91 protein-coding genes and 2 pseudogenes (1 of these 93 cut by a window edge) are annotated in these 115,343 nt (G+C 74.7%); 34 read left to right on the top strand and 59 right to left on the bottom strand.

Annotation, left to right across the window (positions count from 1 at the left end; all coding sequences use genetic code 11):
- From F1641_RS03570 to glyA, 8 genes and pseudogenes are all read right to left on the bottom strand, one after another.
- A protein-coding gene (locus F1641_RS03570) for an L-serine ammonia-lyase (protein ID WP_194903036.1) crosses the window boundary here: on the bottom strand, positions 1–522 show its beginning. It extends 867 nt beyond the left edge of the window; only the first 522 of its 1,389 coding nucleotides appear in the window; the start codon lies at positions 520–522; its stop codon lies off the left edge, out of view.
- A pseudogene (locus F1641_RS03565) lies at positions 519–3,000 on the bottom strand (FAD-dependent oxidoreductase). Before F1641_RS03565 ends, F1641_RS03570 begins: the two are co-directional and overlap by 4 nt.
- Before the next feature lie 64 nt (positions 3,001–3,064).
- Complete coding sequence (locus F1641_RS03560; protein ID WP_194903035.1) at positions 3,065–3,676, bottom strand: sarcosine oxidase subunit gamma; 612 nt, start codon at positions 3,674–3,676, stop codon at positions 3,065–3,067.
- Positions 3,669–6,115: pseudogene (locus tag F1641_RS19610) on the bottom strand (glycine cleavage T C-terminal barrel domain-containing protein); the annotation flags it as partial. The pseudogene F1641_RS19610 and the gene F1641_RS03560, both read right to left, overlap by 8 nt.
- Complete coding sequence (locus tag F1641_RS19605; RefSeq protein ID WP_206690423.1) at positions 6,112–6,522, bottom strand: (2Fe-2S)-binding protein; 411 nt, start codon at positions 6,520–6,522, stop codon at positions 6,112–6,114. The pseudogene F1641_RS19610 and the gene F1641_RS19605, both read right to left, overlap by 4 nt.
- Entirely contained in the window at positions 6,519–6,851 is a 333-nt protein-coding gene (locus tag F1641_RS03550; protein ID WP_194903034.1) for a sarcosine oxidase subunit delta, read from the bottom strand. Before F1641_RS03550 ends, F1641_RS19605 begins: the two co-directional genes overlap by 4 nt.
- 44 nt (positions 6,852–6,895) lie before the next feature.
- The gene (locus tag F1641_RS03545; protein WP_194903358.1) at positions 6,896–8,137 is read right to left on the bottom strand and encodes a sarcosine oxidase subunit beta family protein; all 1,242 of its coding nucleotides are present in this window, start codon (positions 8,135–8,137) and stop codon (positions 6,896–6,898) included.
- 74 nt (positions 8,138–8,211) lie between these two features.
- On the bottom strand, positions 8,212–9,594 hold the full coding sequence (gene glyA, locus F1641_RS03540; RefSeq protein WP_194903033.1) for a serine hydroxymethyltransferase: 1,383 nt from the start codon (positions 9,592–9,594) through the stop codon (positions 8,212–8,214).
- Positions 9,595–9,697: 103 nt separating this feature from the next.
- Between glyA and folE the strand changes: the two genes are divergently transcribed.
- The 4 genes from folE to F1641_RS03520 all read left to right on the top strand — a co-directional run bounded on the left by folE (position 9,698) and on the right by F1641_RS03520 (position 12,891).
- The gene (gene folE / locus F1641_RS03535; RefSeq protein WP_194903032.1) at positions 9,698–10,390 is read left to right on the top strand and encodes a GTP cyclohydrolase I FolE; all 693 of its coding nucleotides are present in this window, start codon (positions 9,698–9,700) and stop codon (positions 10,388–10,390) included.
- Positions 10,391–10,500: 110 nt separating this feature from the next.
- A complete protein-coding gene (locus F1641_RS03530; protein ID WP_194903031.1) occupies positions 10,501–11,166 on the top strand; it encodes a GntR family transcriptional regulator in 666 nt (221 codons plus the stop codon).
- Between the two features lie 121 nt (positions 11,167–11,287).
- Entirely contained in the window at positions 11,288–12,166 is an 879-nt protein-coding gene (locus F1641_RS03525) for an alpha/beta fold hydrolase (protein ID WP_206690422.1), read from the top strand.
- A gap of 59 nt (positions 12,167–12,225) precedes the next feature.
- Complete coding sequence (locus tag F1641_RS03520; RefSeq protein ID WP_309225357.1) at positions 12,226–12,891, top strand: hypothetical protein; 666 nt, start codon at positions 12,226–12,228, stop codon at positions 12,889–12,891.
- A 159-nt stretch (positions 12,892–13,050) separates the two neighbouring features.
- Here F1641_RS03520 and F1641_RS03515 read toward each other — a convergent pair whose 3' ends face one another.
- Positions 13,051–14,844 (bottom strand): ABC transporter ATP-binding protein, encoded by a 1,794-nt coding sequence (locus F1641_RS03515; protein ID WP_194903030.1) that lies wholly within the window; start codon positions 14,842–14,844, stop codon positions 13,051–13,053.
- Complete coding sequence (locus F1641_RS03510) at positions 14,841–16,610, bottom strand: ABC transporter ATP-binding protein (RefSeq protein WP_375541460.1); 1,770 nt, start codon at positions 16,608–16,610, stop codon at positions 14,841–14,843. Before F1641_RS03510 ends, F1641_RS03515 begins: the two co-directional genes overlap by 4 nt.
- Positions 16,611–16,953: 343 nt before the next feature.
- Between F1641_RS03510 and F1641_RS03505 the strand changes: the two genes are divergently transcribed.
- Positions 16,954–17,532, top strand: coding sequence for a DUF402 domain-containing protein (locus F1641_RS03505; RefSeq protein ID WP_194903029.1), 579 nt, complete (start codon positions 16,954–16,956; stop codon positions 17,530–17,532).
- A 130-nt stretch (positions 17,533–17,662) separates the two neighbouring features.
- Here the strand turns inward: F1641_RS03505 and F1641_RS03500 are convergent, their stop codons facing one another.
- The 20 genes from F1641_RS03500 to mraZ all read right to left on the bottom strand — a co-directional run bounded on the left by F1641_RS03500 (position 17,663) and on the right by mraZ (position 40,051).
- On the bottom strand, positions 17,663–18,598 hold the full coding sequence (locus tag F1641_RS03500; RefSeq protein WP_194903028.1) for an RluA family pseudouridine synthase: 936 nt from the start codon (positions 18,596–18,598) through the stop codon (positions 17,663–17,665).
- A gap of 61 nt (positions 18,599–18,659) precedes the next feature.
- The gene (gene lspA / locus F1641_RS03495) at positions 18,660–19,139 is read right to left on the bottom strand and encodes a signal peptidase II (RefSeq protein WP_309225355.1); all 480 of its coding nucleotides are present in this window, start codon (positions 19,137–19,139) and stop codon (positions 18,660–18,662) included.
- A 146-nt stretch (positions 19,140–19,285) separates the two neighbouring features.
- Entirely contained in the window at positions 19,286–19,948 is a 663-nt protein-coding gene (locus F1641_RS03490; protein ID WP_194903027.1) for a DivIVA domain-containing protein, read from the bottom strand.
- 135 nt (positions 19,949–20,083) lie between these two features.
- Complete coding sequence (locus F1641_RS03485) at positions 20,084–20,383, bottom strand: YggT family protein (protein ID WP_194903026.1); 300 nt, start codon at positions 20,381–20,383, stop codon at positions 20,084–20,086.
- 138 nt (positions 20,384–20,521) lie between these two features.
- On the bottom strand, positions 20,522–21,004 hold the full coding sequence (locus F1641_RS22860) for a cell division protein SepF (protein WP_194903025.1): 483 nt from the start codon (positions 21,002–21,004) through the stop codon (positions 20,522–20,524).
- A 106-nt stretch (positions 21,005–21,110) separates the two neighbouring features.
- Positions 21,111–21,851, bottom strand: a complete 741-nt coding sequence (locus F1641_RS03475; protein ID WP_194903024.1) for a YggS family pyridoxal phosphate enzyme — start codon at positions 21,849–21,851, stop codon at positions 21,111–21,113.
- A complete protein-coding gene (locus F1641_RS03470; RefSeq protein WP_194903023.1) occupies positions 21,848–22,561 on the bottom strand; it encodes a polyphenol oxidase family protein in 714 nt (237 codons plus the stop codon). The genes F1641_RS03475 and F1641_RS03470 overlap by 4 nt, the downstream gene beginning before the upstream one ends.
- Before the next feature lie 80 nt (positions 22,562–22,641).
- Positions 22,642–24,186 carry a cell division protein FtsZ gene (gene ftsZ / locus F1641_RS03465; protein WP_309225354.1) on the bottom strand — a complete coding sequence of 515 codons (1,545 nt, stop codon included), beginning with the start codon at positions 24,184–24,186 and terminating at the stop codon, positions 22,642–22,644.
- A 428-nt stretch (positions 24,187–24,614) separates the two neighbouring features.
- Positions 24,615–25,556, bottom strand: coding sequence for an FtsQ-type POTRA domain-containing protein (locus F1641_RS03460; protein WP_194903022.1), 942 nt, complete (start codon positions 25,554–25,556; stop codon positions 24,615–24,617).
- A complete protein-coding gene (murC, locus tag F1641_RS03455) occupies positions 25,553–27,010 on the bottom strand; it encodes a UDP-N-acetylmuramate--L-alanine ligase (RefSeq protein WP_309225353.1) in 1,458 nt (485 codons plus the stop codon). The genes F1641_RS03460 and murC overlap by 4 nt, the downstream gene beginning before the upstream one ends.
- Positions 27,007–28,245, bottom strand: coding sequence for a glycosyltransferase (locus F1641_RS03450; RefSeq protein WP_194903021.1), 1,239 nt, complete (start codon positions 28,243–28,245; stop codon positions 27,007–27,009). Before F1641_RS03450 ends, murC begins: the two co-directional genes overlap by 4 nt.
- Entirely contained in the window at positions 28,242–29,630 is a 1,389-nt protein-coding gene (ftsW, locus tag F1641_RS03445) for a putative lipid II flippase FtsW (protein ID WP_206690420.1), read from the bottom strand. The genes F1641_RS03450 and ftsW overlap by 4 nt, the downstream gene beginning before the upstream one ends.
- Before the next feature lies 1 nt (position 29,631).
- Positions 29,632–31,212: a UDP-N-acetylmuramoyl-L-alanine--D-glutamate ligase gene (murD, locus tag F1641_RS03440; RefSeq protein WP_194903351.1), complete on the bottom strand. Its 1,581-nt coding sequence runs from the start codon at positions 31,210–31,212 to the stop codon at positions 29,632–29,634.
- Between the two features lie 34 nt (positions 31,213–31,246).
- Positions 31,247–32,353 (bottom strand): phospho-N-acetylmuramoyl-pentapeptide-transferase, encoded by a 1,107-nt coding sequence (gene mraY, locus F1641_RS03435; protein ID WP_194903020.1) that lies wholly within the window; start codon positions 32,351–32,353, stop codon positions 31,247–31,249.
- The gene (murF, locus tag F1641_RS03430) at positions 32,350–33,834 is read right to left on the bottom strand and encodes a UDP-N-acetylmuramoyl-tripeptide--D-alanyl-D-alanine ligase (RefSeq protein ID WP_194903019.1); all 1,485 of its coding nucleotides are present in this window, start codon (positions 33,832–33,834) and stop codon (positions 32,350–32,352) included. Before murF ends, mraY begins: the two co-directional genes overlap by 4 nt.
- Positions 33,831–35,507: a UDP-N-acetylmuramoyl-L-alanyl-D-glutamate--2,6-diaminopimelate ligase gene (locus F1641_RS03425; RefSeq protein WP_309225351.1), complete on the bottom strand. Its 1,677-nt coding sequence runs from the start codon at positions 35,505–35,507 to the stop codon at positions 33,831–33,833. The genes murF and F1641_RS03425 overlap by 4 nt, the downstream gene beginning before the upstream one ends.
- 83 nt (positions 35,508–35,590) lie before the next feature.
- Entirely contained in the window at positions 35,591–37,555 is a 1,965-nt protein-coding gene (locus tag F1641_RS03420) for a penicillin-binding protein 2 (RefSeq protein ID WP_194903018.1), read from the bottom strand.
- Positions 37,552–38,256 carry a hypothetical protein gene (locus tag F1641_RS03415; RefSeq protein ID WP_194903017.1) on the bottom strand — a complete coding sequence of 235 codons (705 nt, stop codon included), beginning with the start codon at positions 38,254–38,256 and terminating at the stop codon, positions 37,552–37,554. The genes F1641_RS03420 and F1641_RS03415 overlap by 4 nt, the downstream gene beginning before the upstream one ends.
- Positions 38,253–39,263, bottom strand: coding sequence for a 16S rRNA (cytosine(1402)-N(4))-methyltransferase RsmH (rsmH, locus tag F1641_RS03410; protein WP_309225350.1), 1,011 nt, complete (start codon positions 39,261–39,263; stop codon positions 38,253–38,255). The genes F1641_RS03415 and rsmH overlap by 4 nt, the downstream gene beginning before the upstream one ends.
- A 359-nt stretch (positions 39,264–39,622) precedes the next feature.
- Entirely contained in the window at positions 39,623–40,051 is a 429-nt protein-coding gene (gene mraZ, locus F1641_RS22855; protein ID WP_194903016.1) for a division/cell wall cluster transcriptional repressor MraZ, read from the bottom strand.
- Between the two features lie 241 nt (positions 40,052–40,292).
- Between mraZ and F1641_RS03400 the strand changes: the two genes are divergently transcribed.
- Genes F1641_RS03400 through F1641_RS03390 form a run of 3 tightly spaced genes read left to right on the top strand, consistent with a single transcriptional unit; the run spans position 40,293 to position 45,029 of the window.
- A complete protein-coding gene (locus tag F1641_RS03400) occupies positions 40,293–41,285 on the top strand; it encodes a MoxR family ATPase (RefSeq protein ID WP_194903015.1) in 993 nt (330 codons plus the stop codon).
- Positions 41,286–41,292: 7 nt separating this feature from the next.
- The gene (locus tag F1641_RS22850; RefSeq protein ID WP_194903014.1) at positions 41,293–42,702 is read left to right on the top strand and encodes a DUF58 domain-containing protein; all 1,410 of its coding nucleotides are present in this window, start codon (positions 41,293–41,295) and stop codon (positions 42,700–42,702) included.
- On the top strand, positions 42,699–45,029 hold the full coding sequence (locus tag F1641_RS03390; protein ID WP_194903013.1) for a transglutaminase domain-containing protein: 2,331 nt from the start codon (positions 42,699–42,701) through the stop codon (positions 45,027–45,029). Before F1641_RS22850 ends, F1641_RS03390 begins: the two co-directional genes overlap by 4 nt.
- A 296-nt stretch (positions 45,030–45,325) precedes the next feature.
- Here the strand turns inward: F1641_RS03390 and F1641_RS03385 are convergent, their stop codons facing one another.
- The 5 genes from F1641_RS03385 to F1641_RS03365 all read right to left on the bottom strand — a co-directional run bounded on the left by F1641_RS03385 (position 45,326) and on the right by F1641_RS03365 (position 52,799).
- On the bottom strand, positions 45,326–45,793 hold the full coding sequence (locus tag F1641_RS03385) for a DUF3040 domain-containing protein (RefSeq protein ID WP_194903012.1): 468 nt from the start codon (positions 45,791–45,793) through the stop codon (positions 45,326–45,328).
- 167 nt (positions 45,794–45,960) lie between these two features.
- Positions 45,961–47,247 carry a DNA polymerase IV gene (gene dinB / locus F1641_RS03380; protein ID WP_194903415.1) on the bottom strand — a complete coding sequence of 429 codons (1,287 nt, stop codon included), beginning with the start codon at positions 47,245–47,247 and terminating at the stop codon, positions 45,961–45,963.
- Positions 47,248–47,392: 145 nt separating this feature from the next.
- Complete coding sequence (locus F1641_RS03375) at positions 47,393–51,652, bottom strand: DNA polymerase III subunit alpha (RefSeq protein ID WP_194903011.1); 4,260 nt, start codon at positions 51,650–51,652, stop codon at positions 47,393–47,395.
- 166 nt (positions 51,653–51,818) lie between these two features.
- The gene (locus tag F1641_RS03370) at positions 51,819–52,220 is read right to left on the bottom strand and encodes an SAV_6107 family HEPN domain-containing protein (RefSeq protein ID WP_194903010.1); all 402 of its coding nucleotides are present in this window, start codon (positions 52,218–52,220) and stop codon (positions 51,819–51,821) included.
- A gap of 57 nt (positions 52,221–52,277) precedes the next feature.
- Positions 52,278–52,799: a DUF6504 family protein gene (locus F1641_RS03365; RefSeq protein WP_194903009.1), complete on the bottom strand. Its 522-nt coding sequence runs from the start codon at positions 52,797–52,799 to the stop codon at positions 52,278–52,280.
- A gap of 157 nt (positions 52,800–52,956) precedes the next feature.
- Here F1641_RS03365 and F1641_RS22845 point away from each other — a divergent pair, with 157 nt between their 5' ends.
- The 6 genes from F1641_RS22845 (at position 52,957) to F1641_RS03335 (ending at position 57,772) form a co-directional block, all read left to right on the top strand.
- Entirely contained in the window at positions 52,957–53,709 is a 753-nt protein-coding gene (locus tag F1641_RS22845; protein ID WP_206690419.1) for a monooxygenase, read from the top strand.
- A complete protein-coding gene (locus F1641_RS22840) occupies positions 53,706–54,323 on the top strand; it encodes a carotenoid biosynthesis protein (protein ID WP_194903008.1) in 618 nt (205 codons plus the stop codon). Before F1641_RS22845 ends, F1641_RS22840 begins: the two co-directional genes overlap by 4 nt.
- The gene (locus F1641_RS03350) at positions 54,311–54,556 is read left to right on the top strand and encodes a hypothetical protein (RefSeq protein WP_194903007.1); all 246 of its coding nucleotides are present in this window, start codon (positions 54,311–54,313) and stop codon (positions 54,554–54,556) included. Before F1641_RS22840 ends, F1641_RS03350 begins: the two co-directional genes overlap by 13 nt.
- Positions 54,553–55,698, top strand: a complete 1,146-nt coding sequence (locus F1641_RS03345; RefSeq protein ID WP_309225349.1) for a glycosyltransferase family 2 protein — start codon at positions 54,553–54,555, stop codon at positions 55,696–55,698. The genes F1641_RS03350 and F1641_RS03345 overlap by 4 nt, the downstream gene beginning before the upstream one ends.
- A gap of 232 nt (positions 55,699–55,930) precedes the next feature.
- Entirely contained in the window at positions 55,931–57,445 is a 1,515-nt protein-coding gene (locus F1641_RS03340; protein ID WP_194903006.1) for an NAD(P)/FAD-dependent oxidoreductase, read from the top strand.
- A 123-nt stretch (positions 57,446–57,568) separates the two neighbouring features.
- Positions 57,569–57,772 carry a hypothetical protein gene (locus F1641_RS03335; protein WP_194903005.1) on the top strand — a complete coding sequence of 68 codons (204 nt, stop codon included), beginning with the start codon at positions 57,569–57,571 and terminating at the stop codon, positions 57,770–57,772.
- A gap of 71 nt (positions 57,773–57,843) precedes the next feature.
- Here F1641_RS03335 and F1641_RS03330 read toward each other — a convergent pair whose 3' ends face one another.
- Positions 57,844–58,668, bottom strand: coding sequence for a class I SAM-dependent methyltransferase (locus tag F1641_RS03330; RefSeq protein ID WP_194903004.1), 825 nt, complete (start codon positions 58,666–58,668; stop codon positions 57,844–57,846).
- 84 nt (positions 58,669–58,752) lie between these two features.
- On the opposite strand from F1641_RS03330, the gene F1641_RS03325 reads away from it, so the two are divergent.
- The 3 genes from F1641_RS03325 to F1641_RS03315 are packed head-to-tail and all read left to right on the top strand — an operon-like array spanning position 58,753 to position 64,243.
- On the top strand, positions 58,753–61,569 hold the full coding sequence (locus F1641_RS03325) for a bifunctional diguanylate cyclase/phosphodiesterase (RefSeq protein WP_194903003.1): 2,817 nt from the start codon (positions 58,753–58,755) through the stop codon (positions 61,567–61,569).
- Positions 61,566–61,907, top strand: coding sequence for a hypothetical protein (locus F1641_RS03320; RefSeq protein ID WP_194903002.1), 342 nt, complete (start codon positions 61,566–61,568; stop codon positions 61,905–61,907). The genes F1641_RS03325 and F1641_RS03320 overlap by 4 nt, the downstream gene beginning before the upstream one ends.
- A gap of 2 nt (positions 61,908–61,909) precedes the next feature.
- On the top strand, positions 61,910–64,243 hold the full coding sequence (locus F1641_RS03315) for a bifunctional diguanylate cyclase/phosphodiesterase (RefSeq protein WP_194903001.1): 2,334 nt from the start codon (positions 61,910–61,912) through the stop codon (positions 64,241–64,243).
- On the opposite strand, the gene F1641_RS03310 is transcribed toward F1641_RS03315, so the two are convergent.
- Complete coding sequence (locus F1641_RS03310) at positions 64,229–64,957, bottom strand: CDP-alcohol phosphatidyltransferase family protein (protein ID WP_194903000.1); 729 nt, start codon at positions 64,955–64,957, stop codon at positions 64,229–64,231. The genes F1641_RS03315 and F1641_RS03310 overlap by 15 nt on opposite strands.
- A gap of 141 nt (positions 64,958–65,098) precedes the next feature.
- Between F1641_RS03310 and F1641_RS03305 the strand changes: the two genes are divergently transcribed.
- The 4 genes from F1641_RS03305 (at position 65,099) to F1641_RS03290 (ending at position 70,407) form a co-directional block, all read left to right on the top strand.
- Positions 65,099–66,268: a polyprenyl synthetase family protein gene (locus F1641_RS03305; protein WP_194902999.1), complete on the top strand. Its 1,170-nt coding sequence runs from the start codon at positions 65,099–65,101 to the stop codon at positions 66,266–66,268.
- 211 nt (positions 66,269–66,479) lie between these two features.
- Positions 66,480–67,997, top strand: coding sequence for a phytoene desaturase family protein (crtI, locus tag F1641_RS03300; protein ID WP_194903346.1), 1,518 nt, complete (start codon positions 66,480–66,482; stop codon positions 67,995–67,997).
- Positions 67,988–68,953: a phytoene/squalene synthase family protein gene (locus F1641_RS03295; protein ID WP_309225347.1), complete on the top strand. Its 966-nt coding sequence runs from the start codon at positions 67,988–67,990 to the stop codon at positions 68,951–68,953. Before crtI ends, F1641_RS03295 begins: the two co-directional genes overlap by 10 nt.
- 113 nt (positions 68,954–69,066) lie before the next feature.
- Entirely contained in the window at positions 69,067–70,407 is a 1,341-nt protein-coding gene (locus F1641_RS03290; protein WP_194902998.1) for an MATE family efflux transporter, read from the top strand.
- Between the two features lie 27 nt (positions 70,408–70,434).
- Here F1641_RS03290 and F1641_RS03285 read toward each other — a convergent pair whose 3' ends face one another.
- Positions 70,435–70,824 carry an Rv2175c family DNA-binding protein gene (locus tag F1641_RS03285; protein WP_206690417.1) on the bottom strand — a complete coding sequence of 130 codons (390 nt, stop codon included), beginning with the start codon at positions 70,822–70,824 and terminating at the stop codon, positions 70,435–70,437.
- Positions 70,825–70,900: 76 nt separating this feature from the next.
- On the opposite strand from F1641_RS03285, the gene pknB reads away from it, so the two are divergent.
- Entirely contained in the window at positions 70,901–72,949 is a 2,049-nt protein-coding gene (gene pknB, locus F1641_RS03280; RefSeq protein WP_194902997.1) for a Stk1 family PASTA domain-containing Ser/Thr kinase, read from the top strand.
- A gap of 24 nt (positions 72,950–72,973) precedes the next feature.
- Here the strand turns inward: pknB and F1641_RS03275 are convergent, their stop codons facing one another.
- From F1641_RS03275 to F1641_RS03265, 3 genes are all read right to left on the bottom strand, one after another.
- Positions 72,974–74,107: a low specificity L-threonine aldolase gene (locus F1641_RS03275; RefSeq protein WP_194902996.1), complete on the bottom strand. Its 1,134-nt coding sequence runs from the start codon at positions 74,105–74,107 to the stop codon at positions 72,974–72,976.
- A complete protein-coding gene (locus F1641_RS03270; protein WP_309225345.1) occupies positions 74,107–75,504 on the bottom strand; it encodes a class II 3-deoxy-7-phosphoheptulonate synthase in 1,398 nt (465 codons plus the stop codon). Before F1641_RS03270 ends, F1641_RS03275 begins: the two co-directional genes overlap by 1 nt.
- Before the next feature lie 124 nt (positions 75,505–75,628).
- The gene (locus tag F1641_RS03265; protein ID WP_194902994.1) at positions 75,629–76,657 is read right to left on the bottom strand and encodes an ATP-dependent 6-phosphofructokinase; all 1,029 of its coding nucleotides are present in this window, start codon (positions 76,655–76,657) and stop codon (positions 75,629–75,631) included.
- 149 nt (positions 76,658–76,806) lie between these two features.
- On the opposite strand from F1641_RS03265, the gene F1641_RS03260 reads away from it, so the two are divergent.
- The gene (locus F1641_RS03260) at positions 76,807–77,019 is read left to right on the top strand and encodes a DUF5302 domain-containing protein (RefSeq protein ID WP_194902993.1); all 213 of its coding nucleotides are present in this window, start codon (positions 76,807–76,809) and stop codon (positions 77,017–77,019) included.
- 27 nt (positions 77,020–77,046) lie between these two features.
- Here the strand turns inward: F1641_RS03260 and F1641_RS22835 are convergent, their stop codons facing one another.
- Together F1641_RS22835 and F1641_RS03250 are read right to left on the bottom strand one after the other, a co-directional pair.
- Positions 77,047–78,177: a site-specific integrase gene (locus F1641_RS22835; protein WP_194902992.1), complete on the bottom strand. Its 1,131-nt coding sequence runs from the start codon at positions 78,175–78,177 to the stop codon at positions 77,047–77,049.
- Positions 78,178–79,033: 856 nt separating this feature from the next.
- Positions 79,034–80,542, bottom strand: coding sequence for a GAF domain-containing protein (locus F1641_RS03250; protein WP_309225344.1), 1,509 nt, complete (start codon positions 80,540–80,542; stop codon positions 79,034–79,036).
- Positions 80,543–81,182: 640 nt separating this feature from the next.
- Here F1641_RS03250 and F1641_RS03245 point away from each other — a divergent pair.
- The 3 genes from F1641_RS03245 to F1641_RS03235 all read left to right on the top strand — a co-directional run bounded on the left by F1641_RS03245 (position 81,183) and on the right by F1641_RS03235 (position 87,203).
- Positions 81,183–83,732: a bifunctional diguanylate cyclase/phosphodiesterase gene (locus tag F1641_RS03245; protein WP_194902991.1), complete on the top strand. Its 2,550-nt coding sequence runs from the start codon at positions 81,183–81,185 to the stop codon at positions 83,730–83,732.
- Positions 83,733–84,132: 400 nt separating this feature from the next.
- Positions 84,133–85,998, top strand: a complete 1,866-nt coding sequence (locus tag F1641_RS03240) for a bifunctional diguanylate cyclase/phosphodiesterase (RefSeq protein ID WP_194902990.1) — start codon at positions 84,133–84,135, stop codon at positions 85,996–85,998.
- A gap of 194 nt (positions 85,999–86,192) precedes the next feature.
- Positions 86,193–87,203 carry a GAF and ANTAR domain-containing protein gene (locus F1641_RS03235; protein ID WP_194902989.1) on the top strand — a complete coding sequence of 337 codons (1,011 nt, stop codon included), beginning with the start codon at positions 86,193–86,195 and terminating at the stop codon, positions 87,201–87,203.
- Between the two features lie 381 nt (positions 87,204–87,584).
- Here F1641_RS03235 and F1641_RS03230 read toward each other — a convergent pair whose 3' ends face one another.
- Complete coding sequence (locus F1641_RS03230; protein ID WP_194902988.1) at positions 87,585–88,556, bottom strand: GAF and ANTAR domain-containing protein; 972 nt, start codon at positions 88,554–88,556, stop codon at positions 87,585–87,587.
- A 911-nt stretch (positions 88,557–89,467) separates the two neighbouring features.
- Between F1641_RS03230 and F1641_RS03225 the strand changes: the two genes are divergently transcribed.
- The 4 genes from F1641_RS03225 to F1641_RS03210 all read left to right on the top strand — a co-directional run bounded on the left by F1641_RS03225 (position 89,468) and on the right by F1641_RS03210 (position 95,157).
- Positions 89,468–89,905 carry an STAS domain-containing protein gene (locus F1641_RS03225; RefSeq protein WP_194902987.1) on the top strand — a complete coding sequence of 146 codons (438 nt, stop codon included), beginning with the start codon at positions 89,468–89,470 and terminating at the stop codon, positions 89,903–89,905.
- 646 nt (positions 89,906–90,551) lie between these two features.
- The gene (locus F1641_RS03220) at positions 90,552–93,446 is read left to right on the top strand and encodes a SpoIIE family protein phosphatase (RefSeq protein ID WP_194902986.1); all 2,895 of its coding nucleotides are present in this window, start codon (positions 90,552–90,554) and stop codon (positions 93,444–93,446) included.
- A 278-nt stretch (positions 93,447–93,724) separates the two neighbouring features.
- On the top strand, positions 93,725–94,228 hold the full coding sequence (locus F1641_RS03215; RefSeq protein ID WP_206690416.1) for an STAS domain-containing protein: 504 nt from the start codon (positions 93,725–93,727) through the stop codon (positions 94,226–94,228).
- 173 nt (positions 94,229–94,401) lie between these two features.
- Entirely contained in the window at positions 94,402–95,157 is a 756-nt protein-coding gene (locus F1641_RS03210; protein ID WP_194902985.1) for a DUF4304 domain-containing protein, read from the top strand.
- Positions 95,158–95,314: 157 nt separating this feature from the next.
- Here the strand turns inward: F1641_RS03210 and F1641_RS03205 are convergent, their stop codons facing one another.
- The 3 genes from F1641_RS03205 to F1641_RS03195 form a co-directional block, all read right to left on the bottom strand.
- Complete coding sequence (locus tag F1641_RS03205) at positions 95,315–96,124, bottom strand: SDR family oxidoreductase (protein ID WP_375541459.1); 810 nt, start codon at positions 96,122–96,124, stop codon at positions 95,315–95,317.
- 260 nt (positions 96,125–96,384) lie between these two features.
- Positions 96,385–96,882, bottom strand: coding sequence for a VOC family protein (locus tag F1641_RS03200; RefSeq protein ID WP_194902983.1), 498 nt, complete (start codon positions 96,880–96,882; stop codon positions 96,385–96,387).
- 366 nt (positions 96,883–97,248) lie between these two features.
- Positions 97,249–97,665 (bottom strand): hypothetical protein, encoded by a 417-nt coding sequence (locus tag F1641_RS03195; protein ID WP_194902982.1) that lies wholly within the window; start codon positions 97,663–97,665, stop codon positions 97,249–97,251.
- 102 nt (positions 97,666–97,767) lie between these two features.
- On the opposite strand from F1641_RS03195, the gene F1641_RS03190 reads away from it, so the two are divergent.
- The 3 genes from F1641_RS03190 (at position 97,768) to F1641_RS03180 (ending at position 99,948) form a co-directional block, all read left to right on the top strand.
- Positions 97,768–98,835 carry an NAD(P)-dependent alcohol dehydrogenase gene (locus tag F1641_RS03190; RefSeq protein WP_194902981.1) on the top strand — a complete coding sequence of 356 codons (1,068 nt, stop codon included), beginning with the start codon at positions 97,768–97,770 and terminating at the stop codon, positions 98,833–98,835.
- Positions 98,836–98,912: 77 nt separating this feature from the next.
- A complete protein-coding gene (locus tag F1641_RS03185) occupies positions 98,913–99,515 on the top strand; it encodes an ester cyclase (RefSeq protein ID WP_194902980.1) in 603 nt (200 codons plus the stop codon).
- 139 nt (positions 99,516–99,654) lie between these two features.
- Positions 99,655–99,948, top strand: a complete 294-nt coding sequence (locus F1641_RS03180; protein ID WP_194902979.1) for a hypothetical protein — start codon at positions 99,655–99,657, stop codon at positions 99,946–99,948.
- A gap of 249 nt (positions 99,949–100,197) precedes the next feature.
- On the opposite strand, the gene F1641_RS03175 is transcribed toward F1641_RS03180, so the two are convergent.
- From F1641_RS03175 to F1641_RS03150, 6 genes are all read right to left on the bottom strand, one after another.
- On the bottom strand, positions 100,198–102,558 hold the full coding sequence (locus tag F1641_RS03175; protein ID WP_194902978.1) for a bifunctional diguanylate cyclase/phosphodiesterase: 2,361 nt from the start codon (positions 102,556–102,558) through the stop codon (positions 100,198–100,200).
- A 40-nt stretch (positions 102,559–102,598) separates the two neighbouring features.
- Complete coding sequence (locus F1641_RS03170) at positions 102,599–104,179, bottom strand: methyl-accepting chemotaxis protein (protein WP_309225343.1); 1,581 nt, start codon at positions 104,177–104,179, stop codon at positions 102,599–102,601.
- A gap of 348 nt (positions 104,180–104,527) precedes the next feature.
- The gene (locus tag F1641_RS22830; RefSeq protein ID WP_309225342.1) at positions 104,528–106,459 is read right to left on the bottom strand and encodes a SpoIIE family protein phosphatase; all 1,932 of its coding nucleotides are present in this window, start codon (positions 106,457–106,459) and stop codon (positions 104,528–104,530) included.
- A gap of 80 nt (positions 106,460–106,539) precedes the next feature.
- On the bottom strand, positions 106,540–107,415 hold the full coding sequence (istB, locus tag F1641_RS03160) for an IS21-like element helper ATPase IstB (RefSeq protein ID WP_194902976.1): 876 nt from the start codon (positions 107,413–107,415) through the stop codon (positions 106,540–106,542).
- Entirely contained in the window at positions 107,412–109,118 is a 1,707-nt protein-coding gene (gene istA, locus F1641_RS03155) for an IS21 family transposase (RefSeq protein ID WP_255513843.1), read from the bottom strand. The genes istB and istA overlap by 4 nt, the downstream gene beginning before the upstream one ends.
- A 367-nt stretch (positions 109,119–109,485) precedes the next feature.
- On the bottom strand, positions 109,486–109,722 hold the full coding sequence (locus F1641_RS03150) for a hypothetical protein (RefSeq protein WP_194902975.1): 237 nt from the start codon (positions 109,720–109,722) through the stop codon (positions 109,486–109,488).
- A gap of 165 nt (positions 109,723–109,887) precedes the next feature.
- Between F1641_RS03150 and F1641_RS03145 the strand changes: the two genes are divergently transcribed.
- A complete protein-coding gene (locus F1641_RS03145) occupies positions 109,888–110,433 on the top strand; it encodes a GNAT family N-acetyltransferase (protein ID WP_194902974.1) in 546 nt (181 codons plus the stop codon).
- 146 nt (positions 110,434–110,579) lie between these two features.
- On the opposite strand, the gene F1641_RS03140 is transcribed toward F1641_RS03145, so the two are convergent.
- From F1641_RS03140 to F1641_RS20830, 6 genes are all read right to left on the bottom strand, one after another.
- Positions 110,580–110,843, bottom strand: coding sequence for a hypothetical protein (locus F1641_RS03140; protein ID WP_194902973.1), 264 nt, complete (start codon positions 110,841–110,843; stop codon positions 110,580–110,582).
- Between the two features lie 44 nt (positions 110,844–110,887).
- Positions 110,888–111,286 carry a class I SAM-dependent methyltransferase gene (locus F1641_RS03135; protein ID WP_206690414.1) on the bottom strand — a complete coding sequence of 133 codons (399 nt, stop codon included), beginning with the start codon at positions 111,284–111,286 and terminating at the stop codon, positions 110,888–110,890.
- A complete protein-coding gene (locus F1641_RS03130; RefSeq protein WP_194902972.1) occupies positions 111,283–112,296 on the bottom strand; it encodes an acyl-CoA thioester hydrolase/BAAT C-terminal domain-containing protein in 1,014 nt (337 codons plus the stop codon). Before F1641_RS03130 ends, F1641_RS03135 begins: the two co-directional genes overlap by 4 nt.
- Before the next feature lie 152 nt (positions 112,297–112,448).
- A complete protein-coding gene (locus F1641_RS03125; protein WP_194902971.1) occupies positions 112,449–113,162 on the bottom strand; it encodes a hypothetical protein in 714 nt (237 codons plus the stop codon).
- A 316-nt stretch (positions 113,163–113,478) separates the two neighbouring features.
- Positions 113,479–114,246: a hypothetical protein gene (locus F1641_RS03120; RefSeq protein ID WP_194902970.1), complete on the bottom strand. Its 768-nt coding sequence runs from the start codon at positions 114,244–114,246 to the stop codon at positions 113,479–113,481.
- Positions 114,233–114,703, bottom strand: a complete 471-nt coding sequence (locus F1641_RS20830; protein WP_194902969.1) for a hypothetical protein — start codon at positions 114,701–114,703, stop codon at positions 114,233–114,235. Before F1641_RS20830 ends, F1641_RS03120 begins: the two co-directional genes overlap by 14 nt.
- Positions 114,704–115,343 lie beyond the last annotated feature (640 nt).

Here is a 115,343-nt window from a genome sequence, read left to right as displayed (position 1 = left end):
CGTGGTGTCCGCGACGATGACGGGCCGCCCGGCCTCGTCCTCGTCGAGCACGAAGCCGCCGCCGACGGAGTAGTAGTGCCGCTCCGACAGCACCTCCCCCTCGACGTCGAGCGCCTGGAAGAGCATCCCGTTGGAGTGGTAGCTCAGCCGGCGGCGCCGGTGCAGCACCACGTCGTCGTCGACGGAGAAGCCGATGACCTTCCCCCCGGCGGAGGGGCCGCCGCCGAGGCCCAGCAGGCGCTCGCCGCGCGCACGGGCCACCAGGGGCGCGGCGGCCACCGGGTCGACCAGGTGGGGCTGCTCCCCCGACAGGCCCAGCACCACCGCGCCCACGCTGCCGTGGCCGTGGCCGGTGGCCCCGAGCGAGCCGAACAGCTCGCAGCGCACCCGGACGGTGCGCTGGAGCAGGTCGGCCGCGCGCAGGGACTCCACGAAGGTCCAGGCGGCCTTCATCGGGCCGACCGTGTGCGAGCTCGAGGGCCCGATGCCGACCTTGAACAGGTCGAAGACCGACAGGTTCATCGGCGGATGCGCGCCATCTCGGGGTCGACGAGGGGCTCGGCGGCCACGGTCGCCGCGACGCGGCGCCCGAAGTACTCGATCTCGACGCTGCTGCCCACAGCCGCCGCCGAGGCGGGCAGCCAGGCGTAGGCGATCGGACGGCCCACCGTGTGGCCGAAGGCCGCGCTGGTGACGTACCCGACGGGCTCCCCGTCGACCAGCACCGGCTCGTGGCCGAGCACCACGGACTCGCCGTCGTCGACGGTCAGGCAGGCCAGGCGCCGCGCAGCCGTCTCCTCGCTGCGGCCCGCGATGGCCTCGCTGCCGGTGAAGGTGCCCGTCGCCGAGCGCACCGCGAAGCCGAGGCCGGCCTCGTACGGGTCGTGCTCGGTGGTCATGTCCGAGCCCCAGGAGCGGTAGCCCTTCTCCAGCCGGAGGCTGTTGAAGGCGGCGCGGCCCGCGGCGATGACGCCGAGGTCCTGGCCGGCGGCGAAGAGGGCGTCCCACAGGCGCTGGCCGTTGTCGGCCGTCGTGTAGATCTCCCAGCCGAGCTCGCCCACGTACGACAGGCGCATCGCGGTCACCGGCACGCCGGCGATGCGGGCCCTGGTGGCGCGGAAGTACTTCAGGCCCTCGTTGCTGAAGTCGTCGGTCGAGAGGCGCTCCACGAGCGTGCGGGCGTCCGGCCCCCACAGCCCGATGCAGCAGGTCTCGCCCGTGGTGTCGCGCACCTGCACCTGGTCGGCCAGGCCGAACCGGCGGGCCTCGGACAGCAGCAGGGCCACGTCCTGGTTGCCGTTCGCGCCGACCTGGAAGGTCTGCTCCCCCAGGCGCGCCACGGTGACGTCGCTGCGGATGCCGCCGGCCTCGTCGAGCCACAGCGCGTAGGTGACCGAGCCGACGGACTTGCCCATCTTGGCCGTGGTCATGCGCTCGAGGAGCTCCAGCGCGCCGGGCCCGGAGACCTCGATGCGCTTGAGCGCCGTCATGTCGTACATCGCGACGGCCGTGCGGGTCCTCCACGCCTCGGCGGCGGCGACCGGTGAGTGGAACTTCGCCGCCCACGCCTCGCGCGCCGGCGGCGTCCACTCGGCGGGCAGCTGGTCGACCAGCGCGGCGTTGGCCTCGTACCAGTGCGGCCGCTCCCAGCCGCCGGCCTCGAGGAAGACCGCGCCCAGCTCGACCTGGCGGGCGTGGAAGGGGCTGACGCGCAGGTCGCGCGGCGACTCCTTCGGCTGCAGCGGGTGCAGGACGTCGTAGATCTCCCGGAAGTTCTGCTGCGAGGTCTCGGAGACGTAGGCCCCGTCGAGCTGGACCTCCTCGAAGCGGTGCACGTCGAGGCCGTGCAGGTCGTACTCGCTGTGCCCGTCGACCAGCAGCTGCGCCACGGCCTTCGCCACGCCCGCCGAGTGCGTCACCCAGACCGCCTCGGCCACCCAGAAGCCGGCGACCTCCTTGCTCTCCCCCACCAGCGAGCCGCCGTCGGGGGTGAAGGAGAAGACGCCGTTGAAGCCCTCCTCGACCTTGGCGTCGGCCAGGGCCGGCAGGAGCTTCTGCGCGTCCTCGAACGCGGGGGCGAAGTCCTCCTCGGTGAAGGGGAGCATCGACGGCATCGACCGGGCCGAGACGTCCTCGGAGGAGTCCAGGGAGTCCAGGCGCACCGGCATCGGGCGGTGGGCGTAGGAGCCGATGCCGATCCGGTCGTGGTGCTCGCGGAAGTACAGGTCGGCGTCCTGGTGGCGCAGGATCGGCAGGCCCGCCTCGGAGCGCTCGGTGTTGCGGCCCACGAGCTCGCGCACCTGGCCGGTCTTGGCGTACTGGTGCGCGAGCGGCAGCAGCGGCACGGACATGCCGACCATCGCGCCGACCTCCGGGCCCCAGAACCCCGCGCAGGACACGACGACGTCGGCGGGCACCACGCCGTCCGCCGTCGTCACGCCGGTGACGCGGCCGCCGCGCTGCTCCACGCCGAGCACCCGGGTGCTGCCGCGGAACTGCGCGCCGCGCTCCGTGGCGCGGGCCATGAGGGCGATGACGGCGCGGTGGGCCTTGGCGAGGCCGTCGCTGGGCACGTGCAGGCCGCCGAGCACCTGCTCGGGTCGACCAGCGGGTGCAGCGCGGCGCACTCGGCGGGGCTGAGGACGCGCGCGTCGGGGATGCCCCAGGAGCGGGTCCAGCCGCGGCGGCGCTCCAGCTCGGCGAGGCGCTCGGGGTGGTGGCCACCTCCAGGCCGCCGACCTGGTTGAAGCACCAGGCGCCGTCGACGTCGATGCTCTTCAGCTTCTCCACCGTGTACGCCGCGAGCTGCGCCATGGTCTTGGAGGAGTTGGTCTGGAACACCAGGCCGGGGGCGTGCGACGTCGAGCCGCCGGCCAGCGGCAGCGGCCCCTGGTCCAGCACGGTGACGTCCGTCCACCCGCGCTCGGTGAGCTCGTCGGCGAGGTTCGCGCCGACGATGCCGGCGCCGATGATCACCACGGACGGTGACTGCGTCGTCATGTGCTGCTCCTGGGGTCTTCGCTGGTCTGCGGGGGGTCTGGTCGGTGGGGCGGCGCCGGCGCCCTCAGGCGCGGCGGGCCCGGTGCTCGGTGGCCGCGTCGACGAGCCAGTCGGCGAGGTAGCGGGCGAAGGACGAGCGCACCAGCAGCTCGTAGCGCTGGCCGTCGTCGCTCAGCGCCAGCAGCACCACGCCGGCCTGCGCGAGCAGGGTCTGCGCGGCGCGCCCGGCGGGGAAGACCGACGGGTGGGTGTCGACGGCGCAGCCGGCCGCGAGCAGGTCGCGCGCCAGCGGCCCCGACAGCTCCAGGACGACGCGCTGCGCGGAGACGTCGACGGCCGCGCCGCCCGCGGGGGCCAGGGCCTCGCGCAGCCGGGGCTCGAGGTCCCACGGGGTGGTGGTCGGGTCGAGCACCAGCCACTCGTCGGGCCCGAGCCAGACGACCCGACCACCGCCCGGCGTCGCCACCCAGGTGCCGGGGCGCGCGGGGAGCGCCACCCCGAGCACGCGGGCCGCGGCGTCGGCGGCCGGGCCGGGCAGCTCGGCGCGCACCTGGACCGCGGTGGTCAGCGGCCGGGCCACGACCGCACCGGCGGTCTGCTCGGTGAGGTCGGGGCGCACGTCGAGCGGGTGGGTGCGAGGCAGCGGGACGGTGCTGCTGGGGGCGGCGTCAGCCATCGCGGCGCGCTCCTTCGGGGTCGACCAGGACGGGGCCGGTCACCTCGACGGCGACCAGGCGCCCCTTGACGGGGACGTGCACGAGCTGGCCGGCGCGGGCCCGCCCGCCCTTGAGCAGCGCGAGCGCGAACGGGCGCTCGAGGTGGGCGCTGCGGTAGCTGGAGGTGACGTGGCCGAGCATCGGCACCGGCGGGGGCGGCAGCTCACCGCTCTCGCCCAGCTCGACCACCTGAGAGCCCTCGGGCAGCACGGTGGCGCGGTCGACCGGCAGCAGCCCCACGAGGTGCTTGCGGTCCTCGCGCTGGTTGTCGGCGCGGGCGAAGGAGCGCTTGCCCACGAAGTCGGGCTTCTTCTTGGACACCACCCAGGCCATGCCGAGGTCCTGCGGGGTGACGGTGCCGTCGGTGTCCTGCCCGATGATCGGGTAGCCCTTCTCGGCGCGCAGCACGTGCATGGTCTCGGTGCCGTAGGGCGTGATGCCGTAGGGGCGGCCGGCCTCGACCAGGCGCTCCCACACGGCGACGGCGTGCCAGGAGCTGACGTGGACCTCCCAGGCGAGCTCGCCGGAGAAGCTGATCCGGGCCAGGCGCACGGGGGCGCCGTCGAGGACGGTGTCCTGCCAGGTCATGAAGCCGAAGGCGTCGTTGCTCACGTCGACGTCGCCGAAGACCGCGCCGATGACGTCGCGCGAGCGCGGCCCGACGACGGGGAAGGCCGACCACTGCTCGGTGACCGAGACCAGGTGCACCCGCAGCTCGGGCCACTCGGTCTGGTGCCACTCCTCCATCCAGTCGAGGACCTTGGCGGCGCCGCCGGTGGTGGTCATGACCATGAAGCGGTCCTCGGCCACGCGCAGCACGGTGCCGTCGTCGATGACCATGCCGTCGGCGCCGCACATGACGCCGTAGCGCACCTTGCCGACGGCGAGGCTGCTCATGAGGTTCGTGTAGAGCCTGTCCAGCAGCTCGCCCGCGTCCGGGCCCTGCACGTCGATCTTGCCGAGGGTCGAGCCGTCGAGGATCCCCACGGAGGTCCGGGCCGCGGCGCACTCGCGCAGCACCGCGGTCTCCACGTCCTCCCCCGCCAGCGGGTAGTACCGCGGGCGCTTCCACTGGCCGACGTCCTCCCACACGGCACCGGCCTGGACGTGCCAGTCGTGCAGGGCGGTGGTGCGGACCGGGTCGAACAGCTGGCCGCGGTCGCGGCCAGCGAGGGTCGCGAACGCCACCGGCGTGTAGGGGGGCCGGAAGGTGGTGGTGCCGACGTCGTCGGGACCGCCGCCGAGCAGCTCGGCGATGATCCCCGAGGTCACCACGCCGGAGGTCTTGCCCTGGTCGTGCGCGGTGCCGATGGTCGTGTACCGCTTGACGTGCTCGGGCGAGCGCAGGCCGGCGCCGAGGGCGCGCTGCACGTCGGCCACGGTCGCGTCGCGCTGGAGGTCGACGAACTGCCGCGAGGTGTCGCCGTCGACGTCCGGCACGGTCCACACCAGGTCGGGCGCGGTGGCCGGGGGCGCCGGGGGCGTCGAGGGGACGGGCACCGGCACGACGTCCAGGCCCAGCTCGACCAGCGCGGTGGCCGCTGCGGCGCCGCCCTGGCGCAGGCAGGTGGCGAGGTCCTGGGCACCGGCGGCGGCCCCCGCGACGAGCAGGTCGTCGAGGCGGCCGGTGGGCAGGAACGCCCCCAGGGAGGTGTCGAAGGCGAGCCTGCCGCGGGCCTGGCTGTAGAGGTGGACGGCGGGGTTCCACCCCCCGCTGACCAGCAGGAGGTCGCAGGCGACGTCGTCGACGGCTCCCCCGTCGCGCGCGGCCACGCGGGCGTGGGTGACGCGCTCGGTGCCGCGGGTCCCGACGACGGCGCTGCCGGCGCGGACCTCGATGCCGCGGCCGGCGCACTCGGCGCCCAGTGGGCGGGCGCCTCGGGTCGGGTGTCGACCACGGCGGCGACCTCGACGCCGGCGTCGGCCAGCTCGACGGCCGCGCGGTAGGCGCTGTCGTTGGTGGTGAGGACGACGGCGCGGCTGCCGGCCAGCACGCCGTAGCGGTGCAGGAAGGTGCGGGCGCTGCCGGCGAGCATCGTGCCGGGCCGGTCGTTGTCGGTGAAGACGACGGGGCGCTCGTGGGCGCCGGTGGCCACCACCGTGCGGCGCGCGCGGACGCGCCAGACCCGCTGGCGCGAGACCTCGCGGGGGGCCGCGCCGCCGAGGTGGTCGGTGCGGCGCTCGACGGCGAGCGCGAACCCGTCGTCGTAGACGCCGAAGACGGTGGTGCGCTGCAGGTGCACCACCTCGGGGGCGGCGGCCAGCTCGGCGACGGCGTCGCCCACCCACTCGAGGGCGGGGCGGCCGTCGACGAGGTCGGTGGTGCCCAGCAGGGAGCCACCGGCCTCGGACTGCTCGTCGACCAGCGCCACCCGGGCGCCGGAGCGGGCCGCGGTCAGCGCCGCCTGCAGGCCGGTGGGTCCCGCGCCGACCACGAGCACGTCGACGTGGAGGTGGCGGGAGTCGTAGCGGGCGGAGTCGCGATGTCGGCCAGGCGGCCCTGGCCGGGGACGCCCTGGGCCACCAGGCCGTCGAAGACCTCGGTGGTGGTGGCCAGCTGCATCGGGTCCGGGAAGGGCTCCTCGACCTGGACCAGGCTGCTCGGGTCCTCGGCCCAGGCGGCGCCGATGCCGCGGGGGCGGCCCAGCTTGATGCTGGTGGTCACCTGGTGCACGCCGTGGGCGAGCAGCGCGGAGGCGAGGGTGTCGCCGCGCAGGCCCTCGAGCACCTCGCCGCCGAAGGTGAACGACACCGGCGCCGACCGGTCGACGCGGCCGCCGCTGGCGGTGCGGAAGGGGGCGCTCACGAGCTGGCTCCTGCCTTCTGGTGGTGGGTCTGGTGCTGGGTCTGGTCGCTGCCGTCGAGCACGGGGCGGGGGTCCCCGGGGCGGTACACCGCCAGGAACCGGTAGCTCACGGTGTCGCGCAGGGCGTTGAACCACTTGCGGCAGCCGGCGCTGTGCGACCAGCGCTCGGCGAAGACGCCGCGGGTGTTGTCGCGGAAGAACACGTAGTGCGCCCACTCCTCGTCGGACAGGGCGGCGGGCTCGGCGGGGTAGGGCACGTGGGCCTGGCCGCCGTAGTGGAACTCGACCTCCTCGCGGGGGCCGCACCACGGGCACCGGATCATCTGCACGTCGGGTCTCCTGGTCTGCGGGTCGGGGTGCGTCAGCGGGCCGGTCAGTGGGCGACGGCGGCGGCGCCGTGCTCGTCCACGAGGCGGCCGGTGACGAACCTGTCGAGGGAGAAGGGCGCCGCGTACGGGTGAGGGGTGTCGTTGGCGACGGTGTCGGCGAAGACCCAGCCCACGCCCGGCGTCGCCTTGAACCCGCCGGTGCCCCAGCCGCAGTTGAGGAAGACGTTGTCGTAGGGGGTGCGCCCGACGATCGGGGAGGCGTCGGGCGTGGTGTCGACGATGCCGCCCCAGGTGCGCAGCAGGTGCGCCCGCGCGAACACCGGGAACAGCTCGACGGCAGCGGCCATCTGGCGCTCGATGATGTGGAAGGCGCCGCGCTGGCCGTACCCGTTGTAGGAGTCGACGCCGGCGCCCATGACCAGCTCGCCCTTGTGCGCCTGGGAGACGTACACGTGCACCGCGTTCGACATGACGATCGTCGGGTGCACCGGCTCGAGCAGCTCGGAGACCAGCGCCTGCAGCGGGTGCGACTGGATCGGCACGCGCAGGCCGAGCATGTCGGTGAGCACCGAGGTGCTGCCGGCGGCGGCGAGGGCCACCTTGCCGCAGGCGATGTCGCCGCGGGTGGTGCGCACGCCCGTGACGCGGTTGCCGTCGCGGACGAAGCCCGTGACCTCGCAGTCCTGGATGATGTCGATGCCGGCCTCGTTGACGCGCCGCGCGAAGCCCCAGGCCACGTAGTCGTGCTTGGCGATGCCCGCGCGCGGCTGGTACGTCGCCCCGAGCACCGGGTAGCGGATGTCGGTGGAGGTGTTGACGATCGGGCAGACCTTGCGGACCTCGTCGGGCTCCAGCCACTCGGCGTCGACCCCGTTGAGCACGTTCGCCTCGACGCGGCGGACGCTGTCGCGCACGTCCTGCAGGGTGTGCGCGAGGTTCAGCACGCCGCGCTGGCTGAACAGGATCGGGTAGCCGAGGTCGTCCTCGAGGCCCTCCCACAGCTTGAGGGAGTGCTCGTAGATCGCGGCGCTCTCGTCCCAGAGGTAGTTCGAGCGGATCAGGGTGGTGTTGCGGGCGGTGTTGCCGCCCGCGAGCCAGCCCTTCTCCAGCACGGCGACGTTGGTGATGCCGTGGTTCTTGGCCAGGTAGTGGGCCGTGGCGAGGCCGTGGCCGCCGCCGCCGATGACCACCACGTCGTAGGACTTCTTCGGCTCGGGGTTGTCCCAGAGGAACTCCGGGTGCTCCGGCAGCTCCGCCCCCGGGGTGCGGGGCGGGGTGCCGTTCAGCCGGTCACCGGCAGCGGCGGCCGGGGTGTGCGGGACGGCGTCGGCGGGGTCGGTCGAGAAGGCGTCGACGGTGGTCACAGGCTCGGCTCCGGGGTCTCGTCGGCGGTGCGCTGCTCGGACTGCTGGCCGGGCTGCTGCCCGGACAGGGGGGCGAGGTGCGGGTACAGCGGGTGGCGCTGGGCCAGGTCGTGCACGCGCTGCCCGAGCGCGGCCAGCTCCGCGCCGTCGACCTCCGGGGCCAGCGCCCGGGCGATGACGTCGGCGACCCGAGCGAAGTCCGCGTCGTCGAAGCCGCGGGCCGCGAGCGCCGGGGTGCCGATGCGGACGCCGGAGCTGACCACCGGCGGGCGGGGGTCGAACGGCACGGCGTTGCGGTTCACGGTGATGCCGATGGAGTGGAGGCGGTCCTCGGCCTGCTGGCCGTCGAGCTCGGAGTGGCGCAGGTCGACCAGCACCAGGTGCACGTCGGTGCCACCGCTGACGACGCCGATGCCGGCCTCGCGGGCCTCGGGCGTGCTGAGCCGGTCGGCGAGGATGCGGGCGCCGCGCAGCGTGCGCTCCTGGCGGTCGCGGAACTCGGGCTCGGCGGCCAGCTTGAAGGCCACGGCCTTGGCGGCGATGACGTGCTCCAGCGGGCCGCCCTGCTGGCCGGGGAAGACGGCGCTGTTGAGCTTCTTGGCGATGGCCGGGTCGTTGCTGAGGATGATGCCGCCGCGGGGACCGCCGAGGGTCTTGTGCGTGGTGGAGGTGACCACGTGCGCGTGGGGCACCGGGGAGGGGTGCAGCCCCGCGGCGACCAGCCCGGCGAAGTGCGCCATGTCGACCATGAGCAGCGCGCCGACCTCGTCGGCGATGGCGCGGAACGCGGCGAAGTCGAGCTGGCGGGGGTAGGCCGACCAGCCGGCGATGATGAGCTTCGGCTGGCGCTCCCGCGCGAGGCGGGCGACCTCGTCCATGTCGACGCGGTGGTCGTCCTCGCGGACGTGGTAGGCCGCGACGTCGTACAGGCGCCCGGAGAAGTTGAGCTTCATGCCGTGCGACAGGTGGCCGCCGTGGGCCAGGTCGAGCCCGAGGATCGTGTCGCCGGGGCGGATCAGCGCGTGCATGACGGCGGCGTTGGCCTGGGCGCCGGAGTGCGGCTGGACGTTGGCGAACTCGGCGCCGAACAGGGCCTTGAGCCTGTCGATCGCGAGCTGCTCGACCACGTCGACGTTCTCGCAGCCGCCGTAGTACCGGCGGCCGGGGTAGCCCTCGGCGTACTTGTTGGTGAGCACCGAGCCCTGCGCCTGCATGACGGCCAGGGGCGCGAAGTTCTCGCTGGCGATCATCTCGAGGGTGCTCTGCTGGCGCTCGAGCTCGGCGTCGATGGCGGCGGCGACGTCGGGGTCGACGGCGGCCAGCGCGCTGTCGAGGGTCGAGGCGCCGCGGCGGACGTCGTCGTCGAGCTCTGCGGTCACGGGGGTCCTCCACGGTGGCCAGGTGACTGATGTATCAGTTGTCGGTAACGTAGGAGGGGTCGGCGCCGCGGTCAAGGGCCTGGGCCGAGATCAGGAGGACGAGATGAGCACGCAGCACCACCCGTCCACGACGCGCTCGTGGAGCGCCGACGACGCCCTCGCCGTCGACCTGCCCGTCGACCTGCCCGACGACCTGCTGGGGCACCGCGCCGACCGCACCTGGGAGCCCGCGGCGTCCGCCGCGGACCTCGGCGCCGCCGAGCGCGCCGTCGCCGACCTCCTGCGCGCGCTCGGGCTCGACACCTCCTCCCCCGGGCTCGCCGCGACGCCGGGGCGGGTGGCCCGCGCCTACGCCGAGGTCCTCTCCCCCCGCCCGTTCACGCTCACCACGTTCCCCAACGACGAGGGGTACGACGAGCTCGTCGTCGTCTGCGACATCCCCTTCAGGTCGCTGTGCGAGCACCACCTGCTCCCCTTCGCCGGCGTCGCGCACGTCGGGTACCTGCCGGGCGAGCGGGTGGTGGGCCTGTCCAAGCTCGCCCGCGCCGTGGAGGCGAGCGCCGCCAGGCCCCAGGTGCAGGAGCGGCTCACCGTGCAGGTGGCCGACCTGCTCGAGGACGCCCTCGCACCCCGCGGCGTCGGCGTCGTCCTCGACGCCGACCACACCTGCATGTCGCTGCGCGGCGCGCGCGCCACCGGCGCCCGGACCCGCACCTCCGCCCTGCGGGGGCTGCTGCGCAGCGACGCCCGCACCCGTGCGGAGTTCCTCGACCTCACCCGCAGGTCGCAGCCGTGAGCGCCGAGGCGGTCCCCGGGGCGCCGGTCCACCCGCGGCGCTCGGCCGGACGGCGGACCGGTGCCGTCCGGCGCCGGGGGACGACGACGGGACGCCCGTACGATCGCGGCGTGAAGTCCGTGCCCGGCATCCGCGAGGAGCGCTACACCTCCCTGGCGGAGAAGGCCTACGCCGAGATCCGCGACCGGCTGATCATGCTCGAGATCCGCCCCAACGAGCCCCTCGACGACGACGCGCTCGCCGACGAGCTGGAGATGGGCAAGACGCCGGTCCGGGAGGCCATCAAGCGCCTCGAGGGCGACCGGCTGATCGTCACCTACCCGCGGCGCGGCACCTTCGCCACCGGCGTCGACATCACCGACCTCGCGCACATCTCCGAGGTCCGCTCCCTGCTGGAGCCGCTGGCCGCCCGCCGCGCCGCCGAGCGCGCGACCCCCGCCGAGCAGAGGGACCTCCTCGAGCTCGCCGACCGGCTCCAGGCGCTCGACCTGGCCACCACCAGCAACCACGACCTGATGCAGTACGACGCGCAGGTCCACCGGGCCATCTACCGGGTGGCGGGCAACCCCCACCTCGAGGACACCCTGGTGCGCCACCACAACCTCGCGATCCGCATCTTCTGCCTCTTCCTCGACCGCCTGCCCGACGTCGACGACCACGTCGGCGAGCACGTCGCCCTGCTGCGCGCGATCGCCTCCGGCGACGGCGCGGACGCCGCCGAGCGCGCGGCGGAGCACGTGCGGGGCTTCGAGGTCGCGGTCCGCTCCGTCATCTGACCCGAGGCTCGTCCGACCCGCCGCGCGGCCGCCCCCGGAAACCGGGTGGCGGCCGCGCGGCCGTCTGCGGCACGGTCGTCGTCAGGACGGACAGCGGGTCGACGACGACGAGGAGGCCTCCGTGGCGACGACGCTCACCGCGACCACGCCCGACGGCTACGACCTGCGGGCCAGCGCCTCCGGGGCGCCCGACGGCTCGCCCGTGCTGCTGGTCATGGGCGCCGCCTCGTCCAGCGCGGTCTGGCCGCCGGCGCTGCTCGAGCGGCTCGGCGAGCGCCACCGCGTGCTGGTGTGGGACCACCGCGACACGGGCCGGTCCAGCACCTCGGCCGGTCGCGAGCCGTACGCGCTGACCGACCTGGCGGCGGACGCGCTCGTGGTCCTCGACGCCTCCGGCGTCCGGGCCGCGCACGTCGTCGGGATGTCGATGGGCGGGCTGCTGACCCAGCTGCTGCTCCTCGACCACCCCGACCGCCTGCTGTCGGCGACGCTCTTCTGCACCGGCCCGCTGCCCGGCGCCGAGGGCGGGGCCCCGGGGCCCTCAGCGGAGCTGCTCGCCCTGTGGGCGCAGCTGGGCGAGGAGCGCGACGAGGCCGCCGAGCTCGAGCTCCGGCTGCGCCACTGGGAGCTGCTCAACGGCGACGGCACCCCGTTCGGCCGGGCGGAGTTCCGCGCGCTGGAGGAGCGGGTGGTGGCCCACGGCGGGCGCCTCGACGCCGCCTCCGCCACGGCGCACGCCCGGGCGGGCACGGACGGCCTGGTGCGGGGCGGGGAGCTGCATCGCGGCTCGACCCCGGTGCTCGTGGTGGAGGCCCTGCACGACCCGGCCTACCCGCCACCCAGCGCCGCGCTGCTGCAGCGGGCTCTGGGTGCCCGCGCCCGCCGGGTGGCCGTCCCCGGGATGGGGCACGCCCTGCCGTCCGCCGTCGTCGGGCCCCTGCTCGACGCCGTCGAGCCCCACCTCGACGCCGTCGACGGAGCCCCCGGGTCCGGCGGCTGACCGCGACGCACCGGCCTCGTCGCAGCCGGCGGGCGGGTCAGCTGGGACATCATCGGGGGGTGGCCCCGCCCGTCCGCCCCGTCCTGCCCGACGACCGGACGCGGCGCCCCGCCCGGTGGGTGCCCTGGGCCGTGCTCGCGGTGGTGCTGGCCACCGTCGTGCAGCTCGCGCTGGGGGCGTTCAGCGACCTGCCGCAGTTCGCCGGCAAGGGGTTCGGGGCGCGGCTCGCCGCCTACCCGGTGCTCATGCTGCTGGTGCCCCTCGTGGCCGCGCTGCGGCGTTCGCGGCGCAGCACGCGGGGAGCGGAGCGGCGCCCGCTGCCCTGGTGGGCGACGCTGCTCGTGGCGCTGCCGTTCCTCGTCGACGTCACCGGCAACACCGCTGACCTCTACGACGCCGTGACCTGGTGGGACGACGCCAACCACCTCGTGAACTGGGCCCTGCTGTCGGGCGGCGCCGGCCTGCTGCTGCGCGACGGCGGGGTGGGTCCTCGCTGGGCGCTGGCGCTCTGCACGGCCGGGGTGGGCGCCCTGCTGGCGGTGGGGTGGGAGCTCGGCGAGTGGGCCACCTTCATCCGCTTCGGGGAGGTGGACGGCGGACTCGCTGCGGCCTACGGCGACACCCTCGGTGACCTCGCTCTCGGGTGCCTCGGTGCCGCCGTGGCCGGGGTCGTGCTCGCCCGGCGCGAGGCGCACCGGGCGCGGGCCACCGCCGCTGGGGGCTGACCGGCACCTGCGGCATGAGGTGTCGCAACCACGGCGCCACGTGTCGGGACTCGGGTCGGGTTCCGACACGTCGGGGCCAGGTTCCGACACGTCGCGCCACCCCTCCCCCGGCTGACAGGACGATGAGGTGGCGGACGCCCATGATCACGGCGGAGGGGGTCAGGCGGCGGCGCTGATGGAGGCCCGCCACTCCTCGTGCAGGCGGGCGAACCGCCCGCCGTCGGCCACCAGCTCCTCCGGCGACCCGTCCTCCACCACCCGGCCGCCCTCGACCACCAGCACGCGGTCGGCGGTCATCACCGTGGAGAGCCGGTGCGCGACGACGACGGCGGTCCGGTCGGCCAGCAGCCGCTCGAGGGCCTCCTGCACGTGCTGCTCCCCCGGCACGTCGAGGGAGCTGGTCGCCTCGTCGAGCACGAGCACGGCGGGATCGGCGAGGAACGCGCGGGCGAAGCTGACCAGCTGGCGCTGCCCCGCCGAGAGGCGGACGCCGCGGCTGTCGACCGGGGTGTCGTACCCGTCGGGGAAGGTCGTGACCAGGTCGTGGACGCCGACGGCCCGCCCGGCGGCCTCGACCTCCGCGCGCGTGGCGCCCGGGCGGCCGATGGCGATGTTGTCGGCCACGGAGCCGGAGAACAGGTACGCCTCCTGCGTGACCATGACGACGGCGCGGCGCAGGTCCTCCGGGTCGAGGTCGCGCACGTCGACGCCGTCCAGGCGCACGGCGCCGCGGCGCACGTCGTAGAAGCGGGCCACCAGCTTGGCCACCGTCGACTTGCCCGCGCCGGTGGAGCCGACCAGCGCCACGGTCTGGCCGGCGGGGACGCGCACGTCGACGTCGTGCAGCACCTCCGGCCCGTCGGCGTAGCCGAAGCCGACGCGGTCGAGCTGCAGCTCGCCGCGCGGGTCGGGCAGCGCCACGGGGTGGGCCGGGTCGGCCAGGCGCGGCTCCTTGACCAGCAGCGACGCGAGCTTCTCCAGCGCCGCCTGCGCCGACTGGAACGAGTTGTAGAACATGCCGACGTCGCGCAGCGGGGTGAAGAAGCGGCGGGCGTACAGCACCGCGGCCACCAGCACGCCGACCGCCAGCTGCCCGTCGAGAACCCGCAGCCCGCCGACCAGCAGCACCACGGCCACCGTGACGTTGCCGATCATCGTCAGCCACAGGTCGAACACGCCGTTGACCCGCAGCGCCTTGTCCTGCACGGCGCGGTAGTCCTCGGCGAGCTCGGCGTAGGAGGCCGCCACCGGCCGCTCCCGGCGGAACGCCTGCACGGCGCGCACGCCCGTCATCGTCTCGACGAACGCCACGATCACCCGCGCCGCGACCACGCGCGTGCGCCGGTACTGCACCTGCGAGCGCCGCTGGAACCACCGCACCAGCACGATCCCCGGCACGACCGCCACGAGCAGCACCGACCCCGAGCGCCAGTCGAGCACCGCGAGCGAGACCGCGGTGAGCAGCATCGACGTCGCGCTGATGGCGAGGGTGGTGACCCCGCCGTCGAGGAGCTCGCGCACGGCCTCCAGGTCGGAGGTCTGCCGGGAGATGATCCGGCCCGAGGTGTACCGCTCGTGGAACTCCAGGTCGAGGCGCTGGGTCTGCCGGAAGACCCGGCGGCGCAGGTCGAGCAGCACGGTCTGGCTGACCCGCGCCGACTGCCGGACGACGGCGGCGGCCAGCGTCCCCCCGAGCAGCGCCGCCACCAGGTACCCGGCGCCGACGAGGGCCAGCGGCACGGCATCGCCCTCGCGCAGGGCGGGCAGCCCGACGTCGATGCCGACCGCGACCAGCGCGGGGCCGGCGACCACCGCGGCCTGGCTGACCACGACCAGCGCCACCACCAGCCACACCCGGGCGCGGACCGGGCCCAGCACCGAGCGCAGCAGCGGCAGGGACTGGCCGCGCTCGTCGTCGAGGTCGGCCACCTGCTGGGGGCTCGCCGAGCTCACGCCACGGCCTCCTCGTCGTCGTCGTCCCGCTCGTCGACGTCGTCCCGCTCGTCCGCGTCGTCGTCGCGGGCGGCCAGGGCCGTGAGCACGTACCGGTAGTGCGGGTGCTCCCGCAGCAGCTCGTCGTGGGTGCCGACGCCCGTGATGCGGCCCTCCTCCAGGACGGCGACGCGGTCGGCGAGGGCCACCGTCGACGTCCGGTGCGCGACCACCAGCGTGGTGGTGCCCTCCAGCACCTCGCGGAGCCGGCCGGTGACCACCGCCTCGGTGGTGACGTCGAGCGCGGAGAGCGGGTCGTCGAGCACGAGCACGCGGGGGTGCGCGGCCACCGCGCGGGCCAGCGCGAGCCGCTGGCGCTGCCCGCCGGACAGGCTCAGCCCCTCCTCCCCCACGCGGGTGGCCACGCCGTCGGGCAGGTCGGCGACGAAGTCGGCGCTCGCCACCTCGAGGGCCTCGGCGAGGAGGCGGCGGCGCTCGTCGTCGTCCGGCCCGTGCGGCGCCTCGGGCAGGCCGAGGAGCACGTTCTCCGCCACGGACTCCGAGAACAGCACCGGGTCCTCGAAGGCGACGGCGACGGCGGCGCGCACGTCCTCGCGGCGCAGGTCGCGCACGTCGACGCCGTCGAGGAGCACCTGGCCCCGCGTGGGGTCGACCAGGCGCGGCACCAGCTGCGCGAGGGTGGTCTTGCCGCTGCCCGTCAGGCCCACCAGGGCAGTGGTGCGACCCGGCTCCAGCACCAGGTCGACGCCGTCGAGCACCGGCTCGCCGCCGTCGTGGGCGAAGCCGACCCCGCGCAGCTCCACCCGGGAGCCCCGCGGGCCGGGGGCGGCCGGCTCGACGGGCCGGGCCGGGTCCTGCACCGCCGAGACGGTCTCGAGCACGTCGAGGTAGCGGTCCGTGGCGGTGCGGGCGTCGAGGGTCATCGCGAGCAGCTGTCCGATCCGCTCGACGGGACCGTTGACCACGGCCGCGGTGGCGAAGAAGGCGACGAGCGCCCCCACCGAGACCAGCCCCTGCGACGCCAGCCACACCCCGAGCACCAGGCTGACGGCCGCTGCGGTCTCGGGGACGACGCTGAGGGCCAGCACCACGCGCGACAGGGTCCGCGCCTTGGCGATCTCGGTGGTCCGCAGGCCCTCGGCGTCGCGGGTGAAGTCGTCCAGGGCGTCGGTCCCGCGCCCGAACGCCTTGAGCACGCGGATCCCGTGCACCGACTCCTCGACGCGGCCCGCCAGGTCACCGGCCTGGTCGCGGGCGCGGCGCGCCACCACGCGGTAGTCCTCCCCGAAGCGGAAGCCCAGCACCATCACGGGCACCGCACCCACGAGGTAGACGAGCCCGAGCGGCCACGCGGTCCACAGCATCAGGCCGACACCGACCACCACCGTGGTCGCGGACACCACGAGCATGAGCAGGCCGAAGATGAGCCACCGCCGGACGGTGGACAGGTCGGACATGGCCCGCTGCAGCAGCTGCCCGGTGGACCAGCGGTCGTGGAAGCTCAGCGGCAGGTCGAGCAGGTGGCGGAACAGGTCGGTCCGCATCGTCGCCTCGACCGTGGTGCCGGGCGTGGCCACGAAGACGCGGCGGCTCCAGATGAGCACCGCCTCCACCACGCCGAGCGCGAGCACGAGCGCCGCGGCCTCGACGACGGCGGTGCGGGAGCCCGACGTGAGGAGCGGCCCGTTGACCAGCTCGCGCAGCACCTGCGGCACGGCCAGGGCGATGAGGCTCGCGAGCAGCGCCACGAGCGTGCCCATCGCCATCCGCGGCAGCGCGGGGCGGGCCCAGTCGACGAGGCGCAGGAGGCTGCGGGCGGTGGAGGCGGGCCTGACGGCCCTCACCGGGCCTGCGCCGTCCCCCGCCAGAAGCGGTTCTCCAGAGCAACTAGCACGGTCCCAGTGTCCCCCGGTCCCGCCCCGGCTGCCACCCCCGTCGATCACCCCCGCCGTGACCATGGGCGTCCGGAGCACCCTCCCCCCCCCCCCCCCCGTGATCATGGGCCTCCGGTGCAGCGCACCCCCGCTGCAGCGGGCGCCCGGCGGCTAGCCTCGCGCGGTAGTCTTCGCTCGCGGCCAGGTCGTGGTCCTCGGCTCGTCAGAGCAGCCGGTGCTCGCCCCCGGCGCGACGGCCACCTGGGTGCACGCCGGCGTCGTGCTCGAGGACTCCCCCGACCTGGTGGCCGTGTGCCACCTCCCCGGGTCGGGGGTCCTGGTGCCGTCAGGTCCGCGGCGAGGTCCGCGGGAGCGGCTCCTGCTGACCGGCGACGTGGACGGGCCTCCGACCACGACGACGTGGTGGGGCGATGCCGTGGTCAAGGTCCACCGGTGGGGCGAGCCCTGGTCGGTGTGGCGCTGGCTGGGGCCGGGCGGCTGGTCGCGCGACCGCTACGTCAACCTCGAGCAGCCCTGGGTGCGCACGCCCGCCGGGTTCCACACCGACGACTGGACCCTGGACCTCGTCGTCGTCCCGTCCGCCGGCGGCTGGTCGGTGCGCACGAAGGACGCCGACGAGCTGGCGTGGCTGCACGAGGTCGGCGCCCTCACCGCGGACGACGTGGCGGAGATCGAGGCCGCGGGTGAGCGCGCACGGACCGCCGCGCACGCCGGCGCGTGGCCCTTCGGGGCGGACTGGGACCGCTGGCTGCCGGACCCCGCGTGGCCGCCGCCGCAGCTGCCCCCCGCCTGACCCCGGAACCGCAACCAGGCGCTCGGCTGCGGTTCCAGGGGACCCCAGAACCGCAACCAGGCGCTCGACTGCGGTTCCATCAAGCCCCAGAACCGCAGCCAGGCGCTCGGCTGCGGGGAGGGCCGAGGGGTCAGACGGGCTCGGCCAGCTGGTCGAGGGCGTTCTGGAGGTCAGCCGGGTAGCTGCTGGTGAAGGAGACCCACTCGCCGGTGGCCGGGTGGTGGAACCCCAGCCCGACGGCGTGCAGCCACTGGCGGGTCAGCCCCAGGCGCTTGGCGAGCGCAGGGTCGGCGCCGTAGGTCAGGTCGCCCACGCAGGGGTGGCGCAGCGCGCTCATGTGCACCCGGATCTGGTGGGTCCGCCCGGTCTCGAGGTGGACCTCCAGCAGCGACGCCGCCCGGAACGCCTCGAGGGTCTCGTAGTGGGTGACGCTCGGCTTGCCCGCCGAGGTGACCGCCCACTTCCAGTCCGAGGAGGGGTGGCGGCCGATGGGGGCGTCGACGGTGCCGGCGCTCGGGTCGGGGTGGCCCTGGACCAGCGCGTGGTACGTCTTCTCGACCGTCCGCTCGCGGAACGCGTCCTTCAGCACCGAGTAGGCGTGCTCGCTCTTGGCGACCACCATCAGGCCCGAGGTGCCGACGTCGAGGCGGTGCACCACGCCCTGGCGCTCGGCGGCGCCCGACGTCGAGATGCGGTAGCCGGCGCCCGCCAGCCCGCCGATGACCGTGGGCCCGGTCCACCCCGGGGAGGGGTGCGCGGCGACGCCGACGGGCTTGTCGACGACGACGAGGTCGTCGTCGTCGTGCACGACCGCCAGGCCCTCGACGGGCTCGGCCACCACCTGGGGGGCCGCCGGGGGGTCGGGCAGGGTCACCTCGAGCCAGGCGCCGGCGCGCAGCCGGTCGGACTTGCCGACGGCGACGCCGTCGAGGGCTATCCCCCCGTCGGCGGCCACCTCGGCGACGCGGGAGCGCGAGAGCCCCAGCAGGCGGGACAGGCCCGCGTCGAGGCGCTCGCCGTCGAGCCCGTCGGGAACGGGGAGGGACCTGGTCTCAGCCACGGTCATCCATGGTCGTGCATGCGGCGGGGTGCTCCGGCCAGGTGGTGCCCGGAGCAGCCCGGGACCCTCACGCCCGGGGCGCTCCGCGGCGTCCGGTGGCCCGGCGCCCGTCGATCTCGGTGCCGCGCAGCGCGAGCAGCACGATGAGCGCCGCCGCGGTGCAGATCATCGAGTCGGCGACGTTGAAGACCGGCCAGTTCGGCAGCGCGAGGAAGTCGACGACGTGCCCGCGGGCGAACCCGGGGGCGCGCACCAGGCGGTCGACCAGGTTGCCGGTGGCCCCCGCCAGCAGCAGCCCGAGGGCGAGCGCCCAGGTGCGGCTGCCGAGCTTGCGGGAGACGCGGAGCACCGCGACGACCACCACCACGGCGATGAGCGTGAACACCCAGGTGGCGCCCGTGGCGAAGGAGAAGGCCGCACCGGGGTTGCGCAGCAGCACCAGCTGCAGCACGTCACCGACCACGGGCACCGGCTCCCCCGGCGTCAGCAGCGCGACGGCGAGGGCCTTGGTGACCTGGTCGGCGGCGAGGCCGATGAGGGCCACCACCGCGAGGAACCGGCGCAGGCGGCGGGCCTTGACCGTCCGGGCGCGGCCGAGCTCCTCGTCGTGAGCGGTCTGCTCGGACGAGGGCTCGGGGTGGCCCTCAGCGGCGCTGGCGCCGGAGCGCTCCGCCGGAGAGGCCGCGGGCTCGCTCAGCTAGCACCGCCGCCGAAGGCGTACCCGACGTCCTGCGCCGGGGAGGCGGGACGGCCGTTGGTCGCACCGGCGCCGCCGCTGCTGCGGGTCTCGAGGTCGCGCAGCTGCGACTCGAGGTACGACTTCATGCGGTTGCGGTAGTCGCGCTCGAAGATGCGCAGCTCGTCGATCTTGCGCTCGAGCAGCGAGCGCTCCTGCTCGAGGCTGCCCAGGGTCTGGCGGTGCTTGTCCTCGGCCTCGCGCACCAGGCGCGACGCGCGCTCCTTGGCCTCGCCGAGGATCTGGTCGCGCTGCTCCTCGCCGCTGCGGACGAAGTCGTCGTGGAGCTTCTGCGCCAGGGCGAGCATGCCGGTGGCGGACTCCAGCGGCTGGCCGCCGAGCGGGCCGGCGAGCGCGGCGGGGGCCTGCTGCTGCACGGGGACCGGGGCGGGCGCGGGCGCCGGGGCGGGGGCCTGGGCCGCACCGCTGCGGCTCAGCTCGGACACGCGGCGCTCGCAGGTCGACAGGCTCTGCTGCAGCTGCTCGTTCTCCGCCGTCAGGCGGCGCAGCTCGCCGACGACCTCGTCGAGGAAGTCGTCGACCTCGTCCTGGTCGTAGCCCTCGCGGAACTTGGTCGGCTGGAACCTCTTGTTGACAACGTCCTCGGGCGTCAGCGCCATGTGGTCACCTCTTCGAGAGTCACCGCGGTGGAGCGCACCGGGCACGCGAGCGATCGCGGGCCACGGTAGCCGACCTCCGCCGCGGATGCGGGCAGGAGTCTGAGGGCGGTGTGTCCCGCCCGGGGTGGGAGCCGGTCAGACGGAACGGGCCGCCGCGCTCGACAGCACGCCCATCAGCACCGAGCAGCCCAGGGCCAGGATGAGGAAGGCCAGGTCGAGCTGGATGCTGCCGATGCGGATCGGGCGGATGACGCGGCGCAGCCCGCGCAGCGGCGGGTCGGTCACGGTGTAGACGACTTCAGCGATGACGAGGGCCGCGCCGCGGGGGCGCCAGTCCCTCGCGAACACCTGCACCCACTCGAGCACCAGCCTGCCGATCAGCAGGATGAAGAAGAGCAGCACCACGAAGTACAGCAGGGAGAAGACCAGGCTCACCGCTCCATCATCCCTGAGACCGGTGACCGCGGGGGCCACCTGTGCACGAGACGCGCGGAGGGGGCACCGCGGCAGCGGTGCCCCCTCGTGACGGGCGGTTGGGGAGGCCGCACGCCACCCGAGCGGCGGGAGGCCGTCTCAGGACTGGTTGAAGACCGCCTTGACCGGGGCGACCGGCTCTCCCGTGACCTCGACGTGGGCCGGGGAGAGCAGGAAGACCTTGTTGGTCACGCGCTCGATGTTGCCGTGCAGCCCGAAGACCAGCCCGGCGGAGAAGTCGACGAGGCGCTTGGCGTCGGCGTCGGTCATGTCGGTGAGGTTCATGATCACCGGCACGCCGCCGCGGAAGCACTCGCCGATGGCCTTGGCCTCGTTGTACGTGCGGGGGTGGATCGTGGTGATGCGGCGCAGGTCCGCGGCCGGCGACGGCGCGGCGGCGAAGCGGGTGGCGGGCCGGTCGCGGGTGATGGGGGTCACCTCGGCGCGGTAGTCGGAGTCGTCGTCGGCGGTGTCGTCCACGTCGTTCTCCTCCCACGCCTCGAGCTCGCGGGACTCGGCGTAGCGGGGGTCGTCCTCCCGCAGTCCCATCCACACCATCGACTTGTGCAGCGCTCCAGCCATGACCGTCTCCTCCCGCTCTGCGAACCCCGGTGAACTCCTGCGACCCTTGAGACCCGTGCGACCCGCCTGGCTCAGAGGTTCACATTCGTCTCGCTAGTCACAGAAGTTACACGATGGGCGGCCTCGCGCCCAGCACGGCGCGGCCGACGCGCACGTGTGTCGCGCCCGCGGAGACGGCGGCCTCCAGGTCTCCGCTCATGCCGGCCGACACCGCCGTGGCCCCGGGGTGGTCCCGGCGCAGGCGCGCCGACAGCTCCGCGAGCCGCGCGAAGGGCTCGCGGGGGTCGACGCCGAGCGGCGCCACCGCCATGAGGCCGCCCAGGCGGAGACCCTCGGAGGCGGCGACGGCGTCCGCGAGCTCGGCCAGGTCGCGCGGGGCGGCCCCGCCGCGGCCCCCCGCCTCCCCGCCGGGCGGCTCGTCACCGAGGTCGACCTGGACCAGCACCTCGAGGACGTGCCCCTCGGGCCGGGCGCCCTCCTCGAGCGCGCGCCGGTGCCCGCGCTCGAGCGCTCCGACGAGGCGGAGCCTGTCGGCGGAGTGGACGACGTCGGCCCACGCCGCCACCGCCGCGGCCTTCCTGGTCTGCACCTGGCCCACCTGGTGCCAGCGCAGGTCGAGGTCGGCGCAGTCCGCCGCCTTGCGCCCGGCCTCGGGCTCGCGGCTCTCCCCCACGTCGACGGCGCCGCACGCGGCGAGCAGCCGCACGTCGGAGGCCGGGAAGGTCTTGGTCACCACCACCAGGACCACGCCACCGGCGGGCCGACCGGCCGCGCGCTCGGCGTCGGACACCCGCTGGCGCACCTCCGCCAGCGAGGTCGCCAGCTCGTGCGCCCGCCCCCCGCTCACGGGAGCTCCCGCCAGGCCAGGCCGCTCCAGCGCGGGGCGTCGGGGCCGGAGCGCCGCACCGAGCCGAGCGCCTCGTCCTCCACGGTGCACCCGGGCACCTGCTCCGCGGCGACGCCGAGCGCGGCCAGCTGCTCCAGCACCCCGGCGGCCACGTCGAGCCCCGGCGTCGCGCGCCAGGTGCGGGTGGCGGTGACGGGGTGGCGCGAGGCGACGTCGTCGCGCATCGCGGCGGGCACCTCGTAGCAGCGGCCGCACACCGACGGGCCGAGCACCGCCCGCGTGCGCGCGGGCTCCGCACCGACCTCGGCCATCAGGGCGACGGCGGCGGCGACCACGCCGGCGTCCATGCCGCGGCGGCCGGCGTGCGCGACCCCGACCACACCCGCGGCCGGGTCGGCCAGCAGCACGGGCACGCAGTCGGCCACCCGCACGGCCAGCAGGACGCCGGGCCGGTCGGTGACCAGGGCGTCCGCCTCGGGCGCGTCGCCCTCCCAGGGCCCGCGGACCAGGACCGCCCGCGCGCCGTGGACCTGCCGGGCGGCCACGGCGCTCCCGGCGCCCAGGCCCACCGCGGCCGCGGGGTCCGGCGCGGTGCTGAAGGCCCAGCGCACCCCGGAGGGCAGGTCGTGCCGCCACCGCGCGGTCGCGCTCGCCGTCGCGGGCGGGTCGCCGGAGGGGGTGGACGCGAGACGGTCGGGCGGGCTCGTCACGGGGACGAGCCTGCCCGACCGTCGTCGGAGCCGGCGAGGGCCCTCCGGCGACGTGCGCCGGAGGGCCCTCGCGAGCGGGGCTACTTCAGGAAGTCGGGGACGTCGAGGTCCTCGGGGTCGGTCGCGCGGCCGTAGCGGGCGCGCGCGGGCTCCCGCTCGGGGGCCCCGTGGCCGTCGTACTGGCCGGGCAGGTGGCCGCCGCCGTAGCCGTGACCGGGGGCGGTGCTGGCGGGCTCGGCCGCCGGCCCGTCGTCCAGGGCGCTGGGCGTGGCCTGCGGGCTGCGCCAGTCGTTGCCGTAGCCGTCCTCGCGGGCCGGGGCCTGCTCGTAGGCGGGCGCGGCGGCCCGGGGCTGCTGCTGCCAGCTGGGGCGCTCGGCCGGGGCCACGGCGGGCTGCTGGCCCGTGCGGTGGGCGCTGACGCGGTCGCCGCGCAGGTCGACGGCGCGGGCGGGCTGCGCGACGGCCGGCTGGGACCCGGTGCGGGGGCCGGAGGCGGCCGGCACCTGCGGGGAGCCGTGGTGCGGCACCGAGGGGCCGGCGCCGAAGCCGCTGTGCGCCGGGCGCCCGGGGGCCCCGCCGGTGGGCTGGTGGGCCGAGACGGCGGGCACGCGGCCCGTCGGGGCGACCGGCTGGGCCGGGGCCGCCTGGGCGCCGCGCTCGTCGCGACGGGCCTGGGGCACGCCTCCGTCGAAGCCGGCGGCGATGACGGTCACGCGGACCTCGTCACCCAAGGCGTCGTCGATGACGGCGCCGAAGATGATGTTGGCCTCGGGGTGCGCGGCCTCCTGGACCATGCGCGCGGCCTCGTTGATCTCGAACAGGCCGAGGTCGGAGCCGCCCTGGATCGACAGCAGCACGCCGTGCGCGCCGTCGATGCTGGCCTCGAGCAGCGGGGAGGAGATCGCCAGCTCGGCGGCCTCGACGGCGCGGTTGTCGCCGCGGGAGGAGCCGATGCCCATGAGCGCGGAGCCCGCGTTGCTCATGACGGACTTCACGTCGGCGAAGTCGAGGTTGATCAGGCCGGGGGTGGTGATCAGGTCGGTGATGCCCTGGACGCCGGACAGCAGGACCTGGTCGGCCGACTTGAAGGCGTCGAGCACGCTGACGCCGCGGTCGCTGATGGACAGCAGCCGGTCGTTCGGGATGACGATGAGCGTGTCGACCTGGTCGCGCAGCTCGGCGATGCCGGTCTCGGCGCTGGTGGCGCGCCGGCGCCCCTCGAAGGTGAAGGGGCGGGTGACGACGCCGATGGTCAGGGCGCCCAGGGCGCGGGCCATGCGGGCCACCACGGGCGCACCGCCCGTGCCGGTGCCACCGCCCTCCCCGGCGGTGACGAAGACCATGTCGGCCCCGCGCAGGACCTCCTCGATCTCCTCGGCGTGGTCCTCGGCGGCCTTGCGGCCGACCTCGGGGTCGGCGCCGGCGCCCAGCCCGCGGGTCAGCTCGCGCCCCACGTCGAGCTTCACGTCGGCGTCGCTCATCAGCAGCGCCTGCGCGTCGGTGTTCACCGCGATGAACTCGACGCCCTTGAGCCCGACCTCGATCATCCGGTTGACGGCGTTCACGCCGCCGCCGCCCACGCCCACCACCTTGATGACCGCCAAGTAGTTCTGCGGTGCCGCCACGGTCCCCTGCTCTCCCCGATCGCTTCGGGCCTGCCGACCCCGGATCTGTACTGCCGAGGTCCCCCAGGACCCCGGAAAAGTCTCACCCTCAACTTGAGGCTGAACGTTATGTCACAACGGTGTTGTTTGCAGGCTAGGGGCCCGGAGCCGATCCTCACAACTCCCCACGCCGCCCCTGCGAGCAGCGCCCTTGCACCATCAGCGCTGTGCTACAGGCGCTGACGGAGCGCTACCGGAACACCGGTCCGCGCCGCCCGGAGTGCTCCGTTCGACGGAACCAGAGCCTAGGGCCGCGCCCCGCCCGACCTCGACGGGGGGACGTCCCGGCGATCTTGGACAGGCTTGCCGAGAAGGTCCGAGCGCCGTCCCAGGCCCCTGCCAGGAACGGGTGGGAGGGTGCCGTCCTGACGTCCTTCGGGGGGAGGCGGTCAGGCGGTCGCGGGAGCGAGGGGAGCGCTCACGTCGACCCTCGTGACGCCCTCGCGCGGGAGCAGCAGCGCCACCACGCGCGCCTTCAGGTCGTCGTCGCCGGGGGCGCCCCAGCGGACCTCCTGGCCGCTGCGCAGCGCGAGGCGGACGTCGTCCGGACCGGTCGCGGTGACCGACGCGACCTGGGCTCGCAGGTCCTGCGGCAGGGCGAGCGCCACCGCCGAGGCCGCCCGCACGGCCGCCGCCCCGGACGCCGCCACGTCGACCTGCACCAGCGGCACCCCCTCGGGGGCCGCGTCGGCGGTGGTGATGGTCGCGCCGTCGTGGTCCAGCAGGACGACGCCGGGAGCTCCGCCGTCGGCGGGGACCGCGGCCACGGGCACCTTCTCGGTGACCAGCACCGCCAGCCCGTGGGGGAAGCGCCGCTCCACGCGAGCGGAGGCCACCCAGGGCAGCTGCTCGACGCGCTGGGTCACGGCGGTGTCGTCGACGCGCAGCAGCGGCAGGCCCAGCTGGTCGGCGGCGGCCTGCTCGACCGCTGCGGGGCCGGTCCGGTCGGCTCCGCTCACCTGGACGCCCGTGAGCGCCGTGAGGGAGCTGACGAGGAGCGCGTACGCGGCGCCCGCCAGGAGGAGCAGCACCGCCACCAGCACGCCGACGACGCGCCAGACCCGGCGGCGCCGCGCCGCGGGGTCTGCGGCCTCGGGGGCCGGGCCGGCGCCGCCGGTCACCGGCGGCGCAGCGGGCGGTGCCGCGCTCGACTGCGGTGCGGCCGGACCCGTCGGGGGCAGCGAGACGGTCCGCGCCGCCGCACCGGGGTCCCGCGGGAACCGCGCGGCCGGCTCGTCGGAGGTCGGGTGCGGAGCCCGGGGTGCGGCCGGGGGCGGCCGCACCCCGGGCCGGCGGACCGGTGCGGCAGGACGGCGCGCGGCCGGGCTCACGGCGCCACCCGCGCCGCGAGCAGCGCCAGGGCCTCGCCCGCGACCGCGGTGACGTCGCCGGCGCCGATGGTGAGCAGCAGGTCGCCGGCCGCGGCCCGCGACACCAGCTCGGCGGCGGCGCGGTCGCGGTCGGGCACGTAGGTCACGCGAGCGGGCGCGGTGACGGCGTCGGCGACGAGCGCCCCGGACACCCCGGGCAGGGGGTCCTCGCGGGCGCCGTAGACGTCGAGCACCACGACCTCGTCGGCCCCCGACAGGGCCGCGCCGAACGGCCCGGCGAAGTCGCGGGTGCGGGAGTACAGGTGCGGCTGGAAGGCGACGACGAGGCGCCCCTCCCCCGCCACCTGGCGGCCGGTGGCGACGGCGGCCGCGACCTTGGCGGGGTTGTGGGCGTAGTCGTCGTAGACGCGCACGCCGGCGGCCTCGCCGCGGGCCTCGAAGCGGCGCCGGGTCCCGGCGAAGGCCTCCAGCCCGTCGGCGGCGGTGGCCGGGTCGGCGCCGAGGGCGACGGCGGCGGCCCAGGCGGCGGCGGCGTCGAGGACGTTGTGCCACCCCGGCACCTGCAGCTGGACCCGGCGGGAGGGCCGCCCGCCGCCGGGAACTCCGCCGGAGGTCAGGTCGAAGGCGGTCCCGCGCTCGGTGAGCTCCGCGCCGCCGACGCGGACGTCGGCCTGCGCCGCGGCGCCGAAGGTCACCACGCGCCGCCCGGAGCCGTCGGCGGCGAAGGTCTCGCGGGCCCGCTCGGCGAGGGCGGCCGAGCCGGCGTCGTCGGCGCAGGCCACGAGGGTGCCGCCGGGGCGCACGCGACGGGCGAAGGCCTCGAAGGCCGCCTCGAGGGCGTCGACCGTGCCGTAGTGGTCGAGGTGGTCGGGCTGGACGTTGGTGACCACGGAGACCACCGGGTCGTAGACGAGGAACGACGCGTCGGACTCGTCGGCCTCGGCCACGAAGACGTCGCCGGTGCCGTCGTGGGCGTTGGTGCCCGCACCGACGACCTCGCCGCCCACCGCGAAGGAGGGGTCCGCGCCGGCGTGCCGCAGCACCGCCACGAGCATCGCCGTCGTCGTCGTCTTGCCGTTGGTGCCGGCCACGGCGGCGCCGCGCCGGCCGTGCATCACGGCGGCGAGGCCCTGGGAGCGGTGCAGCACGCGCAGCCCGGCGGCGCGGGCGGCGGCCAGCTGGGGGTTGTCCTCGCGGATGGCCGACCCGGCCACCACCGTCTGGGCGCCGGCGAGGCGCGCGGGGTCGAACCCGGCCTCGACGCGGCCGCCCAGGGCGCGCAGCGCGTCCATCACGGGCAGGTCCTTGGCGTCGCTGCCGGAGACGGCGACGCCGCGGGCGAGCATCACGCGGGCGACGCCGGAGACCCCCACCCCGCCCACGCCGACGAAGTGCACCGCGCCCAGCTCGGCCAGCGGCGGCACGGGGGCGGTGAGGTCGAAGCGGGGGCTCACGCGCCCTCCCCCGCGGAGGCCGTCCCGGTCGCGCCGGGGGCGCGGCGGCCGGCGGCCACCTCGACCAGGTCGGCGAGGCGCTCGTCGCCGTCGCGGGCACCCACGGCCAGGGTCGAGCGGGAGGCGGCGACGCTCATGGCGGTCAGCGCGCCGCCGGTGTCGAGCAGCAGGTCGCGCAGGGGGCCGGCGACCCACTCGGGGGTCACGTCGGCGTCGTCGACCAGCCGGGCGGCACCCGCGGCGACCGCGCCGGCGGCGTTGTGGCGCTGCTCGCCGTTGCCGACGGGCAGGGGGACGTACACGGCGGGCAGGCCGACCGCGGTGGTCTCGCAGACGGTGCCCGCGCCCGCGCGGCACAGGGCGAGGTCGGCGGCGGCGTAGGCGAGGTCCATCCGGTCGGTGAACTCCACCGACCGGTAGACCGCGCCCTCGGGCAGCCCCTCGGGGGTCACGGCCTTGCCGGCGCCGGTGATGTGGAGCACCTGGGGCGTGCGCCCGCCGGTGGCGGGCGGCGCGAGCAGGTGCGCGGCGCCGGCGGCGAGCGCGGTGTTGAGCCGCTGGGCACCGAGGGAGCCGCCGAAGACCAGCAGGGTGGGCGCGTCGGGGTCGAGCCCGAAGGCCGCGCGGCCGGCGGCGCGCTGGGTGGAGCGCTGCAGCCGGGTCACCTCGGTGCGCATCGGCAGGCCCGTGAGCTCGGCGGAGCCCCCGCGGCCCCTCAGGTCGGTGCCGGGGAAGGTGGTGGCCACGTACCGGGTGAGCTTCGCGCCCAGGCGGTTGGCCACCCCGGGGCGGAAGTTGGCCTCGTGGACCACCACGGGGACGCCCAGGCGCCGGGCCGCGAGGTAGGCCGGCACGGCCACGTAGCCGCCGACGCCGACCACGACGTCGGCGCGGTCGGCGCCCACCGCGGCGCCGACCTCGCGGATGGCGCGCTCGGCGGCCCGCACCGAGGCCAGCAGCCGGCCGGGCAGGCGCAGCAGCGCCGCCGACGGCTTGCGGGGCAGCGGGACGCGCGGCACGAGCGCGAGCCGGTGGCCGCGCTCGGGCACCAGGCGCGACTCCAGGCCCTCGGCGGTGCCGAGGACCAGGACGCCCGTCGCGGGGTCGCGGCGGCGCAGGCAGTCGGCCAGGGCCAGCAGCGGCGAGACGTGGCCGGCGGAGCCGCCGCCGGCCAGCAGCACGGCGAGCGGGCGGTCGGGCTGGCGGGCGGGGTGGGGTGCGGGAGCGGCGCTCACCGGCGACCTCCTCGGGAGACGACGGCCAGGGAGCGGCGCACCAGGCCGGGGCGGGCGCGGAGCGCGGCCTGCGCCCCGGGGCTGCTGCGCGCGCACGACAGCACCAGCCCGACGGCGAGCAGCGTGGCGAGCAGCGCGGAGCCGCCGGCGGAGATGAACGGCAGCGGCAGGCCGATCACCGGGAGCAGGCTGACGACGACGCCGATGTTCACGGCCGCCTGGCCGAGCACCCAGCCCATCGCCCCCGCGACGAGGACCACCACGAACAGGTCCTTGCTGCGCCGGACGACGCGGACGCAGCACCAGCCGAACAGCGCGAAGAGCGCGAGGACGACGAGCGTGCCGACCAGGCCCAGCTCCTCGCCGATGATCGCGAAGATGTAGTCGTTGTGGGCCTCGGGCAGCCAGCTCCACTTCTGCCGGCTGCCGCCGAGGCCGAGGCCGGTGAGGCCGCCGGAGGCCAGGGCGTACAGGCCGCTGTAGGCCTGGTAGCCCTCGTTCTGCTTGTCGCCGCCCCCGTCGAGGAAGGCCAGGATGCGGCCGGTGCGGTTGCTGGTGCTCGCCAGGACGACCACGGCGACGAGGCCGGCGGCGCCCACGACGGCCAGGTGGCGCAGCGGGATCCCTGCGGCGAAGAGCGCCACGAAGACGACGAGGCCCATGACCATCGCCGTGCCGAGGTCCTTGCCGACCAGCACGACGCCGATGATCGGCAGCGCGCCGAGGGCCAGCGGCACCCCCACGCGCAGGGGGCGGTCGAGCACCTTCTGCTTGCTGGCCAGCACGGCGGCGCACCAGAGCACGAGGGCGAGCTTGCCGAACTCCGAGGGCTGCCCCTGGAAGCCGCCGAGGCGCACCCAGTTGCGGTTGCCGCCGACGTCGACGCCCAGGGGCGACAGCACGAGCGCCTCGAGCACCAGGGCCCCGAGCAGCACGGGCAGGGCGACGGCGCGCCAGAAGCGGGGTGGCAGGCGCGCGGCGACGAACATGGCCACCACGCCGGCCACCGCGAAGACCGCCTGGGACTTCCCGGCGGTGAAGGGCGACCGGTCGGCGGCGATCTCCTCGACGCTGGAGCTCGAGAGCACCATCACGAGCCCGAGCACCACCAGGATGAGCACCACGCCCTGCAGCACGGCGTAGGTGAGCAGCGGGGTGTCCCAGCGGGCCAGGCGCCCGGGGAGCGGCCCGCCGAGGAGCGCGTCGCCCCAGGCGGCGGCCGCCTGGCGGCGGGTCAGCGCGGGGCGCCGCGGGGCCGGGCGGGGGGCGCGCCGGTCCGGGGCGCCGGCCGAGGGAGCGGCGCCGTCGCGCAGGTCGACCGTCCGGTCGGCCGTGCGGGTGGGGGTGCGGGTGGGGGTGCGGGTGGCGGGAGCGCGGGTGGCCACGTCAGCCCTCCCCGAGGTGGGCGCGGACGGCGGCGGCGAAGGCGTCGCCGCGCTCGGCGTAGGAGCGGAACTGGTCCATCGAGGCGCTGGCCGGGGCGAGGAGCACGACGTCGCCGGGGCGGGCGAGCCCGCTCGCCGCGCCGACCGCGCCGGGCATGACGCCGCCCGCCGCGGCGGCGCGCTCGTCGTCGACCTCCACGACGGGCACCCCGGGGGCCTGCCGCGCGAGCGCGCCGCGCAGGGGCTCGCGGTCGGTGCCGACGAGCACCGCGGCCCGCAGCCGCCCGGCGTGGGCCGCCACGAGCTCGTCGAAGGCGGCGCCCTTGGCGAGCCCGCCGGCGACCCACACGACCTTCGGGTCGGCCGGGTCGTCCGACGCGGCGGCGGCGCCGGCCAGCGACGCGGCGGCGGCGTGGGCGTTGGTGGCCTTGGAGTCGTCGACCCAGGTGACCCCGCCGGAGCGGGCCACCACCGCGATGCGGTGGGCCCCCGGCCTCGTGCCGAGCAGCCCGTCGCGCACCGCCTGCTGGCCGACGCCGTGGGCGCGGGCCAGGGCCGCGGCGGCCAGGGCGTTGGACACCACGTGCGGGGGCAGCGGCTGCCCGTCGAGCAGGCCGGCGGCGTCGCGCAGGTCGGCCAGGGTGCACAGCTCGGCCGCGGCGTTCATGCGGTCGGTGACGAAGGCGCGGTCGGCGAGCACGTCGTCGACCACCCCGAGCATCGACAGCCCCGGCACCCCGAGGGTGAAGCCCACGGCGCGGCAGCCCTCCTGCACATCGGCCTCGCGCACGAGGCGCTCGGTGGAGCGCACGTCGTCGACGTCGAGCCCGTCACCGGCGTCGTAGACGCAGGCGACCTCGGTGTCGGTGTAGATCCGGCCCTTGTCGGCGGCGTAGGCGGCCATCGAGCCGTGCCAGTCGAGGTGGTCGGCCGCCAGGTTCAGGACGGCGGAGGCGCGGGGGGCCAGCGTGTGCGCGCCGTGCAGCTGGAAGCTCGACAGCTCCACGGCCAGCACGTCGGCGCCGGCCGGGTCGAGCACGGCCTCCACCAGCGGGGTGCCGATGTTGCCCGCGGCGGTGGCCCGCAGCCCCTGGGCGCCGAGGATGCTCGCGAGCATCGTCGTCGTCGTGGTCTTGCCGTTGGTGCCGGTGACGCACAGCCAGGGCGCGCGGGCACCGGGGGCGTCCGGGGCGCCGGTCGGGCCGGGCGAGGTGCGCAGGCGCCAGGCCAGCTCGACCTCGCCCCAGACCGGGATGCCGGCGGCCGCCGCCTGCGCGAGCAGCGGGGCGCTCGGGCGCCAGCCCGGGGAGGCGACGACGAGGTCGGGCAGGGCGCCGTCGACCTGCGGGAGGCCGGCCACGGCCCGCTCCCCCAGCTCGGCGCGGCCGCCGAGGACGTCGAGCAGCTTGGCCCGCTCCTGCTCGCCCGACCCGTCGCGGCCGTCGACCGCGAGCACCCGGGCGCCGCGCTCGGCGAGGGCGTAGGCCGCGGCGGCGCCGGAGACCGCGAAGCCCGCGACGACGACGCGCAGCGCGCCCCAGTCGGGGGTGCCGCGCAGCGGGACGGGGCCCGCGCCGGCCAGCCAGCTGCGCCCAGAGGTCGTCTCAGAGGTCAGGTCAGAGGTCACTGCCGACCACCCACTCCCCGTAGAACAGGCCCAGGCCGAGGCCCACGAAGAGCCCGGCGATGATCCAGAAGCGGGTCACGATCGTGACCTCCGCCCAGCCGACCAGCTCGAAGTGGTGCTGCAGCGGCGCCATCCTGAAGACCCGCTTGCGGGTCATCTTGAAGAACCCGACCTGGATCACCACCGACAGCGCGATGATCACGAAGAGGCCGCCGAGCACCACCAGCAGCAGCTCGGTGCGGGTGGTGATGGCCAGGCCGGCGAGCGCGCCGCCGAGGGCCAGGGAGCCGGTGTCGCCCATGAAGATCTTGGCGGGCGAGGCGTTCCACCACAGGAAGCCGATGCACGCCGCCATGAGCGCGATGGCCACGACGGCGAGGTCGAGCGGGTCGCGGGTGTTGTAGCAGGGCGCGAGCGCCGGGGTGGGCGTCGGGATGCCCGTGACCTCGCAGTTCTGGTTGTACTGCCAGATGCCGATCAGCGTGAACGCGCCCGCCACGGCGGCGGTCGCGCCGCTGGCCAGGCCGTCGAGCCCGTCGGTGAGGTTCACGCCGTTGCTGGTCGCGGCCACCATGAGCAGCGCCCAGACGATGAAGAGCACGACGCCCGCGACGGCGCCCAGGTGGGCGAAGTCGATGGCGGTGTCGCGGGTGAAGGAGACCTTCAGCGACGCCGGGGTGCGCTGCCCCTCGTCGGGGAACTGCAGCGCCAGCACCGCGAACACCAGACCCACGAGGGTCTGGCCGATGAGCTTGGGCACGCTGCGGAGCCCGAGGCTGCGCTGCTTGGAGATCTTGATGAAGTCGTCGAGGAAGCCCACCACGCCCAGGCCCACCATGAGCCCCAGCACGAGCAGCGCCGAGGCCGTGGGCGGGGTCCAGGTGACCAGGTGCGCGCCGGCGTAGCCGAGCACGGTGGCGCCGATGATGACGGCGCCGCCCATGGTCGGGGTGCCGCGCTTGGTGTGGTGCGTGGTGGGGCCGTCGTCGCGGACGAACTGCCCGTAGCGGCGGTGCACCAGGAACCTGATGAACAGCGGGGTGCCGAACAGGGCGATGACGAGCGAGGTGAACCCCGCCAGGAGGATCCCCCTCACGGCGTCGTCACCCCCGCCGCGGTCGCGCCGCCGGCGGCACCGACGAGGGCGAGCCGCTCGCCGAGCACCCGCAGCCCCGCCCCGTTCGAGCTCTTGACGAGCACCACGTCACCCGGGGCCAGCTCGTCGGCGAGCAGCTGCTCGGCGGCCTCCAGGTCGGGCACCCACACGGACTCCTCGGCGTAGGAGCCCTCCAGCACCGCTCCGGTGTGCACCGGGCGCGCTCCCTTCCCCACGGCCACCAGCCGCGAGACGTCCAGGCGGACGGCGTAGCGGCCGACCGCGTCGTGCTCGTCGCGCGCGGCGGCGCCGAGCTCGAGCATCTCCCCGACGACGGCCCAGGTGCGCCCGCCCGGGCGCTGCATGGACTTCAGGGCGCGCAGGGCGGCCCTCATCGACTCGGGGTTGGCGTTGTAGGCGTCGTTGACCACGACGACGCCGTCCGGGCGCTCGGTCACCTGCATGCGTCCGGGGCTGGCGGCGCCGGCGCGCCCGAGGGCGGCGGCGACGTCGTCGAGGGGGACGCCGACGGCGAGCCCGCAGGCGGCGGCGGCGAGGGCGTTGGAGACGTGGTGCTCGCCGTGGACGAGCAGCTGCACGGGCACCTCGCGGGCGCTGCCGCCGGCGCTGCCGAGGGAGCTGGTGAGCACGAAGCGGGCGCGGCCCATCGCGTCGAGCTGCACGTCCTGCGCGCGCACGTCGGCGTCGGGGCCCCAGCCCGTGGTGACCACCCGGGCGCGGGTGCGCGTCGCCATGCCGGCCACGCGCCCGTCGTCGGCGTTGAGCACGGCGACGCCGCCGTCGAGCAGGCCGTCACCGGCCGCGGGCAGGGCCTCGACCAGCTCGCCCTTGGCGGCGGCGATCCCCTCGACCGAGCCGAACTCGCCCAGGTGGGCGCTGCCCACGTTGAGCACCGCCCCGACCCGCGGCTCGACGATGCCGCACAGGTGCGCGACGTGCCCCTTGCCGCGGGCGCCCATCTCGACCACCAGGGCGCGCGTGTCCTCCTCGACGCGCAGCGCGGTCAGCGGCACCCCGAGCTCGTTGTTGTACGAGCCGGGCGGGGCCACCACGGGGCCGGCCGGCGCCAGCACGGCGGCGAGCAGGTCCTTGGTGCTGGTCTTGCCCGAGCTGCCGGTGACGCCGACGACGTCGAAGGGGGCGGGCAGCGCGCGCCGCCGGGCCAGCACCTCGCGGGCCAGGGCCGGCAGCGCGTCGAGCACGCGGCCCGGGACGACGACGGCGGGCACGTCGTCGCCGAGGTCGCGCTCGGCGAGCACGGCCACGGCGCCGGAGCCGAGGGCGCCGACGGCGTGGTCGTGGCCGTCGACGCGCTCCCCCGGCACGGCGGCGAACAGGTCGCCGGAGGCGACGGCGCGGGAGTCGACGACGACGCCGCTGACCTCGGCGGCCGCGTCGGCCCCGCCGGTCAGGCGCCCGCCGGTGGCGGCGGCGACGTCTCCGAGGGCGATCCGGATCATCGGGCCACCTCCTGGGTGGTGCGGGTGCTGGTGGTCGGGGTGCCCGCGGCGGCGCCGGGGCCGTCGGCCAGGGCGTCGGCGAGGGCGGAGGCCAGGACGAGGCGGTCGTCGAAGGGGTGCACCTCGCCGGCCACCTCCTGGCCCTGCTCGTGGCCCTTGCCGGCGAGGAGGACGGTGCCCCCGGGCGCCTCGGAGGCCAGCGCGACGGCGGCGGCCACGGCGGCGCGCCGTCCTGCCACCTCCACCACGCGGGGCGAGCGGACGTCGGGGCCGGCCGCGGAGCGGGCGGCCGAGCGGGCGCCGTCGAGCACGGCGGCGCGGATCACGGCCGGGTCCTCGGAGCGGGGGTTGTCGTCGGTGACGACCACGGCGTCGGCGCCCCGGGCCGCCGCGGCGCCCATCGCACCGCGCTTGCCGGGGTCGCGGTCGCCGCCGGCGCCGAGCACCACGACCAGGGGGCCGGGCGTGGAGGGGCGCAGGGCCGCGAGCGCCACCGCGACGGCGTCGGGGGTGTGGGCGTAGTCGACGACGCCGCGGGGCCCCCCACCGGCAGCGCCCTGGGGCCCGGGCACGACCTGCATGCGGCCGGGCACGCCCGCGGCGCCGGCGAGGGCGGCTGCGGCGGCGGCCGGGTCGTGGCCGGCGGCGGCGAGCACGGCGACGGCGACGGCGGTGTTGGCGACGTTGAAGGTGCCCGGCAGCGGGCTGGCGGCGTCGAGCACGCGGCCGTCGGGGGCGTGCAGCGCGAAGGTGGAGCCGGGGCGGCCGTCGGTGCGGTCGCGCACGCTCGCCGGGTCGACCGTCCAGCTCGCCGCCGCGCCCGCCGTCGTGGTGACGGTGCTGACGGTGGTGGTCGGCACCCCGGCGGCGGTGCTGCGCTCGGCCAGGCGGACGCCCCACGCGTCGTCGGTGCAGACCACGGCGCGGCGGGCGCGCTCGGGGGTGAACAGCTCCGCCTTGGCCTCGAAGTACGCCTCCATCGTGGGGTGGAAGTCGAGGTGGTCCTGGGAGAGGTTGGTGAAGGCGGCGACCTCGAGCACGAGCCCGTCGACCCGGTGCAGCACGACGGCGTGGCTGGAGACCTCCAGCGCCGCGGCGCGCGCGCCCCGCTCGACGGCCAGCGCCAGCAGGGCGTGCAGGTCGGGGGCCTCCGGGGTGGTGCGGGCGCTGGGCAGCTCCTCGCCGGCGATGCGCGTGCACACCGTGCCGACGAGCGCGGTCGGCGTGCCCAGCTGCGCCAGGGCCGACTCCAGCAGCGTGGTCACCGTGGTCTTGCCGTTGGTGCCGGTCACGCCGAGCAGCTGGAGGCGGGTGGCCGGCTCGCCCCACACCAGGGCGCTGGTGGCGCCGAGCACAGCGCGCGGGTCGGGCACGACGACGGCGGGCAGCGCGGCCCCCGGACCGCCGGAGGCGGCGGCGAGCGCGGCGCCCTCGGGGTCGGTCAGCAGGGCGACGGCGCCACCGGCGGCGGCCTGGTCGGCGAAGCGGGCGCCGTGCGTGCGGGCCCCCGGGAGGGCCGCGTACAGGTCACCGGGCTGCGCGCGGCGGGAGTCGAGGACGACGCCGGTGACCCGGAGGTCCGCCGGCCCGTCGTGGCCGGCAGCGCCCGCGCGGGCCGCCACCTCGGCCAGCGGGCACCCGGGGGCGTGCTGCGGCCGTGGTGGGAGGAGCACGGCCTGCACGCTACCCGCCCCGGTCGGAGCAACCGGGGCGTTCGCCGAGCCCGCGCTCGGCGGGGGCACGACGGGGGTCGCGGTCACCAGCTCAGCGGGACCAGGTCGGGCGCCGCTCCGCTCGGCCTGAGGCCCTGCTGCGCGAGGGCGTACTGCATGACGTCGGCGAAGACGGGAGCCGCCGCGGTGCCGCCGTAGTGGTACGCGTAGTCCGGGTGCTGCACGGTCACCGAGACGATGAGCTGCGGGTCGTCCGCGGGGGCCATGCCCGTGAACGACGCGGTGTACTGGGGGCTGCCCGTGGCCTTCGTCGCAGGGAGGTCCTGGGACGTGCCGGTCTTGCCGGCCACGCGGAAGCCCGGGACGGCGGCGTTCTGGCCGGTGCCCTCGGAGGAGACGACGCCCTCGAGCATGCTCGTCACCTGCTTCGCCGTGGCCTCGCTCACCACGCGGGTGCCGGCGGGCCTCTCGGCGGGGGTGAAGGTGCCCGAGTCATCGGTGGTGCCGGCGACGACGTGCGGCTGGATGCGCACGCCGCCGTTGGCGATCGTCGCGTAGACCTGCGCGGCCTGGAGCGCGGTCACGGCGTACCCCTGGCCGAAGAGGACGTTGTACTGCTGGCGACCGTCCCAGTCGTCGACGGGGGCGAGGATGCCGCGGGTCTCCCCCGGCAGGCCGAGCTGCTTCTCCCCCAGGCCGAAGGCCCGCAGGTAGTCGTACCGCTGCTGCGGGGTGAGCTCCTGGCCGACCATGATCGTGCCGACGTTCGACGACTCGGCCAGCACGCCGGCCAGCGTCAGCTTCTCCGGCGCGTGGTTGTGGGAGTCGTGGATCGTGCCCGCGTTCCGGGGTAGCGCGATCGAGTCGGGGACGGTCAGCTGCATGTCCGGCGTCGCCAGGCCCTGCTCGATCGCCGCGGCGGCCGTGATGACCTTGCCGGTCGACCCGGGCTCGAAGACGTCCTCCAGCGAGCGGTTGTGGCGGTCGGCCTCCGGGGTGGCACCGGGGTCCGCCGGGTCGATCGACCCCGACTCCGCCATCGCCAGCACCTCGCCGGTCTTGGTCATGACGGTCACGGCGACCCAGTCGGCGCCCGTCTTCTCCGCCTGGGCCTTCGCGGCGTCCTGGGCGTAGTACTGCAGGTCGGCGTTGAGGGTGAGCCGCACGTCCTTGCCGTCGACCGGCGGGGTGGTCGAGGAGTCGCCCAGGGGGATGCGCTCGCCGTTGCGGCCGCTCTCGTACGACTCCTCGCCGTCCGTGCCGGTCAGGGTGGAGTCCTCGGCGAGCTCCAGGCCCGCCAGGGCGGTGCCGTCCTTGCTGACGTAGCCGACGAGGTTGCCCGCGGTGATCCCGGCCGGGTAGGTGCGCAGCTCGGTCTTGACCCCGCGCACCCCGGGGACGCCGACGGCGATCACGGCGCGCCACTGGGCGGGGGTGAAGCCCTTGGCGAGCATCACGTACATCGACGGGTTGCCCGACGCCGTCGTCTTCGGCGTCAGCAGCGGCACGAGCTCGGCCTCGCTCATTCCGAGCACAGGGGCCAGCTTCGCCGCGCCCTCCTCGGGGGTGAGCGCCTTCGGCCGCTCCTTCGTGGGTCCGGAGAACAGGCTCGGGTCAGCGGTGATGTCGCGCCGCTCGACGCTCTCGGCGAGCACCACGCCGGTGCTGTCGGTGATGCTGCCGCGCTCGGCGGCGATCGTGTCGGTCCGCAGGCGGGTGCCCAGGGCTGCCGCCGCGAGCGGGGCGCTGTCGACGGCCTGCAGCTGCACGAGCCGCCCGGCGAAGACGGTGGTCACCACCAGGAGGACCGCCAGCACGACGGCGGAGCGGCGCTCGGGCCTGCCCGGCCGCGCCCCGCGGGAGGGCCGGCGGGCCGGGGGCCGCGGCGGACCCTGCCGCGGCGGCTGCGGCTGGCGCGCCCGGGGCGCGCGCGGCGCCCGGGGGGCGGTGCTGCGGGCCGGGGTCCGAGGGGCGGTCCGGGGAGCGGCCGTCCGCGCCGCGGAGCCACCCGGGCGGGGAGCCGCGGGCTTCGTGGGCGTCGGGCTCACCCCGCACCTCCTGCGCTGCTGGTGGGTCGGCTGCTGGGCTGGCTGCTGGGCGTGCCGCTCGCGCTGGACGACGGCGAGGCCGAGCCCGAGGCGGACGGCGCGTCCGAGGCGCTGGGGCCGTCCGACGCCCGGCCGGCGGCCTCGTCGTCGGCCTCGTCCTCGGCGGAGCCGCTCGACGCGCTGCTGGGGGCGCCGCTGGGCGTCGCCGAGGGGGTGGGGGTGGTCGCGGCCTCCGGGTCACCGACCACGGCCTGCTCCTGCGGGGCCTCGAGCACGAGCCAGGCCGAGTCGGGGGCGCGCACCATGCCCATGGCCCTGGCCCGCGCGTCGAGCGCGGAGGCCGAGCTGACCTCGGCGAGGTGCTCGTCGAGGGCCTGCTGCTGCTCGGTGAGCTGGGTGCGCTCCGCCTCGAGGGCGTGCTGCTCGTAGCTGCCGCGCGAGAGGGCGATGTTGATCCACAGCGCGAGCAGCAGGGCGACGACGAGCACCGCGCCGCAGAGCACGACGGTGGCGGCGCGGCCGGTGGGCAGCACCCCGCCGGGACCGCGCCCGGGGCGGCCGCCGCCCCGGGTGGGGCGGCCCAGCCGGACCCCGCCGCGGGCGGACCGCGCGGGGGTGCTCGCAGCGCCCCCGCGGGGCGCGCGGCGGGCGGCTCCCGCGGCGCGCGCAGCGGGGGTGCGGGTGGAGGTCGAGGTGCTCATCGGCGACCCCGCGCCGGGCGGACGCGCTCGGCGGCGCGCAGGCGGACCGGCGCGGAGCGGGGGTTGCGCTCCAGCTCGGCGTCGTCGGGCCGCTCGGCGCCGCGGGTCAGCAGCTGCAGGCGGGGCGCGTGCTCGGGCAGCTCGACGGGCAGTCCCGGCGGGCTGGTGCTGGCGGCGCCCTCGGCGAGCACGCGCTTGACGATCCGGTCCTCCAGGGACTGGTAGCTCATCACCACGAGGCGGCCGCCCACGGCGAGGGCGTCGACGGCGGCGGGCACCGCGGCGCGCAGGGCGTCGAGCTCGCCGTTGACCTCGATGCGCAGCGCCTGGAAGCTCCGCTTGGCCGGGTGCCCGCCGGTGCGCCGCGCGGCGGCGGGCACCGAGTCGCGCACCAGCTCGGCGAAGCGCGCGGTGCCGGTGAAGGGCTCGCGCTCGCGCTCGCGCACCACGGCGTCGGCGATGCGGCGGGCGAACTTCTCCTCGCCGTAGACGTGCAGCACGCGGGAGATCTCGCGGGCGTCGTAGGTGTTGAGCAGCTCGGCGGCGGTGATCCCCGTGGTGGGGTCCATCCGCATGTCGAGGGGGGCGTCGCGGGAGTAGGAGAAGCCGCGGTCGACCTCGTCGAGCTGGAGCGAGCTGACGCCGAGGTCCATGAGGACCCCCTGCACCGAGGGGATGCCGAGGTCGGCCAGGACGTCGGGCAGCTCGTCGTAGACGGCGCGGACGAGGGTGGCGCGGTCGCCGAAGCGCTCCAGGCGGGCCCCGGCGAGGGCGATGGCCTGCGGGTCGCGGTCGACGGCCACCAGCCGGGCGGCGGGCAGGCGCTCCAGCAGCGCCTCGCTGTGGCCGCCCATGCCGAGGGTGGTGTCGACGACGACGGGCGCCCGGCCACCCGCTCCGGGGGCCCCGGGCTGCAGGGCGGGGGCGAGCAGCTCGACGCAGCGGTCGAGCAGCACGGGCACGTGCCGCGAGCTGGTCGGGGGCTGCTCGCGCAGGCCGTCGTCCACGTCGCGCTCCTCCCGGTCGGTCACCCACCGTCGCGATCGACGGCGCTCACGTTACTGACGGGACGATTGTGACTCAAGTGACGAGTCAGGCACCGCCCCGCCCATCCTGCCCTGATCAGGCCGCTGATCTGCGGACCCCGGCCGGCCCCGGACGCGTCGCGGCCGAGCGCCGGCGGCTCCGGGAGCGACCTCCGGCCACCGGGCGCGGGCAGGCGCACCGCACGCCCAGGTCCCCACCCGCTCCGTCGGGCCGGGGAAGTGGCCCGTGCTGCCTGACACCGGGGAAGGTGCGTCAGGACGCGGGGAGCGGCTGGAGGCCTGGGCGTGCGGTCAGCCGGGGCGCGCGGCTCAGCCCGCCGTCACAGCAGCCCGGGGAGGCCGTCGAGGGTCGCCTGCTCGTAGGCGGCCTCCGCCTCGGCGGAGCGGCGGCCCCAGGACGGCTCGTCCCACACCTCGAGCCGGTCGCCCGCGCCGACCACGGCGCAGTCGCGCTCCAGGCGGGCGAAGGTCCGCAGGTGCGGGGGCACCGTGAAGCGGCCCTGCTTGTCCAGCTCCTCCTCCGAGGCGCCGGCCAGCACCACGCGCAGGTAGTCGCGGCTGCGCGGGTCGGAGGCAGCAGCCCGCAGCTCGGCGTACCGGCGCTCGAAGTCGGCCCGCGGGTAGGCGTGCAGGCACGGACCCTGTCCCCGGGTGAGGAAGAACCCGCCGGACAGCGCCTCGCGGTAGCGCGCGGGGACGACCAGGCGGCCCTTGTCGTCGAGCTTGGGGGTGTGGGTGCCGACGAACACGCGACCGCCCCTCCCCCGTCCGAGGGCGCGTCGTGCACACCCTCCCCATGTCCTCCACGCTACTCCACTCCGCTCCACCCACGGGCCGGGTCGGCCCACCTCCGCCCCGGTTCCGGTGGGCGCCGGCGGGGCCGCCCGGGAGGTCGGTCGGGAGGTCCGTCGGGAGACCGGCCGGGAGCCCGCTCGGAGGCCGCTGCGCTCGTGCGGGGCGCTTGTCAGAGGTGTGTCGTACGGTTCGCTCGTGTCGATCCCCTCCCCCTGGGACGCGAGGAGCGCCGACGGCGGCGCAGACGGCGTCGCAGCGACCCTCGGGCGCGTCCGCGAGGCCGTGGTGCAGGTGGTGGAGGGCAAGGACGACGTCGTCCGCACCGCTCTCGTCGTCCTGCTCGCCGAGGGCCACCTGCTCGTCGAGGACGTGCCCGGCGTCGGCAAGACGATGCTGGCCAAGACCCTGGCCCGGGCCACGGGCGTGAGCGTGCGGCGGGTGCAGTTCACCCCCGACCTGCTGCCCAGCGACCTGACCGGCGTGAGCGTGTACGACGCCGAGGCGCGCCGCTTCGACTTCAAGCCCGGGCCGGTGTTCGCGCACGTCGTCGTCGGAGACGAGATCAACCGCGCCTCCCCCAAGACGCAGTCGGCGCTGCTGGAGTGCATGGGCGAGCGCACCGTCACCGTCGACGGCACCACGCACACCCTGGCGCGGCCGTTCATGGTGGTGGCCACGCAGAACCCCGCGGAGATGGAGGGCACCTACCCCCTCCCCGAGGCCCAGCGCGACAGGTTCATGGCCCGGGTCTCCATGGGCTACCCCAGCCCGGCCAGCGAGATGGCCATGCTCGGCAACCACGGCGCGCGCGACCCGCTGTCCGACCTCGAGCCGGTCAGCGACCCGGGCGAGCTGCGCCGCGCCATCGCCGCGGCCGCCGCGGTGCACGCCTCGCCGGCGGTGCAGCAGTACCTGCTCGACCTGGTGACGGCCACCCGGTCGCACCCCGCGATCTCGCTGGGCGCCTCCCCGCGCGCGAGCCTGCACCTGCTGCGGGCCTCCCGGGCGGTCGCCGCCCTGGAGGGGCGCGGCCACGTGCTCCCCGACGACGTGCAGGGCCTGGTGGTGCCGGTGCTCGCCCACCGCCTGGTGCTCTCCTCCGAGGCGGCCGCGGTCAGGCGCACCCCCGAGGACGTGCTCGCCGAGCTGCTGCAGAGGGTCCCGGTCCCCTCCACGAGCAGGGTCTGAGGCCCGGGTGGGCAGGGGCCGGGGGGCGCCGGGCCGGCGCGGGCGCGACGGCGCCCGCCTGGCCCGCCGGGCCCGCGGCCTGACCCCCCGGGGCCGGGCGCTCGTCGTGGTCGGGGTGCTGCTCGGCGCCGCGGGCCTGTGGCAGGGCCAGGAGCCGCTGCTGCGCGTGGCCGTGCTCGTGCTCGCCCTGCCGCTGGTGGCCCTGGCGGTGGCCGCGCTGACGGGGGCGCGCACCGCGGTGCGCCGCAGCACCTCCCCGCGCCGCGCCGTGGTCGGGCAGACCTGCCGGGTGCGCCTCGACCTGCGCAACCCCGGTCGCCTGGGCACGCCGGTGCTGCTGGCGCAGGACCGCCTGCCGGCCGGCTGGCCGCGGGCCCCGCGCTTCGCCGTCGACCCCCTGCCCCCCGGGGGCCGGGCCGCCGTCGCCTACACCGCCACCCCGCCCCGGCGCGGCCGGCACCGGCTCGGTCCGCTGCAGGTGCTGGTCACCGACCCCCTGGGGCTGTGCGAGCTGCCCGCGCGCACCGGCGGGCAGGACGACGTGCTCGTGCTCCCCGCCGTCGAGCACGTGCCCGGCGCGGCCGCCCTCCTCGGCGACCGCGGCGAGGGCGAGGCCAGCGGCAGCGGCACCGCCGGGGGCGAGCAGGGCATGGGCACCCGCGAGTACCGCCCCGGAGACGACGTGCGCCGCGTGCACTGGCGCTCCACGGCCCGCCGCGGCGAGCTGATGGTCCGGCAGGACGAGCAGCCCCACCAGCGCCGCGGCGTGGTGGTGCTCGACCGTCGCCCCGGCGCGTGGTCCGACGACGACGGCTTCGAGCGCGCGGTCACCGCCGCGGCCTCCCTGGCGGTGTCCCTGCACGACGCGGGCGCCGCGGTGCGCCTGGAGCTGGGCGGGGAGCGCTCGCCGGCCGGTCCCCTGGGGCGCGAGCCGGTCCTGGAGGCCCTGGCCGTGGTGACCACCGCCGGCGCTCCCGGCCAGGACGCCGCCGCCGACCGGGCAGCCGCGGCCGCTGTCACGGGGAGCGGGTCTGGGGCGGCCGCTGCCGAGCCCCAGCGGGTCGTGGCGGGTGGCCCCGACGTCCTGGTCAGCGCCGTGGGCGCGGCCGTGACCGGCGGCAGCGGCGAGTCCGGGGCCGGGCCGGGGCTGCTGGCCGTGGTCGCGGGCCGCCTGACCCGAGCCGACGCCGACGGCCTGGTCGGCGTCACCCGCCCGCGGGCCGGCCGCCGCCGCTCGGCGGCGCTGGTGGTGCTCGCCGAGCCCGCGGGCACCGGAGCGGTGGAGGTCCTGGTGGGCGCCGGCTGGTCGGTGCTCGACCTGTCCGAGGGCGAGCCGCTGGCCGACGCGTGGCGACGCGCCGCCGACCGCTCTGACCGCTCCGGTGGCGCGGACCGCGTCGCGGCGGGTGCCCGGTGAGCGGCCAGGCGCGCCTGCGGCTGGCCGGCGCGGTGGCGGTGCTGGCCACCACGGCCGGGCTCTCCACCGTGGTCGAGGGCTGGGCCTGGTTCGTCCAGGCGGTGGTCGCCGTGGTGGTGGTCGTGGCCACCGGGGCGGGGGCCACGGCGCTGCGCCTGCCGGCGTGGGTGGGGGCGCTGGCCCAGGTCGCGGCCCTGCTCGTGGTGCTGTGCGTGCTGTTCGTCCCGGGGCAGGCGGTGCTGGGGCTGCTGCCGGGTCCGCAGGCCCTGGCTGCGCTGTCCGACCTGCTGCGCGAGGGCCGCGAGACGGTGAACGCCCAGGCGGCCCCCGTGGTCGCCGACCCCGGCCTGCGCATGGTCACGACCGCGGGCGCCGGCCTGGTGGCGGTCGTCGTCGACGTGCTGGCCGCGGGCGCCCGCACCCCGGCCCTCACCGGCCCGGTGCTCCTCGCGGTGCACGCCATCGCCGTGGTGTTCGCGCCCGGCGGGCTGCCGTGGGGGTGGTTCGCCCTCGCGGTGGCGGCGTGGCTGCTGCTGCTCACCGCCGACGCCGACGCCCGCGCGCTGGCGTGGGGGCGCCGCGTGCAGCAGCGCGGCTCCCGGTCTCCGGGTGGCGGTGGCGGTGGCGGGGCCGGCCGCTCCGGCGCGCCGCTGGCCGCCGCGGCGCTGACGGCCCTGGCAGCGCTGGTGGCGGCCGTCGTCGTCCCCCCGCTCGTGCCGGGCACCTCCTCGGTGTTCCTCACCGCCGGCTCGGGCAGCGGGATCGGCGGCGCGGCGGCGAACTCGGTCAACCCCCTGCTCGACCTGCGCTCCGACCTCGACAGCCAGGGCACCGCCGAGGTGCTCCGCTACCGCACCGATGCAACCTCGCCCTCCCCCCTGCGGATCGTCACGGTCGACGTCTTCGACGGCGACGTGTGGCAGCCCTCCGAGCTGCAGGCCGACACCAGCCAGCCGCTCGACGGCACGCTCCCCAGCCCGCCCGGGCTCGCGGAGGGCACCCCGTACACCGACGTCCAGTACGACGTCACCGTCGAGGCCCTGCGGCAGCGGTGGCTGCCGACGCCCTACCCCGCGACGACGGTGGACGTCGGCGGTGACTGGGTGGTCGACACCAGCACGCTCAACATCCAGGGCCAGGGACGCACCTCGACCGTCGAGGGGCAGAGCTACCGCGTGGTCCAGCGCGCGGTCGACCCCGACCCCGCCGCCCTGCGCGACGCGCCCGACGCCCCCGCCGACGTGCAGGAGCGGTACACCCAGCTGCCCGCCGACCTGCCCCCCGAGCTGGCCGAGCAGGCCCGGGAGGTGGTCGGCGGCGAGACCTCCAAGTACCTGCAGGCCGCGGCGCTGCAGGAGTGGTTCCGCAGCACCGGCGGCTTCACCTACTCCCTCGAGGCCCCCGAGCCGCGCACCGCGAACGCCCTGGCCGACTTCCTCACCGACCGCACCGGGTACTGCGTGCACTACGCCTCGGCGATGGCGGTGATGGCGCGCACGCTCGGCATCCCGGCGCGGGTGGCGGTGGGCTTCCTGCCCGGGTCGACCCTGGGTGACGGCAGCTGGCAGGTGACCCTGCAGGACGCGCACGCCTGGCCCGAGCTGTACTTCGAGGGCGCCGGCTGGGTGCGCTTCGAGCCCACGCCGAGCACCCGCACCGGCACCGCCCCCTCCTGGACCGTGCCGCCGGTGGAGGCGGCGACGCCCAGCACCGCTCCGGGCGGGGCCACCACCGCCGCCCCCTCGGCGAGCGCGAGCTCGTCCTCGGCCCCGAGCGCGAGCGCGACGACGGCGACGACGCAGGCCACGACGGCGCAGGGCGGAACGCCCTGGCCGCTGCTGGTGGTGCTCGCCCTGGTGGTGGGGCTGCTGGCGGCACCGCTGGCGAGCAGGTCGCTCGTGCGCCGCCGCCGCTGGCGCCGGGCCGAGGGGTCAGCGGCCCGCGCGGAGGCGGCCTGGGCCGACCTGCTCGAGCAGGTCGGTGACCTCGGGGTGCGGGTTCCGCCGTCGGAGACCCCGCGGCAGGTGGGGCGCCGTCTGGTGGCGGGCTTCTCCGAGGCTGACGACGACGGGGTCGGTGGCTCTCCGGGCGGCCGTGACGAGCGCGGGCCCGCGGTGGAGCGGCTGGTCGACGCCGTCGAGGGCGCCCGCTACGGGGCGGCGGGAGACGGACGCGGGGGCACGGCCCTCGCCGACGACGTCCGCACAGTGGTCGGAGCCGTGGTGGCGCAGCGGCCCCGCTCGGCGACGTGGCGCTGGCGCGCCCTGCCGCCCTCCGGGGTGGCGCACCTGCGCCGCTGGGCGTCCACGCTCCTGCGCCGCCGCTGACCCCCTCCCCCCTCCCCCGCGACGATCACGCGCCTGAGCGCCACGACGCCCGGCTGTCGAGCGCGTGGAGCCCGGGCCGAGGTGGCCCCATCGCGCTCCCGGACGGGGCCACCCGGGCAGCGACGGGGCCACGGGCACAGGCCCGAGGTCACCCCGTGGCAAGGCCTTCCCCGCCACGATCAAGCACCTGAGCGCCACATCCCCCGGGGGCCCACCTGCGCGGGAGCCCAGACGACGGAGGGCCCGCACGCTCGGCGTGCGGGCCCTCGGTCGTGAGGTGCGGGGTGGGTGGGGGCTCAGCTCCAGCGGTCGTCGCGGCGGCGGTCCCACCGCTGCTCGAGGCGCTGCATGAAGGTGCCGCCGGAACGGCGGGGCTTGGCCGCCGACCGCGGGGCGGTGCGCCCGTCGGGCCGGACCACACCGGTGGGGCCGCCCTGCCCGGGGCTCCCCTGGTGACCGCCCTGGACGGCCTCGCCCGACGACCCGCCGCCGGAGACCGCGAAGAGGATGCCGCCCAGCATGACGAGGAAGGCCAGCACGCCGAGCGCGATGGCCCACGAGCGCTGCGTCGGCGGGACGAGCGTCACCGCGGAGACGAGCATCGCCAGACCGGCCGCGGCGATGCAGGCGCCGACGACGAGGTTCCGCCGCCCGCCACCGGGTCGGCGCGGCCCCCGCATGGTCGAGGCGAAGCGGGGGTCGTCAGACAGCAGCTGCTGTTCCATCTGCTCCAGCAGACGCTGCTCGTGCTCGGACAGCGGCACTGCGACCTCCTGCGGTCAACCCCGGTGAAAGACCCAGGATAGGTCCCGTCACGGGGTGGGGAAAGCCGGTCCACCACGTGGCGCCACGGGGGCGCCCCGAGCACGAGAAAGCGCCTCACCTGCACCTTCAGTCCCATCCGCACCACTTCGTCCGGGTGTGCGCTGCATCACGGCCCGCGCCGCGACCCGGGGCGCGGGAGCAGCAGCGAGGCGGGTCCCACCACCCCGCTGCCGAACCGCCGCCCAGCCGCGTCGACGGCGGCCGTCGCCTCGCGCCAGCCCCGCTCCGGCTCGTCCAGCCGCAGCTGCCGGGGCACCCGCTCGGCGTCCACGAGACCCTCGACGCGCACCCCCACCATCCGGATCCGCGCCCGCTGCAGCCCCATCGCCGTCCACAGCGCCGTCGCCGCGGCATGGACCTCGCGCCCGGAGTCGGTGGCCTCCCGCAGGGTCCGCGAGCGCGTGACGGTGGTGAAGTCGGCGAAGCGGACCACCAGGACGACGGTGCGCCCGACGCTGCCGTCGCGGCGCAGGTGCCGGCCGACCCGCTCGGACATGCGCAGCACCTCGCGCAGCACCACGTCGGGGTCGTCGACGTCGACGGCGAAGGTCTCCTGGGCCCCGGTGCTGCGCTCGGCGACGGCGGTGCTGGTGACGACGGGGCGGGGGTCGCGACCCCAGGCCAGGTCGTGCAGGGAGGTGCCGAGCGCGTCGCCGAGGGCCCGGCGCAGCGCGGCGACGGGGGTGTGCGCCACCTGGCCGACGGTGCGCAGGCCCAGGCGGACCAGCGCCTCCTCGGTGCGCTCCCCCACGCCCCACAGCGCGCTGACCGGAAGCGGGTGCAGGAACGCCACGACCTCCCGGGCGGGCACCACGAGGGTGCCGTCGGGCTTGGCGCGGCCGGAGGCGAGCTTGGCCACGGACTTCGTCGTCGCCAGCCCGACCGAGCAGGTGACGCCCTGCTCGTCGGCGACCCTGTCGCGCAGGTCGGTGGCGATCTGCAGCGGGGAGCCGGAGCGGCGGACGGCTCCGGCGACGTCGAGGAAGGCCTCGTCCATGCCGAGCTGCTCGACCACCGGCGTCACCGAGGTGAACAGGGCGACGACGGCGGCCGAGACCTCGGCGTAGCGGTCGGGGTCGGGGGGCAGGACGACGGCGTCGGGGCAGAGCCGCCGGGCCCGGGCCATGGGCATGGCGGAGTGGACGCCGGAGCGGCGGGCCTCGTACGTCGCCGACAGGACGACGCCGCGGCTGGACCCGCCGCCGACGACCACCGGCTTGCCGCGCAGGTCGGGGCGGTCGAGCAGGGAGACGGAGGCGTAGAAGGCGTCCATGTCGACGTGGAGGACGGTGCAGCCGGCGCTCGCGTCGCCGGGGGTGTGCGAGCGCAGGCCGGCGACGGAGGCGGCGACCGCGGGGTCGAGGTCGGCCCGCGCGAGCTGGCTGCGGCTCACGAGCCCCCACCCCCGACTCCCCGAACCGCAACCAGGCGCTCGGCTGCGGTTCTGGACCCCACGGGAACCGCAACCAGGCGCTCGGCTGCGGTTCTGGACCCCCCGGGAACCGCAACGAGGCGCTCGGCTGCGGGGAGGGAGGGGGTCACCACCCGGCGCTCCCGGAGCTGGAGTGCCACAACTTGCGGGGAGCCCCGCGGCCGGAGGCGCCCGCGGAGCGCTCGGCGTCGAGGAGGTCGCCGAGGGCGTCGTCGGCGGAGCGCTCCAGCTCCCGCTCGGACTCCTCGGCGGCACCGGCGGCGGCGCCCGCGGCGGAGTCCGGGTGTTGCGGGTGTCGCCGCCCGGCGGGGCGATGTCGGCGTACGGCGAGAGCATGAACCCGCTGGCGTGCACGAACACCCGCCGCGGCGAGCCACCGCCCATGCCGCCGGAGCGGCCGGGCAGCTCGGGCCGGTCCCCGACCGGCAGGCCCGCGGAGGCCGCCGCGGTGTGGGCGGCCTCCTGAGCCGCCGCCTCCCGCGACGCCGCCCCCGCGGAGCGCTCGTCGCGCTGTCCGGGGCCGGAGCGCCCGGCGTCGATGCCGGGCACGGCGCCGTCGTCGCGGCCCTGCCCGACCACGCCGACGGGCGGAGGGGCCATGACGGGTCGGCTCGACCGCGACGCGGCAGCTCCCGCCACGGCGCTGGCCCCGTAGCCAGCAGCGGGCTGACCAGCCCATGACGCGGTGCACGCCCTCGACGCCGTGCTCGGACCAGACCCGCCACAGCGCCGGCACCGCCCACGCGCCGGTGGCCCGCAGCGACACCCCGCGCGGACCGGTGCGCCGCAGCTCGCCCCGCACCACCAGCAGCCACGAGCCGAACACGGTGGAGGCGTACGGGCCCTGGGCGTCCTCGAAGAAGGTGGCGTCGACGGGTCCGGTGGAGTCGTCGAGGGTGAGGAAGACGACGCGCCGCCCGGACCTGATGGGCGGGGTCTGGGTGGCCACCTTCACGCCCGCCACCAGCACCTCCGAGGGCGCCCTCCGGATGCGCAGGTCGGCGGACCTGACGACGCCGAGCGCGTCGAGCATCGGCGCGTAGGCGGTGATGACGTGCTGGCTGGCGTCGAGCCCCAGGACCTCCAGCTCGGTGCGCACCCGCTCCGCGGCGGTCATCTCGGGCAGGCCCGACGGCTCGACCTCGTTCGGGGCGTCGCCGAGGTCGAGGGCGAGCTGGACCTCGGGCGGGGGTGGCGGACTCCCATGATCACGGCGGGAGGGGGGCGCGGAGGGGCGGCGCGCCGACCGGGGGACGCCGCGCTCCAGGGCCCGGGTGTGGCGGTCGAGGTCGGCGACCTGCAGCAGCAGGTCGCGGCGGGTGAGGGCACCGCGCCGCGCAGGGCCGCTGACCACCCCGCCCGCTCCGAGGCCGCAGGTCTCGTCGAGGGCGCCGGTGAGCACGAGCCGCTCCAGCACCGGGCGGGAGGGCCGCGCGCGGTGCCACAGGTCGGCCAGGGAGTGGTACGGCTGACCGGCCACGACGCGGGCGACCTCGGCGTCGCTGATGCCCTTCACCTCGGCCAGCGACAGGCGGATGCCCCAGGCGCTGCCGTCGGGCACGGCGGCGTCGACCCGGTAGGCGGGGTCGGGCACCCGGGAGTGCACGGCGCCCACCGCCCGCCGCGCCGCGGGCGCCGTCGCCCCGCCCGCAGCACCGACCCACCCGTCAGCCCGGTCGACGGCCTCGACGCGGTACTCCCCCGTCGAGGCGTTGACGTCGAGCGGCAGGACGGCGATGCCCAGGGTGCGGGCGTCGTCGAGGATCAGGCGCTTGGGGTACATGCCCGGGTCGTGGGTGAGCACCCCGGCCAGGAAGTGCGCGGGCCAGTGGGCCTTGAACCACGCCGACTGGTACGTGGGCAGCGCGAACGCCGCGGCGTGGGCCTTGCAGAACCCGAACGAGGCGAACGCGGCGAGGACGTCCCAGATCCTGTCGACGTCGGCGGGGGCGAACCCCGCGGCCAGCGCCTGCGGGCGCCACCACGCGGCGACCTCGGCCTGTCCGTCGCGGGTGCCCAGGGCGCGGCGCACCTCGTCGGCCTGGGTGAGGCTCACCCCGGCGGTCTCGGCGACGATCTTCAGCACCTGCTCGTGGAAGACGACGACGCCGCACGTCTCCTCGAGCGCGGTGCGCAGCCGCGGGTGCAGCAGGTCGGGGGCGGCCCAGCCCTGCCGGGCGCGCAGGAACGGGGTGACCATGTCGGACTTCACCGGCCCGGGCCGGAACAGGGAGATGTCGATGACGAGGTCGGCGAAGTCCTGCGGGGCGAACTTGCCCACCAGCTCGCGCTGACCGGGCGACTCGATCTGGAAGCAGCCCAGGGTGCGGGTGGAGCGGACCAGGCGGAAGGCGTCCTCGTCGTCGAGGGGCAGGGCGTCGAGGTCGACGCGCTCCCCGGTGGTGCGCTCCACCTCGCGGGCGGCGTGCGCGAACGCCGACTGCATCCGGATGCCGAGCACGTCGAGCTTGAGCAGGCCCATCACCTCGACGTCGTCCTTGTCGAAGGAGCTCATGGGGAAGCTCGTGGCGCTGGGCTGCACCGGCGTGCGGTCGAGCAGGGTCGCGTCGGACAGGAGCACCCCGCACGGGTGCAGCGCGGTGTGGCGGGGCAGGCCGTCGAGGCCCTCGACCAGGTCGTAGAGCAGGTCGAGGCGGGCGTCGGCCAGGCCGGAGGCGCGCAGCTCGGGCAGGTCGCGCAGGGCGTGGCGCACGTCGCGGGCGCGCAGGTGCGGGAACGCCTTGGCGATGGCGTCGACCTCGCCGGGCGGCATGCCGAGGGCGGCGCCGACGTCGCGGACGGCGTGGCGCACCCGGTAGGTGTCGGTCATGGAGACGGCGGCGACGCGGTCGGCGCCGAAGCGCTCCAGCACGGCGTCGTACACCTCGGTGCGGCGAGCCGACTCGACGTCGACGTCGATGTCGGGCAGCTCCACGCGGGCGGTGGTGAGGAAGCGCTCCATGAGCAGCCCGTGGGCGAGCGGCTCGACGCCGGAGATGCCGATCAGGTGGTTGACCAGGCTGCCGGCGCCGGAGCCGCGGGCGGCCACGCGCACCCCGAGGCGGCGGGTCAGGTCGCAGACCTCGGCGACGGTGAGGAAGTAGGTGGGGAAGCCCAGGGCGTCGATGGTGGCCAGCTCCTCGTCCATCCGCTGCCGCACGCGCTGCAGGTGCGCCAGCGACGCACCGGGGTAGCGGGTGTGGACGGCGCCCTCGCAGCGGGCGCGCAGCACCGCGCCGGCGTCGGCGACGGTGCGGACGGCGGGGCCGGCCACCAGCCACGGCTCGGGCAGGTGCACGGCGCCGACGCCGAGGTCGGCGCGGGGGTCGAGGTGGCAGCGGGCGGCGAGGCGCTCGGTGGCCGCCAGCAGCTCGGCGGCGCCGCCGGCCTCGTGGGCCCGGGGGGCGCCGGCGGCGGCGGCGACCCGCTCGGCGAGGTCGCGCATCGCTGCGGCGGGCTTGAGCCAGCCGTGGCCGGTGGTCCTGTCGAGGTGGCGGTGGCCGAGCGGCACCAGGCGGCGGGCGGCGTCGAGGACGTCGGCGACCGCGGCGCCCTCGGGCCCGGCGTGGCGCACGGCGTTGGTGAGCACGGCGGGGACGCCGGCCTCCCGGGCCAACGCCAGGGTGCGGGCGGCGTGCCCGAGGCTGCCCGGGGTGCCCTCCGGCCCGAGGTGGCAGACCACCTCGACGGCCAGGCAGCCCAGGGGCAGCGCGGAGTACCAGCGGGCCAGCAGCGCGCGGGCGGTGTCGGGGCGGCGGGCCAGCAGCGCGCGGCCGACGTCGCTGTCGGGCCCGAGCAGCACGGTGAGCGCCGGGGCGCCGGTGGCCGGGTCGACGGCGTGCTCGGCGACCTCCTCGAGGGTGGCGACGGGGGTGCCGCGCCGGCCGCCGACGGCGGTGGGCGAGCCGGGGGCCTCCCCGCGGGTGTGCGCCGCGGTGGACAGCCGGCACAGCCGCGACCAGCCGGCGCCGGGCGGCGGGGCCTCCTCGCCCGGCTCCGGCGCCCAGCCCGCGGACCGGGCCGCGGTGCTGCCGTGGGCCAGGACGACGACGCGGGGCAGCCGGGCGTCGACCTCCGCTCCCCCGCGGACCGGGGTCCGGGCTCTGCTGGCACCCCGGCCGCCAGCACCGGGGAGCTCGACGGCGAGGTCCATCCCGAGGACGGGCACCAGCCCCGCCTGCGCGCAGGCGACGACGTGCTTGACCGCGCCCCGCAGCCCGTCGCGGTCGGTGAGGGCGAGGGCGCGCTGGCCGTCGGCGGCGGCCCTGTCGACCAGGGCCGCGGGGGTGTCGGTGCCGTGCTGCAGCGACCACCCCGAGGCCACGTGCAGGTGCGTGAACGCCCTGACCGATGACGGGTCGCTCACAGCGCCGCCCCCTCCTGCCACCCGGAGGCACCCGGGTCCGGCGGGTGGGGGAGGTCACCCGGTCGAACTGGTGTTCGACTGCTGCCGACGCTACCGCCCCGCCGCGGAGGTAGCGAGGGAGGGGGGCGGACTCACCCGCCCGGAGCAACCGGCGGGCGGACGACCCTCAGGAGGCGGCGAGCGGCAGGACGCGGGCCGGCGGGCGCGCCCCGAGGAGGTCGGCGACGACGGAGGCGAACACCTCGGCGCGGTCGAGGTGCTCGTCGGCCTCGCGGGCCCCCACGGGGGCACCGCGCCCGGCCTCGACGGCGGCGCGGCGCTCCGCAGCGCTGGCGAAGACCCGCACCCACCCCTCCAGCTCGGGGGCGAGGGCGAGCAGCGCGTCCCACACGCTCACCGGGCCGCGGCGCCGGGCGCGGGGCACCTCGCGGGTGGCCACGACGGCGGCGCCGGCGCGCAGCGCGGCGAGGTGGGCGAGCACGAACCGCTCCGACGGGTCGCTCGCGGCGGAGGCCTCGACGAGGCCCGTGCAGGCCCGCCCGACCAGCTCGAGGGCGGCCTGCGGCACGGGGCGGGCAGGACGGCCGGTCCGGCGGTGCGGGGGGCGGTGCGAGAGGTGGCCACGTCAGTCGACCACCCGGACGAGGCGCCAGGCACCCTCGCCACCCCCGGCGGGCTCCGGGGCCCCCGGTGAGACCGCCAGCTCGAACGTGCCGGGCTCCGCGGCGAAGCCCCGGCTGGCGACCACGCGCCAGACCTGCTCGTCGGCCGCGGGCCCGCGGCGGGCGTCGTCGCCGGCCCGGGGGCGGGGCGCCAGGGCGCTGGAGCCCGAGACCTCGACGGCGTCTCCGCGCAGGGCCCGTGCCGCGACCCCCTGCCACCACGGCAGGCGGGCGCTCCAGCTGGCCAGCACCTCGCGGACCACGTACAGCTGGCCGCGCCGGACGAACGCCTCCGGCGCCCCCGCGGCCCCCACCTTGACGTGCACCACCTCGTCGACGACCCGCCCCACGTCTCCTCCTCCGGGAGTGGCGGCGGCGCGGCCCCGGGGCTTCCCCTCCCCGGTGACCGCGGCCACCTCTGTCGAACGCGTGTTCGACAGGAGCAGTGAACCGTCCACCACTCCCGCCGTCAACCCGCTGCTCATGGCGAGGACGCTGCCACCCACCACTGACAACGCCCTCCCACCTGCGGTGACGTCCGGGTGTCCGGCCGTGGTCGGTCAGGGGGGCGGCCCGGGGGCGGCCCAGGAGCGGCCCGGGCGCGCCGGGCGGTGGCGGGCGCCCGCCGGTTACCGTGCTGGCGTGGCCGACACCGCTCCCGCCGTCCCGGCCGCCCCCTCCGGGTCCGCGCCCGAGCCCGTCCCCGCCGTCGTCGTGCTCCACGTGTGGGGCGTGGCCCGTTGCGCGGTCCCGCTCGCCGTCGCGCGGATGGCGCTGGACCGCCGCAACCTGCGCACGAGCCCCGCCCGCTTCTGGAAGCTGCTGGGCACCGGCGACGGGCGCACCTTCACCCCCCGCGACGCCGACCCGGGGCACTGGGCGGTCCTCACCACCTGGGACGACCCCGCCGACGCCGCGGCGTTCGAGCGCTCCCCCGCCGTGGCGGCGTGGGACCGCCTGGCCCACGAGCGGCTGCGCGTCGAGATGGTGCCGGTGGCCGCGCGCGGCCGCTGGTCGGGCCGGGCCCCCTTCGGCGAGCCCGAGCCGCGCCGCGCCAGCGCGAGCGCGAGCGGTCCCGTCGCGAGCATCACCCGGGCGCGCATCCGCCTCGGCCGGGGCAGGGCCTTCTGGCGCGCGGTGCCCCCGGTCTCCACCGACCTGCAGCAGGTGCCCGGGATGCGGCTGGCGGTCGGCATCGGCGAGGCGCCGGTCGGCCTGCAGGGCACCTTCAGCCTCTGGGACGACGCCGCCTCCCTGCGCGACTTCGCCCACCGCCGCGCCGCCCACCGCGACGTCGTCGAGCGGACCGCCCGCGAGGGCTGGTACGCCGAGGAGCTCTTCGCCCGGTTCGCCGTCCGCGACCTGGCCGGCACCTACCGGGGGACCGCGCCGTGAGCACCCCCGCCACCGTCGCGGGCTCCCGCGCCGGCAGCGCCGCCGCCGCGGGCCGGCTGGCGGCCCTCGCCCTGGCCTCCGCCGCGGTGCTCGTGCAGGTCACCTACCCGCTGCTGTCCGGACGGGCGCTGACGACCGCCACGCTCGCGTCGGTGCTGCTCTTCGCCGCGGCGTCGCTGGTCAGCGCGGGGGCCACCCACGGCGTGCGCGCCGTCGTCGCGCTGCTGGTCGGCGCCGGGGGCGTCGGCCTGGTCGCCGAGGCCGTCGGCGTGAGCACCGGCTTCCCGTTCGGGGAGTACGCCTACGCCGGGACTCTCGGCCCGCAGGTGCTCGGCGTGCCCGCCGTGGTGCCCGCCGCCTGGCTGATGATGGCCTGGCCGACGCTGCTGGCGGGCCGCGCCGTCGTCGACCTGCTGCGCGCCCGCTTCGGGCCCGTGCCGGCGTGGGTGGCGGTGCCGCTGGGCGCGTGGGCGCTGGCCGCGTGGGACCTCTCCCTCGACCCGCAGATGGTCGAGGCCGGGCACTGGGCCTGGGCGGACCCCGCTCCCGCGCTGCCCGGGATCCCCGGCATCCCCCTGACCAACTACGCGGGTGGGTGCTGGTGGCGCTGGTGATCCAGGCGCTGCTGCACGCGGCCGTGCCCCGCGGGGTCCGTCCGGGGGTCCCCGCGAGCGCCGCCGTGGGCGCCGGCGCCCCGGCGCTGCTGCTGGGGTGGACCTGGCTCGGCTCGGCGCTGGCCGGCGTGGCCTTCTTCGGCCGCCCGTGGGCGGGGCTGTGGGTGTTCGTGGTGATGGGCGTGGTCGCGGCGCCGGCGCTGCTCCGGGTGCTGCGGCCGCCGCGGCCGTGAGCAGCCCTGCGAGCAGCCCGACGAGCAGCCCGACGAGCGCCGCTCGGCGCTGGGTGGTGCGGGCGGGGAGCGCGGCCGCCGTCGTCGTCGCCGGTCACACCGCGGTGAACGCCGCGCTGCTGCGGCGGCCGCTGGCCGCTCCCCCGGCGGTGGCCGAGCGGGTCAGCGTGCTGCTGCCCGTGCGCGACGAGGCCGGTCAGGTCGGCCCGTGCCTGCGGGCGGTGCTCGCGAGCACCGGGGTGCCGGACCTGGAGGTGCTCGTCCTCGACGACGGCTCCACCGACGGCACGGCCGCCGAGGTGCGGGAGGTGGCCGACGACGACGTGCGGGTGCGGCTCCTCGCCGGCGGGCCCCTGCCACCCGGCTGGCTCGGCAAGCCGCACGCCCTGCACCAGCTCGCGGCCGCGGCGAGGGGACCGGTGCTGGTGTGCCTGGACGCCGACGTGCGGCTGGCCCCGCACGCCCTGGCGGCCTCCGTCGACCTGCTGCGCCGCCACGGACTCGACCTGGTCAGCCCCTACCCGCGGCAGGTGGCGCTGACGGTGGCGGAGCGGCTGGTCCAGCCGCTGCTGCAGTGGAGCTGGCTCGCCACGCTGCCGCTGCGCCTGGCCGAGCGCTCCCCGCGGCCGTCGCTGTCCGCGGCGAACGGGCAGCTGATGGCCCTCGACGCCGCGGCGCTGCGACGGGCCGGCGGGTTCGCGGCGGTGCGGGCCGAGGTGCTGGACGACGTCGCGCTGGTCCGGGCCGTCAAGGCCGCGGGGGGTCGCGGCGGCGTGGCCGACGGGACGCACCTGGCCACCTGCCGGATGTACGACGGCTGGCCCGCGCTGCGCGACGGGTACGCGAAGTCGCTGTGGTCGGCCACCGGCTCGCCGGCCGCGGCCGCGGGGCTGGTGGCGGGTCTGCTCCTGGCGTTCGTGGTCCCGCCGCTGGCGGCCCTGGGCGGCTCCCGCGCGGGGCTGCTGGGGTGGGCCGCGGCGGTGGCCTCCCGCGTGGTGGCGGCCCGGCGCACCGGCGGCCGGGCCTGGCCCGACGCGCTGGGGCACCCGGCGTCCGTCGTCGTCCTGGGCTCGCTGGTCGTGCGCTCGTGGCGGCTGCGGCGCGCCGGCGGCCTGGCGTGGAAGGGCCGCTCCCTGCCCTGACGGCTCCTGGCGCGCCCACCCGACCCGCGACGGCGGAGTCCAGGGTCAGGACGGGCCCCGGTCTGGCCCTGGACTCCGCCGTCGCGGTGCCCGAGCCGCTCCACCGGGGCCCCGGGCCGCCCCTGGGGGGATCTGCACCACTCCGGGAATGGTGCAGGGCCACCCCGTGCCACTCCTACTGGCGCAGGGCCACCCCGTGCCACTCAGGTGGGGGCCGCCTACCGTGGCGTGCGTGGCCCGGGTCGTCGTCGTGGGTGCGGGCCTGGGCGGGCTCGCGGCGGCCGCGCGCCTGGCCGCCCTCGGGCACGACGTCACCGTCTGCGAGCAGGCGGAGACCGTCGGCGGCAAGCTCGGCTGGTTCGAGCACGAGGGCTTCGCCTACGACACCGGCCCGAGCCTGCTGACCTGGCCCGACCAGCTCCGCCGCCTGTTCGCCGCGACCGGTGCCCCCCTCGAGCGCAGCCTCGAGCTGCGCCCCGTCGGCCCCACCGACCACCGCTTCACCGACGGCTCCCGCCTGCACCTGTCCGACGACCTCGGCCCCGGCTGGCGGCGCCTCCTGGACCGCGCGCGCCGCATCTGGGACGTCACCGAGGGCCCCTTCCTCAGCTCGCCGCTCGACGGCCCGCGCACGCTCGCGGGCCTGGCCGCGCGCCGCGGGGGGCTGCGCGACGTCGCGACCATCGCCCCCGGCACCTCGCTGCGCGCCCTGGCCGAGGCCCACCTCGACGACCCCCGCCACGTCGCGCTGGTCGACAGGATGGCCACCTACACCGGCTCCGACCCGCGCCGCGCGCCCGCGGCCCTGGCCTCGGTGCTGCACCTGGAGCTGACCGGGGGCTCCTGGTACACCCCGGGGGGCCTGCGGCGCGTGGTCGACGCCGTCGCCGACCGGGCCCGCCAGCGCGGGGCGCGGCTGCTCACGGGGGCGCGGGTGGACGAGGTCCTCCTGGAAGGGGGCCGGGCCGCCGGCGTGCGGCTCGCCGACGGGCGCCGCCTGCCCGCCGACGTCGTCGTGGCCAACGCCGACGCCGCGGCGCTGTACGGCGTGCGCACCCCGCCCGGACACCGCCCCCTGCTCCCCCGCGCGTCGGCGGCGCGGACCCGCGGCGCGCGAGCGGCCCTGGCCGCGACCACGCCGTCGCTGAGCGGCGTGGTGCTGCTCCTCGCGCTGCAGGGCCGCACGCCGGACCTCGCGCACCACACCGTGCTGTTCCCGGACCTGGCCCGCGGCGGGTACGACGACGAGTTCGACGCCGTCTTCGGTGCAGGACGACGCCGCGGGCGTCCCAGCGCCGTCCCGGACCCGGCCGTCTACGTCAGCGCCCCCGACGACCCGGCGCTGCGGCCGCACGACGACGCCGAGGCCTGGTTCGTGCTGGTCAACGCCCCGCGGCACGCCCCCCACGACCCCCGCGCCGGTGTCGACTGGAGCGCGCCCGGCCTCGCGGACGCCTACGCCGACCACGTGCTCGACGTCATGGCGCGCCGCGGCCTCGACGTCCGCGGGCGGGTGCTGCACCGCGAGGTGCGCACGCCGGCCGACCTCGAGGCGGCCACCGGCAGCCTCGGCGGGTCCATCTACGGCTCCTCGAGCAACGGGGCGCGCGCCGCGTTCCTGCGCCCTGCCAACCGCTCCCCCGTGCCCGGGCTGCTGCTGGTGGGCGGCTCGAGCCACCCCGGCGGGGGGATCCCCCTCGTGCTGGCGTCGGCGGCGATCGCGGCCGGTCTCGTCGGCGCCGCCTGAGGTCTCCCGCCGGGCGACGGCCGTCCAGGTGGACCACCCGCGCGGCGCTGCAGCGCGGGTCCGCCGGTGTCGATCTCCGCGGCACAGCGACCGTCCGGGCCGCCCACCGAGAAGAGGTCCGTCGTGGACACCACCGCTCTGCTGAACGTCGCCGGCGTGGTCGGCCTGGGGGCCACCGTGGTCGTCGCCGCCTCCTGGCTCGAGCGCGCCCTGCGCCCCGGCGGACCGCTGCCCGCCCGCGAGCTGGTGCGCGCTGACGCCCACCCCGACACCACCCCGGCGGAGGCGTTCCAGCACGCCGCGGACGCCACCGCCTGGACCCGCTGACCGACCCCGCTGGCCCGGCCCGCCGACCCGACCCCGCAGGGCACCGCCGGGCCGGCGGGTCGAGCAGCGGCTCAGGGCATCCGGACCAGCAGCTCGCCGTGGAGCAGCGCGATCCACCCGTCCTCCGACGCCGCCCAGCGCCGCCACGCGGCGGCGACGCCGTCCAGCTGCTCAGCGCTCGCCGCGCCGCTGGCCAGGGCGTGATCCGCGAAGGCGGAGGCCGTCGCGCGACCGGCCCACGAGGTGCCCCACCACTCCCGCTCCGCCGGTGAGGCGTAGCACCACGCCGACGCGCTGGAGCTGATCCCACCGCCCGCACCGCTCGTGCCGCCGCCGCCCAGGCCCGCGGCGCGGGCCCACGCCAGCAGGCGGCGCCCGGCGTCCGGCTCACCGCCGTTGCCGCGCGCGACCGTCCCGTACAGCTCCAGCCACGCGTCGAGCCCGGCGTCCGGCGGGTACCAGGTGGTGGCGGCGTAGTCGACGTCGCGGACGGCCAGCAGCCCGCCGGGTCGCAGCACGCGCGCCGCCTCGCGCAGCACGGCGACGGGGTCGGCCACGTGCTGCAGCACCTGGTGGGCGTGGACGACGTCGAAGGAGGCGTCGCCGTAGGGCAGGGCCAGCGCGTCACCGACCACCCACTCGACGTCCACCCCGCGCGCCGCGGCCAGCGACGCCGCCTCACCGAGCACCGCGGCGGCGGCGTCGAGCCCGACGACGCGCCCCGGAGCGACGCGCTGCGCCAGGTCGGCGGTGATGGTGCCCGGGCCGCACCCGAGGTCCAACAGGTCGAGCCCCGCCCGCAGCTCCGGCAGCAGGTACCCGCAGGAGTTCTCCGCGGTGCGCCAGCGGTGGGAGGCCAGGACCGGTTCCGCGTGGCCGTGCGTGTAGGCGCTCATGGAGCCAGCATGCCCGTCTTGTCCCACATACCGGAACACCGTCTCAGAAGGCGAGATCGGCGACACCGTGCGCCCCGCTCTCGGGTGATCACCAGGAAGCGTCCTCAAGTCGGCCCCCGTGATCATCGATACGACCTCGTGCTGAAGACCACTGCGGTGCGGAGGGTCCGCGACCACGTCGCGCTCCTCGTCGCCGCTGCCCTCGTCCTGACGTGGACAGCGGCCTGGACGCTGTCCCGCGGCACGCCTGCTGCCGACGCGGTCGTCGCGGTCGGGCTTCCGGTCGCCGTCGCGTGCGCCGTGGGCGCAGGACTCCTGAGCCTGCGGTGGCGCACCGGCGCCGACCGGTGGGCGTGGGCGCTGATCTGCGCGGGTGTGCTGACCTGGGGCACCAACGCCGTGCTGATCGACTGGCGCAGCTGGTCGGCCGAGCTGGTCGTCAGCGATGGTGCGTCTCGGCTGGGCTGGGTGCTCCTCGTCACGACGGTCGCCACGGGGACCGCCGCCTTCGCCCTGCTCCTGTCGAGGTCGAACACCACCTCGGGCGTCCTGCGCGACGCCCTCGACAGCGCGCTGCTGACGGCCGTCGGCTGCTCGGTGGTGTGGCACCTGTCCCTCTCCCCCTCCGCGGCCACCAGCGGCGTGCACGCCTCGGCACCCGCCGTGGTGGCCGTCACCGCGGAGCTCCTCGTGGCGGCCGTCGCGATCCACACCGGCGTCCGCACGCGCGGGCGGGACCCCCGCCTCGTCACGGTCTGCGCCGCCGCCGCCACCCTGGTCCTCGGTGACGTCGGGGCCGCCGTCACCGTCCTGCGCGGCGACCCTCGCTGGGACGACGTGACGGCCTGGGCCTGGCTCACGTCCATGGCGCTGATGGCTGCGGCAGCGGGACACCGCCCGGGCCGGGACGGCGCGGCAGCGGTGGACGACCGTCCGGTGCTGAGCGGGGGCGCGCTGCCGTGCGCCGCCGCGCTGCTCGCCCTCGCCTCGGCCGCCCCCGCGGCGGTCAGCGGCCAGCAGGCGGGCCCCGCGTCCTCGTGGTTGCACGTGACCGTGCTGACCCTGCTGCTGGTGCGCTGCCTCCTCCTGGCGCACGACGGTGACCGCCTCACCCGGGGTCTGGGTGCGCGGATCACGGAGCGCACGCGCCAGGTCGCGAGCGAGGAGCGCCGCTTCGCCTCGTTGGTCGTCCACGGTTCCGACCTGGTGCTCGTCGTCGACGGCGCCGGTGCCGTCACCTACGCCAGCCCCTCCGCCGAGCGCACCACCGGCATCCCGGGCGAGGCGCTGGTCGGCCGCCCCGTCACCGACGTCCTGACCGTCGAGGACCCCGCTGCACTCGCCCGGGTGCTGCGCACCGTCGCCGCTGGCGGGCCCCCTCGGCACCTGCGGCTGTCCGTGCGCCACACCACCGGCCGGACGCTCACCCTCGACACCACCCTCACGGGCCTGGTCGAGCACGACGCCGTCCAGGGCACGGTCGTCAACGCCCATGACGTCACCGAGGCCGTGCGGCTCGCGGAGGAGCTGAGCCGCCAGGCGTTCAGCGACGCCCTCACCGGGCTGCCCAACCGCGCCCTCTTCAAGGACCGCCTCGAGCACGCCCTGCGCAGCCGCGGCTCCCGCAGCGAGGTGCAGGTGTGCTACCTCGACCTCGACGGCTTCAAGGCCGTCAACGACACCCTCGGCCACGGCGCCGGCGACGAGCTGCTGGTGCTGGTCGCCGAGCGGCTCCTCGCCGCCGTGCGCCAGGGCGACACCGTGGCCCGCATGGGCGGCGACGAGTTCGCGGTGCTCCTCGACGAGACCTCTGGCGAGCAGGACGCCGAGCGCCTCGCGCAGCGCGTCTGCGACGCGGTGCGCCGGCCGTTCACCGTCCGCGACGTCGAGGTGAGCATCGCCACCAGCATCGGGCTGGCGAGCACCGCGACGGCGGGCCGGGACGCCGAGCAGCTGATGCGCAGCGCCGACCTGGCCATGTACCAGGCCAAGGCGGCCCGCCAGGGCGGCTACGCCCTCTACCACCCGCAGATGCACGACCAGCTGCTCCACCGCGTGCAGCTCGAGGCCGACCTCCGCCGCGTTGTCGCCGAGGGCCAGTTCCGGGTCGTCTACCAACCCCTGGTCGACATGGGCGACGGCGGCGTCTCGGGCGTCGAGGCGCTCGTGCGCTGGGACCACCCCGAGCGCGGCGTGGTCAGCCCGGCCTCGTTCATCCCCCTCGCCGAGAGCACGGGACTGATCGACGCCATCGGGGCGTTCGTGCTGCGCGAGGCCTGCGGGCAGGTGGCCACCTGGCGCGCCGAGGTGCCGGGGGCGGAGACGATGCGCCTGAGCGTGAACCTCTCCGGCCACCAGCTGGAGGACCCGCACCTGGTGGGGGCGGTGGTGGCGGTGCTGGACGAGACCGGCATGCCGGCCACCTCGCTGGTCCTGGAGGTGACCGAGAGCCTGCTCGTCGACCAGGACGACACCACCCTGGCGACGCTGAACGCCCTGCGCGCCCTCGGCGTCCGCCTCGCCATCGACGACTTCGGCACCGGCTACTCCTCGCTGAGCTACCTGCACCGCCTGCCGGTCGACATCCTCAAGATCGACAAGAGCTTCGTCGACCGGCTCACCGCCGACGGCGACCTCTCGCTCGTCGACGCCATCCTCAGCATGGCCGCCATGCTGGACCTCACCACCGTGGCCGAGGGCGTCGAGCACGAGCACCAGCGCGCAGCGCTGGCGGCCCAGGGGTGCACCACGGGGCAGGGCTACCACTTCTCCCCGCCCGTGGACGCCCGCGACCTGCCAGGCCTCGTCACCGGCGCGCTCGCGGCCACCCCCGGCCCGGGACCTCGTGCGGCGGACCCCGCAGGGGCCACCAGCCCCACCGGAACGGAGGTGGCGCGATGAGCGCCCTCGTCCTCAGCGCCGCGCTGCCAGTGGCTGCCGCGCTCGCAGCCGCGACCGCCGCGGTCGTGCACTCCCGCTCGCGCACGGGGCCCCAGCGGACGTTCTGGGCCCTGATCGCTCCCGCCGCCACCGCATGGGTCGTCGTCGCCGTGCTCGGCCAGCTCGGGGCGCTCGAGCAGCTCGCGCCCCTCCGCCTCGTCGCGCTGACGTGCGCCGTGGCCTGGCCGGCGCTGGCGGTGAGCGCCGTCGCCGCCCTCAGCATCCGGTACCAGACGCGGGGCGGGGCGGGGCGCTGCGCGACGCGATCGACATCACCCTGCTCGCCCTGGCCGGGCTGAGCGTGCTCTGGTCGGCGGTGCTCGGCCCGGTGCTGGACCAGCGACCGCCGTCGCTGGCGACCTGGGTCGTCGTCGTGGTCATGGTGCTGTCCGTGGCCGTCCCCGCCCCGGCGGTCCACGCCCTCGTGCGCAGCCCCGAGCGCGAGCCGGGCCTCCGCACGGCCTGCACTGGCCTGGCGGTCGTGTGCGCCGGTGACACCACCTCCTCCCGGAGCTTCCTCGTGGACGGGCACAGCGCCGACGCGGCCTCGGTCGCCCTGTGGCTGCTGGGCTGGACGACGGTGCTCGTCGGCGCCCTCCTGCACCGGCACCGCGACCAGCGCCCCGTGGCCCGCGCGGAGATGTCCGGCGGGACGGTCATGGCGCTGGCCGGGGCGGGCGTCACCGTGCTGGTGACGGCGTCCAACGCCGCCCGCGCGGGAACCACCGGAGAGCAGGTGCTCTTCTGGCTCAGCACCGCGGTGCTCCTGCTGGTGGTCTGCCGCACCCTCCTCGAGCTGCGCCGCACCACCCGCCTGCAGCACCACCTGGAGCAGCGGGTCGAGGAGCGCACGCGCGCCCTCGCCGACCGCAGGCAGCGGTTCGCCTCGCTGGTCGCCCACAGCTCGGACCTGGTGCTCGTGGTCGACGCCGAGCAGCGCCTCGCCTACGCCAACCCCGGCGCGGCGCGGCTCCTCGGACTGGCGCACGGCTCCACCGTCGGGCGTCCCGCGGCCGAGCACCTCCACGGCGACGAGGAGGGGGCCCGCGCCCTCGCAGCGATCGAGTCCGCGCTCGCGGCCGGCGTGCGCCAGCTGGAGCTGCGTCTGGCCCTGCGGCACGCCGACGGCCACCGGGTCGACGTGGACGCCGTGGTGACCGACCTGCTGGCCGACCCCGACGTGCGGGGCCTGGTCGTCAACGGCCGCGACGTGACCGCCGCGCGCGAGCTCGAGCGGCAGCTCACCCGCCAGGCGTTCAGCGACGCCCTGACCGGCCTGCCCAACCGCGCCCTCTTCGAGGACCGCCTCGAGCACGCCCTGCGCAGCCGCGGCACCCGCGGGCCGGTCAAGGTCTGCTACCTCGACCTCGACGGCTTCAAGGCCGTCAACGACACCCTCGGCCACGGCGCCGGCGACGAGCTGCTGGTGCTGGTCGCCGAGCGGCTCCTCGCCGCCGTGCGCCAGGGCGACACCGTGGCCCGCATGGGCGGCGACGAGTTCGCGGTGCTCCTCGACGAAGGGGTGGAGCTCGCCGAGGCCGAGCGCCTGGCCCGCCGCATCTGCGAGGCGGTGCGCCAGCCGTTCTCCGTCCGGGCCACCGAGGTCCACATCGGCACGAGCGTCGGCCTGGCCAGCACCCGCACGGCGGGGCACGGCGCCGAGGAGCTCCTGCGGGCGGCGGACCTGGCCATGTACGAGGCGAAGTCGACCCGCAAGGGCGGGGTCGCAGTCTTCGCCCCGCACATGCTCGAGGCGCTCGTGGAGCGGGTCCAGCTGGAGGCCGACCTGCGCCGCGCCGTCGACCAGGAGGAGTTCCGCGTCGTCTACCAGCCGCTGGTCGACATGGCCACCGGTGGCGTCTCCGGGGTCGAGGCGCTGGTGCGCTGGCACCACCCCGAGCACGGCGTCGTCGTACCGGCGGACTTCATCCCGCTGGCGGAGTCCACCGGCCTCATCGACGCCATCGGCGCCTTCGTCCTCCGCGAGGCCTGCGGGCAGGTGGCCACCTGGCGCGCCGAGGTGCCCGGGGCGGAGCAGATGCGCCTCAGCGTCAACCTCTCGGGTCACCAGCTGCACGACCCCGGCCTCGTCTCCGCGGTGGTCGAGGCGCTGGGCGCGTCGGGGCTGCCCCCCACATCGCTGGTTCTCGAGGTCACCGAGAGCGTCTTCGTGGGTCAGGACGACGCGGCGCTGGAGGTCCTCGAGGCCCTGCGGGCCCTCGGCGTTCGCCTGGCCATCGACGACTTCGGCACCGGCTACTCCTCGCTGAGCTACCTGCACCGCCTGCCCGTCGACATCATCAAGATCGACAAGAGCTTCGTCGACAGGCTCTCGGACGCTGGTGACCTCTCCCTCGTCGACGCCATCGTCGCGATGGCCGACGTGCTCGGCCTGGCGACGGTGGCCGAGGGCGTCGAGCACGAGCACCAGCGCGCGGCGCTGGCCGCCCAGGGGTGCAGCACAGGGCAGGGATACCACTTCTCCCCACCGGTGGAGCCGCACCTGCTGCCGGAGCTGGTGGTGGGCGCCCTGCACGCCCGCGCGGTCCCGGCGTCCGAGCTGGCCTCCGAGCTGGCCTCCGAGCTGGCCTCCGACCCGGCCCCGGAGCCGGTCGGCGGGTCAGCGGGGGCCTGACAGGCCCCGTCGCACCGCGACGAGCAGCTGCGCCAGGCCGACCAGGGCGGCCGCGGCCGCCACCCAGGCGCCGGTGGCGGCCCAGGTGCCGGCGTCCTGCGGGTGGACCCCGCACGCGAGGGCGAACATGGCCGCCACCAGCACGCGCGTGGGCCGCTCGGAGGCCGTGACGGCCCCCGGCCCCGTCATCCCCTCGGCCTGCGCGCGGGCCCGGGCGTACTCGTGCACCTGGCCGAGCCCGGCCGCCAGCAGCACCGGCAGCACGGGGGCGCCGAGCAGCCACAGCGCGGCCAGGCCTGCGGCGTCGGAGACGCGGTCGCAGACCGCGTCGAGCACGGCCCCCCCGCGGCTCGCCGTGCCGCCGAGGACGGCGACGGCGCCGTCGAGGCCGTCGGCGAGCGCCGCGGCGCCCAGGAGCACCGGGACCGCCAGGGCCCACCGCGCAGCCGGGCCCTCGGCAGGCCCCCCGACGAGCCCCCCTGCGAACCCCCAGGCGCCCCCGGCGGCAGCGGCGGGCACGAGGGCCAGCAGCGACAGCGCCAGCCCGGCCAGGGTCACCGCCGACGGGCTCACCCCTGCCGACACGAGCGGGGTCGCGGCCCGGCGGACGCCGCCGAGCCACCACCGCACCAGCGGCGACGCGTGGACCCCGCCGTGGGCCTGCGACCAGCGCCGCGCGTGCTCCGCCGAGGAGGTGCGACCGGGCTCCTGCACCCGGGCACGCTAGCCCGGTGGGCCCGGCGGGGGCCCCCTTCCACCGCTGGGGACGCCCGGCGGGTGCCCGACGGGTGCCTGAGCGTCCTTCTGTGGTGTCACCCGACGGGCGGGACGCCGTTCCGCGCATAGGCTCCCCCGGTGAGTCCCGTCCGAGTCCTCGACGCCGACGACCTGCGGGCCCGGGTCCAGGCCGAGCTGGACGCCGTCCTCGCCGCCCAGGCCGCGGCGCTGGCCGAGGTCGGCCAGGAGAGCGACGCCCTGGTCGCAGCCATCGCCCGCCTCGTCGCGGGCGGCAAGCGCCTGCGCCCGGCGTTCTGCTGGTGGGGCTGGCGCGGCGCCGGCGGCGACCCGGCCGCGGCGAGCGCCCCGGTCGACGCCGAGTCGGTGGTGCGCGTGGCCACGGCCCTGGAGCTCTTCCAGGCCGCGGCGCTCATCCACGACGACGTGATGGACGCCTCCGACACCCGGCGCGGCATGCCCGCGACCCACCGGTTCTTCGCGGCCCTGCACGCCGAGCAGGGGTGGGACGGCGACGGCGACCGGTTCGGCGCCGCGGGGGCGATCCTCGCCGGTGACCTGTGCCTGGCCTGGTCCGACGAGGTCTTCCGCAGCGCCGTCCTGCCGGGCGACCGGCGCCGCGACGCGGAGGTCGTGTTCGACCGGATGCGCACCCAGCTCATGGGCGGCCAGTACCTCGACATGCTGGCTCAGGCCGCACCGCTGCGCGTGGCCTCCCCCGCGGTGAGCGCGGGCGGCGCGGGCGCCGCGACGGCGGCTCCGCTGCAGGCCGAGGCCGAGGCGCTGCTGCAGCGGGCCCGCCGGGTCATCTGCTTCAAGAGCGCCAAGTACTCCGTGGAGCAGCCGCTGCTGGTGGGCGCCGCGCTGGGCGGGGCCTCCCCCGCGCTGACGGCCTCGTACTCCACCTTCGGGCTCGCCCTCGGCGAGGCCTTCCAGCTCCGCGACGACGTGCTCGGCGTCTTCGGCGACCCGGCCCAGACCGGCAAGCCCGCCGGTGACGACCTGCGCGAGGGCAAGCGCACCGTGCTCGTGGCGTACGCGCTGCAGGGCTCGACGCACGCCCAGGCCGAGCTGCTGCAGCGCCACCTCGGAGACCCGCACCTCGACGCCGACGGCGTGGCCGCGCTCCGCGACGTCGTCGTCGACACGGGCGCCCTGGCCCGCGTGGAGGAGCTCATCGACGACGGCGTCCGCCGCAGCCGCGAGGCGCTGGCCGGGGCCGACGTCACCGACGAGGGGCGGGCCGCGCTGGACGCCCTCGTCGACGCCGCCACCGCCCGCACCACCTGAGCCCCCGCACCGGCCCCGCCCCGCCTCCCGGGGCGTCACCGGGGCCGGTGTGACGACCAGCACCTCCGCGCCCTCCCGGGCGGCGACCCGCTCCCCCCGCTGTGAGGATGACCGCGTGACCTCCCTGCTGTCCCCGCTGGCCGGCTCCGGCTCCCGCCGGCTGGCCGTGCGCCGCACCGTCGACGCGCTCGTGCCCGGCCGCCAGCGCGGCGTGGTGGGCCCCACCGACCACGTCGTCGTCGTCGGCGCGGGGCTCGCGGGCCTGTCCGCCGCGATGCGCCTGGCCGGCGCGGGCCGCAAGGTCACCGTGGTGGAGCGCGAGGCGCACCCGGGCGGCCGCGCCGGGCGCATCACCGCCCCCGCGCCCGACGGCGCCGGCGACTACCGCTTCGACACCGGCCCGACGGTGCTGACCATGCCCGACCTGGTGGCCGACTGCTTCGACGCGCTCGGCGAGGACATGGCCGACTGGCTGACCCTCGAGCCGGTCACCCCGCTGTACCGCGCCAAGTACGCCGACGGCTCCACCCTCGACGTCCACGCCGACCCCCAGCAGATGGCCGAGGAGGTGCGGCGGGTCTGCGGCCCCGAGGAGGCCGCGGGCTACCTGCGCTTCGTGGAGTTCGTCTCCGAGCTCTACCGCGCGGAGATGCGCACCTTCATCGACAGGAACATCGACACCCCGCTCGACCTGCTCCGCCCCGACCTGCTGCGCCTGCTGCGCCGCCAGGGCTTCTCCAAGCTCGCCCCGGTCGTCGGGCAGTACCTCAAGGACGAGCGCCTGCAGAAGGTGTTCTCCTTCCAGGCGCTGTACGCGGGCCTGTCGCCCTACGACGCGCTCGCCATCTACGCCGTCATCGCCTACATGGACTCCGTGGCCGGGGTGTTCTCGGCCCGCGGCGGCGTCAGCGCGGTCCCGTCGGCGATGGCGGCCGCGGCCGCCGCCCACGGCGTGGAGTTCCGCTTCTCGACGACGGTCGCCTCGGTGGAGCACGCCAACAGCCGCGCCACGGCGGTCATCACGACCGACGGCGAGCGCATCCCCGCCGACGCCGTCGTCCTCAACCCCGACCTGCCGGTGGCGTACTCCGACCTGCTCGGGGTGGAGCACCGCCGCCTGCGGCCGCTGGTGTTCTCCCCGTCGTGCTACCTCATGCTCGCGGGCTCGAGGGCCTCCTACGAGGACGCCGCGCACCACACGATCCTCTTCGGGCGGGCGTGGAAGGAGGTGTTCGCCGAGCTGACCGGCGGGCGCCTCATGAGCGACCCGAGCGTGCTGGTCTCGACCCCCACCGTCAGCGACCCGAGCCTGGCCCCGGCCGGGCGGCACGTGTACTACGTGCTGTTCCCCACCCCGAGCCTGTCCGCCGGTGCTAAGCACGGCCTGGACTGGAACGAGGTGGCCCCGCGCTACCGCGAGCACGTCATCTCCACCCTGGAGCGGCGCGGCTACCCGGGCTTCGGCGAGGGCATCGAGGTGGAGGACGTCACCACCCCGCTCGACTGGCTGGACCGCGGCATGGCCGACGGCGCGCCCTTCGCCTCCTCCCACACCTTCGGCCAGACCGGGCCGTTCCGCCCCGGCAACCTCTGGGGTGAGAACGTCGTGTTCACCGGGTCGGGCACGCAGCCCGGCGTCGGGGTGCCGATGGTGCTGATCAGCGGCCGCCTGGCCGCCGAGCGCATCACCGGCGTCGACCGCTCCTACCGCTCCCGCGCGTGGCGGTGAGGCGGCCGGCGGGCAGCGCCAGCCTCGACGCGGCGGGGGTCACCGACCCGCAGCTGCGCGCCGACCTGCTGGAGTGCCGCGCGCTGCACGCCGAGCACGGCAAGACGTACTTCCTGGCGACGGCCTTGCTGCCGCCGTCCAAGCGCCCCTGGGTGTGGGCGCTGTACGGCTTCGCCCGCTACGCCGACGAGTTCGTCGACTCCCTCACCGACCCCGACCCCGACGCCCTGGTCGCCTGGTCGGACGGGTTCCTCGCCTCGCTCGACGGTCGCGAGCGCCCCAGCGAGCCGGTGGGCCGGGCGATGCTCGCGACCGTGCGCCGCTGGGACCTGTCGCTGGGCACGGTGACGGCCTTCCTCGACTCGATGCGGGCCGACATCACGACGACCCACTACCCGACCTACGCCGACCTGCAGCAGTACATGTACGGCTCGGCCAACGTCATCGGCCTGCAGATGCTGCCGGTGCTGCAGCCGCTGCCGGGCGCCGAGGCCGAGGCGGCGCACCGCGCCGAGCTGCTCGGCGAGGCGTTCCAGATGAGCAACTTCGTCCGCGACGTCGGGGAGGACCTCGACCGCGGGCGCACCTACCTGCCCGACGAGGACCTCGCGGCCCACGGCGTCGACAGGGAGCTGCTGCTGCACGGCCGCCGGTCGGGAGCGCTGGACCGCCGGGTGGTGGAGCTGCTGCGGTTCGAGGTGGCCCGCACCCGCGAGGTGTACCGCGAAGCCGAGCCCGGCATCGCGCTGCTGCACCCCACCAGCCGCGACTCGATCCGCTGCGCCTTCGAGCTGTACGGCGGCATCCTCGGAGCCGTCGAGGACGCCGGGTACCGCGTCCTCGACCAGCGGGTCTCGGTGCCGCTGCCGCGCCGCCTCGCGGTGGCGCTGCCGGCGCTGGGCCGGGCGCGGGCGGCCCGCCGCGAGATGACCCGCTGGCGCGCCCTCGCCGCCTGACCCCCGACCGTGATCATGGGATCCGTGCACGTGAACGACCGTGATCATGGGATCCGCGCACACCCGGCCGCGCACGGATCCCATGATCACTGCGGGTCCTGGACGCAGATCCCATGATCACGGTGAGGGAGGCGGACCGGGAGGTCCTGCGGCTGGCGGTCCCCGCGCTCGGGGCCCTGCTGGCCGAGCCGCTGTTCCTCCTGGCCGACTCCGCCATCGTCGGGCGGCTCGGGGTGCTGCCGCTGGCGGGCCTGGGCGTCGCGGGAGCGGTGCTGGCGACGGCGGTCAGCGTCTTCGTCTTCCTCGCCTACGGCACCACCGCGAGCGTGGCCCGGCGCGTCGGCGCCGGTGACCTGCGCGGGGCCCTGGCCAGCGGCGTCGACGGGATGTGGCTGGCCGCGGGCCTGGGGGTCGTGGTCGCCGTGGCCACCTGGGCGGTCAGCGGCCCGGTGGTCGACGCCCTCGGGGTCTCGGCGGCCGCCCGCCCGTTCGCCCTCGACTACCTGCACTGGAGCCTGCCGGGGCTGCCCGGGATGCTGGTGGTGCTCGCCGCGACCGGGGTGCTGCGCGGCCTGCAGGACACGGTCACGCCGCTCGTGGTCGCCGTCACCGGCGCCGTCGTCAACACCGGGCTCAACCTGCTGCTGGTGTTCGGCGCCGGTCTCGGCGTCGCCGGGTCGGCAGCGGGCACGGCCATCACGCAGCTGGGCATGGCGGTGTCGCTGGCGGTGGTGGTCGTGCGCGGGGTCCGTCGCCAGCCGGGTGCCGGCTGGGCCGACCTCGCCCCGCGGGGCCTCGGGGTGCTCCGCTCCGCCCGCGCCGGCGTGCCGCTGCTCGTGCGCACGCTGGCCCTGCGGGCGGCGCTGCTGCTCACCACGTACGTCGCGGCCCGCCAGGGCGACGCGGGCATCGCCGCCCACCAGGTGGCCGTGGTGCTGTGGACGACGACGGCGCTCGCCCTCGACGCCCTCGCCATCGCCGCGCAGGCCCTGGTGGGGCGGGCGCTGGGAGCCGGCGACGCCGCCGCCGCCCGCGGGCAGGTGCGCCGCCTGGTGGTCTGGGGGGTGGTGACCGGCGCGGTGATGGGTGCGGTGCTCGTCGTGCTCGCAGCCCCGGTGGCCTCGCTGTTCAGCCCCGACCCGGAGGTCCGCGCCGCGCTGGCCGCCGCGACGGTCGTGCTGGCGTGCTGCCTGCCCCTGGCGGGGTGGGTCTTCGTGCTCGACGGCGTGCTCATCGGCGCCGGCGACGGTCGCTACCTGGCCGGCGCGAGCATCGCCTCGGCGGCGGTCTACGCGCCGCTGGCCCTCGCGGTGCTGGCCTGGGCGCCGCCGGGGCGCACCGGCCTGGTGTGGCTGTGGGTGGTGTTCGCGGGCGCCTACACCGCGGCGCGGCTGGTCACCCTCGTGCCCCGCGAGCGCGGCGGGGCCTGGCTGGTCACCGGCGCCACCCGCTGACCAGCCGCACCCCTCCGGCCTCCCGGGTCAGTACCCGAGCACCTGCGCGACGCGGCGGACCGGGGCGATGCGGTTGGCGCGCAGCGCCTCCACGGGCGAGGTGCCCAGGGCCTCGTCGGGGGTGAAGAGCCAGCGCAGCGCCTCGGCGTCGGAGAAGCCGGCGTCGAACAGCACCGTCAGCGTGCCCGGCAGGCTGACCAGCGGCTCCGGCTCCACCAGGCGCGCGGGCACCTGCAGCACCTTGGGCCCGCCCGGGGTGGACGAGCGGCGCACGCCCACGAGCAGCCGCTCGTCGAGCATGCGGCGCACCTTCTGCACGTCGCTGTCCAGGCGCTCGACGATGTCCGGCACCGTCAGCCACGCGTCGTCGGGCACCAGCTCTGCCAGGCGGTCCAGCTCATCGGTCGTGTCAGCCACGCCCAGAGCCTGCCACCGCCTGAGGTGTTGCTGAAGTGGGCCTCCCCCGCCGGGACCCGACCGTAGACTCGCCGGTGTGGCCACAGCGGTGAAGGACCCCCTCGTCGGGCGCCTCGTCGACGGCCGCTACCTGGTGCACGACAGGATCGCCAGCGGCGGCATGGCCACCGTCTACCTCTCCACCGACACGCGCCTGGAGCGCCCGGTGGCGCTGAAGGTGATGCACGCCCACCTCGCGGCCGACGCGTCGTTCGTGGCCCGCTTCACCCGCGAGGCCCGCTCCGCGGCCCGCCTGAGCCACCCCGGCGTGGTCTCCGTGTACGACCAGGGCGCCGGTGACGGCACCGTCTACCTGGCCATGGAGTACATCCCCGGCCGCACGCTGCGCGACCTGGTCGCCGCCGCTGCCCCCCTGACCCTCGGTGACGCCCTCGACCTGATCGAGGAGGTGCTCGACGGCCTCGCCGCCGCGCACGACGCCGGGCTGGTTCACCGCGACGTGAAGCCCGAGAACGTGCTCGTCGGTGACGACGGCCGCCTGCGCGTGGCCGACTTCGGCCTGGCGCGCGCCGCCACCACGGCCACCGGCGGGGCCACCAGCACCCTGATCGGCACCGTCGGCTACCTCGCCCCCGAGCTGGTGCTCGACGGCGCCTCCGACGAGCGGGCCGACGTGTACGCCGCCGGCGTCGTCCTGTACGAGCTGCTCACCGGCCGCGCGCCCTTCGCCGGCGGCGCCCCGGCGCAGGTGGCGTACCGCCACGTCAGCCAGGACCTGCCCCTGGTCTCCCGGGTGCGCCCCGGGGTGCCGGAGGGCGTCGACGCGCTCGTCGCCAGCGCCACCGACCGCGAGCCCGACCGCCGCCCCCGCGACGCCGGCGTGATGCTCGACCTGGTCCGCGACCTGCGCGACGGCCTGCCCGACGACGTGCTCGACGCCCCCGCCGTGGTCGTGCCCGACCCGGCCACGGTGCCCGTGACCGTCGACGGCACCCGCGTGCACGAGCGCGAGCACATCGTGGCGCTGCCGGTCAGCGAGCTGCGCGACGCGGCCGCCGCCGGTCCCGCCGCCCCGCTGACGACGCCGACCGCGGCGTTCACCGGGGCCGACCTCGCCCCGGCGGCCGGGGCGCCGAAGACCCGCAGCCAGACCCGCGCGGTGCGCCGGACGTCGAGCCCGCTGGGCCTGCCCGCCGACGCCGAGGAGGCCGACGACGACGGCCCCCGGCGCAGCCGCTCGCACCGGCTGCTGTTGCTGCTCGCCGGGCTGGTGGCCCTGCTGGTCGCCCTCGGTGGCGGCGCTGTCTGGGCCTACACCGACGGGCCGCTGGCGCAGGTCGTGGTGCCCCGGGTCACGCCCGGCACCGCCGCCCAGGCCGAGCAGGCGCTGGAGGCCGCGGGCTTCGAGGTCGAGACCCGGCCCGACTACAGCGACACCGTCGCCGTGGACGGCGTCATCAGCACGGAGCCCGCGGCCGGCGAGAGCGTCGCCAAGGACAGCACCGTCACCCTCGTCGTCTCGCGGGGCGTCCGGCTGATCCAGGTCCCCGACCTCACCGGCAAGACCCAGGCGCAGGCGGAGGAGCTCATCACCGGGGCTGACCTGAAGGTGGGCACGGTCGGGCAGGCGTACTCGGAGACGGTGCCCGTCGGCAGCGTGGTGTCCCAGCAGACGCCGACCAACAACCCCTTGAAGGCCGGCTCCGAGGTGGCCTTCACCGTCTCGCAGGGGCCCAAGCAGATCCCGGCGCCCGTGCTCAAGGGCCGCACCCTCGACGAGGCCACCCAGGCCCTCAAGGACGTCGAGCTGCAGCTCGGCGAGGTGAAGCGCGCGAACGACGACACCGTGCCCGCGGGCGAGGTCATCTCGTCGTCGCCGTCGACGGGCAACCTCGGCGTCGGTGACCGCGTCGCCGTCGTCGTGTCCGACGGGCCGGCGATGGTGACCGTGCCGAACCTGGTCGACCGCAGCGTCGACGACGCGCGCGGGACGCTGGAGGGCCTCGGCCTGGAGGTCGTCGTGCAGCGCACCTGGATCGTCGGCGACCGCGTCCAGGGCCAGGACGTGCCCGGCGACAGCAAGGTGCTCCCGGGCACGAAGGTCACGCTCTACGTCGGTCCCTGACCCCGCCCGGAGGGTCCAGCCGGTTCAGCCGGCGAGGAGCTCCGAGAGCACCTCGGCCGCCAGGTCCGCACCGGCGTCGTCGACGTCGAGGTGGGTGACCAGCCGCGCGGTGCGCGGACCCAGCGCTGACAGGGCGACGCCCCGCTGCGCCGCCGCCAGCACCAGGGCGCGGGCGTCGGGGACGTCGAGCACCACGATGTTGGTGTCGACGAGCGCGGGGTCGGTGCACCCGGGGCGCGCCGCCTCGGCGGCCTCGGCGATGCGGCGGGCGCGGGCGTGGTCGTCGGCGAGCCTGTCGACGTGGTGGTCGAGGGCGTGGAGCGCCGCCGCGGCCAGCAGACCGGTCTGGCGCATGCCGGCGCCCATGCGCTTGCGCCACACGCGGGCGCGGGCGATCCGCTCGGCCGAGCCGACGAGCACGGAGCCGACCGGGGCGCCCAGCCCCTTGGACAGGCACACCGAGGCGGTGTCGACCAGGCCCCCGACCTCGCGGAGCACCTCCTGCCAGCCGCCGGGGCGCTGCTCGCGCTGGGCGACGGCGGCGTTCCACAGCCGGGCGCCGTCGAGGTGGAGGGCCACCCCGGCGTCGGCGGTGAGGGTCCGGAGGGCGTGGAGCTGCCCGAGCGGCTGGACGGTGCCGCCGCCGAAGTTGTGGGTGTCCTCCACGGCGACGGCCGCGGTGGACACCAGGTGGGGTCCGGCGTCGGGCGACATCATCGCGGCGATGCGGTCGACCACCGCGCCGTCGACCAGGCCGCGCGGCGCGTCCCAGGTGCGGGTGGTCACCCCGGAGGTGACCGCGTGGGCACCGAGCTCGGCCCGCACCACGTGGGCGAGGGCGTCGCAGAGCAGCTCCTCACCGGGCTCCACCAGCAGCCGGACGCCCAGCACGTTGGCCAGGGAGCCCGTCGGGCTGAAGAGCCCCGCCTCGTGGCCGAGCATCCCGGCCACCCGCGCCTCGAGGGCGTTGGTGGTCGGGTCCTCGGCGTAGACGTCGTCGCCGACCTCCGCCTCGGCGACCGCCCGGCGCATGGCCGGGGTCGGCCGCGTCAGGGTGTCCGAGCGCAGGTCGACCCGGACCGCGCCCGGCCCGGCGCCCGGGACCGACGCGCCGTACCCGCTCGCCGCTGCTGCCTCCGAGGTGGTGCTGGAGGCCATCAGACGGAGCGCTCCTGCAGCATCTCCGCGACGAGGAAGGCCATCTCGAGGGACTGCTGGTGGTTCAGGCGCGGGTCGCACAGCGACTCGTAGGCGGTGGCGAGGTCGGAGTCCTCGATGGCCTGGTGGCCGCCGAGGACCTCGGTGACGTCGCCGCCGGTGAGCTCCACGTGCAGGCCACCCGGGACGGTGCCCAGCGAGGAGTGCACCTCGAAGAAGCCGCGGACCTCGTCGATGACGTCGTCGAAGCGGCGGGTCTTGTACCCGGACGGGCTGGTGATGGTGTTGCCGTGCATCGGGTCGCACGTCCACACGACCTGCGCGCCCGACTCGTTGACGGCCTCGACCACCGCGGGCATCGCCTCGCGGATGCGCCCGGCGCCCATGCGCGTGACGAAGGTGAGGCGGCCGGCGCGGCGCTGGGGGTCGAGCTTGTCGACCAGGCCGAGCACCTCCTCGCGCGTCGTCGTCGGGCCGAGCTTCACGCCGATCGGGTTCTGCACGCGGGAGAGCAGGTCGACGTGCGCGCCGTCGAGCTGGCGGGTGCGCTCGCCGATCCACAGGAAGTGGGCGGAGACGTCGTACAGCTTGCCGGTGCGCGAGTCGGTGCGGGTGAGCGCGCGCTCGTAGGGCAGCAGCAGCGCCTCGTGGCTGGCGTAGAACTCCACGCGGCCCAGCTGCTCCTGGCTGTAGGCGCCGCACGCCTCCATGAAGGAGATGGCGCGCTCGATGTCGCGCGCGGTGGCCTCGTAGCGGGCGCTGGCGGCCTTGCTCGCGAAGCCCTTGTTCCAGGTGTGCACCTGGCGCAGGTCGGCCTCACCGCCGGTGGTGAACGCCCGGATGAGGTTCAGCGTGGCGGCGGAGGTGTGGTACGCCTTCACGAGCCGCTGCGGATCGTTGCGGCGCGCCTCCTCGGTGAACGCGAAGTCGTTCACCGCGTCTCCGCGGTAGGCGGGCAGCGTGACGCCGTCGCGGGTCTCGGTGCCGCTGGAGCGGGGCTTGGCGTACTGCCCGGCCATGCGGCCGATCTTGATGACCGGCGTGCTGGCGGCGTAGGTGAGCACCACCGCCATCTGCAGGATCGTGCGCATCCGCTTGCGGATCGAGTCGGCCGTGGCGTCGGCGAAGGTCTCGGCGCAGTCGCCGCCCTGGAGCACGAAGGCGCGGCCCGTGGAGGCGGCGGCGAGGCGCTCGGTGAGCAGGTCGCACTCGCCGGCGAAGACCAGCGGCGGCAGCGTCGACAGCTCGGCGACGGCGGCGGCCAGCTCGGTCTCGTCCCAGGTGGGCTGCTGCTGCGCGGGCAGGTCGGCCGGCAGGTCGGCCAGGGCGCCGTTGGGCGCCGCGAGGGCGTCGAGCGCGGAGCGCAGGGGGGCCGCGGGCGGCGTCGTGGTGCTCACGGCGGGCAAGCCTACGGGCCCACCGCTCGGCGCCCCACCGCCTCGTGCGCCGAAAGGGCCGCCCGCGGGTGCGGGACGGCCCTTCCGGGTGAGCGGCGAGAGGCCGCTCGAGTGGTGCGGGGTGTCAGCCGGAGACGTGCGCCAGCTCGTCGATGCGGGCCTTGGAGACCGTCTTCAGCTCGCCCGTGGCCTCGGCCAGGGGCACCTGGACGACCTCGGTGCCGCGCAGCGCGGCCATCGTGCCGAAGTTGCCCTCAGCGATCGCCGTGATCGCCGACAGGCCCGAGCGGGTGCCGAGGATGCGGTCGTACGCGGTGGGCGTGCCGCCGCGCAGGAGGTGGCCGAGCACCGTGACGCGGGTGGGCAGGTCGGGCAGCTTGTCGTTGAGGATCCGCTCGAGCGCCTCGCCGGCGCCCTTCAGCTGCACGTGGCCGAACGCGTCGAGCTCGGCGCCGGTGTGGGTCACGTCGCCGCCGGCGGCGATGGCGCCCTCGGAGATGACGACCAGGGGGGCCTCGCCGCGCTCGGCGACCTTCGCGATGGTGGCCGCGACGGCGTCGGCGTCGTACTCCTCCTCCGGGAGGAGGGTGACGTGGGCGGAGGCGGCCATGCCGGTGTGCAGCGCGATCCAGCCCGCGTGGCGGCCCATGACCTCGACGATCATCGCGCGGTGGTGGCTGGCGCCGGTGGTGGCCAGGCGGTCGCACGCGTCGACGGCGATCTGCACCGCGGTGTCGAAGCCGAAGGTGTAGTCCGTGGCGGACAGGTCGTTGTCGATGGTCTTCGGCGCGCCGACGACCTTGATGCCGACCGTGTTCAGGTGGGTGGCCACGCCGAGCGTGTCCTCGCCGCCGATGGCCAGCAGCGCGTCGATGCCGAGGCGCTCCATGGTGGCGCGGATCGCGTCGACCCCGCCCTCCATCTTCACGGGGTTGGTGCGGGACGAGCCGAGGATGGTGCCGCCCACGGGGAGGATGTGCTCCACGACCGAGCGGTCGAGCGGGGTGGTCAGACCCTCGATGGGGCCCTTCCAGCCGTCGCGGAAGCCCACGAACTCGAACCCGTAGGTGTCCGTGCCCTTGAGCACGGCAGCACGGATGACGGCGTTGAGGCCGGGGCAGTCGCCGCCTCCGGTGAGAACTCCGATGCGCATGGTCGCCCACCCTAGCGAGGGGGTCCGCCGTCCCCCGCCGCCGTCGCCCGCTCGGGGGCTCCCCCGGTGCTCGTGAAACCCGCGTGACCCTGCGCGAGCGGGCGCGGGAGGATGGGCGTCCAGCCCCCGACGCCCACCAGGAGGAAGACGTGCCCGAGCACGCGAACGACGCGGCCGACCCGGCCGACGCCGCCGAGACCAGCGGCGAGACCGCCGCCGAGGCGCAGAAGCGCCGGTTCAAGGAGGCCCTGGACCGCAAGCGGGGCGTCACGCACCCGAACGACGAGGTGGCCGGCGGCAAGAACCTCCACGGCCGCGGCGGCGCCACCGCCCGCCAGGAGTTCCGCCGCAAGTCTGGCTGACCCGCATCACTGCAGGTCAGGGCGTTTTTAGGTGCGGCTAGTCCGCACTTGGTCCGCAGCATTTTCGGCGCGGGGAGCCGCACTGGCGAGGTCGTCGAGCAGACCCGCCAGCGCGGCCCGCGTGCGGTCCTCCGCACTCGGCCAGAGGTGGCTGTAGGTGTTGAGGGTGACGCTGGCGCTGCGGTGGCCGAGCGCTCGCTGGACGGCGACGACGTCGACGCCGGCCGCGATGAGGCCCGACGCGAAGTAGTGCCGGAGGTCGTGCAGGCGCATGCCGGTGACCCCGGCTCCGCGGCGGGCCCGGCGCCACCGATCGCTGGCGATGTTCTGGGTGAGGGGCGCTCCCCCGCCCTCGGTCAGCAACCACCGGGTCGGTTGGTTGCCCGGACGGTGTTCCTGGACGTATCGCGCGACGGCTTCGAGCAGGGCGTCAGGCACGGGGACGTCCCGCTCGCTGCCGTACTTCGGCGGGCTCTCGACGAGGACTCCCCCGGTCGCCCGCGTGAGCTGGCGCCGCACGCGGACGGTGCGGCGCAGGAAGTCGACGTCAGCGACCTGCAGGCCGCAGAGCTCACCGAGGCGCAGACCGGCGCCTGCGGCGAGCAGGACCATGACGCGGGTCTCCGGCTCGACCGCGGCGGCGAGCACGGCCGCCACCTCCTGTGGGGCCGGGAGCCGCATGGCCGCTTCGGCGCGGCGCACCCGCGGCAGCGTCACTCCGGCGCTGGGGTCTGAGACGAGGTGCCGGTCGAGGACGGCGGCGCGCAGCACCGAGCGCACATTGTTGCGGCGGGTGCGGATCGTGCCGGGCGCCAAGCCCTGTTTGCGCATGCCGGCGACCCAGGACTCGACGTGGCTGCGCCGCAGCCGCCCCAGCTGAAGGTCGCGGAAGGTGCAGGTCCTGACGGCGATGTCGACGGCGCGAGCGGTGTTGGGAGCCCACACCTGCCGCTCGGACCACGCGGCGTAGAACTCGGCCAGGGTCGTCTGGGCGGCCGTCGGATCGACGTACTGACCGGTGACGACGGCGGTGGTGACTTCGTCCAGCCAGCGCTGGGCGTCGACCTTGCGGCGGAAGTGGCGGGAGCGCTCCTTGTCGTGCTCGTCGCGGAACCTCGCGCGCCAGGTTCCGTCGGACCTCTTCGCGATGCTCGCCACCGTCAGACAGCCTTGCTGTGGCCACTCATCGAGTGATGGTCCGGATCGTCGTCAGCAGCAGCGGCACGCCAGCGCTGTCCTGTGGATGACGACAGTCGGAGCGGGCCCTGTGGACGGACGGCGCTCACCCTGCCTCGGTCAACGACGGAGTGTCGAAGGGTCATGCCAGGCACCTCCCGATCCCGCGTCAGCTCGGCGCGCCCTCCAGCGCAGAGCTTCGGCCTTGCCCAGACCCTTGCCCGGGACCGTCACAGCAGCACGAAGCCGTCGCGGACGCCGACTCCCCAGTGGTGTCCTCGCGCGCCTCAGCAGCCGCGGCGGAAGGGGAACCGGTGGCGCCGGTCAGATCCACCGACCTACGACAACGACCGTCTCGCGAGGCGGCTGCTCAAGCGCGGCGGATCTTCGTTCCGGCAGCACCACCACCGGCGACGCCCTGCGCGGGCCCACAACGCAGGCTGCCGGCCGCATCCTCAACGCCCCGGCGTCGGCCTCCCCCTGTCGACCGCGCCGGTCGAGAGCCCAGCTGGGCAAGGGTCCATGGACCACTCAGATACCTTGCTCCGCTCCCAGGCAATTCCCAGCGAAGAACTGGGCAAGGTGCCCGGCACCTGTCTCGTTCGTCGCCCCGTTGCAACACAAGACCACCGGGCGGGGCAAACGCGACACCGTGACTCAGCGCTACGGGCGCCCCTGAACGTTCGGTAGGACGTCTCGCTGAGCGGTGGGTTGTGAGGCGGTCAGCATGCGCCCGGCAGAGGGGCGGCAAGCACCCGCCGGCTACCCGTCCCCGCAGGTGCTTACGGCCGGCGTCCGCATCCGCGGACGACGACCGCAGCGCCTCGCCGACGAGGGGCTACGTCAGGACTGACCTCGTCGTGGCGGCCTGCTGGGCTAGTACCCCGGCGATGATGGTCTGCGTGGTGTTGATGTCATCGACGACCCCGGTGATGGACGCCAACCGCTCGACCACCGCCGCCACCTGCGCCTGGATGTCCCGCACCCGCTCATCGACCTCCGTGGTCGCCCGCGCGGTGCCCCCGGCGAGCTCTTTGACCTCGTTGGCCACAACCGCGAACCCCTTGCCAGCCTCCCCCGCCCGGGCAGCTTCGATGGCGGCGTTCAGCGCCAGCAGGTTGGTCTGAGCGGCGATCGCGGAGATGGTGGAGACCACCTTGGAGATCTCCTCACTCGAAGCGCCCAGGCCGGCGACCTCGGTGTTGGCCTGCTCGGTCAGCGCGTGGCCGCGCTCAGCCACCGCTGAGGCCGCCTGCACGTTGCGCTCGACCTCCGCGATGGACGTCACCAGCTCACTACCTGCGGCACTGAGCCGCTGCTGGGCGGAGATGCGCGTCAGCGCCTGCCCCAGCAGGAACGCGGTGTTCTTCAGCGCGCTGCGCCGGCTGGTGGACATGGTCAGGGTGCGGGTGGCAAAGAAGTCCATCGTGCCGACGACCTCTTCTCCCACGAGGATTGGGAAGCACACCCCCGACTTCACTCCGGCGCGCTGGGCGGCTGGTGCGCGCACGCAGTCGGTGACCTGGGACAGGTCTTCCACGAAGACGAGGTCGCGGCTGGCCCACGCCCGGCCGGCCACTCCGACCCCGCGGGCGAAGGTTGCGCTGGCGGTGACGCGCCGGAACTCCTCCCCGGCCGAGCCGACCTCCTGGTCAAAGCGCAGCACCGGCGTCCCCGCGCCACCTGAGAGCTTCGGGTTACTGGGATTGAGGGCCCAGAAGGATCCGTAGTTCCAATCGAACTCCTCTCGAATAACCGCCAGCGCGGCGCGCACCGCCGCGTCGGCGTCCTGGGCGCCGGCCAGCTCACGCAGCACGGTGTTTACCGCTTCCACGTCCTGGGCGGCGCGCCGCTGGCGGTGCTGTTCGCGAGTGCGCTCGAGGGCCTGGGAGACCAGCACCCCCACCGAGCGCAGCGCTCCTAAGCGCCCAGCGCAGGGCGTCAGCGTCGAGGTGGTGAAGAAGTCCATGGTGGCGACCACCTGGCCGTCTTCGAAGATAGGGAAGCAGATGCCGCTCTTGACCCCGGCGCGCTGCGCGGCCGGGGCGCGCACGCAGTCGGCGACCTGGCCGATGTCGGGGACGAAGACCAGGTCGCGGGAGGCCCACGCCCGTCCGGACAGCCCCACCCCCTGGCGGAAGGAGGCGGCCAAGGTCACCCGGCGGAACTCCTCCCCCGCGTCGCCGGTCTCTTGGGCGAAGTGCAGTGCAGCTGAGGGTCCGCTGCCTTGGATGCGCCAGTAGGAGCCGTAGGCCCACCCGAACTCGGTGCGGACCGCGTCCAGGGCTGCGTTGATGGCGGTCTCGGGGTCGCTGGCGCTGGAGAGGGCTGCCACGACGGCGACCACAGCGCGCAGGTCGGCTTCGGCCTCGGCCACCGTCCTGGCGGGTGTCGCGGGAATTGTGGTGGCGGGACGATGGGAGGCTCTGGTGAACACGGTGGCCTTTCGGTGGTGCGATGCGCATCGGTGACCGCATGGCGTGCGGGTCAGCCGGGCGGTCGCTGTGCACGAGAGTGCTGCGCTTGATCAGCATCGACAGCGACGCCGACAACTCAAGGGCCGACTGCCGATTTGTTGAGCCTCGAGTTGGATCTGCAGGAGTTAGAGCCCCTAGTGCTGATGAGCGCGCTGCGCGGTACCGACGGGTGAATGGCGAGCCCTAGACGAGACGCGGCACCGCGGGGCATCGCGCGGCGTCTCCTTTCACCCTTGCGTCGTCGAGGACGTGGAGTCTGCTCGCGGCTGGGCTGAGCAGGGGAGCGGCGACGGTTGGGTCTGCACGCGGCTGAAGAAGTGCGGAGTCGACGCCGATGTGGGGGTCATGACGGCTCACCGACCAGCGGGCGCTTGGCTGGTTCGGTGGCGCTGGCGACTCGCGGCGCTCGGCGGGGTTGTCGGCTATGTCGTCCTGGCAGGCACAGCAGCTAGTGCCGCAGGTAACGGCGCGAGGACCGCGGGCAGCCCTGCGACACCGCTGTGGGGGGTGGTGTCATCGACCCTGGGGGCGGGCGTCTACGCCGTCGTACTGCTCAGCGCGCTGACGATGCTGGTGTTGCGCGTGCGGGCGATGCCCGCCGACCGCTCAGCGTGGGCGCTGCTCGCTGCGGGTGCCACCGTGTTGGGAACCTGCCAGCTGCTGCTGATAACCGCCGCTGCCGCATCATCGGCGAGCTCCGGTTCTGCGGCAGGTCCCTCAGCTGAGCTGGCCATCGCTACCTTCCGCGACCACCCCACCCTGGGAGCGGTAGGACTGGCGGCCTACCCGCTGCTGTACGCCGGCCAGATGAGGCTGCTCAAGCAGCACGTCAACGGTGTCATGCCCAGCGCCTGGCTCGACGGGTTGCTGGCAGGCCTGCTCCTGCTCGCCGGGGCCTGCGCGTATGCGACCCCGGTCTTGGACGCTCACTTCGGCCTCGGACTGGCCGGGTCCTTGGCCTTGGTGATGCGGCCGCTGCTGGACCTGCTGCTGACCCTGTTCGCCGCTGCCAACTGGTCACTGGTCGGTCGCGACGCCGACCGGCGCCTGGTGGCGCTGACAGCTGCGTTCGCTGCACTCACCTTTGCCGACACCCTCGGGGTCGCCCGAGTCACCGGGGTCCTGACCGCGCAGTTGGGCCCCGGCCTAACACCTGGGATCGACCTTGCGGACTTGGACGCTGCCGCGAACCTCACCGCTAACAGCCTCCGACTGCTGGTGCTGCTCCTGCTGGCCTCGACCGCTACCGCTGTGGCCGTGCGGCGCAGCGCCCAGATGGTGCGGTGGTCCTCGATCGCCGGACCCGCGATCGTGCTGATCGGCTCCCTGGCGCTGCTGTGGCACAACGAGGTCACGCCGCTGGGAGGTGCAGCCGTTGCCGTAACCCTGCTGGCCCTGGCGGGAGTAGGGGTCAAGGGGGTGCTGCTGTTTCGTGAGGTGCTGGCCCTGGCCGACAGCCGCCGCCTGGCGCTCAGCGACGACCTCACCGGTCTGGCCAACCGCCGCGCTTTCAACCTGGCGTTGGCGGAGGCGGTGCAGACCAGTGAGGCGACCCAACCGGGAAGCGATGGCTCCGACGCGGCCGTGGCGTTGCTGCTCATCGACCTCAACGGCTTCAAGGCCGTCAACGACCGCTACGGGCACACCGTCGGTGACGCGCTGCTGCGCTGGACCGCTGCCCGCCTTGCTGCCGTCGTCCCTGCCGGCGGCGTGCTGGCGCGTCTGGGCGGTGATGAGTTCGCGGTACTGCTGACCGGACCGGCGGCGGGTAGCGCCGACTATGTCGCTCGCGCTGGTGCGGCTGCGATCGCCGCACCGACCGCCGCTGTGGCCCGCTTCCCGCAGACCACGCCGACCCTGGCGGCCACTGCTCACCCCGGTGCAGGAGACGGTGGGCTCACCTCACTTGCCGAGCCGGTCTGGCCAGACCAGCTACCCCTCAGCGCAGCCTTGACTGCGAGCATCGGTGTGGCAGCCGTTGGCGCCTCGCGAGGCCGGTCCTCGGCGTCGTCGCACTTCTCGGGCGTCCCGGGCAGCGGCCCCGGTGTGCAGACCGTCGAGTCACTCGGCGAAGAGCTGCTGCGCCGTGCAGACGTGGCCATGTACCGGGCCAAAGCCGCGGGTGGCGCTGGTGGCGTGCGCCTGTTCGACCCAGAAGACGACCGCGCCGCCCAAGAAAGGGTCGTCCTGCTCGAGGAGCTGCGCCAAGCACTCGCCCGTGAGGACAATGCCTTGTCAGGGGCGCCGTCCGCGACGGAAGGATCTTCGGCTGAGGGCGCTGACAGTGCCGGCCATGAGCAGGTCGTCGTCCACTACCAGCCCCAGGTCGACCTGCGCACCGGTGAGACCACGGGCGTCGAAGCGCTGGTGCGCTGGCATCACCCGCGCCTGGGTCTGCTGGCTCCCAGCGCCTTCGTCGACCTCGCCGAGCAGCACGGCCTGGTCGCTGCCCTCACCACCCGCGTGCTGCGCACCGCCGCTGCCGATGCTGTCAGCTGGCACAGCAGTGGTCACCCGCTACGGGTGGCGGTGAACCTGTCCACCAGCTGCCTGGTCAACCCGGCACTGCTGCCGCTGATCGATGATGTGCTGGCCCAGACGGGTATCGACCCTGGGCTGTTGGTGATGGAGGTGACCGAAACCACCTTGATGTCCGATCCCGAGCAGGCACTGGCCACTGCCCACGGGATCCGCCAGCGCGGCGTGCAGCTGAGCATTGATGACTACGGCACCGGCTACTCCTCCCTGGCCTACCTGGCCTCACTGCCAGCCACCGAGCTCAAGCTGGACCGGTCCTTCACCTCTCGGCTCACCGGCGACAGCGCCACTGCCGCAATCGTGGCCTCCACCGTCGACCTGGCTCACCGCCTAGGTCTGCGGCTGCTGGCCGAGGGCGTGGAGGACGAGGAAACCTTGCAGGCGCTGGTCGCAGCCGGTTGCGATGAGAGCCAGGGGTACTGGCACGCCCGACCGGCTCCCGCCGCCGCTGTGACGCGGTGGCTGCGAGAAGGCCGGCGTGGCGCCGATCACCTGCCGGTTCTTGGTCTGGAGCGCAGCTAGCGCAGGCGTCCGTTTAGTGATCGACTAGTGACACAAGATCGCGGTTGGCGCGCTGACTCGGCCGTCAACCCCGGCGCGCCCGGTCGCCGGTCTCTGGGTGCGAAGCCTTGAGCCAAGTCATCCCCAGGATCACTGATGCCGGTGACGCGGTGGCAGTCCACATGAGGCTCAAGCATCACCTCACCGCTGTCGATGACCCCGTGTGCCATCAACGGGGCTCCGCACCGCCCACCCGACCTGGCGGCCACCCGGCCTGCTGTCCCTTCCAGACGACGTCTGGCGCACCCGCCACCGCTGGGTCACCACCGTCCTGCTGGCGCACCTGCCCCTGCTCGCCGCGTGGACCCTCTACGGGCACACCCCGCTGCCGGCGGCCCTACCGCTGACGGTCCCGGTCGCGTTGTACCTGCTCGCCACCGCTGAGCAGCTCACCCGCGGCCGCCTGCGCATCCACCGGACGCTGGCCTCCTGCGCCGCCGCAGCTGGTCTCATGGCCTGCTCGTCCTACCTGGTCTCGGTCTCCGGCGGGTACATCGAGGCCCACTTCCACTTCTTCGTCATGGTCCCCGTGGTCGCCCTGTACGAGGCATGGGCACCCTTCAGCGTCGCCATCGCCTGGGTGCTGCTCGAACACGGCCTGGTCGGGACCCTGTGGCCCCACCACGTCTACGGCCACAACCACGAGCACATGGCCCATCCCTGGCGCTTCGCCGGGGTGCACGCGGGCTTCTTCGCCGCCGCCTGCATCGGGTCCCTGACCGCCTGGACCCTGGCCGAACGCGCCCGCGCCATCCAAGCCGACCTCGTCGAGCAACTGCGCCACCAGACGCTGCACGATGACCTCACCGGCCTGGCCAACCGCACCCACCTGGCCCAGGCCATGGACACCGCCCTGGCCAGCGGCGCCCCGGTAGCTGTCCTGGCGCTGGACCTGGACCGCTTCAAAGAAGTCAACGACACCCTGGGCCACTCCGCCGGTGATGAGCTGCTGCGCGCGGTCTCCGCCCGCGCTGCCACCGGGGTGGAGCGGCCCGGGCTGCTGGTGCGCCTGGGTGGGGATGAGTTCGCGGTGCTCCTGCCGGGGCTCGACGCCCAGGAGGCCCTGGCCGTCGCCCAGCGGCTGCGGGTGACCATCGCGCGGATCACCTCGCTGCACAACCCGAGTCGAGGCACCTCAGCTGACACCTCACCCGATGCGGTGTCTCCCGCGGCCAGCACGACCGCCATCTCGACTGCGGGCATGGTCGCGGTCAGCATCGACGTCAGCATCGGCATCGCCCACCGCCCCGCCTCGCCCGTCGAGGACAGCACGACCCTGAGCCCTGCTCAGCGCGCCCGGGTCGCGGACGAGCTGCTGCGCGAGGCCGACGTGGCCATGTACACCGCCAAGCGCTCGGGGTCAGGCACCGCGCTGTACGAGGCTGCCACCGACTCCCACACCGCCTGTCACCTGGCGACGCTGACCGACTTCCGTCGCGCGTTGGACGCCGATGACCCAGATCGTGGTGCACCTGCAGCCCAAGGTCGCCATCACCGACGGCCGCCTGCTGGGGTGGAGGCGTTGGCGCGCTGGAACCACCCGGTGCGCGGTCTGCTGCCGCCCTCGGAGTTCCTCGCGATGGCCACCAGCGCGGAGCTGTCCGCGCCGTTCACGGCCAAGGTGCTCACCGAGGCGCTGTTCGTCTGCCGGTCCTGGCTGCGCCGCGGCCACCGGGTGCCGGTCTCAGTGAACATCACTGCGCACTGCCTGATGCGTCCTTCCTTCGCCTTCGAGGTCGCTGAACTGCTGGCCCGTCAGCGTGTGCCGGCGGACCTGCTGTGCTTGGAGATCACCGAGGACACGTTGGTGGCTGACCCGGTCGCGGCTGCGCAGGTGCTGGCGGCGTTAAAGGCGACGGGTGTGCGGACCTCGATCGATGACTTTGGGACGGGGTACTCCTCGTTGTCCTACCTGCGTCAGCTGCCCGTGGACGAGCTGAAGATCGACCGCTCGTTCGTGCTGGGTCTCTTTCCCCGCGGTTCGGACGAGCCGGCTGACGATGCGCTGGTGGCGACCATCGTGGACATGGGTCACCGGCTGGGGATGCACGTGGTCGCTGAAGGGGTCGAACGGGACGACGAGCTGGCGGTGCTGGCCGGCCTGGGCTGCGACAGCGTGCAGGGCTACCTGTACTCCCCGCCTGTTCCGGCTGACCGCTTCCCTGTGGAGTTGTTGCGCACCGCGCCGCGGACCACGCCGTCGGCTGGCTACCAGGTCCTGGCCTAACGGCGACCATCTGCCCGGGCAACGATCGGCAAGGACAGCGGCCACGACGACGCGGTGAAGGCCAACGTCCGCATGGCACTGGCACCTGGCCGAAACGCAGACCGGTGCCCTAACGTTCACAGCGGGTTGGGAAGCAGCCCGCGCACCATCCTGCGCGCACCCCTCCCGCCCCGCGGGCTCTTCCAGGAGCCGCCATGACCTCCACTGCACGCCGCGCCGCTGACGCGGCCACCCGTTCCACGACCGGCGCCCAGGTGCCCCCTGGCAACGCCGGTGCAGCCGGTGCAGCGACCGCCGCCAACCCCGGCGACCTCCCCGGCCCCGGCCGTCCCCACGCCCATGGCCACGCCCGTGACGGGGCCACCGCCCCACTCGAGCAGCAGCTCGGGCCCACCCCCACCTCAGTTCCTGTGGCTACCCCAGTAAGCCCACCGGCGAACAGCACCACCACGCCAGCAGCACTGGACCTCGCCGACCAGCTGGCGAGGCTGGCGACCAGCGTGCCCCGCAACGCCAGCACCGCCACCACAGCCGACCACCTCCTGGCCCACACCCTGGCTCTGGTCCCCGCCGCCCAGGCCGCCGTGCTGTACCTGGCCGGCAAGCACCACCACCTGCTGCCCCTGGCCACCACCCACCCCCAGGCCCTGCACTTCACCGAGCTGCAGCAGACCGCCGGACAGGGCTGCTGCCGCGACGCCGCGACCCATCGCCGCCCTGTGCGGGTGGACCACCTGGCCTTCGAGCGGCGCTGGCCAGCACTGGCCGCACGCGCCGACCAGACCCCCTGGATCAGCGTCATGTGCCTACCGCTGCACCTGCACGGAGACCTGCTCGGTGAGCTCACCGTGCTCAGCAACCACCCGCGCGCCTTCTCCCAGGACACCGAGACCATCGGGCAGCTGCTGGCCGCCCATGCTGCGGTCGCGCTGGCCCACGCCCGCCAGATGGACTCCATGCACCAGGGCCTAGCCCACCGCGACGTCATCGGCCAGGCCAAGGGAGTGCTGATGGAACGCCACCGCCTCAGCGCCGAGCAGGCCTTCGCGGTGCTGTCCGGCACCAGCCAGCACACCAACCGCAAGCTCGCAGACCTCGCAGCGGACCTGGCCGAGACCGGTGAGCTGCCCGCCACCGGTCCACTCGTCCGACGCGGGCACCCAAGAGCCGGCGTCGATGGGACCCGCCCTCACGAGGCGACCTGAGCTGCGGCCGCGCGTGGATGGGTGAGCAGGTGACCTCCCGTCCCAGTGGGGTCGCCCGCAGACCAACCAAGGGGCGGCCACAGCCCCGGCTGTCCTCAGCGCTCGGCGCGCTCAGCACCCGGTGGTGGAACCACCTGGCGCGTCAGGCCGGGCCAGGTCGGGCCGGGTGGGGCTGGGTGGTTCATGGGCGGTCCAAGAGCCCGGTTCAGCGAGCTCTTGGACCTCACGCTGCCCCCGGCCCGGGCCAGGTGCAACGCTGGCGCAAGTGAACCCCACCTGCCCGCGCGGCGCCTCTGGCGCAGCAGTCATGCTGCTAGGCCCCGTACCGGGCCCCGGGCGAGCCCGACGACTTCCCAGGTCACGTCCTTCGACGTGGGCGACTCAGCTGGGGGGTGTGTACCGACCCGGCTGCGGACTGTGACCGCTGATGCTGGCCACCAGGTCAGCGGCCACATCGCGCAGCTTGCGGTTGCGGTGCTGAGAGGCAGCCCGCAGCAGCGCGAACGCCTCCTCGGCGCTGCAGCGCTGCTGGCCCATCAGCACCCCGATCGCCTGGTCGATCACCGAACGGGACACCAGCGTCGCCTGCAGGGACTTGGTCAGGTCCACCTGGTGGGCTTGGCGCAGCACCACCGTCAACGTCGCTGCCGCCTGAGCGGCCAGGCCCGCCGCGGTGGCCCGGCGCGCGGCGGCGTCAAAGGCGTGGGCGCGTCCGGCGTACAGGTTCATCGCCCCCAGCACCTGCCCCTCGACCACCAGCGGCAAGGACAGGGAGCTGGCGACCCCGTAGGTCAGCGCCCGGGCGGTGTAGGCCGGCCAGCGGTCCTCCACCGTCAGATCGGGGGCGTTGATGACCCGCCCGGTGTCCAGAGCCTGCAGGCAGGGACCGGACTCGTGGGCGTACTGCACCTCATCGACAGCGGCGGCGACCTGGTCGCTGCTGGCCACGGTCAGCTGCTGACCCTCGCGGCGCAAGGTGATGCCGCAGGAGACCCACCCGCTGCCGCCGCCGACCTCGCTGGTGTCCCTGGCGCTCAGGTCCACCCCCAGCTGCTGGGCGAGGTGTGCAGCCAGGTCAGTGGTTAGGTCAGTGGTTAGGTCAGCGGTTAGGTCAGTGGTCGGGCTGGTGGGTCTGCCGGCGGGCGGACCCGAGGCGCTGCTGCTGCCATCAACGACGCCACCTTCGGCGGGACGGGCTGCTGACTCAGACGCCGCTTCGGCGGTGGGGGTGGCGCCGGTGGGTGTGGTGGCCAAGGTGCGCGCAGCAATACTGGCCAGCTGGTCCAGGAAGTGCTCCACCTCAGGGGCGGAAAGCAGCACGGACATCAGCTCAGAGGACGCCTGCGGCAGCACCGGCGCCGGTCTGCCCCCCTGTGCTGCGCGGTCCCGGGCAGCTCGACCAGCTTGATCGACCGGCTCAGCTGGGTCAGGTCGGTCGGTCCGGACGGGAGGGGTCACACGACCGGGGGCACGGTACAGAGGGTCACTCGGGGACCGGGGCACGTCGCTGCCTGCGCTAGCAGGGTCAGCGTCGGCGCGGTGGTCGCGGTGGTCGGGTGCGTCGGGCATGGTGGTCCGGTTCCGGACGCCACCCAACCCCCAACCCCATCGGCCGGGCCACAGCCAGCTGAGCTCCGCAGACCTGCGCGTCGACCATCGTCGATGAGCCGCCTAGTAGACGCCAGGGCCATCCTGGCGCTCCACAGTCGCCAGACGCCAGACGTCTGACCACGTCATGGTCGCCTGGGTGCGCCCAGCACTCGCGTCACGGAATCGACGTCGAACTGGTGTGCAAGAGGCGAACAGCTCATGCGAAGAACTCGTGTGAAGGCTGTGCGGGGTTGTGCGCGTCCTGGTCGGTGTTCACGTCAAGACGGCGTCACCGTGGGTGGCAGCGCACGAGGGGCCTCGGCACAGCCACCGTCCCACGCCGGCAGGTGTGACGCGACCGCACGGGCACGCCCCGATCGGTACCTCGGACAGCAGGAGCGTGGTGCTCGACCGCGAACGCGATCAACACGCCGCCGGCTGCCGCCCTCTTCCCCGCAGCGCCGGCGGCGCCTAGCGTGGGGACTGGTTCGTCAGTGAGCTGGCGCTCCTTGCTGCGCCTGCACCGCCGCCCACCCTCACCGGGCGGCTGCTCCTGGAAGCCGACGATGACCTCACGTGCACGGTGCCCGCAAGCACCCCCACCGATGTCCTGCCCTGCCACGCAGGCCGCCCCCACGGCAGCGGCTGAGTCCCCACCGTTCTGGGCCAGGGTCGTGGGCCACGCCCACGGCGCGCACCTGGCGCTCAGCGGTGAGCTCGACGTGGCCAGCGGCGCCATCCTGCTCAGCGCCGCCGGCCGGCTGTGGCCTCAGCTCGCCGCCCCCGACGACCACTGGCGGCAGGAGGCTGCTGAGCGCAGCAGCCTGCACCGCGCTGACGGTCCCCAGAACTCACACAGCGCTGGGCAGGGTGATCGTCCGGTATCGATCAGCCCTGCAGTCCCACCGGTACCTCCAGTCGTCAGCCATCTGCGGGTGCAGGTAGACGCCGGCGGGGTGACCTTCGTGGACCTGTGCGGGCTCGCTGCCCTTGAGGAGCTGGCGCGGCGCGCCGCGGCCGCCGGCACACCGCTGCACCTGAGCGGACTGGACACCGCGACCGCCCGGGTGCTGCGCAGATGCGTCGTCTCCTCGTTGTGGGCGCCGCGTTGACCCACGTGCTCGTGCTTGGTCGAGCGGGGACAAGCGGCTACCCATCGCCATCGGCGGCTGGGGAATGCCCAGGCGACCAGCGACCAGGGGACGCCGCTGGGCTGGTCATGGGCTGGTCATGGGCTGGGTGGGCAGGTCGGGGGTTGGTCGTGAGCCGGTCAACGGCCGACCGCGGACCGACCGCGGATGAGTTCTGGTGTGCGCCGCGCCGCCTGGACCGCCCCGGAACGACCGGGACGACCGGGACGACCAGGTGCTGGCATGACCACCACGTGGCGAGCAGGGCGAGGCGACGCGGTCGTGGTCACCGCGACGTCACCGCGACGCGGCGGGCTTACGTCGTCAGTGGCAGCCGTTACGCTACGGCGGCTCCGCTCAGCCGGGGCGCGTCGAGGCCACCCGAGGCGCTGAACAGCGCAGACGTGGAAGGACGACGCATGTCCGCGACCGATGACCCGACCTTCGGCCTGCCCCAGGGGCTGCTCGCCGGCGCACCGCGCCACCACCGCGCCACTGATCACCTTGCAGGTCCTCGCGACGGTGAGACCCGCGTCGCGCCCACCTCGCCGAGCAAGGCGCACCCCACCTCGCGGCATTCCCAAAACGCAGGCCCACGCAGCCGTCTTGACCAGCACGAGGTGACCCGATGAAGGACCACTCGCTCCAGCAGGCGCCCCTGCCGGACTTCCGGCCGATCTTCGATGAGACACCGACCCCGCTGCTGCTGCTGAGCCCGGACTTCACCATCGTCCACGCCAACCGCGCTCGGCTGGAGGCCACCGCCACCACGCTGGAGGCCACCGTCGGGAGGAACCTGTTCGAGGTCTTCCCGATGAACCCCGACGACCCCGCCGCCGACGGCCTGGTCAACCTGCGCGACTCCCTGACCCAGGCCCGCGACACCCGGCGCCCGGTGACGATGGCCATCCAGAAGTACGACATCCCCCTGCCCGACGGCACCTGGGTGGAGCGGTACTGGAGCCCGCGCAACGTGCCGATCCTGAACGAGCAGGGGCAGGTGGTGTGGCTGCTGCACCGCTCCGACGACATCACCGACTACGTCCACACCCGCGAGCAGGCCCGCGCGACGACCGAGCAGAACGAGGCTCTGCGCGAGCGCGCGGACCGGGGTGAGGCCGACCTGTTTGAGCGCACCCGCGAGCTGGAGCAGCTCGTGGCCGACCTCGCGCGGGCCACCGCCCGCACGACGCAAATCACCGAGTCGATGGCGGTCGGCTACCTGTCCATGGACGCTGACTGGCGCATCAGCTACGTCAACTCCCAGGCCGTGCGCGCGCTGAGTCGCCCGCGCGAGGAGCTGGTCGGCGGCGTCATCTGGGAGCTGTTCCCCGCCACGGTGGGTACCGACTTCGAAGCCGGTTACCGCCGCGCCGCCACCACCGGTGAGGCGGTCACCTTCGACGCCCACTACCCCGAGCCCCTGAACGCCTGGTACGAGGTGCGCGCAGTCCCCGAGGCCGAAGGCGTGGCGCTGTACTTCCTGGACATCACCCCCCGCCACGACGCCGTCCAGGCCGCTCAGGCCGCCGCCGCGCGGGTCAGCGCCCTGGCCGAGGTCACGCTGGCGCTGTCGACCATCGACGACGTCACCGAGCTGGTCGCGGTGATGGCCGAACGCGGTACCGCCGCGCTGGGCACCGACGGCGGCGCGGTCGCCATCCCCGCTCGGGACGACCCCCAGCTGGTGCGCTCCTACGTCACCGCCAGCCACGCCGCGGCCGTGCGCGAGGAGTACGCGGTACTGCCCCTGGACGCCCCGGTGCCGGCGTGCGAGGTGATGCGCACCGGACATCCGGTACTGCTGGGCGATCGGGAGGCCTCCACGGGCTACTCCCGCGAGATGGCGCACGCCGTGCAGGCCAGCGGCTCGGTCGCCTTCGCCAGCCTGCCGCTGCTCGCCGGGCCGCAGGTCATCGGGGTGTTCACCGCCAGCTGGGACACCCCGCAGCGCTTCGATGCTGAGCAGGTGGAGCTGCTGGGCGCCTTCGCTGCGCAGTGCTCCCAGGGGTTGCAGCGCCTGACGGCTCTTGATGGTGAGCGTCGCGCCCGCCTGCAGGCGGAGGCCTCCGCCCAGGACGCCCGGCGCTCCGCCGAGGATGCACAGCGCTCCGCTGAGGGGCAGGCCTCGTTGGTCGCCATTGCTCGCGCCCTCAGCGGCGCCGACAGCGAACGGGAGGTCCTGGACGTGCTGGAGGGTCAGGGCGCAGCGCTTCTGGCCGCGGACGGCAGCGGGCTGGCCCTGCTCGAGCCCGACGGCCGGCACGTGTGCACCCTGGCCAGCGACACCTTCGACGCCGACCTGCGCGCCAATGTGCAGCGGGTCCCGGTGGACTTCCCCATCCCGATCATCCACGCCGCCGCCACCGGCGCAAGTCACCTGTTCCCCGACCGGGCCTCCACCGTGGCGGCCTTCCCGGGTGCGGAGCCGCTGTACACCGCCGCCGGGGTGCAGGCCTCGGCGTGCTTGCCCCTGCGCGGGCGCGCCGGGCTGCTGGGGTCGATCTCGCTGGCGTTCTCCGGTGAGCGCCTCTTCTCCGAGGAAGAGCGGGACCTGCTGGAGGCTTTCGCGGCGCTGACCGCCCAGGCGCTGGACCGCATCGCCGCCCATGCCGCTGAGCAGGCAGCACTCAAGGTGGCCTCGGGAATCGCTGAGACGCTGCAGCGCTCGATGCTGACCGCCCCACCCGAGCCGGACCACCTGGAGATCGCGGTGCGCTATGCAGCCTCTGCTGCGCACGCTGAGGTCGGCGGGGACTGGTATGACGCCTTCCTCACCTCTGAGGGACTGACCAGCTTGGTCATCGGGGATGTCACCGGCCACGACATGGCCGCTGCGGCGGTGATGGGCCAGCTGCGCAACCTGGTCCGCGGCATCGGCTTCACTCTCGGTGAGCCGCCCGCGCGGGTGCTGGCCGCCGTGGACCGCGCCGCGGCCGGGCTGGGCATCACCACCGTGGCCACCGCCATCGTCGCCCAGGTCGAGCAGAGCCCGGCCCACCGCGCGGCAGGGACGCGGCTGCTGCGGTGGTCGAACGCCGGGCATCTGCCCCCGCTGCTCATCACCGCCGATGGGCAGGGGTCCTACCTGGGCTCCGGCACCGGCGCAGACGCTGGCCCCGAGGGTGGTTACGAGACCGACCTGGTGCTGGGCTGGGACCCGAGCACCGAGCGCCACGACCACGAGGTGGTGCTGCAGCCGGGCTCGACGGTGCTGCTGTACACCGACGGGCTGGTCGAGCGCCGCGGTGTGGGCCTGGACCGGGGGCTGGCGTGGCTGGCTGAGGCCGCCGGTGAGCTGGTCAGCTCCACCGGAGCACAGCAGGTGAGCCTGGAGGAGTTGTGCGACGGGCTGCTGCAGCTGGTGGGGGACCACCTGGATGACGACGTGGCGCTGCTGGCGCTGCGGGCCCACCCCGAGGACGCTCCCCGCCCGACCCAGGCCGGTCCGAGCCACGTGCCCGACGGGCTGCAGGCGGCCAGAGCAGCCGCCGCTGCGCACGACCCGCTGGGAAAGGACTGATGCGGGCACCGCCGAGAAGCTGGTCGATGGGCCAGGGTGCGACCTACCTTGACTGGCCACCACTCGCTGTCACACGGTGTGTCCCGTCGTTGGCTGGTGAGGCCGCAGCCCGTGCTCACCCGCAAGGGTTCGGCCACGCGCCAGGTGACGGGACGCGTGATGCACCGGCTGGTCTTGGGCGCGCCGATGCGCGCGGCAGGCCGCACGCTGGAAAGGGGCTAGGCAGTAGCGCCTGGCACCACCCTCGAGTTGTGGGGGCGACCCGAGGAGCGCAGCTGATGGACATCATGACCTTGCCAGCCCATCAGGTCCTCGAAGGATCGCGAGCCGGCGGTGAGCTCGGCCAGGCGTCGCTGCCCGACCTGGAGGGGGTGGTGGTGGTCAGGGTGTGTGGAGAGATCGACCTGTACACCGGTCCGGCGCTGCGGAGGACGCTGCAGGAGCTGTTGCCCCCACCGGCCTCCGCCCGACCTGACACCCCAGATGTTGGAGTGAGTGGCGGTGCCAGTGGGCGGGCAGCTGACGGGGTGCGCGCGGTGGTGGTGGACCTCAGCGAGGTGAGTTTCGCGGACTCTTACGCTTTGGGTGTGCTGGTGCACGGGCACCGGCTGGCTCGCCCTGGTGGTCGGGCCTATGCCGTGGTCGCCACCCTGGAGATGATCCACACGTTGTTCAGGGTGACAGGACTGGCGCGGGTGATGCCGTTGCACCCCGACGTGGTGAGTGCTGTGCGCAGCCTGCACCCCGCCCACGGCGACGTCCACAGGGTGGTGCCCGGGTAGCCATTGGGAGTGAGACGAACGGCGGCCTCGAGCACCAGGTGCCGCGACGTGCGCAGAGGCGGGCGGTCGGCGGTCCCTTGTGCGATGAGCAGCGGCGCAGTTCGCCGTCACCGTCGAGGAGCTCCGTGTCGCTCGGTCGGCGGGCGCGTTCGATAACTACGGTGCGACTGGGGATGCATGCTGACGGGGTGGGGACACCTGAAGCCGACGCGATGCGCGAAGTCGTGGCCCACGTCCACCCAGCGCTCACAGCCGCCGGGTTCCGCAAACGCCGGCACACCTTCAACCGCACCGTCCAGCCCGGCCTCGTGCACGTCATCAAGTACCAGCTCGCCCCTGCCGACCCGGCCGGCGTCGAGGAGGTCCCTGGGGTGCACATGAACCTGCAGGGCCTGTTCGCCGTCCAGCTGGGCGTCTACATCGCCGAGTCCTGGCAGCTCCAGCACGGCCACCACGGCGACCGCGCCCCAGTTACCGCCACCGGCCAGGCCGTGAAGGAGTGGGTGAACGACTACGACTGCGACATCCGCGAGGAGCTGGTCAGCGATGATCCAGGTCTGAAATGGATGTTTCCCCTGGACGACCCGCAGTCCATGGCAGCGCTGCAGGTGCAGCTCTTGCACAGCGAGGTCTTGCCCTGGCTGCAACGCTACAGCACGCGGCAGTCCATCCTCGAGCAGGTCGAGGCCGCGCCGGTGGACTCCCGCGACATCTGCGGTGATGCCGGCGCTGGCCCGGACCGTCTGCTGGCGGTGCGGATGCATTTGGGCGCCGGGAACCGGCAGGTAGCCCAGCGCCACTTCGAGGCATGGGTGAGGCACTGCCGCTCAGAACTGGCTCCGGGCGCCGAGGACGACGGCCACCTGGAGTTCCTCGCGGAGTTCGCGGACTCCACGGGCCTGATGATGCCGCCGAGGGGAGGGGTCTGAGTCCAACGGCGGCGCGTCGCGCCGGTGAGCCCGATGAGTGCTGCTGCGCCCGCTGGCCCGGTGAGCGATTCCCTTTATGACGGACGGTGGCCTCAAGCGCGGAGGCGTCGCGACGTGGACCGAGGCGGGCGGTCGACGGAGGCCCTCCGCACGGCGGTCAGCTGCCCTGGGCCTGCCGGGATACGCCCTCCCACTGCTTCCACGTCTCCAGCCGCTTCGCGTACAACTCCGGCACCGCAGTGGTCGGGCCGCTGCCGAACAGCACCCGCAGCGGCGGCTCCTCCGCATCGACGACCCGCAGCAGCGCCTGCGCCGCAGCAACCGGGTCACCCGGACTCGCCGAGGAGTACCGCTCCCGGGTGGCGTCGCGCACCGGCTGGTACTCGGGCATCTCCTCGCTGTGGTGCGCCGAGGCCCCCGACCAGTCCGTGGAGAACCCACCCGGCTCAACCAGGGTGACCTTGATGCCCTGGCCGGCGACCTCCTGGGCCAGGGACTCGCTCAGCCCCTCCAGCGCCCACTTGGAGGCGTGGTAGGCCCCGATGCCGGGGAAGGCGGCGATGCCACCGACGCTGGTGATCTGGATGATGTGCCCGCTGCCCTGGGCGCGCATGACCGGCAGCGCCGCCTGGGTCACCCACACCGCCCCGAACAGGTTGGCCTCCATCTGCTCGCGCAGGTCGGCCTCGCTGAGCTCCTCGACCGCACCGAAGTGGCCGTAGCCGGCGTTGTTGACCACCACGTCCAGGCGGCCCAGCTCGCGGGCGGCGCGGGCGACGGCCTCGCGGTCTGCGGCGCGGTCGGTGACGTCCAGCTGCAGCGGCAGCAGCGCGTCGCCGTGCTCAGCGCGCAGGTCGTCGAGGCTGGAGGTGTCGCGGGCGGTGGCGGCCACGCGGTCACCGCGGGCCAGGGCCGCCTTGGTGAACTCGCGGCCGAAGCCGCGCGAGGCGCCGGTGATGAACCACATCTTGGTCATGCATCCCTGATACCCGGTCGCGCACGATGCAATCTGGCGTGGTGACCGCCGTCGCGCCAGGTCGAACAGCTGCCCCCTGTGGCACTCGGCGCCACCCGGGCGGGACTGCGGTCCCGCCCTGCCGAGCCAGCGCGCTGGCGGCCAGAAGCAGCCGGGCCAGCGGTCAGCAGCCGTGCCCCGCCGCCGGACCTGGGGCAGACCCGGCGGTGCGGTTCCCCGTCGTCCTCGGACCCGCCCGGACAGGTCCGTGCTCAGGGTTCCAGCGGCGCCGACAGCTCGAGGTTGATGCCATCGGGGTCCTGCACCGACAGGATCGTCACGCCGAAGGCCGGCAGGTCCCTCACCGCCCCGTGCTCGACGCCCGCTGCTGCCAGCCGCTGTGCTGCGGCCTCGAGCTCGTGGCGTGAGCCGACGGTGAGCGCGAGGTGGTCCAAGCCCACGCGGTCGGAGTCGAACCTGTCGTCAGCCGGTGCGACCGGCCGCAGCCCCAGCACCTGCCGGCCCACCGTGAAGCTGCAGCCGCCGTAGACCCGGTCGGGGTCCTCGCGCACGGAGGGGTCGCCCCACAGGTGCGTGAAGTCCGTGCGGAGCGCGCCGGCGCCCAGCAGCCAGCTGTAGAAGGCCTTCGACCTGTGGGCGTCGGTGACGGTCAGCCGCACGTGGCCGATCGCGGACGGCTGGGCCACCGGTCCGTCAGCGCCGTCAGCGCGGTCCCGGCCGCCATCGGCCGTGGTCCGGGACTCGTCCATCCCCGCAGCCTGGCTGCCCGCCTGCGAACCGCAACCGGGGGCCCGGCCGCGCATCGGTTCGGGCAGGAGACCGACGATCGGGACGGGACGGTCGGAACGGGTAGGAGACAGCTGCCGCGCTCGGTACGTCTTCGGTCAGGGTGCCGGACGCTTCAACCGCCCTGGTGAGGACCCCATCTGCGACGACGTCGGCCCGAGCGTCCGGGCGCCGCGACGTGCCCTGACGCGGGCGGGCGGAGGTCCTCATCGAGACACACGTCGGCGCACGGCGGCGAGCGCCGCTGACCTCGGCCGTCGGTGGTGGGCGAGACGCGGCGCCGGATCCCCACGGCGGGACCTGACCGGCGTAGCCATCTCAAAAGGTGCTCAGGAGGTGGGGCGCTGGCGGGTGCTCCACAACGCCCACGCCACCAGCAGCGGCTGTCCCACCAACCGGATCGCTCGCTTGCGGTCGGAGTCCAGACCCAGGGAGTCGCGGCGCTGGGTGTACTGGGAGATGTTGCCCGGGAAGATCGCGGTGAAGAACGCCGCCGCCAGCAGACCCATCCGCCGCTGGTCCTCGCGCATCAGCACCAGACCCGCCCCCAGCGCGACCTCCGCGACCCCGGACATCAGCACGATCGCGTCCTCGTCGAAGGGTGAGCGCTCCACCGCCCACGGCGGCACCTGAGCCGCGAACGGCTCACGCGCGAAGGACAGGTGCGAGACACCGGCGAAGACCAACGCCCCTCCCAACAGCCAGCGCGCAGCGGTGCGGACCCGAGACGTCGACGTGGTCACCATCGCCCCACCCTGCGCGCTGGGAGCGACCTCCGCATCTGTATCGTGGACGACCTAAGCGCCCGCGACGCGAATGGACCGCGCGCGACGGGGCACAGACGGATCATGGCGAAGAACATCGGCTGGGCCACTGACGACGCGAAGACGCCCCTGGCGCCCCGGGAGTTCGACCGCAGGCCGGTCGGACCCGAGGACGTCCTCATCGACATCGCCTACTGCGGTGTGTGCCACTCCGACGTCCACCAGGCGCGCGACGAGTTCGGTGGCGCGCTGGCCACCCAGTGGCCGTGCATGCCCGGGCACGAGATCGCCGGGACCATCGCCGAGGTCGGCGAGCGCGTCACCGCCCACGCCGTCGGCGACCGGGTCGGGGTGGGGTGCCTGGTCTACTGGGGCGCTGAGGACCAGCGCGGCGTCACCGAAGAGCAGTACCAGCAGCCCCCGGCCGTGTTCACCTACAACGGCAACGACCCGGTCACCGGTGAGGTGACCCTGGGCGGGTACTCCGACCAGGTCGTGGTGCACGAGCACTTCGTCCTCAAGATCCCCGACGCCATCGAGCTGTCTGCGGCCGCGCCGCTGCTGTGCGCAGGGGTGACCACCTGGTCCCCGCTGGAGCACTGGAAGGTCGGCCCGGGGATGAAGGTCGGCGTGGCTGGCCTGGGCGGGCTCGGTCACCTGGCGGTGCAGCTGGCCAAAGCGCGAGGCGCCGATGAGGTCGTGGTCCTGACCACGACGCCGGCCAAGCGCGAAGAAGCACTGGCCCTGGGCGCCGATGCGGTGCTGGACATGACCGACGAGGACGCGGTCTCCGAGCGGGCGAGCTCGCTGGACTTCGTGCTGTCGACGATCCCGACGCCGTTCGACATGAAGCCGTACGTGGAGCTGGTCGCCCACGACGGCGCCCTGGTCTCGGTGGGGATGCTGGAGCCGCTGGAAGCAGGGGGCCTGGACATGGCGGCGGTGTCCATGAAGCGCGTCACCGTGGCCGGCTCGTTGATCGGCAGCATCGCTGAGACCCAGCAGGTGCTGGACTTCGCCGCTGAGCACGGCATCGCCGCGGAGGTGAAGGTCATCCCCGTGCAGCAGGTCAACGAGGCCTTCGACGAGGTCGTGGCCAAGGACGTGCGCTTTCGCTACGTCATCGACAACGCCACCCTGCGCCGCGCCTGACCAGAGCTGGCACCTCCGAACGAGCTCTTCCGCCCCCGCGCCCCCGCAGTACTGCACCCACGACACAGGAGGACTCCATGGCTTCGACACGAGAGACCAACACCGCCGCCCAGCAGCACCTGGGTGAGCTGCTCAACGCCGGGCAGATCGACCGCATCCATGAGGTCTTCGCTACCGACGTGCTCGACCACGACAAGGCCCCTGACCAGGGCGACGGCGTGGAGGGCACCAAGGACTTCTTCCGCACCCTGACCGCGGCCTTCCCCGACGCCCAGCTGCAGGTCGACCAGCTGGTCGCCGACGAGGACAACGTCGTCATCGCCTACCGGCTCAGCGGCACCCACCAGGGCGACTTCCAGGGAGTGCCCGCCACCGGCAAGCGCGTCGAGGCCCGCGGGGTGCAGGTCGGCCGCTTCGAGGACGGGAAGATCGTGGAGCGCTGGGGAGCGACGGACGAGCTGGGGATCCTGCATCAGCTCGGCGCCCAGATCAGCGCGCCAGTCGACTCCGAGGAGACGGTGCACTCCATCGCCCAGGGCGACCAGCCGGTCCTGACCGAGCGCGAGGACCGGTTCAGCACCGACGACCCCGACGTCCCTGGCGACTCCGCCGGGAGCGGGCAGGCTCCGCTGGACGTGCGAGCGGCTGAGTCGGAGCACGAGGCTGGCGCCCACCGCTGACGCTCGAGGCCCGGACGCCGGGCTGACGTGTGACATGAGGTGCAGCAGGGGGCCGGTGCGTCAGCACCGGCCCCCGCTCCCGCCTGCGGGCTGTTGAGTCTGTTGCAGTTCAGTCGTGGACGATTTACCGTCCAGTGCCGTGATCGACGATCAGCTCCTGCGCGGCTGGTGGAGCGGCCTTGATGAGCAGCTGCAGCGCCGGTGGCTCTCGTGGCATCCGGCTGATGCGGTGCCGGAGGAGCTTGCGCTGCAGGTGCGAGACCACCTTCCCGCTGACGTGCTGTCGGAGTACCTCTTCTGCATGGCTGAACCTGACACCGGCGAGGTGTCGGGTCAGTGGTTGGCCACCGACCGGTTCGCCGCCGCTGTGGAAGCTGCGCGGCACGAGGCGCCCTCCCGCCCCTCCGCCGCCAGGGGCGGTCGTCCGCGCTGACGGAATGGCCGCTGGGGAGGTACAGCGTCCGGCGGGGATCTTTCTGCGACGGCCGGCGGTTGGAGCTGTCGGCGTCCACCAGCAGCCACTGCGGCGTGCAGTCAGCGATCCCCTCTGCGACGGACACTGACCTCGAAAGCCAGGCAGGCGCCACGCGTGCCGAGGCGTTCGGTGACCGCCGGTCATCAGCGAGACGCTGACCGGAGCACGGTGGTCTGCGAGACGCTGACTGGCAGCAGTGGTCGGCGCTCACCCGCGCCTGGTCGAGAGTGAGTCCGATCTCCATGTGGTCGAACGCCTGCGCGGTCCAAGGTGGGTGAGAAGCAGGTCCTCACACGTCGTGGGACGTGACCAAAAGAAGCCCTGGCCCTGATCACATCCCAGTCGTCTCATGACGGCAGCGGTCGCGCCGTCCTCGATGCCTTCAGCCACGATGCGCAGACCCAGAGCGTGCACCAGGCCCACGGTGTGCTTGACGACGGCCTCGGCGGCCGGGTCGGACTCGATGTCCAGGGTGAAAGAGCGGTCCAGCTTGACCTCGTCCACGGGCAGGCGACGCAGATAAGACAGCGAGGAATAGCCTGTGCCGAAGTCGTCAAGGCTGACGCGCACCCCTATGGCGCGGACCGCACTCAGCACTGCGGCGACACGGTCGGGGTCGGTGACCAAGCTGTCCTCAGTCAGTTCCACGGTCAGCGCCGACGCCGGTAGATCGCGTTCGGTGAGGAGCTGCTGAAGGCGCTCGGCCAAGGCGAGGTCCTGGACGTCGACCGGGGACAGGTTGACCGCGACGGGCACGACCAGCCCAGCATCAGCCAGCGAGCGTGCGGCGTCCAGGGCTGCGCTCAGGACCGCTGTTGCCAAGGCCGGCAGCAGCCCCGCGCGGCTCATCAGAGGCAGGAAGTCACTCGGCGGTAGGAGGGTGCCGTCCGGTTCGCGCCAGCGGGCCAGGGCTTCAACGCCCACCAGACTCGCGTCTGCGAGGTCGATCTTGGGCTGGAGCAGGACTTCGATGCGCCCGGCGGTGGCACGTGCAGAAGGGGCGCCGGTCAAGCCATCACGAAGTCGTGACAGCAGCGCCAGGCGCGTCTCGCCCAGGTGGGCATCAACGGCGTCGGCGGGAGTGCAGACCCGACGCGGGCTGCCCTTGGCGGCGTACATGGCGATGTCGGCCATCCGCAGCAGGTCCCCGCGGCCCTGTGGGCCGGCGGTCGTGGTGGCTACACCGATGGAGGCGTCGACGGTCAGGCGTGCAGCTGCGAGAATGAAGGGTTCGCGAGCCGCGCGGACGACCTCCTGCGCTAGAGCCAGACCTTCACTCTCACTGGTGCGTGGCAGCAGCACGGCGAACTCATCCCCACCGAGTCGAGCGAAGAGCTCACCCGGCCCCGTGAGGTGCTCCACTCGCTGGGCGAAGGCAACAAGCAGGTCATCTCCCGCGCCGTGCCCGAGGCTGTCGTTGATGTCCTTGAAGCCATCGAGATCGATCAACAGCATCGTGGTCATGGTCTTGTTGCGTACCCCAGCGGCAAGGACGGTGTCGCATTCCTCGTACAGGGCCCGCCGGTTGGGCAGTCGGGTCAAGTCATCGGTGCGGGCCTCGCGGTGCACGTCAGCCATCTGGGCCAGCTCGCGAACGGTGAGTGCGGCGCGCAACCCGGCACCGCCGATGCACACGGCGGCGAAGACCCCAGCTACGGGAGGAAAGCGCTCGCCTTGCCCGAGGGCGAGTAGGGCGAGGCTGGCCCCTGCACTCAGCAGCGGGATGAGCAGGACCCGCATGGAGCCTCCACGGCGCCGGGTGAGGATCTCGAGTGCATCCACAGGCTGAGAACGGCGGCTGCGGTGCGCGGCCAGGACCATCAGCACGATCGCGAACAGGAACCCGATATCGCCCCAGCCACCCTGGACGTAGGTGCCGGCGACGACTTGCGTGGACAGGAGGACGTCGCTGGCGGCGGTCACGCCCAGTCCTGCGGCCAGCAGCAGTACCCAGTCGCGAAGTGCGGTGCGCAAAATGAAGAGCACTCCGACCAGCAGCACCAGCAGCAATAGGTCGAAGACGGGGTAGGCGATGGAGGCCAGCACGGTCAGCAGCGGGGTGCCGGGGTCGGTGGCGGTCAGAGGTCGAAACCACATCGCCGCGGCGATGGCGGCAACCCCAGCACCGGCCACGAGGCCGTCCAGCCAAACGCTGAGCGGGAAGCGACCTACGTGGGCGGTCAAGATCAGCACGATCGCGAGGTAGCAGGCCGGGTACCAAGACAGGTAAAAGACGTCTGCCATCGAGGGGTAGGGCATCTCGGGCAAGCGAGCCAGGACCAGGGAGTACCAGGCGTTTCCGCCTGCGGTGCACAACATCCCCAGCGCCAGGATCCGCCACCCCATCCCCTCTCGTGGGGAGTGCGCGGGTCGGAAGAACAACATGACCGCAGCAGCGACGTAGACGAAGTTGTACAGCCCGAGGTCCACGATGTGGGAAAGGGCTCGCGCACCAAGGGCGCTCTCCAGGTCGTTACGAGCTGGCACGCAGATGCAGCAAATCAGGAACGCCAGAACAGTGATGAGCAAGAAACTGCGGGGGCCGGCGGCAGGCCTGGCGTCAGCCATCAGCACATCACTCTCTGTTCCCCCGTGTGGCACCGGGCGCTCACAGTCGGAAGATCGCCACCGCAGCCCGCAGCTCGCCCGCAGTGCGCGACAGCTGCTGGGAGGTGGTGCTCGTCGCCGCCGCCCCCGAGGTCGTCTCAGCCGCCGCGGCCGCCACACCACCGATGTTGGCGCTGATCTCCTGAGTGCCCGAGGAGACCTCCGTGACCGAGCGGACCATCTCCGCGGTCGTGGCCGACTGCTCCTCCACCGCCGAGGCCACCGTCGCCTGCAGCGCGTCGATACGGCCAATGACCTCCCCGATCTGCTCGATCGCCGAACGCGCTGCCGCCGCATCACTTTGAGCGGTCGCCACCCGAGACACGATCTGCTCGGTCGCCTGGGCGGTCTGACGGGCCAGCTCCTTGACCTCACCGGCCACCACCGCGAAGCCCTTGCCCGCCTCACCGGCCCGGGCCGCCTCGATGGTGGCGTTCAGGGCCAGCAGGTTCGTCTGCTCCGCGATCGAGGTGATTAGCTTGACGACGTCACCGATCTCCCGGCTGGAATCCCCGAGGCGGTCCACGGTCTGACCGGCAGAGGTCGCAGTGCTGACCGCATCCTCAGCTGTCGAGGACGCCGATGCGGTGGAGGAGGCGATCTCCCCGATCGCTGCGGTCATCTCCTCCCCGGCCGCGGCGATGGTCGCCATCGAGGCGGAGATCTGCTCCGAGGCCGCGGCGACCAGCTGGGCCTGCACCGAGGACTCCTCCGCCCCGGCCGACAGCTGGGCCGAGACCGCCGAGAGGTGCTCAGAGGACGCAGCGACTGACTCGGCCTTGGTGGTGATGGTGGCCACCACCGCGGCGAGCTGGTCGATGGAGGCGTCGGTGGCGGCGGCCACCTGACCGACCTCGTCGCGGCTGTCGATCTTGGTGCGCTGGTCCAGACGTCCTGCTGCCAGGCCCTCGGTGACGGCGACCACCCGGCGCAGGCGGGTGGTGATGCCCCGGGAGATGACCTGGCTCAGAACCAGCCCAATCGCCAGGCCGAGCACCACCAAGACGACGAAGAGCGTCAGGCTGGTCGTGAACGCGGCAGCACCGGCATTGGACATCTCCAGGGCAGCCGCGGACTCCTCCTTCTGCAAGCCGTCCAGGGCCTGGAAGGCGGCGGTGGCCGCGGGGGTGACCGAGGCGTCGCGGGCCGCGGCGTACCCGGCGTCGTCATCGGCCAGGGCGAGGGTCTTGAGCTGCTCGCGCGCTTGGCGCCACGTGGTGATGGCCTCCCACGCCGCACTGCGCGATTCGTCGAGTGCTTGAGGGTCGGAGGCCTCGTAGGCCTTCCACTCGGTGTCCAGCGCCGTCTCGTGCTCGGCCACGGTGGACTGTATCTTCGCGGCGCCCGCGGCGTCGGCAAGGGCCATGTTGGCGGTGTCCAGCCGCATCTCGACGGCGTCCTCGTAGACCGCGCCGAGGTCAGCGACGGACATTAGCTGGGAGTACACGCCTTCGGAGCGCTGCTGGGCCGCGTCCAGCTGGACGGCGGCGAAGCCGGCGACGGCGATGAGCACCGTCCCGGACAACAGCTGGACGGCGGTGAGCTTGGTACCGATCTTGATGTTGCTCAGGTGCGACAGCACAGTGGCTCCGATGGTGGAAGCTTGCTTGCCTGACGCACACGTCATCGGCAGGTGAGGCCGCCGCGTGCACCGGTGGACCGGTATGCCGATGGGTAGACGCCCGTCCGGACTGGCGTCAGTCATGCCTACGAGTCGCTGCTGATCCCCGGGCTGTCAGCTAGCCGGTGACTCGGCCTCGGCTGCAGCTCCTCGAGTGAAGGCGGTTCCCGGGCGGCCGTGGCGTCCGGTAACCCATCCCCGAGTGCGACTAGCCGCCAGCTCAGTCATCGGTCCGCCGTGAAGGCTCCAGGCGCCCGATCGACGGTCGCTCATCGGGCCCTAACTGAGCTGCCCGATGGAGTGGAGCCGCTAACACGAGGAAGCGCGCGTGATCACCTCAGGGACGTCCTCGACGTCCTCGGGCAGGCGCCGCGGCCCAGCCTCAGACGGGCGCGGGCGGTCCTGCGGATGCACGCGCACCGCGACCAGCGCCACATCGTCCTCGGGCCGCTCCGGCAGCATCCGCGCCAGGACCCCATCGCACAGAGCATCCAGGCCGGCGTCATCCCCGGCCAGCTCCTCCAGGGTCCGCTGCAGCAGCGCCAGTCCCTGCTCCAGGGGCTGGTCACGCCGCTCCACCAGGCCGTCGGTGAACAGCAGCACCGTGGAGCCCTCCGTCAGGAACACCTCCGCATCGGTGCGCTCGGTCTCGGGCAGCACCCCCAGCAGCAGCTCAGAGGACCCACCGGTCAGCGACGTGACGCCGCCTTCGGCGTCGATCACCATCGGCGGCGGGTGGCCGGCGTTGGACCACACCAACCGGGTCACCGCCTGCTGCAGCTGCTCAGCGGTCTGCTCGAAACGCGCGACCACCGCGGTGGCCGTCGTGGGCACCTGCAAGGTGGTCATCGCCTTGTCCACCCCCGTCAGGATCCCCGCCGGACCAGCGCCGGTGGCCACAGCGATGCCGCGCAGCAGGGAGCGGATCTGCCCCATCGTCGTGGCGGCCTGGGTGTCGTGACCCAGCACGTCCCCCACGGTGAGGATCATGGTGCCCTCTGGCTGCAGGAAGGCGTCGTACCAGTCCCCGCCCACCTGGGAGGACTGCGCTGCCGGGGTGTAGAGCACCACCACCTGCAGGTGGTCGGGCTCGACCGGTGGAGTCAGCAGCGACCGCTGCAGGGCCTCGGCCAGCTCGCGCTGGTGGCGGTACAGACGGGCGTTGTCCAGCGCCAGGCCCGCGCGGCCGGCGACGTCGCTGGCGGTGGCGACCTCTTCGGCGGACATCGGCGCGCGAGCGGTACCGCCGGCCAGCACCAGCAGGCCCAGCGTGTGTCCGCGGGCGCGCAGCGGCAGCACCAGCAGCGACTCCGGGGCCAGCTGGGCGGCCAGCTCCCGAGCCCGGCCCGGCGCGAGCACCGAGGTCAGGTAGTCCGTGGCCCCGGTGGGGCAGGCCTGGACGGTCCCGGTCACCAGAGCCTGAGCGAGCAGGGACTCCGGGTGCAGCGCCGCGAGCCTGGTGCGGGCGTACTCGGCGACGAGGGCTCGCTGGGCGGGATCGGTGTGCCAGGAGCCGACATCGCGCAGTGCGCGGCTCAGGGCGACCCGTGGCCCTGGGTGCTGCTCGTCGGTGACCAGGGTGACGACGCACCAGTCCGCCAGCAGTGGTACCACCAGCTCCGCCAGGCGCCCCACGGCCTGCTCGGCGTCCAGGGTCCCGGCCAGCTCACTGGTCACCTGTGCCAGCAGCTCCGCGCGGGCGGTGGCCCGTCCCAGGTCGGCGACCAGCTGCTCAAGCTCGCGGGTGCGGGCGTACAGGTCAGCTTCGACGCGTGCGGCGCGCTGGCGCAGGAGCTGGTTCAGCTCGCTGGTCTCCCGTGCCTCTTCGCGGGTGTGGACGTACTCGGTGATGTCGTCCGAGCGGTGCAGTAGGAACACCACCTGGCCGTCCTGGTCCAGAATCGGGACGTTGCGCGGGCTCCAGTAGCGCTCGGCCCAGGCGCCGTCAGGCAGGGGGATGTCGTACTTCTGGATCGCCATCGTCACCGGGCGGCGGGAGTCGCGTGCCGCGGCCAGTGAGTTGCGCAGGTTGACCAGTCCGTCGGCGCCTGGGTCGTCGGGGTTCATCGGGAACACCTCGAACAGGCCCCGCCCGACGGTGGCCTCCAAGGTGGTGGCGGTGGCCTGCAGCCATGCACGGTTGGCGTGCACGATGACGAAGTCCGGCGTCAGCAGCAGCAGCGGGGCCGGTGTCTCATCGAAGATGCGCCGGATGGTTGTGTCAACCCGATCTGGCCCCACTGTGATGCTCTGTTTTGGCCCCACCTGGCTCGTGCCGAAGGGCGCCGTCCGCTACGAGCAGTGAGGACGGCGTCGGTGGGTCAGACGCTGGCGGCCCCCTCGCGGTGTTCGACGCTGTCGGCCTCGGCGTGCTCGCCGACCGGGGCTCGCTGCGGGGGTCGGGGTCCGGTGCCGCGGGCGGCACGGGTGCTGCGCAGCCGGTAGGACTCCGTGCCGGTGTTGATGATGTGCCCGCGGTAGGTCAACCGGTCCACCACCGCCGCCGCCAGTCGCGGGTCGGTGAACGTCGCGCCCCACTCGCTGAACGGGGCGTTGGACGCGCACGCGATCGACGCCCGCTCCTCCCGCGCGGTGATCACCTGGAACAGCAGCTCGGCGCCGCGGGGGTCCAGGTGGACGTAGCCGACCTCGTCCAAGCACAGCAGGTCCAGCCGCGCGTACCGCCCGACCACCCGGGACAGCTGCTTGTCGTCGGCGGCCTCGACGAGCTCGTTGACCAGCGCGGCGGTGGTCACGTACCGGACCCGTCGGCCCTGCTCGGCGGCGGCGGTGCCCAGGGCGATCAGCAGGTGGGTCTTGCCGGTGCCGGAGTCACCCAGCAGCACCACCGGCTCCCCGGCGCCGATCCAGGCCCCTTCGGCCAGGTGCGCCAGCGTCGCCGGCGGTAGCCCGGGCAGCACCGACAGGTCCAGGTCCGCCAGCCGCTTGGGTCTGGGAAAGCGGGCCTCGTTGACGCGTCGGGTGCGGGCGCGGGCTTCGCGTTCGTCGCACTCGGCGGACAGCACCTCCGCCAGAAACGCGGTGTGGGACAGGCGTTCACGGGCTGCTGCCTCGGCGATGCGGGCGGCTTCGGTGCGGATGGTGGGCAGCTTGAGCACCGTGCACGCCGCCCCGATCGCTGCGGCCGCGGCCGGGCCGCTGATCGCCCGCGCCACCGGGCTCGTCGTCGGGGTCATGCCGGCACCGCCGTCAGCAGCTCGTCGTAGCCGTCCAACCTCGGGGCCGGGCGGGCTGGGTCGCCGTAGACCCCGGCAGCGACCTGCTCGACGCGCTGCGCGACGCCCTGCCCACCGTGCAGGACACCTCGCGGCGCCGGACTCGTCGTGCCCGTCGTCGTACCCGTCGTCGTGCCCGTCGTCGTGCCCGTCGTCGTGCCCGTCGTGGTGCCCGTCGTGGTGCCCGTCGTCGTGCGCGTGGTGGTGTGCTCGATGGCCCGGCGGGCCTCCACCAGCGCCACCGCCGCGGTCGGGTTGGCGATCCGCACCGCGGCGTCCATCCCCGCCACCAGCGCCGATGCCGGCATCGTGCGCGCGCCCAGCAGCACCTCGATCAGCTCACGAGTCCCTGCTCCGTCACCACCGGCGCGGCGCGCTGCATCCCAGAACCGCTGATGGGCATCGGTGAACAGGCCCGCCGCGCGGGCCGCGGCCAGTGGGGTGGACCCCGCCAGCGCCCCGGGCTTGCGAGTCAGGACCTCCAGGTAGTGGTCCAGCAGCAGGTCCTGGGTGTACTTGTGCATCGACCGGGCATGCTCAGCGACCACCCGCCCACCCCCAGCCGACCCGCCAGCAGGCTGCAGGACGGTCACGGTCCGCGCACCCAGGCGCACGTCCACACGCCGCCCCACCAGGTGCGCGGGCACGGAGTAGTAGGACTGGCGCACGCAGATGCGGGCCTTGGCGTCCACCCGCACCGACAGCACCTGGGTGGCGTCATAGCCGCTCGCCGGCAGCGCCCGCAGCCAGGCCCGCTCCGCGGCCGCGGTGACCCCGACGCTGCCCGGGCGTCCGACGATGCGGCGGTCCTCATCCCGTGCGTCGGCGGCGGCCATCAGCGCTTCCAGCTCGGCCAGGGTGGCCACGCGGGGCACGGGGGTCAGGTGCCGGCGCCGGAAGCGGCCGATCTCACCCTCCACCCCGCCCTTCTCATGGGCGCCGGGCTTGCCGGGCCTGCAGAAGAAGGACTCGAAGCCGTAGTGCGAGCGCATCCCGATGAACCGCTCGTTGCACTCCCGCTCCCGGCCCAGCAGCACCTTGGTGACCGCCGGGCGCAGGTTGTCGTAGCGCACCATCCCCGTGGGCACCCCGCCGAAGTGGGCGAAGGCGCGCACATGCCCGTCCAGGAAGGACTCCGCGGCCTGGTTGGGGTAGACGTAGTGCACCGCGCGCCCAGAGTGCGACAAGCGCATCACGAACATCCACACCTTCTCCTCCACCCCGGCGATGAAGGCGCGGAACTCCCCGAAGTCAACCTGGGCGTCCACCCCGGGGGCGTGGTGCTGAGGCACCATCACCTCGGCGTGGACCAGCCCGACCTCCTTCTTCAGCCGCGCGACCAGCGGGCGCACACTGGACTCCGCGACCACCACGTCGTGCTCCTCGACCAGGCGCTGCCACACCCGGCGGGCGGTGTGACGCTGCTTGCGCGGCGCGTCCAGGTCCGCGACCAGCCACTGACGCACGAGGGCCTCGTGCGGGCCGAGCACCGGCGCGGTACGCACCGGGGTCTTCCTGGCCGGCGGGACCGCGTTCGCCAGTGCCTGGCGCACGGTGCGTCGGTGGACGTGGTGGCGGGTAGCGAGCTCTCGGATGGAGAGCCCTTCATCGCGGGCGTCCCTGCGGATACGTTCGAACTGCTCCACTCTCGATCTCTCCTTCATGGCCCTGCGCTTCCGTGATCGCCTTGGCAGACGTCACGGAACGTAGGGGCTGGTCAGGTCGGGAGTGGGGCCACTTCAGAGCATCACTACGGCCTCTACCGGGGCCAGATCAGGCTGTCACTCTTACCGGAAGTCCGGCCCGGGCATCTGGTCTACCTGAGGCATCTGAGGCACCTGGGCCACTGGTCAGCCTTTCACCAAGGGGCCCCCCGTGCTTGGAGCGGCCTGGTGAGCCTAGGTCCCCCGGGGGAGGCCACCTATGGGTGTACCGAGGCGTCCAGCCCGCAGCCACCAGCTGTCGGGGGCAGGTGAGCGGATGGAGCCAGGGTCACCGACAGCACTGTCATGCCGTCAGTGCCCCCTCGCCTCACATGCCCAGCTTGCCCTTGAGGCCACCGAGCCCACCCGCTGCTCCCCCGGCGTCACCACCGCCACCGGAGACCATGCCGATCAGGTCGGAGGGGTCGACACCGAACTTTCCGAGCAGCCCAGCGTCCTTGTCGGTGTCGACCTGGTCAGGCAGCTCCTGACCGGCCTGGTCGGCCTGCTGGCCACCGATCTTGGACATGATGAACTGGATGACGCGGTCCTCGGGGATCTGCATGGTCACTCCTGGGTCGTTGGCGGGTGGTGTCGTCTCTTCATCTACCCGGCGAGGGGTCGGTGACGCGCGGTTCACCCCCGGGTGTCCCGGATGTCCATGGCTATCTCGGACAGCGCGTCGCTACGTGGGTCGACTCTTCACCGCAGGGACTCCACGCTGGCTGACATGGCCAATGATCCCGGAGCCGCACGTACGACCGAGCGTTTGCTGCTGCGCCCCTGGCGCATCCCCGAGGCCACCGTCCAGCGCCAGCTGTGGCTCGAGCGGGACCCTCGCGTGCCAGCCCACCGACGCATCAACGCCGACGGGCACCCCACGCTGGCCGAGCTGCAGCAGCGCATCCGCACCCAGCCACCGCCGACGACCTGCGGCCTGCTGGCAGTGCAGCGCCTGAGCGACGACGCAGTGCTCGGCTACTGCGGGCTCATCGAAGGCGAAGGTGACCAGGACCCTGAGCTGGCCTTCGAGCTGTTGCGCCGGTTCTGGGGGCAGGGGTATGCGACCGAGGCCGCTACAGCGGTCGTTGACTGGGCGCGCTCATCGGGACACCACAGCCTCAAGGCCACGGTGTGGGACTGGAACACCGCATCGCGTCGGGTGCTGGCCAAGGTGGGTTTCACCGAGGTCGCCACCACCGAGCCTGTCAGTGTCTACGGCAGCACGGTGGTGACCACGATGCCCCTGCAGCCTGCTCAACACCTGCAGCACTGAGCACCGCCGATGCTTGTGCTGCTGACCGTCACCTACTTGCGGCAGGTGACATGGAGCCTGTCCAGTCCGCGGTGACCGGGTGCCGGTCGGAGGTCCACGGACGTCATCCCTGCCAGCTGCAGACGGGTCTTCAGCTCCTGGCGGGTCTAGGGGCGCATGCGGAAGTCGTTCGTGGCCACCTGCTCGCCCTCAGATGAGGTCACCCGGTGCTCCTCGTGCACGTGGAGCAGCCCCTGGTTCCAGGTGGTGGTGGAGGTGAAGGTCAGCACCGTCCCGGGCCCCACCCTGGGCAGGCGGCCACTGACGTCGACGGTGCGGGTGCGCGGTGTTCCGGTGGCTCGTGCGGCGGAGCCTGCCGCCTCGCGCACGTCCAGGATCAGCACTCCGCCGGGGCGCACGCTGGCGCTCATCGCCTCCAGTGCGGCCTGGCGCTCTGGGTCGGTGGTGAGGTCGTTCAGGACGCCGCGGCAGGCCACGCGTCGTACAGCGGCGGTGGTCGCAGAGTGGTCAGGTCCTCGCAGCGCACCGGGGCGCCCGGGCAGCGGCCGGAGGCGATGGCCAGCAGCTGCGGGGCGGCGTCCAGCAGGCTCACCTGGTAGCCGAGGTCGACCAGGGCCGCGGCGTGGCGACCGGTGCCGCAGCCGGCGTCCAGGATCGAGGCGGCGGTCGATGCGGCGGTCGAGGCTGCAGCGCCGTTGTGGGCGCTGACCGCGGCGTGGACGGCCTGCACCCAGGGCTGGACCGGGTCGTCCACGAGCAGGTCATAGACGTGGGCCCAGGAGGAGTAGAAGGGGCGGGTGCGGCTGACCTGCGCCGACGGAGAGCCGTCCTCATCCGGCGGTGTGCTGCTCACCCGGGGAGCCTGCCGATGGTCGGTGTCCCACGGCAAGCCGCTGGCTCGAGAGCGGACAGGGCGGACAGGGCGGAGGCGCGGGGCCGAGCCCGGTCACGGAGGTACCAGCGCAGGTGACCACGCAGGTCGCCACGGGGGTCACGGTGCGCTGAGCCGCAGCAGCGTGCACGTGGCATCCCACAGACGCGCGCCGAGGCGCGCGTCAGCCTCTGGGCTGCCGCCCCGCAGCAGCCCACCACCCCGCCAGCGGCTGCCTCCCCAGGCAGCACCACTCGGTGGCCGGCGTTCTGCTCGGTGAGCACCATGGTGGTCAGGTCATGACTGGCCCGGCGCTGGGTGATGTCGTCGGCGAAGCGCGTTGAGGGCCAGACCCGGTCATCACCCCCAGCGGCTAGCACCACCTGCCCGTGGATCTGCTCCACCGGGATGGAGGCTGCGCGCACCTGCTCGCCACCGGCAGCGGCCAGGCTCGCCTCGTACCAGCCGCGCACCGCCACACCGTCCACACCGTGCACGCCGTCGGCGCCGCGCTCGGCGGCGCTGGGCTCCCAGCCATTGACCAGGGCCAGGAAGGGCAGTGGCTGACCGGCGCGGGTCCAGCTGGAGCGCCACGGCCGTTCGTTCCTGTCGGCGCCGGGTCCGGTGTTGGCCCAGACGTACGCGGTGGGGGCCACGGCGATGACGGTGCGGATGCGCTCATCGGCGGCGGCCAGCAGCAGCGCTGCCTCGGCGCCCTTGGAGGCTCCCCAGACCACGAGGTGCTCGCTGCGGGCGGCGAGTAGGTCCAGCACCGGGGTGAAGGCCTCCAGTGCCACCTCGCACAGCCCTGGGGGCTGGCCTGGGCCGCCGAAGTAGGTGATGGCGGCGGCGGCGGCGCCGTGGGCGGCCAGGCGCCGGGCACGGTCTGCTTCCAGCCGTCCTGAGGAGCCGGACAGCACCAGGACGGCGCAGCGCGGCTCACCGCTGGGGTCGACCAGGACTCCTGGGGGGGCGCTCAGCAAGTGCTCCACCGGGCCATCGTCGTCGAGCGGCTGGCTCCGGGCTGGCGAGAACGGCAGGCAAGGGCTGGCGGCGGTCATCGAGACCTGCAGCCACTCCCGCTCCGTGCCCGGCCAGAGCCACAGGCGAACCGGCTCAGTACGCGCGCTGGGCTAGGCCGGGCTCATCTGCGCTGTCCCGCCGCATCGGTGTCAGCGGCGTCAACCGACCACAGGTACCGGTCCAGGAACCGCTCGGCGGCCCCCTTGTCGCGCAGCAACCTGACCGACGCGGCCGCGAAGAGCACCAAGCAGAGCACCCACACCCACAAGAACACCGGCCGCTGGGGAGCCCCAACGGCCTGAGCGGCGACGTTCGTGATCGACCCGCAGATCGTCAGCACGTACCCCCACGGCCGCAGGAGCCCTGCGGCCACCGCCAGCAGGATCACCATGCGCTGGTGGTCTGCGGTGTCCACGGGCCGCTGGCCGCGCAGCTGGCGCAGTACCAGCCGTCGTTCAGGTCGGTCCAGGATGCTCAAGGGACCGCGGGCAGCAGCTCGCCAGGTGCCGCTGCGCATGACGACGACCACGCCGGTCACCAGTAGGGCAAGACCGAGGACGGTCAGGCCCAGCTGCGAGCTCAGGCGGGTCCAGGACGTGGCGGAGGCGGCGCCGGCTTGGTTGCGTCCGTAGGCCAGGACCAGGACGGTGGCCGTCAGGGACAGGACGACTGCGGCGGAGGCTGCTTTGTCTCGGCGGGCCCGCTGAGCCTGACCATCTCGAGGCGGTAAGGGAACGGTGTGGGCAAGGGCGAGGGCCTGTTGCCACTGTTCCTGGTCGGCGCCATAGGGCAACGGGAGCGGCGCTGGCTGGGAGGGGTTGGGACCGGGCGCCATGAGTGCTCCAGTGGTCGCGGAGTGCTTCGCCCGCAAGGTAGTGCGCTCAGGCCCCTACCGCCGCCGCGCATGGTCCAGGCGAGGGACTGTCCTAGAGACCCATCCCGTGCTGGCAGCGTCATGCTCCGCATGAGCCGCCAGGCCCTTATCTCGTTGTGACCGTCGCGGGGGTTGTGTCACTGGCGGACCGCCGACCGGGCGCCTGGAACTGTCCGGGACGACCCGAGCGAGACTCCCGGCCTGTCGCAATCGGGGATCCGTTGTGAGACGGATCGGGGCCCCGTCGCCACGGAGGCATCGTGGCGCGCGCAGCGACTCAATTGACGGTCTCCCAGCCCTCGCCCTCAAAGGGCGACCATCCGGGAGCCGCGTCTCCCTGGATGCGTACGAGGAGGCGCAGCTGCGGACCGGCCTCTCGGGGGTTGACCTGCTCGACGCGCAGCTCGGCGTTCTCCAGCTGCCGCACGTAGGTCAGCAGGACGTCCGGCACCCACCCCACCTCGGTACCGTCGGCATCGGCGATGGCGACGTGCATGGCGTCAGGGTTCACGGGGTTGTCCCGGTCGTCCCGGAGGCTCAGTAGATCGCCGGTCTGCAGAGAGTCGATGCGCTCTTGCGCACCGTCTCGGTGCCGCACGCCGTGCACCAGGAAGACGCAGCTGGTGCGTCCCTGCCCATCGGCGACGGGAATTGGGCTGAGCTCGATGCCGTCACCATGGCGCTGGCCTCCGGAGCGGCTGAGGACGGTCAATGGTGTCGCTTCCTCATCCAGCGCTAGAGCGGCCAGGAACGCAGGCCGATCAGGACGACGGGAATCCATGAGGCGCTCGGCGAAGAGTGGGAACAGGCCACGTGAGGTGTGGCGCCGAATCTCACGGAAGCCGAGGAAGGGTCGGAAGTCTTCGGCCTCGACCGCGCTTCGCAGGTAGGCGAAGGAGTACTCGACCATCCCGTCCTCAGCCGTGCTGGTCTCGAGGAAGCCGATGGGTCGGTACATGCGGGTGCCGTCCTGGCGACTGACCAGGAGCCGCTGGACCTGCTGCCCGAGAGAGGCGCCCTCGAGTGGGGCATCAATCAGGGACATCGAGCAGCCTCCTTCGGTTGGTGACGAGCAGCTCTCGACAGAACGTACGTGCGACGTCGGACATTCGTGGGACCGCCTGGACCTGCTCCCAGATCAGGTCCGGTGTCAGGTCACCCAGTCGGCCCAGCCAGGCCTGCTTGACGTCGGCACCACAGCTCGCCAGAGCCTCGTGAACCAGGGTGACCAGCCGCTTGGTGCGGCCTTCGAACTTGGTGGCGCGGCCGCGGCGCGCGTAGCCCTCCAGCATGTCCGTGTTGTCGACGATCTCCTGGCGGCCCTCGTTGGTCAGGGAGAACCCCAGAGAGGCTCCGTGGTCGTAGGTCGGGGCGAGCGAGAGGGCACCATCGGGAGCCTCGATGACGCCCCAGTTGGAGTCGTGGCGGTCCTGGTTGCCGATGAGGGCGTCCAGGAGCAGGTAGCCGGCGAAGGTCCCCCGGGCATCGAAGGCCGACTCCATCCAGATGGGGGCGCGACCTCCGCCAGGGCCGCGTTGATGGCGGTCAGGGTGTGGCCCACCCGGTTGGGCGGGCGCTGCCCGAAACCTGGCCAGAAGTGGCTCCAGTGCAGGGGGTTGTTGTCCTGCAGCAGTACGGCCCCGTTGTGCATGGACCAGCCGAGCAGCTTGTTGGTGGGTGAGACCAGGTCGTAGGAGAGCGAGCCGTTGCGCAGCCCGGCCTCCGAGATCTGGGAGGCCATGTGCACGACGGCGGCCGGCACCCCCAGGACCTTTGCGATCCGGAAGGCCAGCAGCTCAGCCCAGTCCTCGTCCTGCTCGTCGCCGTGCCGCGGGTGAATGCGGTTCGGCTTCCACAGGCACTCTTGCTCGTCGGGGTCGATGAGCCAGCGGTTGTCGCCGCTGCCCTCGGTCTCGCGATCACTGATTCGCCAGGTGGAGACGTCGAGGATGACGTCCATGGGCATGGTCAGGACCGTAGACGCTGCTGGGCCCGGGCTGTCGGTGGCTGGCCGTGCGGTCGCGCCCCCGACACCACGAGGTTGCCGTAAATCTTTGTCCGCAGTCGATAGATGAGCTCTCAGCGCTGCAGAGGACCGAGGGACTGACGGTCGACCAAAAGATCGCCCTGCTGCAGATCTAG

The sequence above is a fragment of the Quadrisphaera sp. INWT6 genome, from assembly GCF_015390235.1.
Taxonomy (GTDB): Bacteria; Actinomycetota; Actinomycetes; order Actinomycetales; family Quadrisphaeraceae; genus Quadrisphaera.
The sequence above is the reverse complement of the archived record's forward strand: the minus strand, read 5'-3'. Positions and strand labels throughout refer to the sequence as shown.

What these genes read in the sequence shown, in the direction of transcription:
- folE (WP_194903032.1), top strand. Translation starts at nt 9,698, where the DNA reads ATGAGCACGCAGCACCACCCGTCCACGACGCGCTCGTGGAGCGCCGAC.
- F1641_RS20830 (WP_194902969.1), bottom strand. Translation starts at nt 114,703, where the DNA reads ATGGAGTCGGCCTTCGATGCCCGGGGGACCTTCGCCGGCTACCTGCTC.
- F1641_RS03140 (WP_194902973.1), bottom strand. Translation starts at nt 110,843, where the DNA reads ATGAGCGCCAGCGTGCGCCCCGGCGGAGTGCTGATCCTGGACGTGCGC.
- F1641_RS03200 (WP_194902983.1), bottom strand. Translation starts at nt 96,882, where the DNA reads ATGGACGAGTCCCGGACCACGGCCGATGGCGGCCGGGACCGCGCTGAC.
- F1641_RS03120 (WP_194902970.1), bottom strand. Translation starts at nt 114,246, where the DNA reads ATGTCCCTGATTGATGCCCCACTCGAGGGCGCCTCTCTCGGGCAGCAG.
- F1641_RS03275 (WP_194902996.1), bottom strand. Translation starts at nt 74,107, where the DNA reads ATGGCCTCCAGCACCACCTCGGAGGCAGCAGCGGCGAGCGGGTACGGC.
- F1641_RS03210 (WP_194902985.1), top strand. Translation starts at nt 94,402, where the DNA reads ATGCATGCTGACGGGGTGGGGACACCTGAAGCCGACGCGATGCGCGAA.
- F1641_RS03220 (WP_194902986.1), top strand. Translation starts at nt 90,552, where the DNA reads ATGAAGGACCACTCGCTCCAGCAGGCGCCCCTGCCGGACTTCCGGCCG.
- F1641_RS22860 (WP_194903025.1), bottom strand. Translation starts at nt 21,004, where the DNA reads ATGGCTGGAGCGCTGCACAAGTCGATGGTGTGGATGGGACTGCGGGAG.
- F1641_RS03330 (WP_194903004.1), bottom strand. Translation starts at nt 58,668, where the DNA reads ATGAGCGCCTACACGCACGGCCACGCGGAACCGGTCCTGGCCTCCCAC.
- murF (WP_194903019.1), bottom strand. Translation starts at nt 33,834, where the DNA reads ATGATCCGGATCGCCCTCGGAGACGTCGCCGCCGCCACCGGCGGGCGC.
- F1641_RS03190 (WP_194902981.1), top strand. Translation starts at nt 97,768, where the DNA reads ATGGCGAAGAACATCGGCTGGGCCACTGACGACGCGAAGACGCCCCTG.
- F1641_RS03490 (WP_194903027.1), bottom strand. Translation starts at nt 19,948, where the DNA reads ATGGCGCTGACGCCCGAGGACGTTGTCAACAAGAGGTTCCAGCCGACC.
- F1641_RS03175 (WP_194902978.1), bottom strand. Translation starts at nt 102,558, where the DNA reads ATGGCTGACGCCAGGCCTGCCGCCGGCCCCCGCAGTTTCTTGCTCATC.
- F1641_RS03500 (WP_194903028.1), bottom strand. Translation starts at nt 18,598, where the DNA reads ATGACCGTGGCTGAGACCAGGTCCCTCCCCGTTCCCGACGGGCTCGAC.
- F1641_RS03510 (WP_375541460.1), bottom strand. Translation starts at nt 16,610, where the DNA reads ATGGCGATGGGCACGCTCGTGGCGCTGCTCGCGAGCCTCATCGCCCTG.
- F1641_RS03235 (WP_194902989.1), top strand. Translation starts at nt 86,193, where the DNA reads ATGACCTCCACTGCACGCCGCGCCGCTGACGCGGCCACCCGTTCCACG.
- istB (WP_194902976.1), bottom strand. Translation starts at nt 107,415, where the DNA reads ATGACCCCGACGACGAGCCCGGTGGCGCGGGCGATCAGCGGCCCGGCC.
- istA (WP_255513843.1), bottom strand. Translation starts at nt 109,118, where the DNA reads ATGAAGGAGAGATCGAGAGTGGAGCAGTTCGAACGTATCCGCAGGGAC.
- F1641_RS03365 (WP_194903009.1), bottom strand. Translation starts at nt 52,799, where the DNA reads ATGAGCAGCGGGTTGACGGCGGGAGTGGTGGACGGTTCACTGCTCCTG.
- F1641_RS03290 (WP_194902998.1), top strand. Translation starts at nt 69,067, where the DNA reads ATGATCACGGTGAGGGAGGCGGACCGGGAGGTCCTGCGGCTGGCGGTC.
- F1641_RS03205 (WP_375541459.1), bottom strand. Translation starts at nt 96,124, where the DNA reads ATGTGGTTCATCACCGGCGCCTCGCGCGGCTTCGGCCGCGAGTTCACC.
- F1641_RS03415 (WP_194903017.1), bottom strand. Translation starts at nt 38,256, where the DNA reads ATGAGCACCTCGACCTCCACCCGCACCCCCGCTGCGCGCGCCGCGGGA.
- F1641_RS03195 (WP_194902982.1), bottom strand. Translation starts at nt 97,665, where the DNA reads ATGGTGACCACGTCGACGTCTCGGGTCCGCACCGCTGCGCGCTGGCTG.
- F1641_RS03215 (WP_206690416.1), top strand. Translation starts at nt 93,725, where the DNA reads ATGGACATCATGACCTTGCCAGCCCATCAGGTCCTCGAAGGATCGCGA.
- F1641_RS03125 (WP_194902971.1), bottom strand. Translation starts at nt 113,162, where the DNA reads ATGGCGCCCGGTCCCAACCCCTCCCAGCCAGCGCCGCTCCCGTTGCCC.
- F1641_RS03145 (WP_194902974.1), top strand. Translation starts at nt 109,888, where the DNA reads ATGGCCAATGATCCCGGAGCCGCACGTACGACCGAGCGTTTGCTGCTG.
- F1641_RS03320 (WP_194903002.1), top strand. Translation starts at nt 61,566, where the DNA reads ATGAGCGCCCTCGTCCTCAGCGCCGCGCTGCCAGTGGCTGCCGCGCTC.
- F1641_RS03560 (WP_194903035.1), bottom strand. Translation starts at nt 3,676, where the DNA reads ATGGCTGACGCCGCCCCCAGCAGCACCGTCCCGCTGCCTCGCACCCAC.
- F1641_RS03150 (WP_194902975.1), bottom strand. Translation starts at nt 109,722, where the DNA reads ATGCAGATCCCCGAGGACCGCGTCATCCAGTTCATCATGTCCAAGATC.
- F1641_RS03265 (WP_194902994.1), bottom strand. Translation starts at nt 76,657, where the DNA reads ATGCGCATCGGAGTTCTCACCGGAGGCGGCGACTGCCCCGGCCTCAAC.
- F1641_RS03185 (WP_194902980.1), top strand. Translation starts at nt 98,913, where the DNA reads ATGGCTTCGACACGAGAGACCAACACCGCCGCCCAGCAGCACCTGGGT.